The 109,261-nt window shown below is 60.1% G+C and carries 126 protein-coding genes and 4 pseudogenes (1 of these 130 cut by a window edge); 43 read left to right on the top strand and 87 right to left on the bottom strand.

Annotation, left to right across the window (positions count from 1 at the left end; all coding sequences use genetic code 11):
• The 3 genes from RJT50_RS17510 to RJT50_RS17500 form a co-directional block, all read right to left on the bottom strand.
• Window positions 1-60, bottom strand: the beginning of a protein-coding gene (locus RJT50_RS17510; protein ID WP_310931025.1) for a CBS domain-containing protein. 708 nt of this gene lie to the left of the window's left edge; the window shows 60 of its 768 coding nt (coding positions 1-60); its start codon is at window positions 58-60; its stop codon lies off the left edge, out of view.
• A 143-nt stretch (window positions 61-203) separates the two neighbouring features.
• Window positions 204-1,019: a hypothetical protein gene (locus tag RJT50_RS17505; protein WP_310931024.1), complete on the bottom strand. Its 816-nt coding sequence runs from the start codon at window positions 1,017-1,019 to the stop codon at window positions 204-206.
• Window positions 1,020-1,129: 110 nt separating this feature from the next.
• Window positions 1,130-2,056 carry an ArdC-like ssDNA-binding domain-containing protein gene (locus RJT50_RS17500; protein WP_313696090.1) on the bottom strand — a complete coding sequence of 309 codons (927 nt, stop codon included), beginning with the start codon at window positions 2,054-2,056 and terminating at the stop codon, window positions 1,130-1,132.
• Between the two features lie 202 nt (window positions 2,057-2,258).
• Here RJT50_RS17500 and RJT50_RS17495 point away from each other — a divergent pair, with 202 nt between their 5' ends.
• Both RJT50_RS17495 and RJT50_RS17490 read left to right on the top strand, forming a co-directional pair.
• Window positions 2,259-3,158 (top strand): metallophosphoesterase family protein, encoded by a 900-nt coding sequence (locus tag RJT50_RS17495; RefSeq protein ID WP_313696089.1) that lies wholly within the window; start codon window positions 2,259-2,261, stop codon window positions 3,156-3,158.
• 34 nt (window positions 3,159-3,192) lie between these two features.
• Complete coding sequence (locus RJT50_RS17490; RefSeq protein ID WP_313696088.1) at window positions 3,193-3,651, top strand: DUF7964 domain-containing protein; 459 nt, start codon at window positions 3,193-3,195, stop codon at window positions 3,649-3,651.
• A gap of 30 nt (window positions 3,652-3,681) precedes the next feature.
• On the opposite strand, the gene RJT50_RS17485 is transcribed toward RJT50_RS17490, so the two are convergent.
• The 12 genes from RJT50_RS17485 to RJT50_RS17430 form a co-directional block, all read right to left on the bottom strand.
• Window positions 3,682-4,044 (bottom strand): DUF8013 domain-containing protein, encoded by a 363-nt coding sequence (locus RJT50_RS17485; protein WP_313696087.1) that lies wholly within the window; start codon window positions 4,042-4,044, stop codon window positions 3,682-3,684.
• A 71-nt stretch (window positions 4,045-4,115) separates the two neighbouring features.
• Window positions 4,116-5,117 (bottom strand): DUF6610 family protein, encoded by a 1,002-nt coding sequence (locus tag RJT50_RS17480; RefSeq protein ID WP_313696086.1) that lies wholly within the window; start codon window positions 5,115-5,117, stop codon window positions 4,116-4,118.
• A 124-nt stretch (window positions 5,118-5,241) separates the two neighbouring features.
• Entirely contained in the window at window positions 5,242-5,463 is a 222-nt protein-coding gene (locus RJT50_RS17475) for a DUF8129 domain-containing protein (protein ID WP_313696085.1), read from the bottom strand.
• 66 nt (window positions 5,464-5,529) lie between these two features.
• Window positions 5,530-6,735, bottom strand: a complete 1,206-nt coding sequence (locus RJT50_RS17470; RefSeq protein WP_313696084.1) for a hypothetical protein — start codon at window positions 6,733-6,735, stop codon at window positions 5,530-5,532.
• A gap of 121 nt (window positions 6,736-6,856) precedes the next feature.
• A complete protein-coding gene (locus RJT50_RS17465) occupies window positions 6,857-7,399 on the bottom strand; it encodes a hypothetical protein (protein ID WP_123124808.1) in 543 nt (180 codons plus the stop codon).
• Window positions 7,396-8,061: a hypothetical protein gene (locus tag RJT50_RS17460; protein WP_123124740.1), complete on the bottom strand. Its 666-nt coding sequence runs from the start codon at window positions 8,059-8,061 to the stop codon at window positions 7,396-7,398. The genes RJT50_RS17465 and RJT50_RS17460 overlap by 4 nt, the downstream gene beginning before the upstream one ends.
• Window positions 8,058-8,189: a hypothetical protein gene (locus tag RJT50_RS17455; RefSeq protein ID WP_280141423.1), complete on the bottom strand. Its 132-nt coding sequence runs from the start codon at window positions 8,187-8,189 to the stop codon at window positions 8,058-8,060. Before RJT50_RS17455 ends, RJT50_RS17460 begins: the two co-directional genes overlap by 4 nt.
• Window positions 8,189-8,875, bottom strand: a complete 687-nt coding sequence (locus tag RJT50_RS17450; protein ID WP_313696083.1) for a DUF6166 domain-containing protein — start codon at window positions 8,873-8,875, stop codon at window positions 8,189-8,191. The genes RJT50_RS17455 and RJT50_RS17450 overlap by 1 nt, the downstream gene beginning before the upstream one ends.
• A gap of 78 nt (window positions 8,876-8,953) precedes the next feature.
• Window positions 8,954-9,508 (bottom strand): DUF6166 domain-containing protein, encoded by a 555-nt coding sequence (locus RJT50_RS17445; protein WP_123124742.1) that lies wholly within the window; start codon window positions 9,506-9,508, stop codon window positions 8,954-8,956.
• Between the two features lie 519 nt (window positions 9,509-10,027).
• The gene (locus RJT50_RS17440; protein ID WP_123124744.1) at window positions 10,028-10,897 is read right to left on the bottom strand and encodes a hypothetical protein; all 870 of its coding nucleotides are present in this window, start codon (window positions 10,895-10,897) and stop codon (window positions 10,028-10,030) included.
• Window positions 10,894-11,844 (bottom strand): helix-turn-helix domain-containing protein, encoded by a 951-nt coding sequence (locus tag RJT50_RS17435; RefSeq protein WP_123124745.1) that lies wholly within the window; start codon window positions 11,842-11,844, stop codon window positions 10,894-10,896. Before RJT50_RS17435 ends, RJT50_RS17440 begins: the two co-directional genes overlap by 4 nt.
• A 61-nt stretch (window positions 11,845-11,905) precedes the next feature.
• Entirely contained in the window at window positions 11,906-12,475 is a 570-nt protein-coding gene (locus RJT50_RS17430; RefSeq protein WP_123124746.1) for a hypothetical protein, read from the bottom strand.
• Window positions 12,476-12,836: 361 nt separating this feature from the next.
• Here RJT50_RS17430 and RJT50_RS17425 point away from each other — a divergent pair, with 361 nt between their 5' ends.
• Window positions 12,837-13,706, top strand: a complete 870-nt coding sequence (locus tag RJT50_RS17425) for a universal stress protein (RefSeq protein WP_310930731.1) — start codon at window positions 12,837-12,839, stop codon at window positions 13,704-13,706.
• A gap of 24 nt (window positions 13,707-13,730) precedes the next feature.
• On the opposite strand, the pseudogene RJT50_RS17420 reads toward RJT50_RS17425, so the two are convergent.
• The 13 genes and pseudogenes from RJT50_RS17420 to RJT50_RS17360 form a co-directional block, all read right to left on the bottom strand.
• Window positions 13,731-14,017 (bottom strand): annotated as a pseudogene (locus RJT50_RS17420) (amphi-Trp domain-containing protein).
• A gap of 66 nt (window positions 14,018-14,083) precedes the next feature.
• The gene (locus tag RJT50_RS17415; RefSeq protein ID WP_123124809.1) at window positions 14,084-14,479 is read right to left on the bottom strand and encodes a DUF7567 family protein; all 396 of its coding nucleotides are present in this window, start codon (window positions 14,477-14,479) and stop codon (window positions 14,084-14,086) included.
• A 72-nt stretch (window positions 14,480-14,551) separates the two neighbouring features.
• Window positions 14,552-14,917 (bottom strand): DUF7568 family protein, encoded by a 366-nt coding sequence (locus RJT50_RS17410; protein WP_123124747.1) that lies wholly within the window; start codon window positions 14,915-14,917, stop codon window positions 14,552-14,554.
• Between the two features lie 6 nt (window positions 14,918-14,923).
• Window positions 14,924-15,424, bottom strand: a complete 501-nt coding sequence (locus RJT50_RS17405; protein WP_123124810.1) for a DUF7995 family protein — start codon at window positions 15,422-15,424, stop codon at window positions 14,924-14,926.
• Between the two features lie 107 nt (window positions 15,425-15,531).
• Entirely contained in the window at window positions 15,532-15,954 is a 423-nt protein-coding gene (locus tag RJT50_RS17400) for a DUF8025 family protein (RefSeq protein WP_123124748.1), read from the bottom strand.
• Between the two features lie 122 nt (window positions 15,955-16,076).
• Entirely contained in the window at window positions 16,077-18,443 is a 2,367-nt protein-coding gene (locus tag RJT50_RS17395) for a heavy metal translocating P-type ATPase (protein WP_313696081.1), read from the bottom strand.
• A 60-nt stretch (window positions 18,444-18,503) separates the two neighbouring features.
• Window positions 18,504-19,253 carry a helix-turn-helix domain-containing protein gene (locus RJT50_RS17390; RefSeq protein ID WP_123124749.1) on the bottom strand — a complete coding sequence of 250 codons (750 nt, stop codon included), beginning with the start codon at window positions 19,251-19,253 and terminating at the stop codon, window positions 18,504-18,506.
• 62 nt (window positions 19,254-19,315) lie between these two features.
• Window positions 19,316-19,600, bottom strand: coding sequence for a DUF7967 family protein (locus tag RJT50_RS17385; RefSeq protein WP_123124750.1), 285 nt, complete (start codon window positions 19,598-19,600; stop codon window positions 19,316-19,318).
• Window positions 19,601-19,637: 37 nt separating this feature from the next.
• Entirely contained in the window at window positions 19,638-20,300 is a 663-nt protein-coding gene (locus RJT50_RS17380; RefSeq protein WP_123124751.1) for a DUF6735 family protein, read from the bottom strand.
• Between the two features lie 69 nt (window positions 20,301-20,369).
• Window positions 20,370-20,750 carry a hypothetical protein gene (locus RJT50_RS17375; RefSeq protein WP_313696080.1) on the bottom strand — a complete coding sequence of 127 codons (381 nt, stop codon included), beginning with the start codon at window positions 20,748-20,750 and terminating at the stop codon, window positions 20,370-20,372.
• Between the two features lie 88 nt (window positions 20,751-20,838).
• On the bottom strand, window positions 20,839-21,027 hold the full coding sequence (locus RJT50_RS17370; RefSeq protein ID WP_313696079.1) for a DUF8012 family protein: 189 nt from the start codon (window positions 21,025-21,027) through the stop codon (window positions 20,839-20,841).
• A 136-nt stretch (window positions 21,028-21,163) separates the two neighbouring features.
• The gene (locus RJT50_RS17365; protein WP_313696078.1) at window positions 21,164-22,033 is read right to left on the bottom strand and encodes a biosurfactant protein 1; all 870 of its coding nucleotides are present in this window, start codon (window positions 22,031-22,033) and stop codon (window positions 21,164-21,166) included.
• A 263-nt stretch (window positions 22,034-22,296) separates the two neighbouring features.
• A complete protein-coding gene (locus RJT50_RS17360; RefSeq protein WP_313696077.1) occupies window positions 22,297-23,217 on the bottom strand; it encodes a transcription initiation factor IIB in 921 nt (306 codons plus the stop codon).
• 175 nt (window positions 23,218-23,392) lie between these two features.
• Between RJT50_RS17360 and RJT50_RS17355 the strand changes: the two genes are divergently transcribed.
• Together RJT50_RS17355 and RJT50_RS17350 are read left to right on the top strand one after the other, a co-directional pair.
• The gene (locus RJT50_RS17355; RefSeq protein WP_313696076.1) at window positions 23,393-24,358 is read left to right on the top strand and encodes a hypothetical protein; all 966 of its coding nucleotides are present in this window, start codon (window positions 23,393-23,395) and stop codon (window positions 24,356-24,358) included.
• Between the two features lie 6 nt (window positions 24,359-24,364).
• Window positions 24,365-26,167 (top strand): hypothetical protein, encoded by a 1,803-nt coding sequence (locus RJT50_RS17350; protein WP_313696075.1) that lies wholly within the window; start codon window positions 24,365-24,367, stop codon window positions 26,165-26,167.
• Between the two features lie 111 nt (window positions 26,168-26,278).
• Here RJT50_RS17350 and RJT50_RS17345 read toward each other — a convergent pair whose 3' ends face one another.
• The gene (locus tag RJT50_RS17345) at window positions 26,279-26,599 is read right to left on the bottom strand and encodes a nucleoside-diphosphate kinase (RefSeq protein WP_313696074.1); all 321 of its coding nucleotides are present in this window, start codon (window positions 26,597-26,599) and stop codon (window positions 26,279-26,281) included.
• A gap of 187 nt (window positions 26,600-26,786) precedes the next feature.
• Here RJT50_RS17345 and RJT50_RS17340 point away from each other — a divergent pair, with 187 nt between their 5' ends.
• Together RJT50_RS17340 and RJT50_RS17335 are read left to right on the top strand one after the other, a co-directional pair.
• Window positions 26,787-27,941, top strand: coding sequence for a restriction endonuclease (locus tag RJT50_RS17340; protein WP_313696073.1), 1,155 nt, complete (start codon window positions 26,787-26,789; stop codon window positions 27,939-27,941).
• Window positions 27,942-28,157: 216 nt separating this feature from the next.
• Window positions 28,158-28,598, top strand: a complete 441-nt coding sequence (locus RJT50_RS17335; RefSeq protein WP_313696072.1) for a hypothetical protein — start codon at window positions 28,158-28,160, stop codon at window positions 28,596-28,598.
• 36 nt (window positions 28,599-28,634) lie between these two features.
• Here the strand turns inward: RJT50_RS17335 and RJT50_RS17330 are convergent, their stop codons facing one another.
• Window positions 28,635-29,264, bottom strand: coding sequence for a hypothetical protein (locus RJT50_RS17330; RefSeq protein ID WP_313696071.1), 630 nt, complete (start codon window positions 29,262-29,264; stop codon window positions 28,635-28,637).
• 187 nt (window positions 29,265-29,451) lie between these two features.
• On the opposite strand from RJT50_RS17330, the gene RJT50_RS17325 reads away from it, so the two are divergent.
• Window positions 29,452-29,985, top strand: a complete 534-nt coding sequence (locus RJT50_RS17325) for a hypothetical protein (protein WP_313696145.1) — start codon at window positions 29,452-29,454, stop codon at window positions 29,983-29,985.
• 209 nt (window positions 29,986-30,194) lie between these two features.
• On the opposite strand, the gene RJT50_RS17320 is transcribed toward RJT50_RS17325, so the two are convergent.
• The 8 genes from RJT50_RS17320 to RJT50_RS17285 form a co-directional block, all read right to left on the bottom strand.
• On the bottom strand, window positions 30,195-31,055 hold the full coding sequence (locus RJT50_RS17320) for a DNA-binding protein (protein WP_313696144.1): 861 nt from the start codon (window positions 31,053-31,055) through the stop codon (window positions 30,195-30,197).
• Between the two features lie 682 nt (window positions 31,056-31,737).
• The gene (locus RJT50_RS17315) at window positions 31,738-31,998 is read right to left on the bottom strand and encodes a HalOD1 output domain-containing protein (RefSeq protein ID WP_313696143.1); all 261 of its coding nucleotides are present in this window, start codon (window positions 31,996-31,998) and stop codon (window positions 31,738-31,740) included.
• 84 nt (window positions 31,999-32,082) lie between these two features.
• Window positions 32,083-32,412 (bottom strand): DUF8158 family protein, encoded by a 330-nt coding sequence (locus RJT50_RS17310; protein ID WP_313696142.1) that lies wholly within the window; start codon window positions 32,410-32,412, stop codon window positions 32,083-32,085.
• Window positions 32,413-32,418: 6 nt separating this feature from the next.
• Window positions 32,419-32,769, bottom strand: a complete 351-nt coding sequence (locus RJT50_RS17305; protein WP_313696141.1) for a DUF8105 family protein — start codon at window positions 32,767-32,769, stop codon at window positions 32,419-32,421.
• Between the two features lie 154 nt (window positions 32,770-32,923).
• Complete coding sequence (locus RJT50_RS17300; RefSeq protein ID WP_313696140.1) at window positions 32,924-33,253, bottom strand: DUF7558 family protein; 330 nt, start codon at window positions 33,251-33,253, stop codon at window positions 32,924-32,926.
• Window positions 33,250-33,540, bottom strand: coding sequence for a DUF8069 family protein (locus RJT50_RS17295; RefSeq protein ID WP_313696148.1), 291 nt, complete (start codon window positions 33,538-33,540; stop codon window positions 33,250-33,252). The genes RJT50_RS17300 and RJT50_RS17295 overlap by 4 nt, the downstream gene beginning before the upstream one ends.
• A 436-nt stretch (window positions 33,541-33,976) precedes the next feature.
• Entirely contained in the window at window positions 33,977-34,288 is a 312-nt protein-coding gene (locus tag RJT50_RS17290; RefSeq protein WP_313696139.1) for a hypothetical protein, read from the bottom strand.
• A 17-nt stretch (window positions 34,289-34,305) separates the two neighbouring features.
• Window positions 34,306-34,575: a hypothetical protein gene (locus RJT50_RS17285; RefSeq protein ID WP_313696138.1), complete on the bottom strand. Its 270-nt coding sequence runs from the start codon at window positions 34,573-34,575 to the stop codon at window positions 34,306-34,308.
• 521 nt (window positions 34,576-35,096) lie between these two features.
• Between RJT50_RS17285 and RJT50_RS17280 the strand changes: the two genes are divergently transcribed.
• Window positions 35,097-35,777: a DUF3267 domain-containing protein gene (locus RJT50_RS17280; protein ID WP_313696137.1), complete on the top strand. Its 681-nt coding sequence runs from the start codon at window positions 35,097-35,099 to the stop codon at window positions 35,775-35,777.
• 13 nt (window positions 35,778-35,790) lie between these two features.
• On the opposite strand, the gene RJT50_RS17275 is transcribed toward RJT50_RS17280, so the two are convergent.
• Genes RJT50_RS17275 through RJT50_RS17240 form a run of 8 tightly spaced genes read right to left on the bottom strand, consistent with a single transcriptional unit; the run spans window position 35,791 to window position 49,669 of the window.
• Complete coding sequence (locus tag RJT50_RS17275) at window positions 35,791-37,815, bottom strand: hypothetical protein (RefSeq protein WP_313696136.1); 2,025 nt, start codon at window positions 37,813-37,815, stop codon at window positions 35,791-35,793.
• A 39-nt stretch (window positions 37,816-37,854) separates the two neighbouring features.
• Window positions 37,855-42,222 carry an ATP-binding protein gene (locus tag RJT50_RS17270; RefSeq protein ID WP_313696135.1) on the bottom strand — a complete coding sequence of 1,456 codons (4,368 nt, stop codon included), beginning with the start codon at window positions 42,220-42,222 and terminating at the stop codon, window positions 37,855-37,857.
• Complete coding sequence (locus tag RJT50_RS17265) at window positions 42,215-44,302, bottom strand: VirB4 family type IV secretion system protein (RefSeq protein ID WP_313696134.1); 2,088 nt, start codon at window positions 44,300-44,302, stop codon at window positions 42,215-42,217. Before RJT50_RS17265 ends, RJT50_RS17270 begins: the two co-directional genes overlap by 8 nt.
• On the bottom strand, window positions 44,299-45,312 hold the full coding sequence (locus tag RJT50_RS17260; protein WP_313696133.1) for a TraC-like domain-containing protein: 1,014 nt from the start codon (window positions 45,310-45,312) through the stop codon (window positions 44,299-44,301). The genes RJT50_RS17265 and RJT50_RS17260 overlap by 4 nt, the downstream gene beginning before the upstream one ends.
• Window positions 45,313-45,315: 3 nt before the next feature.
• Window positions 45,316-46,653, bottom strand: coding sequence for a TrbL/VirB6 family protein (locus RJT50_RS17255; protein ID WP_313696132.1), 1,338 nt, complete (start codon window positions 46,651-46,653; stop codon window positions 45,316-45,318).
• A 13-nt stretch (window positions 46,654-46,666) separates the two neighbouring features.
• Window positions 46,667-47,581 (bottom strand): hypothetical protein, encoded by a 915-nt coding sequence (locus RJT50_RS17250; RefSeq protein ID WP_313696131.1) that lies wholly within the window; start codon window positions 47,579-47,581, stop codon window positions 46,667-46,669.
• Window positions 47,566-49,221, bottom strand: coding sequence for a DUF8186 domain-containing protein (locus tag RJT50_RS17245; RefSeq protein ID WP_313696130.1), 1,656 nt, complete (start codon window positions 49,219-49,221; stop codon window positions 47,566-47,568). The genes RJT50_RS17250 and RJT50_RS17245 overlap by 16 nt, the downstream gene beginning before the upstream one ends.
• A gap of 25 nt (window positions 49,222-49,246) precedes the next feature.
• On the bottom strand, window positions 49,247-49,669 hold the full coding sequence (locus RJT50_RS17240) for a hypothetical protein (protein ID WP_313696129.1): 423 nt from the start codon (window positions 49,667-49,669) through the stop codon (window positions 49,247-49,249).
• 139 nt (window positions 49,670-49,808) lie between these two features.
• Between RJT50_RS17240 and RJT50_RS17235 the strand changes: the two genes are divergently transcribed.
• Window positions 49,809-50,015: a hypothetical protein gene (locus tag RJT50_RS17235; protein ID WP_313696128.1), complete on the top strand. Its 207-nt coding sequence runs from the start codon at window positions 49,809-49,811 to the stop codon at window positions 50,013-50,015.
• Window positions 50,016-50,038: 23 nt separating this feature from the next.
• On the opposite strand, the gene RJT50_RS17230 is transcribed toward RJT50_RS17235, so the two are convergent.
• The 5 genes from RJT50_RS17230 to RJT50_RS17210 all read right to left on the bottom strand — a co-directional run bounded on the left by RJT50_RS17230 (window position 50,039) and on the right by RJT50_RS17210 (window position 52,439).
• The gene (locus tag RJT50_RS17230; RefSeq protein WP_313696127.1) at window positions 50,039-50,323 is read right to left on the bottom strand and encodes a hypothetical protein; all 285 of its coding nucleotides are present in this window, start codon (window positions 50,321-50,323) and stop codon (window positions 50,039-50,041) included.
• Between the two features lie 635 nt (window positions 50,324-50,958).
• The gene (xseB, locus tag RJT50_RS17225) at window positions 50,959-51,141 is read right to left on the bottom strand and encodes an exodeoxyribonuclease VII small subunit (RefSeq protein WP_313696126.1); all 183 of its coding nucleotides are present in this window, start codon (window positions 51,139-51,141) and stop codon (window positions 50,959-50,961) included.
• A 2-nt stretch (window positions 51,142-51,143) separates the two neighbouring features.
• On the bottom strand, window positions 51,144-51,698 hold the full coding sequence (locus RJT50_RS17220) for an exodeoxyribonuclease VII large subunit (protein ID WP_313696147.1): 555 nt from the start codon (window positions 51,696-51,698) through the stop codon (window positions 51,144-51,146).
• Between the two features lie 63 nt (window positions 51,699-51,761).
• Entirely contained in the window at window positions 51,762-52,196 is a 435-nt protein-coding gene (locus tag RJT50_RS17215) for an exodeoxyribonuclease VII large subunit (protein ID WP_313696125.1), read from the bottom strand.
• A gap of 75 nt (window positions 52,197-52,271) precedes the next feature.
• Entirely contained in the window at window positions 52,272-52,439 is a 168-nt protein-coding gene (locus RJT50_RS17210; RefSeq protein WP_004048632.1) for a DNA-binding protein, read from the bottom strand.
• A 134-nt stretch (window positions 52,440-52,573) separates the two neighbouring features.
• Between RJT50_RS17210 and RJT50_RS17205 the strand changes: the two genes are divergently transcribed.
• Window positions 52,574-52,870, top strand: coding sequence for a PadR family transcriptional regulator (locus tag RJT50_RS17205; protein ID WP_004048633.1), 297 nt, complete (start codon window positions 52,574-52,576; stop codon window positions 52,868-52,870).
• Window positions 52,871-52,923: 53 nt separating this feature from the next.
• Entirely contained in the window at window positions 52,924-53,811 is an 888-nt protein-coding gene (locus RJT50_RS17200) for a DUF8172 family protein (protein WP_313696124.1), read from the top strand.
• A 322-nt stretch (window positions 53,812-54,133) separates the two neighbouring features.
• Here the strand turns inward: RJT50_RS17200 and RJT50_RS17195 are convergent.
• The 3 genes and pseudogenes from RJT50_RS17195 to RJT50_RS17185 all read right to left on the bottom strand — a co-directional run.
• Window positions 54,134-54,904: pseudogene (locus RJT50_RS17195) on the bottom strand (HAD-IC family P-type ATPase); the annotation flags it as partial.
• Between the two features lie 31 nt (window positions 54,905-54,935).
• A complete protein-coding gene (locus RJT50_RS17190) occupies window positions 54,936-55,211 on the bottom strand; it encodes a DUF7521 family protein (RefSeq protein ID WP_115819498.1) in 276 nt (91 codons plus the stop codon).
• Between the two features lie 3 nt (window positions 55,212-55,214).
• The gene (locus RJT50_RS17185) at window positions 55,215-55,565 is read right to left on the bottom strand and encodes an ArsR/SmtB family transcription factor (protein ID WP_006183485.1); all 351 of its coding nucleotides are present in this window, start codon (window positions 55,563-55,565) and stop codon (window positions 55,215-55,217) included.
• Between the two features lie 114 nt (window positions 55,566-55,679).
• Here RJT50_RS17185 and RJT50_RS17180 point away from each other — a divergent pair, with 114 nt between their 5' ends.
• Window positions 55,680-56,240 (top strand): DoxX family protein, encoded by a 561-nt coding sequence (locus RJT50_RS17180; RefSeq protein WP_313696123.1) that lies wholly within the window; start codon window positions 55,680-55,682, stop codon window positions 56,238-56,240.
• Between the two features lie 145 nt (window positions 56,241-56,385).
• Window positions 56,386-56,664 (top strand): SHOCT domain-containing protein, encoded by a 279-nt coding sequence (locus RJT50_RS17175; protein ID WP_425499741.1) that lies wholly within the window; start codon window positions 56,386-56,388, stop codon window positions 56,662-56,664.
• A 14-nt stretch (window positions 56,665-56,678) separates the two neighbouring features.
• Here RJT50_RS17175 and RJT50_RS17170 read toward each other — a convergent pair whose 3' ends face one another.
• Window positions 56,679-57,128, bottom strand: a complete 450-nt coding sequence (locus RJT50_RS17170; RefSeq protein ID WP_313696121.1) for a universal stress protein — start codon at window positions 57,126-57,128, stop codon at window positions 56,679-56,681.
• A gap of 153 nt (window positions 57,129-57,281) precedes the next feature.
• A pseudogene (locus tag RJT50_RS17165) lies at window positions 57,282-57,479 on the bottom strand (YHS domain-containing protein); the annotation flags it as partial.
• 224 nt (window positions 57,480-57,703) lie between these two features.
• Between RJT50_RS17165 and RJT50_RS17160 the strand changes: the two are divergent.
• The 3 genes from RJT50_RS17160 to RJT50_RS17150 are packed head-to-tail and all read left to right on the top strand — an operon-like array spanning window position 57,704 to window position 59,518.
• Window positions 57,704-58,198, top strand: coding sequence for a DUF411 domain-containing protein (locus RJT50_RS17160; protein ID WP_313696120.1), 495 nt, complete (start codon window positions 57,704-57,706; stop codon window positions 58,196-58,198).
• Window positions 58,199-58,257: 59 nt separating this feature from the next.
• Entirely contained in the window at window positions 58,258-58,629 is a 372-nt protein-coding gene (locus tag RJT50_RS17155; protein ID WP_211087817.1) for a hypothetical protein, read from the top strand.
• A 7-nt stretch (window positions 58,630-58,636) separates the two neighbouring features.
• Entirely contained in the window at window positions 58,637-59,518 is an 882-nt protein-coding gene (locus RJT50_RS17150) for a class I SAM-dependent methyltransferase (protein WP_211087816.1), read from the top strand.
• A gap of 9 nt (window positions 59,519-59,527) precedes the next feature.
• Here RJT50_RS17150 and RJT50_RS17145 read toward each other — a convergent pair whose 3' ends face one another.
• The 5 genes from RJT50_RS17145 to RJT50_RS17125 form a co-directional block, all read right to left on the bottom strand.
• Entirely contained in the window at window positions 59,528-60,214 is a 687-nt protein-coding gene (locus RJT50_RS17145) for a class I SAM-dependent methyltransferase (protein ID WP_211087815.1), read from the bottom strand.
• Window positions 60,183-61,328, bottom strand: a complete 1,146-nt coding sequence (locus RJT50_RS17140; RefSeq protein WP_313696119.1) for a succinylglutamate desuccinylase/aspartoacylase family protein — start codon at window positions 61,326-61,328, stop codon at window positions 60,183-60,185. Before RJT50_RS17140 ends, RJT50_RS17145 begins: the two co-directional genes overlap by 32 nt.
• Window positions 61,325-61,945 (bottom strand): methyltransferase family protein, encoded by a 621-nt coding sequence (locus RJT50_RS17135; protein WP_211087813.1) that lies wholly within the window; start codon window positions 61,943-61,945, stop codon window positions 61,325-61,327. The genes RJT50_RS17140 and RJT50_RS17135 overlap by 4 nt, the downstream gene beginning before the upstream one ends.
• Before the next feature lie 5 nt (window positions 61,946-61,950).
• Window positions 61,951-63,915: a copper-translocating P-type ATPase gene (locus tag RJT50_RS17130; RefSeq protein WP_245333066.1), complete on the bottom strand. Its 1,965-nt coding sequence runs from the start codon at window positions 63,913-63,915 to the stop codon at window positions 61,951-61,953.
• A gap of 534 nt (window positions 63,916-64,449) precedes the next feature.
• Window positions 64,450-64,647: a heavy-metal-associated domain-containing protein gene (locus RJT50_RS17125; RefSeq protein ID WP_211087811.1), complete on the bottom strand. Its 198-nt coding sequence runs from the start codon at window positions 64,645-64,647 to the stop codon at window positions 64,450-64,452.
• Window positions 64,648-64,780: 133 nt separating this feature from the next.
• Here RJT50_RS17125 and RJT50_RS17120 point away from each other — a divergent pair, with 133 nt between their 5' ends.
• The 8 genes from RJT50_RS17120 (at window position 64,781) to RJT50_RS17085 (ending at window position 71,777) form a co-directional block, all read left to right on the top strand.
• Entirely contained in the window at window positions 64,781-65,371 is a 591-nt protein-coding gene (locus tag RJT50_RS17120; RefSeq protein ID WP_313696118.1) for an AsnC family transcriptional regulator, read from the top strand.
• 161 nt (window positions 65,372-65,532) lie between these two features.
• Window positions 65,533-68,139 carry a heavy metal translocating P-type ATPase gene (locus RJT50_RS17115; RefSeq protein WP_211087809.1) on the top strand — a complete coding sequence of 869 codons (2,607 nt, stop codon included), beginning with the start codon at window positions 65,533-65,535 and terminating at the stop codon, window positions 68,137-68,139.
• A gap of 40 nt (window positions 68,140-68,179) precedes the next feature.
• Entirely contained in the window at window positions 68,180-68,383 is a 204-nt protein-coding gene (locus tag RJT50_RS17110; protein ID WP_245333057.1) for a DUF7123 family protein, read from the top strand.
• Window positions 68,380-69,381 (top strand): DUF63 family protein, encoded by a 1,002-nt coding sequence (locus RJT50_RS17105; protein WP_211087807.1) that lies wholly within the window; start codon window positions 68,380-68,382, stop codon window positions 69,379-69,381. Before RJT50_RS17110 ends, RJT50_RS17105 begins: the two co-directional genes overlap by 4 nt.
• Before the next feature lie 2 nt (window positions 69,382-69,383).
• The gene (locus tag RJT50_RS17100) at window positions 69,384-69,854 is read left to right on the top strand and encodes a hypothetical protein (RefSeq protein WP_211087806.1); all 471 of its coding nucleotides are present in this window, start codon (window positions 69,384-69,386) and stop codon (window positions 69,852-69,854) included.
• A 13-nt stretch (window positions 69,855-69,867) separates the two neighbouring features.
• On the top strand, window positions 69,868-70,569 hold the full coding sequence (locus RJT50_RS17095; protein ID WP_211087805.1) for a DUF1405 domain-containing protein: 702 nt from the start codon (window positions 69,868-69,870) through the stop codon (window positions 70,567-70,569).
• Between the two features lie 44 nt (window positions 70,570-70,613).
• Window positions 70,614-70,994: a plastocyanin/azurin family copper-binding protein gene (locus RJT50_RS17090; protein WP_310902017.1), complete on the top strand. Its 381-nt coding sequence runs from the start codon at window positions 70,614-70,616 to the stop codon at window positions 70,992-70,994.
• 81 nt (window positions 70,995-71,075) lie between these two features.
• Window positions 71,076-71,777: a DUF7546 family protein gene (locus tag RJT50_RS17085; RefSeq protein WP_310902016.1), complete on the top strand. Its 702-nt coding sequence runs from the start codon at window positions 71,076-71,078 to the stop codon at window positions 71,775-71,777.
• A 38-nt stretch (window positions 71,778-71,815) separates the two neighbouring features.
• Here RJT50_RS17085 and cyoE read toward each other — a convergent pair whose 3' ends face one another.
• From cyoE to RJT50_RS17050, 7 genes are all read right to left on the bottom strand, one after another.
• Complete coding sequence (gene cyoE, locus RJT50_RS17080) at window positions 71,816-73,291, bottom strand: heme o synthase (protein WP_310902015.1); 1,476 nt, start codon at window positions 73,289-73,291, stop codon at window positions 71,816-71,818.
• Between the two features lie 4 nt (window positions 73,292-73,295).
• A complete protein-coding gene (locus tag RJT50_RS17075) occupies window positions 73,296-74,111 on the bottom strand; it encodes a cytochrome c oxidase subunit 3 (protein ID WP_310902014.1) in 816 nt (271 codons plus the stop codon).
• Window positions 74,112-74,113: 2 nt separating this feature from the next.
• Window positions 74,114-74,998 (bottom strand): cytochrome c oxidase subunit II, encoded by an 885-nt coding sequence (locus RJT50_RS17070; RefSeq protein WP_313696117.1) that lies wholly within the window; start codon window positions 74,996-74,998, stop codon window positions 74,114-74,116.
• Window positions 74,991-76,724: a cytochrome c oxidase subunit I gene (locus RJT50_RS17065; RefSeq protein ID WP_313696116.1), complete on the bottom strand. Its 1,734-nt coding sequence runs from the start codon at window positions 76,722-76,724 to the stop codon at window positions 74,991-74,993. The genes RJT50_RS17070 and RJT50_RS17065 overlap by 8 nt, the downstream gene beginning before the upstream one ends.
• Window positions 76,724-77,395: a cupredoxin domain-containing protein gene (locus tag RJT50_RS17060; protein WP_310902011.1), complete on the bottom strand. Its 672-nt coding sequence runs from the start codon at window positions 77,393-77,395 to the stop codon at window positions 76,724-76,726. The genes RJT50_RS17065 and RJT50_RS17060 overlap by 1 nt, the downstream gene beginning before the upstream one ends.
• Before the next feature lie 231 nt (window positions 77,396-77,626).
• Window positions 77,627-78,217 (bottom strand): hypothetical protein, encoded by a 591-nt coding sequence (locus RJT50_RS17055; RefSeq protein WP_313696115.1) that lies wholly within the window; start codon window positions 78,215-78,217, stop codon window positions 77,627-77,629.
• A complete protein-coding gene (locus RJT50_RS17050) occupies window positions 78,214-78,522 on the bottom strand; it encodes a hypothetical protein (protein ID WP_313696114.1) in 309 nt (102 codons plus the stop codon). The genes RJT50_RS17055 and RJT50_RS17050 overlap by 4 nt, the downstream gene beginning before the upstream one ends.
• Before the next feature lie 51 nt (window positions 78,523-78,573).
• Here RJT50_RS17050 and RJT50_RS17045 point away from each other — a divergent pair, with 51 nt between their 5' ends.
• Complete coding sequence (locus RJT50_RS17045; protein ID WP_310902008.1) at window positions 78,574-79,152, top strand: hypothetical protein; 579 nt, start codon at window positions 78,574-78,576, stop codon at window positions 79,150-79,152.
• 39 nt (window positions 79,153-79,191) lie between these two features.
• Here the strand turns inward: RJT50_RS17045 and RJT50_RS17040 are convergent, their stop codons facing one another.
• From RJT50_RS17040 to RJT50_RS17025, 4 genes are all read right to left on the bottom strand, one after another.
• The gene (locus RJT50_RS17040) at window positions 79,192-79,695 is read right to left on the bottom strand and encodes a metal-dependent hydrolase (protein WP_313696113.1); all 504 of its coding nucleotides are present in this window, start codon (window positions 79,693-79,695) and stop codon (window positions 79,192-79,194) included.
• Window positions 79,696-79,751: 56 nt separating this feature from the next.
• Complete coding sequence (locus RJT50_RS17035) at window positions 79,752-81,050, bottom strand: APC family permease (protein ID WP_313696112.1); 1,299 nt, start codon at window positions 81,048-81,050, stop codon at window positions 79,752-79,754.
• A gap of 91 nt (window positions 81,051-81,141) precedes the next feature.
• A complete protein-coding gene (locus RJT50_RS17030; protein WP_310930757.1) occupies window positions 81,142-81,441 on the bottom strand; it encodes a hypothetical protein in 300 nt (99 codons plus the stop codon).
• Window positions 81,438-81,737, bottom strand: a complete 300-nt coding sequence (locus RJT50_RS17025; protein ID WP_313696111.1) for a hypothetical protein — start codon at window positions 81,735-81,737, stop codon at window positions 81,438-81,440. The genes RJT50_RS17030 and RJT50_RS17025 overlap by 4 nt, the downstream gene beginning before the upstream one ends.
• A 181-nt stretch (window positions 81,738-81,918) precedes the next feature.
• Between RJT50_RS17025 and RJT50_RS17020 the strand changes: the two genes are divergently transcribed.
• A complete protein-coding gene (locus RJT50_RS17020; RefSeq protein WP_313696110.1) occupies window positions 81,919-83,253 on the top strand; it encodes a permease in 1,335 nt (444 codons plus the stop codon).
• A 172-nt stretch (window positions 83,254-83,425) separates the two neighbouring features.
• Here RJT50_RS17020 and RJT50_RS17015 read toward each other — a convergent pair whose 3' ends face one another.
• The 6 genes from RJT50_RS17015 to RJT50_RS16990 all read right to left on the bottom strand — a co-directional run bounded on the left by RJT50_RS17015 (window position 83,426) and on the right by RJT50_RS16990 (window position 90,108).
• Window positions 83,426-84,097, bottom strand: coding sequence for a methyltransferase family protein (locus tag RJT50_RS17015; protein ID WP_313696146.1), 672 nt, complete (start codon window positions 84,095-84,097; stop codon window positions 83,426-83,428).
• 15 nt (window positions 84,098-84,112) lie between these two features.
• Window positions 84,113-84,667 carry a DoxX family membrane protein gene (locus tag RJT50_RS17010; RefSeq protein WP_313696109.1) on the bottom strand — a complete coding sequence of 185 codons (555 nt, stop codon included), beginning with the start codon at window positions 84,665-84,667 and terminating at the stop codon, window positions 84,113-84,115.
• A 97-nt stretch (window positions 84,668-84,764) separates the two neighbouring features.
• Complete coding sequence (locus RJT50_RS17005; RefSeq protein ID WP_310930762.1) at window positions 84,765-85,934, bottom strand: NAD(P)/FAD-dependent oxidoreductase; 1,170 nt, start codon at window positions 85,932-85,934, stop codon at window positions 84,765-84,767.
• Between the two features lie 109 nt (window positions 85,935-86,043).
• The gene (gene acnA, locus RJT50_RS17000; RefSeq protein WP_313696108.1) at window positions 86,044-88,824 is read right to left on the bottom strand and encodes an aconitate hydratase AcnA; all 2,781 of its coding nucleotides are present in this window, start codon (window positions 88,822-88,824) and stop codon (window positions 86,044-86,046) included.
• Between the two features lie 62 nt (window positions 88,825-88,886).
• The gene (locus RJT50_RS16995) at window positions 88,887-89,792 is read right to left on the bottom strand and encodes a universal stress protein (RefSeq protein WP_313696107.1); all 906 of its coding nucleotides are present in this window, start codon (window positions 89,790-89,792) and stop codon (window positions 88,887-88,889) included.
• A gap of 16 nt (window positions 89,793-89,808) precedes the next feature.
• Window positions 89,809-90,108 carry a hypothetical protein gene (locus RJT50_RS16990; protein ID WP_310897842.1) on the bottom strand — a complete coding sequence of 100 codons (300 nt, stop codon included), beginning with the start codon at window positions 90,106-90,108 and terminating at the stop codon, window positions 89,809-89,811.
• Window positions 90,109-90,430: 322 nt separating this feature from the next.
• Here RJT50_RS16990 and RJT50_RS16985 point away from each other — a divergent pair, with 322 nt between their 5' ends.
• Window positions 90,431-91,834 (top strand): permease, encoded by a 1,404-nt coding sequence (locus tag RJT50_RS16985; RefSeq protein WP_313696106.1) that lies wholly within the window; start codon window positions 90,431-90,433, stop codon window positions 91,832-91,834.
• A gap of 26 nt (window positions 91,835-91,860) precedes the next feature.
• On the opposite strand, the gene RJT50_RS16980 is transcribed toward RJT50_RS16985, so the two are convergent.
• A complete protein-coding gene (locus RJT50_RS16980; protein WP_310930773.1) occupies window positions 91,861-92,361 on the bottom strand; it encodes a CBS domain-containing protein in 501 nt (166 codons plus the stop codon).
• A gap of 334 nt (window positions 92,362-92,695) precedes the next feature.
• Between RJT50_RS16980 and RJT50_RS16975 the strand changes: the two genes are divergently transcribed.
• Window positions 92,696-93,298: a helix-turn-helix transcriptional regulator gene (locus tag RJT50_RS16975; protein WP_310930799.1), complete on the top strand. Its 603-nt coding sequence runs from the start codon at window positions 92,696-92,698 to the stop codon at window positions 93,296-93,298.
• A 264-nt stretch (window positions 93,299-93,562) separates the two neighbouring features.
• On the opposite strand, the gene RJT50_RS16970 is transcribed toward RJT50_RS16975, so the two are convergent.
• Complete coding sequence (locus RJT50_RS16970) at window positions 93,563-94,306, bottom strand: DUF4396 domain-containing protein (RefSeq protein ID WP_313696105.1); 744 nt, start codon at window positions 94,304-94,306, stop codon at window positions 93,563-93,565.
• A 325-nt stretch (window positions 94,307-94,631) separates the two neighbouring features.
• Here RJT50_RS16970 and RJT50_RS16965 point away from each other — a divergent pair, with 325 nt between their 5' ends.
• The 6 genes from RJT50_RS16965 (at window position 94,632) to RJT50_RS16940 (ending at window position 97,412) form a co-directional block, all read left to right on the top strand.
• The gene (locus tag RJT50_RS16965; RefSeq protein WP_310897847.1) at window positions 94,632-94,928 is read left to right on the top strand and encodes a hypothetical protein; all 297 of its coding nucleotides are present in this window, start codon (window positions 94,632-94,634) and stop codon (window positions 94,926-94,928) included.
• Window positions 94,929-94,985: 57 nt separating this feature from the next.
• Window positions 94,986-95,339 (top strand): SHOCT domain-containing protein, encoded by a 354-nt coding sequence (locus RJT50_RS16960; RefSeq protein WP_310897848.1) that lies wholly within the window; start codon window positions 94,986-94,988, stop codon window positions 95,337-95,339.
• A 95-nt stretch (window positions 95,340-95,434) separates the two neighbouring features.
• Entirely contained in the window at window positions 95,435-95,851 is a 417-nt protein-coding gene (locus tag RJT50_RS16955; protein WP_310897849.1) for a DUF302 domain-containing protein, read from the top strand.
• Window positions 95,852-95,854: 3 nt separating this feature from the next.
• Entirely contained in the window at window positions 95,855-96,208 is a 354-nt protein-coding gene (locus RJT50_RS16950; protein WP_004594615.1) for an SHOCT domain-containing protein, read from the top strand.
• A gap of 123 nt (window positions 96,209-96,331) precedes the next feature.
• Window positions 96,332-96,640, top strand: a complete 309-nt coding sequence (locus RJT50_RS16945) for a thioredoxin family protein (protein WP_310902080.1) — start codon at window positions 96,332-96,334, stop codon at window positions 96,638-96,640.
• A 19-nt stretch (window positions 96,641-96,659) separates the two neighbouring features.
• The gene (locus RJT50_RS16940; RefSeq protein WP_310930775.1) at window positions 96,660-97,412 is read left to right on the top strand and encodes a plastocyanin/azurin family copper-binding protein; all 753 of its coding nucleotides are present in this window, start codon (window positions 96,660-96,662) and stop codon (window positions 97,410-97,412) included.
• A gap of 78 nt (window positions 97,413-97,490) precedes the next feature.
• Here RJT50_RS16940 and RJT50_RS16935 read toward each other — a convergent pair whose 3' ends face one another.
• Genes RJT50_RS16935 through RJT50_RS16925 form a run of 3 tightly spaced genes read right to left on the bottom strand, consistent with a single transcriptional unit; the run spans window position 97,491 to window position 99,695 of the window.
• Window positions 97,491-98,243, bottom strand: a complete 753-nt coding sequence (locus RJT50_RS16935; protein WP_310902078.1) for an ABC transporter permease — start codon at window positions 98,241-98,243, stop codon at window positions 97,491-97,493.
• Complete coding sequence (locus RJT50_RS16930) at window positions 98,240-98,914, bottom strand: ABC transporter permease (RefSeq protein WP_313696104.1); 675 nt, start codon at window positions 98,912-98,914, stop codon at window positions 98,240-98,242. Before RJT50_RS16930 ends, RJT50_RS16935 begins: the two co-directional genes overlap by 4 nt.
• Window positions 98,915-98,969: 55 nt before the next feature.
• Complete coding sequence (locus RJT50_RS16925) at window positions 98,970-99,695, bottom strand: ABC transporter ATP-binding protein (protein ID WP_233514217.1); 726 nt, start codon at window positions 99,693-99,695, stop codon at window positions 98,970-98,972.
• Between the two features lie 238 nt (window positions 99,696-99,933).
• Between RJT50_RS16925 and RJT50_RS16920 the strand changes: the two genes are divergently transcribed.
• The 4 genes from RJT50_RS16920 (at window position 99,934) to RJT50_RS16905 (ending at window position 101,217) form a co-directional block, all read left to right on the top strand.
• Entirely contained in the window at window positions 99,934-100,098 is a 165-nt protein-coding gene (locus RJT50_RS16920; protein ID WP_313696103.1) for a hypothetical protein, read from the top strand.
• Window positions 100,099-100,197: 99 nt separating this feature from the next.
• A complete protein-coding gene (locus RJT50_RS16915) occupies window positions 100,198-100,419 on the top strand; it encodes a hypothetical protein (RefSeq protein WP_058365172.1) in 222 nt (73 codons plus the stop codon).
• 126 nt (window positions 100,420-100,545) lie between these two features.
• On the top strand, window positions 100,546-100,914 hold the full coding sequence (locus RJT50_RS16910) for an SHOCT domain-containing protein (RefSeq protein WP_058365173.1): 369 nt from the start codon (window positions 100,546-100,548) through the stop codon (window positions 100,912-100,914).
• 9 nt (window positions 100,915-100,923) lie between these two features.
• Window positions 100,924-101,217 (top strand): hypothetical protein, encoded by a 294-nt coding sequence (locus RJT50_RS16905; RefSeq protein WP_310930777.1) that lies wholly within the window; start codon window positions 100,924-100,926, stop codon window positions 101,215-101,217.
• Between the two features lie 210 nt (window positions 101,218-101,427).
• Here RJT50_RS16905 and RJT50_RS16900 read toward each other — a convergent pair whose 3' ends face one another.
• Entirely contained in the window at window positions 101,428-101,952 is a 525-nt protein-coding gene (locus tag RJT50_RS16900; RefSeq protein ID WP_058365175.1) for a winged helix-turn-helix domain-containing protein, read from the bottom strand.
• Between the two features lie 198 nt (window positions 101,953-102,150).
• On the opposite strand from RJT50_RS16900, the gene RJT50_RS16895 reads away from it, so the two are divergent.
• From RJT50_RS16895 to RJT50_RS16885, 3 genes are read left to right on the top strand one after another with little or no spacing between them, the layout of a single operon-like run.
• Window positions 102,151-102,366 carry a heavy-metal-associated domain-containing protein gene (locus RJT50_RS16895; protein WP_058365176.1) on the top strand — a complete coding sequence of 72 codons (216 nt, stop codon included), beginning with the start codon at window positions 102,151-102,153 and terminating at the stop codon, window positions 102,364-102,366.
• A gap of 4 nt (window positions 102,367-102,370) precedes the next feature.
• Window positions 102,371-104,290, top strand: a complete 1,920-nt coding sequence (locus RJT50_RS16890; RefSeq protein ID WP_313696102.1) for a heavy metal translocating P-type ATPase — start codon at window positions 102,371-102,373, stop codon at window positions 104,288-104,290.
• Between the two features lie 12 nt (window positions 104,291-104,302).
• The gene (locus RJT50_RS16885; RefSeq protein ID WP_310930778.1) at window positions 104,303-104,956 is read left to right on the top strand and encodes a hypothetical protein; all 654 of its coding nucleotides are present in this window, start codon (window positions 104,303-104,305) and stop codon (window positions 104,954-104,956) included.
• A 32-nt stretch (window positions 104,957-104,988) separates the two neighbouring features.
• Here the strand turns inward: RJT50_RS16885 and RJT50_RS16880 are convergent.
• Window positions 104,989-105,910, bottom strand: a pseudogene (locus tag RJT50_RS16880) (site-specific integrase); the annotation flags it as partial.
• Between the two features lie 275 nt (window positions 105,911-106,185).
• On the opposite strand from RJT50_RS16880, the gene RJT50_RS16875 reads away from it, so the two are divergent.
• A complete protein-coding gene (locus RJT50_RS16875) occupies window positions 106,186-107,442 on the top strand; it encodes a tyrosine-type recombinase/integrase (protein WP_310930779.1) in 1,257 nt (418 codons plus the stop codon).
• Window positions 107,443-107,542: 100 nt separating this feature from the next.
• On the opposite strand, the gene RJT50_RS16870 is transcribed toward RJT50_RS16875, so the two are convergent.
• Together RJT50_RS16870 and RJT50_RS16865 are read right to left on the bottom strand one after the other, a co-directional pair.
• Window positions 107,543-108,049 carry a DUF7970 domain-containing protein gene (locus tag RJT50_RS16870; RefSeq protein WP_310930780.1) on the bottom strand — a complete coding sequence of 169 codons (507 nt, stop codon included), beginning with the start codon at window positions 108,047-108,049 and terminating at the stop codon, window positions 107,543-107,545.
• Window positions 108,049-108,960 (bottom strand): ParA family protein, encoded by a 912-nt coding sequence (locus tag RJT50_RS16865; RefSeq protein ID WP_310930781.1) that lies wholly within the window; start codon window positions 108,958-108,960, stop codon window positions 108,049-108,051. The genes RJT50_RS16870 and RJT50_RS16865 overlap by 1 nt, the downstream gene beginning before the upstream one ends.
• Window positions 108,961-109,261: the final 301 nt, after the last annotated feature.

Here is a 109,261-nt window from a genome sequence, read left to right as displayed (position 1 = left end):
CTCATCTGGTGTCGCGGCCGTTCTGTGGCTGAGAACGTCGGCCGCCGTGAAGAATTCCATAGCTCGACTAATGTCGTACGTGTCCTTCTACATTGGGGACATCCTGGAGAACGAACCGAACAAGTGGATTGCAGCGACGGGAGTAGACGACGTTCCGAGGTAGACGATATGCTCCGAAAAAACGGTCCCTCGGCGAAAAGGCCTCAAATCGATGTCTTTGGGAGTCGCCCGTCGGGCCGTGGAACACTGCCGCGCTTGATCTCGAGATCGACTCTCCGCAGATGCTTGCATCCTCCATCGGGTGCTCGCTGCTGCCAGTCGGGACAGGAACACGACTCACTGACGACGTCGACTTCGTATCGGTTTCCCGACCCGGATCGCACCTCATACCGACCGCCTTTTTCGAGCAACGAAATCGACATTTCCTCGGTGACGGCTCGCCTCGTTCGGGGATCGAGATCGTCGCTTTGAGAAGAAGACTCTGCGACGACCATCCGATCACGCATATCTCCTGTCTGGCCCCCGTCAGGCGTAGCGGCGTCAGGGCTCTGCAGCCGGTCAACCAGCCGGGCTTCGATCGGATGCCCCTCTCGCCACAGGTAGTGGACTTCGCGACGGTCTCGGTGGTCATAGGACCCGCAGGCGGCAGCGTCACCGGACCAGACGCGCCATGCGCCGAGTGCTCCCATCGCGTCGACGATGGTTCGAGGAACCGTCTCGTACTCGGCAGGATAGAAAATGCGGAACCGAGTGCACCCTTCTTGCGGCGGAATATGGTCCCACCACTCGACGGCGTCACTCCAGCTGTCGAACATCGCTTCGTCGCTCCCGTATCCGACGGTTACCCCGTCGAGTTGCAAGGCGTGAGGTCGTTCTCCGGTCTCGCCTTCGAGGAGTCGGAGGACAGCGTATCGGAGGTACTCGTGGGCCTGGTTGTCCGCCGATTGCGCGACTTGATTGTGCTGCTCTGCGACGCGCTCGGCTTCCTCGAGAACTGCCGTGAGATATCGATCAGTCATGGTTTGACGGAGGGTGAGATGCGCCTCCGCCCTTCGGCGGGCGCTGAAAAACTTAACCAACAAAGTGAGTGACCGACGAATCTGTTGGTTAAACCCGCGAAGTCAGCTGCTCAGCCTTCGAGAACGTCGATGAGTTCCTCTGCCGTCCGACTGATCCGCCCGAGTCGGTCGCGAACGACCTCGGAATCGTCCGACTCCCACGCAGCGAGGTAGAACGCCGACCCGCTAGTATCCAGTCCACAGTACCGCCCGACGACGTACGCGACGGCCTCGGCCTCGACTTCGCGTTTCGCTCGCTCGGTGTCGTCGTCGATGTCGAAGTGGAGCAGAGCGTGGGCGTACTCGTGAATTAGCGTCCGCGCGAGGTCGGCCTCGTTCTCCCGATCACGCACCTCGACGAGCGGCTGGACGTCGACGAGGCTCAGCTGCTCGCAGATGCCCTTCGCCTCGCCGTGGGTCCACTCCTCGGCTGGAACGATCCGCACCGTCACGCCGAGGTCATCAGCGGCGGCAGTCAACTGCTCGACGAGGTCGCCGGTGTCCCCGGTCGCTTCCGTGTCGAGATCAGGAAGCGGCTCGCCCTCGGTCTGGGAGACATCGAACACCGGCGCGGGCTTGAACCCGACCAGGCCCTCGGACCACTCCTCGGGCGGGGTCTCATCGTACTCACAGTCGCTGTCCTCGTGGTAGCTCGGGGAGTTCTCGCACTCCGGGCACTGCTTGGTGATGATCGGTGCCCAGATCCAGATGGCCGACTCACCCTCCGTGACGTGGCGATCGAACTCCTCCTGCCACGTCCGGTAGCCCGCCACCCGGCTCGCCTCGGGACACTGCCGCTTGATGAGGAGCGTGTTCCGGTAGGAATAGTCGTGAAAGCGACTCTGGACGTCAAGCCACTCCTGGAACTCCGCGCTGGCCTGCGCGTCGTCGACGCCGGCGACGAGGTCGTCGATCCACTGTTCGATGGTACTATGCATCTGATCGTGTCGGGTATCCGAATCACCGAAGCTAACCCGCGAATTGGCACTCGATAACATTATCACTCAATTCAGGCGACGCTCACGTCCGGATGAGCGCCCCGCACCCTTCGGGGGCCAAAAAACACATCGGCGGTTGCTCAATGGGGCGACTGAATAGCTAGCAGGGATTCGATTAGAGATGGAGACGTAGCCGTTGTTCTGGTGTTGAGCGTGATTTCACAACACCGCAGTCATATACTCAAGAATCAAATCGAATGCTATGTCGACACAACAGTTCCTCGTAATGGGGGATAATCACGGAAATACAGAAGCTCTGAGACGGGTAGCTGCTGAAACGGAAGATGAACGTTTCGACTTCATCATTCACGTGGGAGACTTCACAAATGCTCATAACGAAGGGGAAGATGCCGGTGTTGAACAGCTCCAAGCTGTAGAGCCATATCTTGAAACCCTCGCTAACCGCGCTGAAAACGGGCTTCTCTACGTCTATGGCAATCGAGATTACTACGGCGAGCTTGAATACGATCTGAGCGTTGGGACGCATATCCCCTCGGACGACGTCGTCACGGTTGGCGGGCAACAGTTCACCCAAGACCCGGAAGCGGTATCGAGCGACGGAATACTCGTCACTCATTGGGAAGAGACGGGAATGATTGACCATTTTCCCGGTCGTGCCTACTTCTGTGGCCATACGCATACGGGCCGATACAAGGAGCGGATGCTCAACTCGGCGTTTCTGTACCGTGACGACTCAAAGGCCGATTCAGCTATCTATGGTGGCTATTTCGTGGTGACCGTTGAGGACGAACCCCCGTTCGACATTGACCTCCGAAATATTGGGCGACTCGATACTACTGTCTGTCAACAACACCAGGAACGAGGGATTCTAATCGGCCCAGACTACCACAGCTGTATGTATTGCTGGCAGCCAATTCTACTGATGCGAGAGATGGCGAGCGCAGCGTTCTATGGTGTTACCACGGAGACGAATCGAGATTTCGCAGCAGAGGATGAACTGATTGAGTACGCAATCGGGCTATGGGAGTCTCCACCACCTGGATTTCAGGAGGAATTCGCTGAGTATCTATCAAGTGATCGGCCTGATCCACTCGGACCGCTCGTTCGGAATGATGACGGGAAATTCGTGCGTTGGGATTGACTGTTAAATACTGGGGGAGGTAACATCCCATCAGATGACCGAAACTGATGATTCACGAGTACTTGAATCGCTCCCAGACCAACCGCTTTCTGGTGAGATTGTCAATAGTTTGGCGGAGCATGATATGTTCGAGCAGGTTGTCGCGGTGCGTGGATACTACACGAACGACAGCCCGGTCGTAATTCAGTTATTACTGAATCTCCCGAATCGTGGATTGATCGCGGTCGACCATACGGGGGATAGATGGCAGATCGTGTGGGACTCGGCAAAGGATTTCGAGGCACCAGAAGATCTGTCTGATGACGAAGCCAGCCGCCGAGCATATCAGAAAGCCCATGAACGCCTTACTAAACTCGCTCCCGATATGGAGGCAGAGTACGGGAGCTACTTCGAGAATTCACTCTCTGAGGAGAATAAAATGGGCGAGGATCAGAGTTACACGCCGGCGGAAACGCCTGATGGACTTGTTACTGCTGACGATCTGGAGGAATAGCAATCCGAATCTCTTGACGTATCTGGTGAATCAGTCGTTTGCTCTTCCTCGAAGTGTCTGCCGATTCTGCGCGAAGTCAAGGGAAACAAGGTACTCGAGGAACTCGTCGAACTGCTCGACGTCGCTAGGCGTGTCGGTCGCAAGGTGACGTGCCCACTCGATAGCCCACTGGAAGGCGGGATCCGACCCGCCCTTGCCGTGTAGATACCACCAGCGAGCCGCTTTGAGAACCACTATGGGATTCGTCGGCGGCTGCTCACCGGCGAGCCCACGGGTGATAGACTCTATCTCGTCGGGGACATCGGCGGGATTGATCTTCTCTGATTGCGTGTTTGCGATATCGACTGGGATGTCGTCGATCGAGACGTTGTCGGGACTCTGTTGTTGACTCACTGGAAGTCACCTCTGAGAGCTTTCGAAGGAGCCCTCGCCCTCTCGGGGGGCACGAAAAACAGGTCGCAAAGTCACGCCGGCGGGAGGTAGACGCTCTGCTCACCGGCGATCTCCTCCAGGTTGTTTCGATGACGGTGGCTGAAGTAGCACTCGTAACTGCAGTATCCACAGATTGCGCCGGTATCGTATTCGGCGACGTACGGGCCGCGGCGAGTTCGCCAGACGTTCGTCCCGCACTCGGTACAGGCGGCGTCCTCGAGATCGGCAGGACTCGGACCCTCGTACTCGACGGTCAGCCCCTCGTCTTGCGGTGTCGATTCAGGCCAGACTCCGTGTTGCTGCCAGAACTCGCGGACCCGGGCGAGGCTGTGACGCACCGTCTTTCGGACAGTGACGTGGTCGGCGTCGCGACCGCTGTCGTCCCAGCCGTCGGCCGTCCAGAACTCGCCGAACTGTGCGCCGCGATGCAGCCCGTTCCAGTCGACGCCGACGATGTCGGCTGGTGGCTCGTCCGTGAGAGTCGGTCTGGTCAGCTGTCGAATGGCGTTGAGCTGCTTGGGCGGACTCCCGCCGAGGATGTGGACGCGTCGCCCTCTCCAATCGGCTGGGTCGGAGAACTCGTGGGCCAGGCGGTCGGCGTATCCCCGTGAATACCCGAGGACGAGGGTATTGGGTATCGCGTCGATCACCGCCCGCGACTTCGGAACGACGATGAGCTCGGCCTCGGGGTAGCTCGCTCGGATTTCGCGAGCGGCAGCGACGTGGGCGTCGACGGCATCTGGTTCGAAGATGTCGCCGATGACACCGACCTGTGGCTCGTGCTCGAAGAATCGATCGACGAAGCGTTCCAGGTCGGGATTGCGGAAGTCGTTATCGAGCATCCCCACAGGAATCTCGAGGTTTAGGTACTGGTCTGACTGATACCCACAGTCTTCTCGAAACCCGGGAAGAAATCCGAGGGCCAACGCATCAGCGACGAATGGAACTCGATGGAGGAACGCCACATGGTCCGCTTGTCTGGCGGCATCGATGTCGCTAGCCGTGCTGGAGTCTGGACTCAAATCGAAGGACATGACTGAACTCGCGAGGGGGGTGCTGGTCGCCCCGCACCCATTCAGGGGCCCGAAAAACGGAGTACTCTCACCGTTAACCAACACGAGGTGTTGGCTGACTCCGATTGTTGGTTAAGAATGATCGCTACTCCTCATCCTCACGCAGCTTTTCGGCCTTCCACTGGAGCCGACGCAGAATCTGCGTCCGATTCTGGTGGGCGTTTTCGTAGGCGACACACTCACGGAGTGTCTCCATATCGGGGATCGTCGCGATCCCGGCCTTGACCAGTCGGTAGTTCGGTGCTTCGAGGCGCTTCTCGGGTGGGAATTCGTCGTCAGCCCCGCTGTTGTCCGCTGATTTCTCCATCTCTATCGCCCTCCACCCCTGAAGGGGGAGAAAGACAGAACAGACGACTACGTCACCGTCACGGCGTCAGGCCATCGCGTCCTGGAACCGCTCACGGAGTGCGTCCTCACGCTCCTCGAACTGATTGACCTTCTCCTGTAGATCGTCGCTGACGCGCTCGATGCTCGCGAGTGCCCGCTCACCGGCGAGCGACGCCTGCGACCCGTCGTCGCCGTCCGCCTCCAGCTGCTCCTCGTAGGCGCGTTCAACCCGCTCGATGGTACCCTCAGGGTTGAACAGGATGTCGTTGGCCGTGCGGACGTAGCCGTCCAGCGACGCACCCTCCTTGCCCTGGAAGAAGTGAGTGAGCGCGTACGTCGCGCCGGAATGGAGCGTCCACATATCGATCTCGACGGGTGAGGCCGCGTTGGCCTCGGCATCGCTCGCAGCGCGCTCGGCCAGGTAGTCCGGGAAGCCCAGCAGACTGTAGAACTCCGTGACGGTGAACGGGAGCTCCGAGAAGTCGAGTTCGATGTCCTGGGCGTCACGGATGAACTCGAAGAGGTCGTCAGCCACGAGTTCGACCTGTGCGAGAATCTCTTCCCACCAGGTTCGGAAATTCCGCACGTCGCCGACGTGCTTGATGACCTCCTTGTCGGTGAGCGAGCGCATTGTATTCGAGCAGTACCCGTCCTGGGCGAATCCCTCCACGTAGACGGCGTGCTCGCCGAAGAAGTCGTAGCCCGACGTGACGCCCATCGTGATCGGGTCCGACCGGCCGGGGAGGCGCACCTCGAGGCCGTCGAACATGATGTCCATATGGACCTCGCCGCCGCCCCGGTAGCGACGAATCTCGCCGAACATCACGTCACCCAGCGGCGTTCCGTCGATAGTCTCCTCCCGAAGGACCTCCTCCAGAGGGCCGTAGACGTCGACCGGGTTGATGATCGAGTACGAGTCGGTCGGAATATGGAACAAGGAATCCGTTTCGGCGTCCTCCTCACGGGCCTGCTCTCGAGCGCGACTCGGCTCGACGAGCGCGTTGAACCGCTCCGTCTCGACCCACTCGTCGGTGTACGGATTCTTGTAGGCCACGGTTGACTCGACGGCCTGCGGGAGGTCGCGGATCGCCTCAGCGAAGCTCACGGTGTCTTTGCCGCCGTGACGCTGACGATACCACTCGGGTAGTTCGGTGTCGGTACGTCCATCGACGCCAGCGAAGATGGTTCTCGACTCTGGGTCTTTCATCGTAGTCACCCCGACGCAGGAACGCTCATCGACGGCTGCCTGCATCGTCTCGCGCCCTGCGCCCCTCTGCCGGGCGCAACAACAACACCACGTTAACCAACACTGACCTAGGAAGGGGCTGTCTGTTGGTTAATCGACCCACCGTCGGGAAACTGTCGCACTGTCGTTACTCGGTGCTGGAGCGGCGTAGCCGAACCTGCTCCGGGTTCGGAACCCAGGGATGGTCCTCCCAGCAGTGAAGGGCGTGAGCACGGGGCGACTCGAACTCGGCTCCGCAGGATCCACACTCGTAGACATCGTCGGGCCAGGGCTCACTGACGTACATCGCTGTCACCGTCGTCCCAACCGGCTCGGGAGCTCCGCTTCGCTGAACGTACCGGTAGCCGCGAACCGTCCGTTGACGGATCGCAGTCTGGGCGATCTCGGCGGGTTTGCCGTCGGGGAGATACACCCAGCGAACGAAGTCGTCGACCGACTCCTTGGCCGAGGGCTGGAGGATGAACCACCGCTCGTGGGCATCCCGGAACAGGTAGCGTTCAGTTCCCCTGTTTTGGAGGTACACCGGGTCACCCTGGCCGGAGATGAGTCGCAGCCCCTGGGCCGGTGATATCGGGTCCAACAGTCGCTCGACTACACATGGATCGCGCTCCGGCTGGTTGTCCGAGTTTTCCTCTGCTGTGAACTCATCGAGACGAGCATTCGTAGTCACGGAGCCCACCGTCCGAGTGAGGACTGTTCCCGCTCAGACTCATCAGGAACTTCACAGAGGAACCGCCACTTTGGCCGCTCTCGGATTTGCTTGTCGGGTCGGTTACCTGCCTGTCCGGGCTCCGTTTTTCCGGCATAGTGCCAGCCCTTGTCTCTGAGCGCTTTGATCATCGAGCCATCGAAGTCAGCTCGCACGAACGTCAGCAGAAGGCGAACGCCTCGCCGCCGGCCGTGCCGACGCACGAACCGTTCCATCGACCGGGCGAGGGCAGCAGAGGCGAGGTTCGGGAAGTCGACGCCGATGCAGATCCGTGCTGCCTCGACGATCTCGTCACCCTCGTATCGCGTCCCGTCGTACTCCAGCGAGCGAATCAGCGGATAGCGCCACGTAATCGCACCCAGTAGCTGGTCCTGGTAACAGAGCCCGTGATGAACGAGGTTCGTCCGGGGAACACTGTCCATATAGGAATGATGGGCTTCGTAGATCGCGCCGGCGACGTGCCGCGGGATCGATTCGATATGGACGCGCTCTGCGAACCGCAACCCGAGCGGCGCCGTGACCGGCTGGCCGTCGCGATGAATGGGACACGAGCACCCCTCGGGAGTGCGCGTGTACTGGAACCCGGTACTCCGCCGCTGGCCGGGAGAACGTGTCTGAGTCACGAGTCAGTGCCGTCAGTCTGCTCTTGCCGATCGTTGTACCGTTCCAGTTCGCGACCGATTTTCTCGAGTGCCTCGACCCCGCGTTCGAGCAGCTGGTGGGTGGCTCGCGACAGTCGAAGCCTCTCCATCAGTACTCCCCCTCCGGTGGCTCGATGAGGTCGTTGCTCTCGTCGACGAGGGCACGGATGGCCCGCTCGACATCGGCATCGTCCGAAACCGTCCGGCTTGCCAGGGGTGCCGGATAGGCGCGATCGCCCTGACTGCAGAGGACGGCCAGCCAGCCGTCGGTTCCCTCCCCGAGCACGATGTAGTGGTCGTGATCAGCCCGCTGGAAGACTCGCCGGTCGGGGCGAGTGACCGTTCGCCAGTTCTCGGGGAGTGACGGTGACAGCTGCCCGCCGTCGGGAAGGGCGACGACGTCGTCGGTGATCGTCGCCATCGCCGCGTCGATTTCTTCGCCGGTGAGGTGCCAGCACGCCGCGGCCCCATCACACTTGAGCTGGCTGATCACGCGATTTCGGAACCCGATGTAGTGTTCTCGGGCGATCCGGGCGTCGTCGTAGTAGTCGAGGAGGAGCCCACAAGCGAGCTGTGCGGGCCCGCTTCCAGCATATCCCCACTCGAAGCCTGTCGGGCTGTGGTTGACCAGATCGAGACTTCGATCAGGAGTGAGACACTGGTGTTCGGAGAGATTCAGAACGACGGCGTGGCCGTCAACGCGAAAGCCGACGTATTCGACGGAGTCGTCGCGACGGTTAGCGAGCGCTTCTGTCTGGACTACGTTCGACGTGGGGCGTCGTGCGTTCCCGTTCATCGGTACGTCGCGGGAGTGGTAACCCCCGCACCCCTCTCGGGGGTTCTACAAACAGAACCGGAAACGCCCTCACCGTCCCTACTGGCTAGCTGCGGGGAACTCGAAGCCGTCAGTGTCGCTCCGTGACTCCTCCGAGTCGGTGGTTTCTGATTGGACTGCCTGGCGAGCGGCCACCAGTTTCTCGCGGCGATTGTCGACGCTCTGGTGGACGCTGATGTCGTGCTTCTCGCAGAGCGCTCGCTCGACCGCGAAGGTTATCCCGTCGAAATCGACCGCCGTGATGTCGACGTCCTCCGGTGACGGCATCTCATCGGCGACGTGGATGGCTCGCGACCAGGTATCTGACGAAATGTCGCTAGTTGGGAGTCGCCACTCGTCACCCGCGAGCTCTTCACGCAGGTACTGAGCGAACTCCTTGTAGTGGTCGAGCGCGATGTTCTTCGTCGCTGAATCGGCCAGCAGTGCTATCGCGAGCTGATCGATGCGTGCCTCGTCGGCCTCCGGCCCCCAGTCGAATCCACCAGGGGCGCGCCGCAGGACGTGGAGGTGCTTGTCCAGCACATCGCCATCGGGCGTGTACACCAGCTGTCCGCCCATACAGCGCTCACCTCGGTATGCTCGGCCGGCAGTCATCGGTAGCCACTCCATCGCCGTCCGAATTCTTTCGGTCGCCCCGGTGGATGCCGTGGACGGGAATCGGATGGACGATGGGCGGTGTCTGGACTATGGCCAGTCCCCCAAGTCCTCGCGTTTGCACCCCCCGCTGGTCGGGGACCGACGTACATCGGCTTTCGCGCTTGGCTCCGCTCCGTGACGACCTCCCGATGAAGCATCGTACAGAGCTCCATGACGCTCTCGGCGAGGTCGAACGCCGCTGCTCGCGACTGGAGGTCGTGCTGGCTGAAGAGGATCGTCCCATCAGCCCGGTCGACCCGGACCAGCCAGTCCGAGGGTCGCTGAACGTGGCAGAGGACGGACTTCGAGAACTCGTATGCGAAGACGAAGTGCTCGTCGTCTGTTCGGCGATACAGCCACCAGTGATCAGGTGCGTTTTCGCTGTCGCTTGCAGAACTCATCGATGACCCGGGACGGTCGTGCCGTCCCGCACCCCTTGTGGGACGGGAAAATACACTCCGGAGTCGGCGTGTCGTCTTACCGAAGCTGAATCGTATCCCCGTCGCGCTTGAGAACCTTCTTTGCAACGAGTCGGTCTATCGCGTCGTTGACGGCATCTTCCTGGTCGTCCGACAACGCTCGCACATTCGCAAGGACTCGCTCCCGGATGGCGTCGACGGTGTCGATGCCGTCGTCGACTGCTCCCAGAACAGTGTATTCGATCTCGAACTCTGTCGCAAATGCTTCGATACGGGAGGTGAATGTGTTCGGCAGTCCCGAGAGCGAATTCACCGCCATCTCGACCGTGAACAGCGGATGCGAACGATCACGGATCTGCTGTGCTTCCGTGGATCCGGTGTTGAATGGTCGCTGTTCGTCGATCTCGGTCAGAATCGATTCGTAGTCCAGCCCACGCTGGGCGTATTTCCGCATATCCTCGATGTCGCGGCGCCGGCCACTCGCGAGGTCCCCGCCGGAGACTGCTTTCAGCAGGAACATATCCTCATCCGAGAGAATGAACGCAGTTACGTAACGCCCGGTCCAGAACTCTTCGGCCCGGTCGTGCATCCGGTCGGTGATCCAGACTTTCCCGACGATCTGCCGTTCGAAGAGGTCGATCCGAAACCCGCGATCTTCGTAATGCAGTTCGACGGTTTTTCCGACGCCTTCGAACGACTCCGTTGGTTCGTCGACAACCGTGAATCCCTGCGACGTGAGCGTCTGGTAGACGTGCTCGAATTCGGACACTACACCCACTGCGAGATCGATATCTTCGGTTTGATCTTTCAATCCTCGGACCGTCATCGCCGATCCGCCAAGGAGATACACCGTCGCGGACTCCGACAGCCAGCTATCGAACTCCTCGAGGAACTCTTTGATCGCCTCGCCACCCGTGAATACAGTCATACGACCCCGTACTGCTCTTTGAGCGCCATAAATTCTGTTTCACTTGGAAGGACGACAGGGAACTCATCCGCGTCCTCAACCCCTCCCTGCAGTGCCTGGTACATCGCCGCGATCGTAGATTCCAGATCGTACCACGTTGCAGTGTCTGTGAGCGTCTCCTGGTCGATGTCCAGCTTTTCGATCAACAGCATTGCATAACTAACGCGGCGGGAGCCGCTATCGAGGACGAGCGTGTGACACACCACGTCGGTGGGCGTGAGTTCCTCGTCGGGTGCATACCAGAACGCGGGCTCACCTGCAAGGAAGAACTGCAGGCCGTACTCCTCGAAGCGACCGAGTCCGGACACCTGCCACTCAGGGGCGTCCAGTAGTGCGTCTGTATCCTCGGCGGTCTGCACGCGGACGAGCGCACGCTTCGGGTCGCACCATTCGACAGTTGCGCTCGGCGCGAGCTTTCGGGCTCGCGTTCGGTGCTCGTGGGTCACGACGGCCTGCGCGAACGCCAGCAGCGGTGCGAGGTCCTCGCTCACCGCATACTCGGGGCCGGACGGGGACAGCATCGCCCGATTTTTGAGCGGTGACAGCGCTTTGTGAACGCCTTGTCGCGTAATCTCGAGTCGTGCTGCAATCGCGGAGACGCGGCGGGGCTCGTCGAGAAACCAGCACACCTGGAGGGTGGCAGGCGAGAGGAGGGCAGCCCAATCAACGTGGCTGAGTTCCGACTGCAGCGTCCGGTACGCTTCAATGACCGGGTGGTCGGCGACACGGACGTGCCGCTGGTTGTTGGGGCCACGGCGTTCGACCACGAGCCCCGCGTCCAGCAAGTCATCGAGCACCTCGTAGATGTGTGGCTGTGAATACCCGGTTTCTGTTGCGAGGGCTCCTGGTGTCGCCTCGCGACCGGTACTCAGGGCGTCGATCACAGCGAGTCCGGCCTTCGAAATCATCTGTGTATACTCTAACACCCACTCGTATAAATACGTTTCTGTATTTAGGTTTACGAAGTTCCTATTCGGTGACGAGGTCGGTGAGTGCGTCCTCGAGCGGGCCGCGGAATTGCCAGGTTGCCCGTTCGAAAGCCTCGTCAGTCGGCCCGTCCCAGCGGGGGAATGCAGAGTGACCGCTCACCTTGACGGTCCACTCGGCGGGCTCGTCGAACGGGTTCTCCGTCGGGAGCTCCACCACATAGAGGTACTCCTCGTCGCCGTGAATGCCGTCAGCAGGAGCCTCGATACCGTGGCCCAGCAGGAACAGCGGCTGGTCGAGATGCTCCATGTTGGCCGGCTCGAGGAGGTCAGCGGGCTGGGCTGCGTCGATCGTTCGCTCTGGGTCGCCATCCAGATAGAGGCCGACCGTCGAGAGCTTGTCGAGGAACACGAACGTCGCGGCCGTGTAGCCCGGTCCGCGCTCGGCACGGGTCGCATCGAGCAGCTCTTTCAGCTGTGCGAGGTCCCGGAGGACGCTCCCCGGGTAGCCATCCGAATGCCGATACACCTGCGCGACGCGGTCGGCGCCGCCATCCGTCTCACCGGGCTGTTCGACTCGTTGGACGAATCGGAGTTGGCTCCGTGTCGACATCGGTACTCGCCGGCGCGTGTGCGCCGGCACCCATCGCCGGCGCAGAATAAACAGGCGCCTTCACGGCACCCGTTAGGATCTTGTCCCTTTCTCGCTACGGCGATGATAGGGCGTACGATGAACACGTCGAGAGAGTCCGGAGCTCCATTGGTGTTGCTGGAGACGTGACGAAGTCGGCAGTTCGAGATTGGAGAGCCCACTCGTCACTGAATCAACTGTGTATGGGTCCCCAGTGGGGACTACATCGTAGAACGATTCTCGCCGCTCTGTTGCCGAATGCAGGTGATGTCTGTCGGTCACCGGTAAGGTACGTGCCGTGGGAACTCCTTTGTGACTGTTCACCGTAGCGGCCGGTAGTGACATGTACGATTCGATTCTCCTCCCAGTTGACGGCAGCGAACACGCAGCCAAAATCGTCCATCATGCGGCCGAGCTCGCGCAGTGGACCGGGACGACGATTCAGCTGCTGTTCGTTGCCGATACGACTCAGGACAGCGTCACTGTTGTCGACGGGACCGTCGTTGATGCACTGGAACAGGAGGGAGAGACGATCGTCGCGGATGTCGCGGAGACGCTCGAAACTCTCGGTGTCGAGCACGACACCGACGTCGTTCAGGGCAGCCCAGCACCAACAATTGTCGACTACGCCGAGCGATACGACCACGACCTAATCGTCTTGCCCACCCACGGCCGGACCGGCATCTCACGCTATCTCCTTGGAAGCGTCACGGAGAAAGTGGTGCGCTTGTCCGATGTCCCCGTTCTGACCGCTCGAATGCAATCTGATGAGCAGCTAGCATTCCCGTACGAGAATATTCTTATCCCGACCGATGGGAGTCCTGCTTCGACTGCTGCCGCCAAGCATGGGCTGACACTTGCGGCGGCGCTTGACGCCACTGTCCACATCCTTTCTGTCGTGGATGTTACATCGCTGGGCCCTGACGTGCGCTCTGTGCTTTCAGATGACGAACTCGAGCGACCGGCAGTAGAGGCTGTCGAGGAGGTGGCCACGAAAGCCGATGAACACGATCTGGCATCCGTCCAAACGTACGTCGAACATGGGTCGCCTGCGGAAATGATCCGTGAACATATTGAAACGAATGAGGTCCATGCCGTCGTGATGGGGGCTAGTGGCCGCCGTGGCGTCGATCGAGTTCTTCTCGGGAGTGTCGCGGAAAAGACGGTCCGATCAGCACCTGTGCCGGTTATCACCGTCCACGATCAGTCGTAGCCGGTTGCGTTGGTCTTCCTGTGTTTATTCGATCTCGAGACTATCTGAGCCCCCTCAGCACTCTTACTGTTCTCATCCCATTCGAGTTCGAATTCGATGCTTAGCTCACCGGGGCCATCGGCCGGCCCTTCCCGTTCGGCTTTGACTTCGAATGTCGGACGTCCCGGGGGGTCCATCGTGACGGACTCTTCCCCCGCCCTCAGGGTGATGGAATCTCCTTGCTCGAGCTTTTCGGCGACGTTCCGAAGGTACGACGCGATTTCGTCTCGGTTCTGGGCACTCTCGGATTTGAACAGGACTTCTTCAGGCATACACTCCCACTTACACCCTCTACTCCGATAAGTGGTCCTCTCAATCTCACAACGAAAATTTTCTCGTTACGCTAGGTGGGAGACCTCCTTAGGCTCCTCGACATCGTCGAACTCTCCGCGCTTGACCGGCTCCCAATCCTCCCCAGGTGCTGGACTCCACCAGTCGACTTTGTAGGCCCCCGGTGCGCCGAGGATTTTCACCCGTGCCGAGCCGTCAGGCAGGTCGCGACGGAGCTTCTCGTCGACGTGAAGGTTCCACGTCGAGTCGGTGTCGAAGCACGCGAGCACAGCCTCCTCGTAGCCACGGTTTTCTTGGGACTCTCGGAGGACGACCTGCGTATTGCAGTTCTTGCAGAACACTCCCTCGAAGGGAATGTGGGTGAACAATTCCTGACCGCAGACGGGGCACCAGAGGAACTCGAACAGTGCCTCGCTGTGTCGGTCGAGTACTTCAAGACTCATTGTTGGGCCGACCCGGTTCGACCGGGTCACTCTCTCCGCCCCGGCCGAAAAACACCCTACGTGCGTCCGTTTTCAGCGTTCAGGGCCGTAGACGATACGTGAGGGGGCTTCGTACCCACAGTCCGGGCAGTTGTACCAGCGCTGGACCTTCGCCCCGTCTGCTGCCTTCTCGCCGACGAGGACGTCGTTGTTCGGACACTCCGAACAGTTCAGTTCGGGCGCTGGCCGCTCTCGAAGCGCATCCCGGAACGTTGTCGCCTCCTTCGTCTCGAAGCCTCGCGACCAGACCGGATAGCCGTCGACGAGGATCGCTCCCCGCCACTTGTATCGATAGGAGTCCGGAGCCCGGTGTAGCACGGCTCGGGCACCGGTCTCGGTGTTACGATACGCAAGTGTTGGCGTACGACTCTCCCGGGACCAGTTGGTGATTCTGGGCATTGTCAATCAGAAGTGAACGTCTGCGGGGACGATCCAGAGCGTCTGGCTGTCCTCGACTTCCTCGAGGACACGATCGAGCTGATCGCGGTGGCGAATCCCCATCGCGTGCTGGTCGTACATCGGGATGGAGGGCCCGTCGTACGCGCCGACCTGGTGGAAGGCGTGGCGGGCGAGGTCCTCGTCGCGCATGATCGCCTCGTCGCTGAGCTCGTCGAGCGCCTCCTTCACGCGGTCGAGATTCCGCTGGAACTCTTCCTTTGTGGCGTTCCAGGCTCGATCGAGCAGTTCACCGCCCTCCTCTGAATTGATGGGTGCTGCAGTCGGTAGGTCTCCCCAGCGAGCCTTCCCAGCTACCGTGGTATCCTCTTCGTCGAAGGTGCAGTAGTAATCAAACACGGCGCAGCCGTGGGGATTCGCGCCGACGAGACGGTCGAAGACTGCTTTTCCTTCGACCAGGGCGTCGTGCTGTGTCGGTGCCTCGACTAACGCGTAGATGACCATATGCATCTGGTTCACCTCGGAACGCCGACTCACCGGGCGCTGCTCGACACTGTCTGTTCGGTGCGCCGGCACCCATCGCCGGCGCTCGAAAAACTCGCTTCGCGAGATCGCGTTCAGGAATCGCCTGTCTGCTCGACGGTGATCGTCAGGTCGCCCGACTCGTAGTCGGCCTCGAAGTCGACGCTAAACGCGTCGGAGTCGTAGGCGGCGTGGTAGGCACGGTGCAGTTCGAGCGACCCGGTCGCCTTGAAGTGGAAGAACGCAGCCGAGGTGTAGGGTTTGCTCTGGGTTTCGATCTGCGTCTCGACAGAGGCCGGGAGCGCGATTTGTGGTGTGTCCGTATCGATACTCGCAGCGAACGCCTTCGCTTCCTCGACGGTTGCTTGCGAATGTGCGGGCGTCTCGCCGGTCAGCACGTTCACCGGTGTCTCCGTGTCGTCGGTGAACAGGACATCGTGGAAGGTGCGGGTCCCGAGGACTGCGTCGGGACCGAACTCGCAATCGTGGAATGGGTCGTCGTCTGGTTTCTCGGGCATCCAATCACGAGCCTACGGAGGGGCTCAGTCTCTACTGCCCCAGACAAACTGCAAATTGTCTCGATATAGCGAAGGAAAGTCGCGAAAGAGGAGCGTCCTGACCGCACTTTCCGCGTGCAGAGTCAGGTGTCGGAGAACCGGTCGGGCTCGATTCGCGACAATCGCATCGCGTTCCCAGTGACACCGAGGCTCATCCCCATATCACCGACAACGACCGCCAACGCAACGCTGACCAGCCCCAGTGGCACGCCCAGCGCGAGCAGGAACTTCACGCCGAGACTCGCCCAGATGTTCTGCCGGATCACGCCGTTGGCCGTATGCGACAGATCGTACAGATACGGGAGTTTCCCGACGTCGTCGCCCATCAACGCAATATCGGCCGTCTCAAGAGCGGTGTCGGTGCCGGCCGCGCCCATCGCGATGCCGACCTCCGCGGTGGCGAGCGCGGGCGCGTCGTTGATGCCGTCACCGACCATCGCGACCTCACCGTACTCCGCCTGTAACTCCTCGACAGCGTCGACCTTCTCGTCGGGCAGGAGTTCTGCGCGATACTCATCGACACCGACCTGCTCGGCGATGGCGCGGGCGGTGCCCTCGTTGTCGCCGGTGAGCATCACCACGCGCTCGACGCCCAGCTCGTGCAGGCGTTCGACGGCCCACTTCGAGGCCGGGCGCACCTCGTCGGCGATGGCGATCGCACCCAGCAGTTCCGACTCCGTCCCGACGATAACGACCGTCTTGCCCTCCCGCTCCAGCGCGGTGAGTGCATTCTCGGCGAACGCCCCGTCGTCGGCCTCGGCCGCCTCTTCCGCCACGACGCCGCCGTCCGTCTCGCGGCGTGCTCGAGCGAGGTCGAAGCCCAGCTCCTCGAAGAGCGCGGGCTTGCCCGCGTAGTACGTCTCGCCATCAATCTCCCCGCTGATGCCCTTTCCGGTGAGGCTCTCGAAGCCACTCGGGTCGGGCAGGTCGCCCACGCCCGCCTCCTCAGCACGGGTGAGAATCGCCGCAGCGATGGGGTGTTCACTGCGACGCTCCAGCCCGGCGGCGCGACGGAGCAGATCGTCCTCCGTGGTGTCACCGACCGGGACCACGTCGGTGACGGCGAGTTCGCCCTTCGTGAGCGTCCCCGTCTTGTCGAGCGCGACGGCATCCACTTCGCCCATCGCTTCGAGGTAGTTGCCGCCCTTGATCAGGACGCCGTTCTTCGCGGCGCTGGTGATGCCCGACACCACCGAGACGGGTGTGGAGATGACGAACGCACACGGGCAGGCGATCACCAGCAGAGTGAGCCCCCGGATGAACCACGTCTGCCAGTCGCTCGCGAAGGTGAACCCGTATCCGGCTAGGTCGACCGAGATGGGGTCGGCGATAACCAGCGGCGGGATAGCGGCGGTCAGGATTGCCAGCACGACGACGAGGGGTGTGTAGTAGCCGGAGAAGCGGTCGACGAACTGCTCGGACTCGGTCTTCTTCGCCTGTGCGCCCTGGACCATCTCGATGATGCGCGAGAGCGTCGAATCGCCAGCGGTCGAGGTGACCTCTACCTCGAGGTACCCCTCTTCGTTGATCGCGCCGGCGTAGACCTCGTCGCCGGCAGTCTTGTCGACGGGGACGCTCTCGCCCGTTATCGGCGACTGGTCGACTGCACTCTCGCCTTCGATAACCGTTCCGTCGAGCGGAATCTTGTCGCCGGGGCGGACGACGACGGCCTCGCCAACGTCGACCTCCTCGGCGGGAACGGTCACTTCCTCACCATCGCGAAGGACGGTCGCCTCGTCGGGTGAGAGTTCCATCAGCTCGCGCAGGGAGTCCCGTGCCCTGTCCATCGCGTAGTCCTCGAGGAGCTCGGCGATGCTGAATAGGACGGCCAGCGTAGCGGCCTCGACGAAGTAGCCTATACCGGTCGCCGCGATGATCGCCGTCCCCATCAGTAGGTCGATGTCGAGGCTTCGGTTCTTCGCGGAGTAGTACCCGCTACGGACGACCGGGACGCCGCTGGCGACGGTTGCCACGAGGAAGAGTACGTCCGCAATGTGAAGCGGGTAGTTGAGGACACTTGCGATGGCGATGTTCTGTCCTGCGAGGAGGAACTCGAAGAGGAGCCCGACGGTGAGGAACGCCGCTCCAATCCACGTCTTCTTCGCTCGCGGGCTCGTCCACACCTCTGACGGGGGAGCAATCTCCATCCCGCCTTCCGATGTCTCTTCGGTGTTGTGTCCACCGTTGACGACCTCGTAGCCTGCGTTCTCGATTGCCTGAACAACCTCCGCCTCGGTCGTGCGGTCGGAATCGTAGGTGACGCTGGCTGTCCCGGTTGTCGGTTGGAGCGTGGCGTCGACGACACCGTCGACGCGCTGGAGGCTCTTGTCGACCTTTTGGGCACACGAGGGACAGTCCATCTCGGGGACGGTGAGGCGGGCGGTCAGCTCCCGTCGCTGCCCGCCGCCGCTCGCTGGCCCCGTTGTATCCGCATCCGGGTTCTCTGCCATCACCTTACGGTAGGAGCGGGAGTTCGATATGTCTTTGTTGGAATATTCCAAACCCGTGCGTTAGCGCGATGCCAGCCGTTCTTCCGTGACCCGCTCGCCGGCGACGTGTTGCTTCGCCAAATGTTCTTCCGCCCGACGGAGTCGGTAGGTGAGTGTTGACCGCGGCACGTCGAGATGCTCGGCGAGTTCGCCGACGTCGACCTCGCGGGGTGACTCGTAGTAGCCGTGTTCGACCGCGGCCTGAAGCGCGGCCTCCTGGGCTGGCGGGAGGCCGCTCGGTGTCCCGTCGCGTCCCCCAGCTGCTGTCGTCGTGTCCGCTGTGCGGAGCATCTCCATTTGTGCACACTCCCCGACGGCGACCTCTAGCGCGTCGAAGAACGCCGCCACGTCGCCATTGCCGGAGTGGATGAGCCGCCACGTGTAGTGGCGACCCTCGTGACGAGTCTCGAACAGCACGCCGTCGCCGAGGTGGTCGCGAGCGATGTGGGGGACTGAGGCGCAGGTAGGGGTGCGCTCCCAATCTGAGTAGAGGATGAGCGCGTCGTCCGTGCGGTCGAGGACGCGGGTGGTCTGTGTGGCGTTGCAGTCCTCGGTGGCGAGACAGTCAGCGTAGTAATCGCCGTTGAGAAAGGCGTCCTCGATGGCGTCGAGCGCCTCAGGAGTTCCGGTGGCGTGGTCGACCCGCCAGAGCTGCTCGGCAGTGGCGTGCAGCGAGAGCGAGCGAACGCGAGCGTCGGGGTGGTCGGCGAGGGCGTCCGCCACCCTGTTGCAGCCGGGCTCGTATTCGAGGGCGAAGACGAGTTCGCGCATATCCTCGTGTACGGCCTACTACGACATAACCCATGGCCTGCAGCGTTGTCGACCAGTGGACCTCAGATCACGTCGTCCGGGTCGTGGACCTCCTCCATTCGCTGCGCTTCGGCCGCGTATTGTTCTTGGAGGTCGGAGTCATTGACCGTGCCGAGATTGTCGGGTTCAGCGTCGACTGCTGCCGTCGTATCTCGGACGTCGGTGAATGAGGTTAGTGCTCGTTCCTTCCGATAGTACTGTTCGCCATCGGGTGTTGCGTAGGTGAGGATAATCAGGTTCTGTTCATCATCGGAGTACGTCCGTTCGACAAGCCAAACACGAATGTCGCCTTTAGGTTGATTTGACATACTGGGGAGTTTCCCGGTATCCACTAAGGGATTGGTGTTACGTCTTGCCGAGGCTCGCCTTCTCGAAGGGTGATTCCCCGGTCGGAATGCGAAGCTCCTGTCGGTCTCCGACCCGCTCGGCCAGCTTCCGTTTTAGGTACTGTCTCGCCGTCGACGGCGTGAAGACGCCCTTGTCGAGCATGTCGCCGACGACGTCTTTGAGGGCCGCGAACTGTCCCTGTAGGTGGCCGTCGCCGACCGGCTCGCCGTCGTACCAGCGCACCGTCGCGAGCGCGCCGTTCCCGACCGTCTCTCCCTGTTCGACTGTCTCCGAGTCGTACTGCAGGCCGAACCACAGCGTCCGGTAGGCGGTCACCTCGAACGTCGTCGACACCACGAAGAACGCCTCGTGGTGGAGGTAGTCGAGATGGTCAGCGACGATCTCGTCGAGGGTGAGCGCGGTGGCGCGGGGCTTCGGCTCGACGACCGTCGACGGTCGGTCCTCGTCAGCGAGGTAGCCGTCGACCGCATCTGCCTCGAGGCCATCGGCCAGTTCCGCCAGCAGCTGCTTCGCCCACTTCGAGTCGGTATCCTCGCCACCGAACGGCGACTTAGCCGAGATTCGGTGCTTGAGCTTCAGGTTCGCAGCACCCCAATGAGAGTAGTGGAGCGTGTACTGTCCGTCGGTTCGTTCGTACGCAACGAGTGCGCGGTGGCCCATTTGAACAATCACCTCGCAGGGCGACCCACGACTGGATCGCCCCGCACCCCTCCCGGGGAATGAACAACTCTACTCGTCGATCGGGTTGGGGGAACTGAGGTCCGCGTGGAGGACTTCGCCGTCGCGAACGACGTACCGCTTCGCTAGCACCGGGAAGCGACATTTTGTGAACCCGGCTGTCTGGATGTCGAGCTTCTCGTCTACTTCGAGGTGGTCGGCGAGTTCTCGCAAGAATTCGTGGGTCACGATGCCGCCCTCGTAGTCCGGGAGGCCGTTCTCGCGCGCCTCGTACACTTCGAAGTCATCATATCCCCAGATGGTGAGTTCGCCCTTGTCGGTGACCTCCCAGTTGAGCGTCCCGAAGCAGTAGCTCTCACAGAGTTCACGGACTGCCTGAGGATCCGATACGATTGCGCCGGTGGACGTCGTCGCGGCTTGCAGTGTCGCCATGTCTGGACTCGCGGGGAAGCCCCGCACTCCTCTTGGGGGACAATAAACCGACTCTGGAGGTGCCCCTAGCGTGGACGGCGACGCCGGGTTAGGAGTCTGTTGGGGCGTCTGGCCCGCTTCCGTCCTCTGGTCGCGTGAGGAGACTCACTTCTTCCAGGAGGTCTCTCGCGGTCTCGACTCGCTCTCGATCCGTATCGTCCAACCGGTCGACGTCGAGCCGGCTGAGATTGCTGAGTACACGATGCATCCGGTAGCCCTGTTCGACTTGCTGATTCATCGAAGCGCCTCACCACTCGCCGGCGCGGATAGACACTCCACGTGACTGTGGTCGGACTTGAGGGTACTCACCGTGTTAACCAACGGAAGCCATCTCCACAGGGATTTGTTGGTTAACCGGCGAGCGTCTTCCCGCACTAATCGGGAGCAGGTCCGTAGCGACCTGTGCCGCACACTTGGCACTCCCAGATTGGCTGGCCGGTCCAGGTCTCGTCAGGGAGCGACTCGCGTGTACTGAACCGATGTTCTGTTTCACTCGTACAGTGCTGGCACTCCAGGGCTGTCACGGTCGGAATTTCGGTTCCGGTACTGGTGGATTTAGTTTTCTGGGGTACTGTTTCAACAGCGATTGCTGGAACGATCCACAACTGGTCGCCGCCGTTGAGAATGTGCCCGAGCGACGACTTATCACGGATTCCCTGGCCACGCTCGTCATAGACGCGTGGGATCTCCGTCTGAGGACGATCGCTCCACTCATCCCACGGTGTCCGCTCACAGGCCGTTGTTAGCAACGCGTCGCCAGCCGCTGAGGACACTTCGGTAGCAGCGGGGAGCGTAGGCCAGCGTTCGGTTAGCTGGGGTGCGGGCTCGTCGTCGAGATCGTAGATGAGCGTACAGTCGTCGATGGGTTCGTCGGGACCTGACGTGAGAAGTGTCGCTGCGGCTGCTCCCTTTGCCACGGCGCCGTAGAACGTCCCTGATTCGACGAGGAACTGGATCACACCACGGAGTGTCTGCTCGGAACTCGCAGCTTCCGACGCTGACGCGGTCTCGAGTTCGTGTTCGAGACAGAACCGGCATTTTCGCTGCGACGTCGGGATCGATGCGCCACAGGAGACACAGGCTCGGTCTGTGTCGGTTGTTCCGTCCGGATACCCACCCGAATGTGAGGCTTCGCGCTGACGGGTTGGCTGGCCGTCCGCTGGCTGATCCAGCGCTGGATCCGGCACCAGAGCCCCTTCCCCGACTGGTTGGAACGCGTCTCGGTCCGAGTTGCGGTCAGTCATCGACTCGCTCCGCGTTTCCTTCGGTTTTGTATGTAAACTCAAGGGTGAGGAACTGCGGGGACGGATTCGGTGACGACGAGATAAACTTGGTTGCCTGAGACGAAGTCAGTCTCGGAGCTCGGCGACTGCTTGACCGACCTCGCGAACGTGTTCACTACGCTCGATATCGAGCTCTGCAGACAGATACTCGAGGGTCTCTTCGAGGTCCATACGCCGTAGTAGACTCTCCGGCTGTATGTAGGTACTCCTCTACCGGATGCGCCTCAGATCGCTTGGAGTTCGTCCCGCCGGCTACGAAGCGTCACGACTGACACCTCCGCTGCCGACGCAACGGTGGATTGGGTGATCCACGCGCCCTGCTGCTGGGCGGCCAGATAGACGCAGGCGGCCGCGATGCCTGATGGCTGACAGCCGTTCATGAGAGCTGTCCCCTCGGCGCGTTCTGCGAGTTCGTTCGCGCGTCGGCGAATGTCGTGGTCCAACTCCAGCTCCGAGATCAGGCGCGGAATGAACGACGTCGGGCGCATTGGTGGTGTCGGCAGCTCCAATTCGCGATTCAGTATTCGGTAGGCGTTGGTGACACGAGTGGACTCGACTCGGGCGGCGTCGACGACATCCTCGAGGAGGAGCGGGTGTTGGTTACACCGGCAGGCACCATAGATGCTCGCTGCGCCGATGGCTTCGATGGATCTGCCACGAAGCAGATCCTCGTTCTGGGCGCTCCGGAAGAGCTGGCACGCCTGGTCGCGAAGCGACTCGGAGAGCTCGAGCGCACTCGCTAGCCGGCGCACCTCGCCCAACCCGTGTGCCAGATTCCGTTCCGCTTTGGACTGCCAGCGACCACGGGTCTGTTCACGTCGCATCCGGGCCAGCCGCCGGCGTTTCTGCCCAGAGAGTTCATTCCCGTGTGCATCGGTTCCGTGGCCGATCTCGGTCGAGAGGCCTCGGTCGTGCCGCGCTGCCGTCAGCGGAGCACCCGTCCGTTCCCGCTCGTCCTCATCGTACGCTCGCCACTCCGGCCCGTGATCGAGACGTTGCTCTTCGATGACGAGGCCACAGTCCTCGCAGACCGTTTCCTTGACGTTCGTGATGACGTATCCATCGCACTCGGGACATTGGTTGGTATTCGAGTCTGTCTGGGCGTCTTCGTCGAATCCAGTCTCGTAGATGTCTCTGGTTGCCATTGTTCTCACCGCTGTTTGGGAAAACCGCCGATACGGCGAGCCCCTCACCCATTGAGGGGATAATAGACTCTACGCAGGACTGAAGTGCCTGACTGGGGGCGGGGAAGATTGATATACGATGCTGTGCCCCGAACGTTCGCACAAGGTATAATACATATTCCTAAGAAATTGCGCTATGGTTGAGGTAACGGGTATCGGCGTTTATAGCTGCGTCAAAACGGAGGATGACGATAACCCCGATCCTTCGACGGTAGGCGTCCTCGACAGCGAGGATCTTACCGATGACGCAGGCGCTGAGGCCTCCCGCATCTGCGAAGAACTGATTGGTACAGCACTTGACAAGAAATATGGGGAGACGAAGAGCGCCCGTAACCACCGGTTTAGCGCCGAGGCTGAAGTTGAAAGGACCGAAGACGGTGAGTCAGTTATCGACGTGCTTGAAGCGGTCAGGAACGATGGAGATATCGAAACCTGCAGCGAACGCATCGCAGACTGGTATATTACGGAGATTCAATCTCGCTCGGACCTGATTATTGTTGCTCCGTTCGAGGAATATGATCGGGAGTTCGTCGCAGTAATCAAGACACCGTTCCTACCCGACGCTCATGAGATCGACACCGAGGAAGTGTTCGTCGAGCATGAACGTATCATCCGGGAAGAGACGGACAAGAGCATCATCTATCCCTTCTATGACGAGTTTGAGGATGAATCGGACATAACACGGGCCCACGTCTATCAACGGTATGGGAGCCAACACTACGCGAAATACTGGTGGAGATTCCTTCGACTCGAGGAGCAGAAGCATCCCGACGAGTTCGTTGAAGACTCCATCGGACAGCGGTTGGATGGAGAGGATGGCGCGTTCGACTCATTAGATGACTTTGTTGACTATGCGTCAGAGGAGTTCGATGATGACATCGGGCAGGAGGCGACAGTCTCTGTTGAGATCGCGAACACGTCATTCCAGCTACCGCTGAGCGAATTCCAGCAGCAGGATAACGTTCAGCTGGCGAAGGAAGGTAATACGTACTACGTCGTTCTATCAGGGACAGAGCCACAGATGACCGTCGGGTCCGGGAGAAACAAGCGGAGCCTGTTCGATGAAATCGACGACCTGCCTCGTCCCAGCGACCTCTTCTGACCGGGTATGTCTGAAGTCGCTGGAGTTCTGCGGCAGGTCCGCTCTCTGGAGTCCGAGGGTGAGGTAGAAACTTCTCTCGGCGACATCTGGTTTACTGCCACGGCAGCGGACCTAACCAGGGATGGTCTCTTCGGGGTGATCGAAGCCGTCCACAGCCACCCCGATTGGTTCCGGGACTTCGAACTTCGATGTGACAGCCCAACGATCCGGCTCTTCGGGAAAAGCGGGACCGGCGTCGTAACCCACAGTGATGGGTTCGAAGAACTCGCAGACTTGGATCTATCCACCGACCATGACCGAGCGGAAGAGGGATTCAACAGATACCGCGACTCCGATATCGAGCAAGCAGCAGGATTCGTCCATACACTGGTCAATGACCTGCACACCGATGATGGCCACAGCGTCACGCTCACCGGCATCGTCGATAAACCAGCCATCGAAGCAGAGCTGGTTTCGACCTTTCCGAACGTCCTCCAGGACGAGATCGACGTGTTTCTCTGGCCAGACCCGTCAGCACTGGGTCGATGGGTAGAGAACCAGCCGATCAACGAGGTGGTAGATGCATTCTTCGCGTTCGAAAAACTGCCAGTATTCGTCTTTGAAAGCAGTGGACCCACCGTTCTTGACGCATCTGTGGTCACCACGTTAGCGGAGATAGACGAACTGGAGGGCGAGGAACTTGCTGATAGCCGTGACCGGTATCAGGAAGCTATGCAGCGTGCTCGGGCGGGAACCGTTTGGCACGACGACCTGTCCCCCGTTCCTCCTGCCGCGGTCATCCCGATCCGGGGCGTAATCCCCGGGTTCCGCCCTGTACTGGTATACAGTATCTTCGGAGTGTTTTCCTCGGCCGTCGAATCCTTGAACGGGCTGATAGAATTCACCATCACCTCCGAGCCGACAACCTTTGCGAAACAGGTGAACCCGCACGAAGTAAGTCGTGAGTACGAATCAGCCGAGATCGATAGGCTCGTTTCTGCATATGATATATACGCAGAACACGAGGATAAAGCAGCGTTCCGGGACTTCTGGCGGCTCGCGATAGCCAACACCTGCGACGATCTGCTTGACTTGCCGGACCACGTTGAGGCGGTGCGAGACTATTACGAGGACCTCCAGGTCGATGCGATCGAGGAGAACTTCGACGATTTGAGCGACGCAGTCCAGCAGATTCATTCCTTCATGACCGGGCTGACCAGCCGCGTCTCCGATGCAGCCACACAGCTCTCTCGACAGATCCAAACGTTGTTGTTCACCCTCATCGGGACGATCATCGCGAATCTCTTTCTCGTACTCCGCTGGAACAACGTGACCTACGTCCCACCGTTCAGCCTGTTCATCGTCGCCGTACTGATCGGATTCTATTTCCCGTTAATTCAGGACCGCATCAAGGATCTGTCCGAACTGCGGCAGGAAGTCGAAAAGGACTATGAGATGTACGAAGCCGAAATCCGCCGGTTTAGCGAGCAAATATTCGATTTCGAGGAGTTAGAAGGACGGAAGAATTCCTACATCTGCATGGCCAAGAAGAAAGAGCGATGGGCGCAGGACAGGTTGGATTTGATATTCCGATTACTGATGGTTACGTGGGCCGGTTTAGCCATCTGGTCCCTCGTTGGCTACGCGGTTGTCAGTATGCAGGCTGCAGTAGGCGTAGCGTCTCTAATCGGATTAATCGGCATCCAGCGGTATCACTCCAGAAAAGACTATTTCGACCACCGGTACATGGTTGGGTGTGTAGTCGCCGGGGGCGGTGTTCTCGTTATCCGGCTCCTGATTGAAGCTTCGACCGTTGGCTGGCCGCTTTAGACCTGTTCCGGGAACCACAGCTGGAGTTCTTCCTCGGCGTCGCCTGGCTCCGACGCATGTACCAGGTTGCGTAACGCTCGGTCTTCCTGGTCGGTGGCTTCGTAGGAATCGTCACCCAGGTCGCCGCGGATCGTGCCCTCGTCCGCGGGCTGGCTCTGTCTCCCCAGCCACACTACGTAGCCGTGACGCGGAGTTCTCGCCGGACACGATGGCGGCGTGTACCCGGCTTTCCGCGATGTATCCCACGAGCGACTGGTAGAAATCCTCCTCCTGATGCTCCTCGTAGTGCTTCTCGACCAGTGCTCGGCTCGGGGTCGTCGTCCGCAGCTGCTCGATGGAGAGGCCGGCCTCTTCCACTCTGTGCAGAACCTCCCCGGTAAGATCGCGCTCCACGGCGTCCGGCTTCACCAGCAGTAACGCCCGGTCGGACATATCTACGGTACGTATTCCAGAACCCAGAAATTTCCATCTACCCGGGATTCCCACCACCATCCAAAATACGTGGCAAGCTACGGTCATCTGGGGTGGAGTGGACCTATTCTGGCAACAAACGATTGGTACAGAATAGAAGCTTAGCACCCCGACAGGCCTTTAGTAGTCACTCCAATATCACCGTTCGATGAAAGAGCAGGTTGAAAATGCTATTCGCGATATTGACGCTGATGACTGGGAGCAACTCTGCTCTGACATTCTTCGAGCCGATGGCCACGATGTGAAGCCCACAGCGACGGGGAGCGGAGGAGACGGCGGCAAAGATGCCTTAATTTCGCGCGGTGGGCGTGACGGGATTGCTCATTACACCACGCGGAAGAAGTCGCGCACTAAGTCCAAGCTAAAAAAAGACGCAGACAAGGCTGCAGCCCACGACCGGGACTACGATGTCTTCGTCTTTATGACCAATCAAAAAATCGGTGGAGCGGTTGTTGATGACTTAGTTGACGACCACCGCGAGGAATATGGTTGGGAACTCAAGATCTGGCACCGCGAAACCGTCCGAAACTTCCTCATGGGCAGTGAACCAGAACTCGCAGCCTCCCATCTCGGTGTTGATCCACGGGCCTCTTATCTCGACGGGAAGCAGCAGATCGACGACTATCACGAGGACTGCATCCAGAATATCGCCACTCGCGACCAGCTCGACATCCCGCTCGCCGATGGACCGGTTCTCACCCTGCACTTGCTCCCGAACGGCCACGATACAGTCCGCTACGTTGACACCCCTTCAGAGTTGCCGCTGCCACCAATATACGGTAAGGACAAAGGGGTAGATCAGGTTCAGATTGGTGATGCCGTCTACTCTGTAAGTGACAGGCTCTCATACATGGGGGACACCTCCCAAGAGCAGCCGGGCTACACGCGGCTCGACGAGCATGGCCGGTTCGAAGCAGCAGGGACCTCCCCCTTTATGCAGGATTCACGGACCGGCGAGGTCGTGCTCTCCGGCGAGCACATGGAGGTTGATCTCGCCCGTACCCTCAAAGGTGCGCTCCGCTGTCTAAAGACGCTGGAGGTCAGCCCACCGGTCTATCTCTACGTGACGGTCCAGGACGTGAAGGATGTCCAGCTGCAGAGTTCCAAAGGGAACAGCCCGATGGGCGGCGGTGGATTCGGAACGGACAGCTACGCGCCGCCAGCCGTCGAGGTATCCAGCTTCGACAATTCTGCGCCAGAACTGCTTCGGGAGCCGGTGAACCGGATTTGGACGAAAGCCCGGTGGAACAACGGGTCCCCGTTCTACAATGATGATGGGTGGACTCCGCCGCGCGGCGTCTAAACCGGCTCGTACGCCTATTCCACAGCTAGTTCAGCGCGTATCAAACAGAACGAACATTTTGCACTAGCCAATGATACTGTCTCTACTAGCGTCATCGGAGAAGCCAGTACTAGCCGGAGGATGGAATGATCATCATACCGTACTAGCCGGAAGAAAACATCTGTTGCAGCGAGGCTCGCACTTACAATCCCGAAGAATGCATCCCTAACCGAAACGATGGGATTGGACCAGATTGTAGGACCGGATCGGCACGAACAGTTCGTCGATGCCATCACCGACCAACCTGTCGATTACGACGATGTCCGTTCGCGTGCGAACACCTACGCTGTCGGTGACGATTGCCGGGTTTGGTACCACCACGCCGGCGAGGGTTTTGCGGGCGTGTTGAAGCAGACACGAAATGACCTCGTCTCGGCGGATGACCGACAACTCATTCACCTGTTCGTCCTCGAGACGAAGGACGCCTTCGAGACCTTTGTCGAGACCCACGAGGACGACCTCGCCGCAGCGGCCACCCGGATTACCTGGTACGCGCTGCCGGACGACGCCCTAGACCAGTACGCGACTGCCGGGTCACCGAACAAATTCAACGTCAACGAGGGCAACTTCGAGGAGATGGCGGCCTACAGGCATGACGGTCGCGGCGTGCTTGGGTAAATCACGCCATCCAATCGAGGGCGAAGTCGACGCTGCTCAGTCCGCCGCAAGGAAGTCCGTGACCTGCGCGATGTCGACGAGGTCGTCGAGGCGGTCCCCCCGTATCTGGGCGTTCGTCAGGTCGGGGATGTTGTGAAGGCTTTCCGGCAGGATGTCTCGGTCGAACTGAGCGATGCTGCGGTCGTGGCGTAGCCAGCTGACGCGGCGGGCGTAGATGTGGTGTTCATCTTCTTCCCTCACGGGGTGGTCTTCGTCGAGCTCCCAGTCGCCAGTGACAACGCAGGCACCGAACGTATCTTCGGGAAGGTTGACGAGGACCGGCGTTCCTTCCGTCATGTCGTTACAGAACCGGAGTAGGACGCCGGCCACCTGTCCGGCGCGACGCGTCTCTGGGTTCCCCTCGTCGTCGGTGAAGCTGCTCTCGATCAGGATGTTGCGGACGGCGTCGCGGTTGAGGGTTCCGTCGTCGTTGCGGAACTCTGGTTCAGTGAGTGTGCGGCCAGTGTTCTCCTTGATTCCCCAGTCGGAGATGGTGATGGTGCTCGTGTCGGCCCAGGCTTCCCGGACGGCGTCCCGGTCCAGGGATGGATGGCCGCTGTTCATCCAATACAGGCCGTGGCGTGCGATCCGGTCGTGGAGCCCTTCCCAGCTAAGTTCTACCGGCATATACGGCTAGAACACCCCGTATCCCATAAAAATATGGTATATCCTGAACCCTATTTCCGAATTATCTACGACTTCAGCACGTTATAAGGTGTTTTGAGTAGTTAAAAAATTGAGAACACCTTAGAACGGACTTTAGACCCTTCTACCGCAAGAATTAATATTAAAGGGATAGTTAGGGCAGAACGCGATGTCCGTCGAACACCCCGCCGTCGCCGGCAGCACGGAACCGATGATCGTCACCAGCCGAGCGAACCCCGGCGTTTCGGATACGGTTATCGACGAATTGTTGAATGACGGGATCGGCCCCCTAGACTACGGAACAGACGAATCGCTCGACAGCGAGGAGATCGACGCCTCGAACCGGTCAGGTCGCGGAGCCATCAACAACCTCGTGGATCTGTCCTCGCGTGGCGGGTACGGCGTCCTTCACAAGAAAAAACTGGACCGCGTTCTCCTCGGCCACATCCTCGTCCCGGCCGTACGGTTCGTCCCCATCGAACAGACCAATCAGGACGACATCACGCTGAAATGCTTCCAGTTCGACCGTTTCGCTGAGATCACCGGGATGGAGGACACCTTCCCCGAGGTCTTCGAACTCTTGGACTTCCCCCGCAACCAGCACGTGCTGGGCGAAGTCCAAGACGACCGAGCGCGGGAGGTAATCCTGAACGCGTTCGTCCAATGCGAGCTTGAGGGAATGCTTGCACAACCGGAACTGTAATGTCGGGAACGCGCCCACATCCATTTTGGCGTGAAACGACACGCTGATTCGCGCACCGATTCCCCCTGGTTTTACTGATAAATGTTGGACCCGTACCCGAGGTTGTGGCTGCGCGCGCAGCGACCGCAGGGAGCGAGCACGGAGCGGTGGGTGGGGCGGCGGGGCTTGGGCCGGTCTGGCACTCACCAGAAAAAGGAGGGGCGTTGCCCCTACTCTTCCCACCAGCGGTCGTCGCGCTCTGGGAAGACAATCATACTGTCGTAGGTCACGGCCAAGGAACAGCGCCCCTGATGCCAATTCTTCTTGACTGCACGCATCCGCACTTTCTCTCCTTCACGGACAATCCGAGGATCGGACTTCACCCAGCTGGTGAACTTCGTGCGCCCGGTTTCGTCTGCGATGAGGCCGACTTGTTCGATCTTTGGGGAGCTGGGCTCCCAAAGTTCGATCACGGTCCCCTCGATGCTCACCTCGTCGGTCTGCACGTCCGGGACGTCCTCGATCGGGCAGATCGCGCCGGGGGCCGCCTTCAGTTCGTCCATCGTCGCGAACACCGCTTCGGTGATGTCCTGACCCCGTGCGACCCGTCTTGCAAGCACCCGGGAGACGGCCGCCCGACTGTGGTCCGTCCGAAGCCGCTGTGCGATCCGGTCTGCTTCCTGGTTCACCTTCGCCAGTTCCATCCGGGAGAGGCGCTCGCGCGGATCCGTTCGATCCGGGGTACGTTCCGCCCGCGTGCGCTGCCGCTGTTCGGTGACGACTTCGCGGGTTCGCTTCGCCCGGCCCTCTTGGGTGCCGAGTTCCGCCTGGGCGCTGATGTGCTCCAGTTCGGCCTCCCGGGCGCGAATCTTCTCTTCCTGCGCGAGGGGCAGGTGCGAGAAGTCCTGGACGATGCCGTCGGGGTGGTTGGAATCCACCTTCGCCTGCGTTTCTTGCTGGACCGTCGCCCGGAACTCCGGCCGGTCGTCGACGACCTCGAAGCCGTCCTCGTCGACGCCCGCGTCTTCGGTTCGTTCGAATGCCTGTTCATCGACCGTAACGACCTTGCGACTCGAGTTCTTACTAGACATTGGATCTCACTGATCCGAAGGCGCTCGCGCGCCGCCACCGCGATGCTACTACATCGCGGTTTTCCGACGACGTCGACGACCGATAGCACCGACTGCGCGCTCTCGCTCGCGCCTTCGCGAGCGCCCTCCCGGGCGCGAGCGAGAGCGCGCCTGCATGAGGTGGCCCCAACCAGCACCGCGCGCCGACCCGCCCGGAGCGAGCAGCCAGCGGAGTATGCCCGCTCGTGTCCGGCCCGGACTGCGGGTCCGTGTCCAGCGCGACTGTCGCCGAGAACGCGCGCCGCGGTGTGGCGCGCGACAGCGCAGGCGGCACAAAGCGCTGGAACGCGAAAGCCCGCGAGGGGCGCAACCGACGGGGATACCCGCTGGCGTCGAGACCAGATTCATTTTAGCCCGGCAGCCCGCCCGCTACTGCAGGCAGGCAGCCCGGAATGGTCGGTCGCGAGCGACGCGGAGGGCGGAACGCGGCGAGCGGTGCGGGCCGTCACATACACACCTTGACCAGCCGGCCGCGACACTCGGCGATCCAGCTACTGCCCTGGCGGACTCAGAAAGGGCGAGGCCGCCTCGGTCGTCCCCCGACTCCGCAAGCACCGCAGGCACGAGGAGCGCAGCGGTGGTCGCGGGATGCCGAGCGGCCGAGGGCTTTCAGGGAGGGTCGTTGTGGGAGACTCCGATCGTGCTATTGGTCCGGTGCCCCGTTCGACTCGTCAAGAAGGACGTCAACGCCGTCGTGGGTGATGACGAGTTGGACCCCCTCAACGGTGAGCCGGATCTCGACATCGCCGGTCGAGGATGCAAGAAGCTGTTCGAGTGCGTCGACGTCGACGGCGTCGTGGAGCTGATACGAATCACCTGCCAACCCGTGGGCGTCCAGTATCTCGACGAGTTCAACGAGTAGATCGGGGGATGGATCTGAGCCTTTCGGAGTGGAGGGCGCCATTATAGTCTCGACGGGGACGTAGGGCGAAGAGGGGTTAAAAATGGGGGATAGAAGGCCCCTCATCGCGGGCTTTCAAACGGCCCCTCAGCTGTCGGCCTGTGCGTTCAGCTCCTCGAGGAACCAGCTGGCTGCCGTCCCGATCCGAACGCCGTCGATGTTACGCATCTCAAGACCGTTCGTGGCGGTCCGGAACGGCTCGTCGTCGACGAGGATGCAGTGGATGACGGTCCGGACCGACTCCGTTCCGTATCTGTCGACGAGAGCCGCGACTGCCGTATCGAAATGCGCATCCTCGTGCTCGGTTCGCGGGTTCTGCGCCCGATGGATCACGAGGTCGACCACATCGTCGACCGATGCGTGCTCGGGATTCCCGGTTTGCTCACGAACGTTATAGCAGGGCTCAGCATCAGGCATGTCGGGTCACTCCGTGGGGTCGTCCGTATCGGTCGTCGCCGGGTTCGTTGCTCGTTGCCGGCGGATCGCAGCCAGCGTCTCCTCGAGCGTATCCACACTCCCGATCGCCGCGAGCTCATCGGTAATCTCGTCGATGAACGCGGCTCGCTCGACGGCAGTCTCGTCGCCGGCGGTCGTGTCGATCGATGTGACGCGAAGCGCCCGCGTTTCGTGCCAGCCACAGTCCCAACAGTCTCGGGTCACTTCGATATGCTCGTCCTCTTCGGCTGCAAGGACGGCGTCGGACAACGACGTCGAAAGCGGCCGGTCCGGTCCGACCTTGAGGGTGACTGGGGACCCGCACGCGGGGCAGTCCATAGTCATCCCGAGGAGCGCCCGTCTGTTGAAGATAGCGGAGCGACCGGACAGCGACACAAACAGCGCTGTTGGGGCGTAGGATGGTGTAGCCACGGGCAGCTGTGGATCTACCGCCGTGGGGCCGTTCCACTCGTGTGGACGACCGCCAAGCACCTCAATTCGTGACGATGTGCGCGTCGAGGTCGCGCGTCCAGTACGTTGCCGGCCCGCCTGGACTACACCGTGCACAGACCTGTATCGGGCCTTCGAGATGGCCGAGTTCGATCCGAAACCGTGCAAGCGCTGCGAGCGCGTCGACGACGAGGCCACAGCTATCACAGGCGTAGTGATCACACTCGTCGGGATTTGCTGTCTCCTGAATCGCACAGTCGACACAAATCGGGTGGCTGACCCGCTCTTCTTTCCCCCACGTGTAGGAAATCCCGGTCTCTGTCCCGGGTGGCGCCTCACAGAAGGCACAGCCGGCCAGCGTCTGCTGCCTCATTCGTCCGCCTCGCCGGCGTCGTGGGCGGCCGTCCAGCCCGTGTGGAAGACGGCGAGCTGCTGCATCGATTCGAACGCTGTGTCGCTGGGCTCGTGAACGAGGAGCCGCTGGTCGACGATCGGTGTGACCGTTCCGGCATCGAGTAGCTTTCGAACCAGCTGTCGGGCAGTCTCGTCGTCGAGATCTGACGTCGATGGTGACCGCGCATCCCGATCCTGAGCGAGCAATTCCGCCTCAAACCGTTCGTGATCGTCTGCCGTATCGTCGTATCTATCCGGACCAGGCATATGAATCAGGGGCAGCACAGGAACCGCCCCGCACCCCATTCCGGGGCAGAAAAAACAGTCACCACAGTCATCAATTCTTAGGCACGATGTCGACCTGCTCCCTCACCCTCCACGCCCCAACGCCATCGTCTGGGTGGCAGCCTACTCTCGCTTGGCCTGCGGCCTGGCACCTCGGCCCAGGTGGCCGCGAACGCAACTTTGGGCGGCCACCCCCACCATATATCGGTTGATTTTCCTGCTGTCTAGTGGCTAAATTCTCCGTAAAATCGCAAGACGGTAGTACCTGACACAGGTTCGATCTGCTGACTGGAAACATACTGGTCTGCCAAGTGCTGTCTAGTGCTGCCGTCAGGTGGTTTCGTAGTGCAGAATGAGTCTGTCCCTTGGCTGGTGTCATGTGGATCTTGACTCTGGTGTCTGGGAACTCTGATCCCCATTAATCCTGACTTTCATTTTTCGCCAGAACTACCCCCCAGTTCCAAGCCTTCACGAGGGCAACTTCGAGCAATCTGGCAAAGGGCACCAGAAGTAGAAATACTGATGCCATGACTGTAATAATCCCCGATAGAAAAACCAAATCCGTAACTGTCACGCCTAGTGCTGAGTCTGTTGGGAGATAGGCCACGAGTACGGCGAAGAGACCGGTTATGAACCCCATCAAGACCAATACACCAAACAGTAACGTCGGCACGTAGGCCCCACCAAGCGATTCTAAAGTAAATAGAGGGCGCAGTTCGCTACCTGCCATCCAAAGCTGCTGCGGAACTAATTCTCGTAACCAATATCGAATCCCTCCGGCACCTCGACCGTCCCATTGAGCGTGTTTCTGTCCGTGCTTGTGACCACGAATCCATCTTCATAGAAGTCATCAATATGCCGACCAGCAACACTCGGGTCGATCTCGAACACCTCAGCGATCTCTTGCTTGGCGACCCACTGTGCTGGGCGTCGATATAGATATTCACCAATCGCTCGTTTTGTATCTTGATCAGCCCGGTCGTATTCGGTTTGAAACTCGTCTAATTGATCGCTCATGTGTTATGAACTTGGGCAGGGGGTTGTGCAGGCCACTATGCAAGGAACCTACCGTCGGAAACGTAAATATGCAGACCCCTCTGCAAATCATAATTCAGTTTAAACTTCCCCCATTTATATGTTTCTCCCACACTTCTCTTGCGATGTCGATGTTCAGGAACACGACTGCTTGGCCGACCGGCGTCAAAACACTCGAGGCTATGTGGAGGGAACTATGAGAACCCGAACGGTCAATTATTTCTTGGGCAGTCTATTCAGCCGACAGGCACTCTACGCATATGGGATTGCTGGTGGCATCACAACAGCCGGCCAGCTTCTTCTCGTCTGGTTGGATGTCTTCAGTAGTGTACCTCAGCGAACGGAGATGCTTCCGGTCGTCGTAGAAGTCTATATTGAAACACTTCTACCGTTGTGGATTCCACCAATTACAGGATGGAACGTTCTAATTTTCCTAATAAACATCGTCCTCGGTTTGTGGATTCTTGCCTCTTGGACGGTTAATTATGGGAGGTCGTTCTAGTGTGATTGCAACGATATCGACAACCGGGGTGGACGAGTCGAACCCAGATGGATGGCCTCCTACAGGCTATAGTCCACCGAAAATCTACACGAGTGACGAGCGCTGGGGGCTCGGCATCGCTATTCTACTTATTCCGCCTGTAGTGGCTCTAATCAAACAACCGTTGGATTCGGGAACGATGGTGCTAACAGGTTGGGCGGAGGCTCTCGGACAGAGCGGACTGTCGAACCATCCGTTCGCGTATATCGCGCTAGTACTGTGCGGATTGTGTGGCTGGATAATCGCCTCATCTATTGCGATTATCGCAATTCATGAGGGGATTCATTACGTGACTGGCTACTTCCGTGGTCTCAATCCTTCATTCGAATGGACATCGTTCTACGGTGTTCCTAGCCCGAGTGTCGTTGCCTACACTCAAGGCATCCAGCGCTGGGAAAATATCCTCATGTTGGCCGCTCCTTTCGTCTGTCTAAGCCTGATCTGTGGTGGCTTGATGTGGATGACGGACGGTCTCATATCGGCAACTGCAGCCATTATGTTCGCGGTCAACGCTGTCCCCTCAGGTATGGACCTCTACAATGTTGGACGGCTTATTAACCTCCCACGAGGAACAGTGTTCGCGAACTTCGATACTGAAGACGGACTCCGGACCGAATACACGGTTCGCGCATCATGCAAATAGTGCTCTTTCTCTTCTACCGGTCAAATGAAACAAGCTGTCTCACCTTGTCAATGGATGATTTTTCATCGATTTCATCCGTTTTTCTCTCTTCGCTTCCCTCCTGCTCGAATTCGCGTTCTTCGAGAGCAGCCTCCAATCGGTCACGCTCGGAGCGGACGGTCGCGAGCTCCGTTCGGAGCTGGTCAACCTCCGCTTCCAGATCCTCGATTCGCTCCGATCTCTCCTCCAGTTCAGACTCGAGACGCTCGACCTTCGCTGTCAACAGCCGGTTCTTTTCGCGAAGATGAGCCCGGTCCAGGTCACCGGGTCGCTCGTCGCTCGGAGGAGATTCGGCGGGTGACTTCGATTCATCGTCAGCTGTGTCCTCCTCGGGAGTGACTGGCTCTCGGCCGTGGTTCAGGCCCGCTTCTTCGATGGCTTCCAGCGTTTCGTTGTAGGTTTCGTACCCGGGGAATCCCTCGTAGGTCCCATCCTCTCCCTCGCGATCGACGAACGCGTCTTCGGGACAAATATCGAGTGCGACAGCCGCTTTCCGAACGGCCCAGAAGGGCATCTGGTCGTAGGTCCCACCGTCGACGCGGTCTGCCCCGGCCTCTGGAACCCACACTGGAATGTCGAAGCCGGCGCTCCGCAGTTCGTCGACGGCAACCCAATAGTCCTCCCCGTCAAGGTCTGTATCGGCGTCGGAGAGAATCCCCGTCGCGAGCGCTATCAGTTTCGCCGGCCCGCCACCGGCGTTCACCTTCGAATCGCCGAAGGTGTTGGCCTGCTCGTCGACGAAACAGGACTGCCCGCTCTCGCTGTGACGCCAGCACGGGTCGAACTGGGGACGTGGCTGGTTCGGATCCGTATCGTAGGCATCGCTCGCGTAGTGGCGGGCGATCTCGGTGATATCGACGTTCTCAACGGCCTCGTAGACGTCCTCTTTGAACGGCGTAATAGGTCGGCCTTCGAGGGCACCGTCGAGTTCTGCCAGGCGCTCTTCGCGTCGTTGGAGCGCTGCCTCACGCTGTCGCTGTCGCTCCCGTTCCCGCTCGCGCTCCGCCTCGACCCACGCCTCAAGCGTTGCCCGCCACCCGTCGTGGTCCTCGTACAGATCCGGCCAGAGCGTCGCGATCAGTGAGTCGACGCAGTCCGTGTGCTCAACCCGTGTGAACTCGTCGGCCCAGCTGACCGCCTGCTCGATGAGTGCATCGTCGACGGCCTCGAACGGACGGAGTTCGTAGCGGACGTCGTCGGTCGCGAGGGGCGTGACGACGGCATCATGATCGGCGTGAACCGACAGCGGCGGCTTGTACTGCCGATTCTTGTTGTTCACCCAGTCGGGCTGAATTACGTCGCCGGCGCCGTCGACGCCCTCGTTCACGCGGGCTTCTCCCTCCTGGAGCCACGCGTTCGAGCGGTCGAGGAACTCATCAAACACCCGTTCGAGCGCATCCGGATCGTCGCTGAAGTGGTCCGCAATCGGGAGCGTGGCCTCTGGGGCCCCGAAGACGTACGCACCCCCGACGGAGTCCAACGCATACACCGCGTCCCGCGTGCCGTAGAGCGTCGCATACTCCTCGATGTAGGCGTCGAGCGTACGCTCGACGAGCGACTGCGTCTCGGCATCGAGGTCGCCACGGTGCGGTTTGATGTCGTCGGCGAGGTCGATGTCGCCCCAGGCGGGGACCGCCCGGAGGTCGGCATACCCAGGGGTGGGAGGCTCATCCTGCCAGACGGTCGTCCCCTCAGACTCGTCGTAGCGACAGGGTTCCCACCGCTGGAAGGCGGTTGGTGTCTTGTAGGTGGTGACCGCATAGAGGGTCCGTTCGAGGCGGTTGTGAATCTCGCCGTAGTCACTATCCAGGCGGGCAACCCGCCCGCGCTGCGGATACCCGGCCTTGATCGCCTCGACGTCGTCGTGGTCGCGCTTGATGTACCACCCGACAAAGTCGTTCAGTCCAATCGTAGGATAGTCTTTGACGGTCGCCAGCGCCTCGTAGACGGGCTTGGCGCGACGGTAGTGATTGTGGATGGCTGATTCGGAGAGCGTCATCTCGTGTGCTCCTGCACCTTCTGAGTGGGAGTGAAACGACTACGCACTGGCATCGCTCGATTCCTCCTCATCGCCGTCGTCACGCAGCTCGATCCCGACGTAACAGCGCCGCGTCTGTCCGTCTAACCACTTCTTGTCACGCTCGAACTGAGCGTGGTCGCGCAACGCCTGTGTGAATCGGTTTTTCGGCTTCACGTCATATTCTCCGGCCGCAGCATACTGCTCGTATGCATCGTAGACATCAGCGACCGCGACGACCCCGTCGTCGGATTCGGTGAGTTGGCCCCGGACGAATGCCTGAATGCCGTACGGGTCCGCTTCGTCATTCTCCTCCGTATCGGAATCCGGATCGGTCGAGTCAGTCGGGGTCACACCTGCTGGATGGAGTCCGTCCTGGACCGCATCTACGAGTGCCGGAACTCCGGTGGACGTCTCTGTTGTTGGCGCGTGGATTTCGAGCGGCTGGTCGCCCTCGATGGTCGCGATCACATAGGAGCGCTCCGTGTAGTCCGGAACGGGCAGGTCGGTACTGGGCACGAACGGGCGCTTGACAGGCACCCACTCCGCTTCGAACGCCTCACGGGACTCGTAGGACTCGGGGAGTTCTCCCGGCCTGAAGACGGTGTATGTCTCGCTCTCGGCGTCGTAGCTGTACGTCGCCGGGAACTGATCTTTCGACACGGCGTCGAAGGAGTCGACCTGGGCGTGCTGGTCCCCGGCACTATCCTCGAGGACGAACGCCCCATCCCGCTCGAACCAGCGGGTGTGGCGACTGCCGCCAGTCGCCGGTCGGACGGCCGTCACCCCATCCGCGGCTCGCGCACCGCCGTTGAATGTGACGTTGTGATTCATTGTATACAGCCGCGTCTCCCCGGATGAGAGCTGATTTCGCGGCTCGCTGAGGATCTTCGCGAGCCTGTCGGCGATCTCGGCGGCTGGTTGATCGTCGTGGTCTGCGACGACGAATAGCGGGATTCGCTTCTGTTCCTGGGCTTTCCGGAGGTTCGTGAGGACCTTTGACGGCCGGACGTGCGTGGTGGTTTCGACTTCGACCTGGAGCTCCCAGTCAAGGTCCGAATACGTCGCGATGGCGTCGGGGCGGGACTCCCCGTTCTGATCGAGGACCTCCACGGAGAATCCCGCCGCTGCGAGCGCCTGCTCGACCGTTTCGAGGACTGCATCGTGGTGCTCGCCCCCGCCGGTCGGTGACGTCGACGTGTCGGGCGTTGCTGCCTGCTCACCCTCGTCTGTGAGCCGACACTGCACCGACGATGCCCCGTCCGGGAGATCGACCTCGATGAGCGAGGATGCCTTTCTCACATCCGGTAGCGTCTCGTAGCCCTGTGCTTCGATGGTGCCTTCCTCAATCCGTGAGAGTAGTTCCTCGTCGACGTCCTCGACGGACACCCAGCCGTTCGTCTCACGGACATCGTTCGACAGCTGGACGGAGCGGATCGCACGGGCCATCGCGACTTCCAACGGCAGGTCATCGGCGTTTTCCAGAGCGACGTCAGTCGCTGCGTCACGGCTCTCCACGGTCGTCCCGCCGACCACACCGTACTCCTCGCGGGTATGCTCGTGAACAGCCTCCAGGGCGTCTTGGAACCGCTCTTCCTGCACCCCGGTCAGTGGCTGCTCGCCATCGGGATGCCCGGGCGGAATTGAGAGGGGTTCGATACTGAACGGGTCAGGGCCGGTTTCGCCGAACTCAGGACTCGGGAGCTGGGCGATCCACTCACCACGCGGGAGTGAACTGATCCGATTCTTGAACTCGACGGGATCCATCGCCTCGTGTGCGAGTGCCTCGGCGATGTCGGCGTCGACGGCGATCTTCCCGACGAGCGGACTGCCGATGTTGTTCAGGACGTTCAGGTAGACCTCGCGGTTGCCGGCTTCCTTCATCTGTTCGGGGAACTGCGTCACGAGTTCGATGGACAGCCGGAACTCCCGCCCCTTTTCGAGCAGCGTCGTCAGCGTATCCGAGACGACGACGGACGACGCCTCGTCGATGAGCAGGTTCGCCACGTAGTCGTCCGGCTTGCGGGCCAGCTCGTCCCCGTCGCGACGCTTGACAGCGTCGTAGAGTTGCGTCAGAATGACGCCGGTCATCACGCGAGCGGCCTCGTCGCGGAGATCGCCGAGATCGAAGATGACCACTTTGTTCTCGTCGAGGAGGTCGCGGAAGTCGAACTGCGACTCGGTGTTGTTGAAGATTCGCCGGAGGTGGGCGTCCTGCGTGATGTAGTCCATCCGGTTACTGATGCCGCTCACGACGTTCGAGAACGTCGCCGGGTTTGAGCGCAGATGTCGCTCCAGTTTCTCCGCGACCTGCGGGTCACTCGCCTGCGGCGCATCCTCGGGTGTCGGTTCTGGTGGGCCGGCGGCGTGGAACTGCGTGACTGCGTGTTCGAGCTGGTCGTGCGTGAAGTAGTCCACGTCCTGCCGGAAGTGCCCGTTCTCGAGGCCGTACTCCTCGTCGTACATCGCCTTGATGAGGTACTTGATGAGCGTCGGCGAGGCGATGGCGTCCTCGTAGCGCTCTGGCCCCATCACGAGCTTGATGAGTTCCTCGTAGTGGTCGGCCTTGTCCTGGATCGCGTCGACGCGACGGACCCCATCCTCCAGCGCCGGCGTGATGTCGAAGAACGCGAAGCCAGGCAGGATGTCGGGCACCGAGAAGTGGAGGACGTTCTCCTCGAGGTCGTCGGTGCCGAAGCGCTTCGCGTGAGCCCGCATATAGTTCTCGGGGAGGTTCCCGCCCTTGGAGTCGATCAGGAACACGGGGCCAGTGGTCTGGTCGTACAGGGAGAGCGCGTCGTTGATCAGCGCGACTGATTTGCCGGCGCCGCTCTTCGCGAACCGGCCGACGTGGAACGGGAGGAGATGCGGCGGAATCCGCATCGGCTCCGGCGTCGGCGTGCCGTCCTCCCCGAGACCGCGGCCGATCGCCATTCCGGAGTTCGTGAACGCATCCATGTGGTCCTGCGCCGGGAGCGGTAGGGGCGTCCGGCTCTCGGGTTCGGCGTCGGACCCCCGCCCGCCCTCGGTCGTGAGCTCGGTCGCCGGCGGGACGACCACGAAGTTCGCCAACTCACCCGGCCCGAGGACGAGATCGGGGCGGGTCTTCCGCCAGTCGCTTTTGGTCGTCAGGCCGGCGTTGGAGACGCGGTCGGCGTGTTTCTTAGCCCGCCGACCCTTTCGGAGCCCGCGGCGGACGCGCTTCGGTTGGAGCCGATAGTGGGCCCCGTTCAGGTGGTCGAACACGGACCCAATATCGTCGAGGCGGTGGTCGACGCGCTCGCGCTGTCGGTTGGAAGTCACGAGCGAAAGCGCCCGCATATTCACCGTGAACGTGTGCTGTGGCTCCTTCTCGTCGATGGCCTCGACTCGTTCCCGCCCACCGATGTCGAGATACCGACGCTGTCGTCCGGTGTTCGACGGACTCTGTGGTTCGTTCTCCGTGTTTCCGAGGAGTTCTCCGAAGAACCAGTCGACGACCCGGTCTTCGCCTTCACGGAGCTTCCGCTGGCGTTCCCGTGCCTCGTGTGTCCAGTCCGGCTTCCGCTGGAAGAGCACCTGGAACGCGATCGGGTGTTCGGCGCGGGTCAGCTGATCGATGAGTGACGCGAGCGGGGCCCGGGCGTGGTCGTCATCGTCGTCTTCCGTATTCGTGAATTGGGGTAATGTCGTCATCCAGTCCTCGCGCCGGGTAGCCTGCCCGTGCCAAGTGATTCCGAGCGCGGTCGTCTCGTCGACGTTCGATGGTGTATCAGCCGGCTGGTGTTCGTCATCGAGTTCGGAGTCGGCCAGACCAGTCACTGTGGACTCGTCACTCGAATCGGCCTTGAACGGGATCTCGTCATCATCCTGCGACGTAGAGCTCTCCGACAGCATGTTTCCGCCGTCACCGACCGGGCCATGGCCGGTCGAATTAAAGAGGGTCGCGGGCTCGGAGTCCGGTTGCGAGTCTCCGGAGGATTCCTCAGCTGTCCGGGGGTTCATTTCGTGGCCATTGTCTCCCCCGGCACTGTGGTCATGAGGCGGGTCTGTTGTCGACGGGAGTAGCTTCGCTTCCAAGTCAAGGGTGACCCGCTCGAACGTGACGGTCGCAGGATACAGCGTCCGGAGGCGTTCCTCGAAGGCATCCAACCGGCGGTCGACCCCGTAATAGAACTCCACCGGCTCGTCTGCCCCCTCACTCACTGCAAGGAACTCGAACACTGGTGGCGCGTCGCCGAAGGGACCGATATTAGGGAATAGTCCGTCGTTGCCGGCGGCAAGGCCGTGGAGGCCGGCCAGCTGACGGACGACGGTCTCGGGCGCGAGGTCGCTTCGGGAGGGAGTGATCCGGATGTACTCGTCACCGCTGTTCGCAGCCGAGGGTTCTGACGGGTTCTGTTCAGTCATCCTCCTGAGAGGAAGTGCTGGTTGGATCACCGCCATCGGCACGCGTGCCGGCGGATCGGCTATCCGGACTCGTCACGCTGGCGCGCGATTCGGGCTCAAGCTCGGCCACGTCCGCAGCGCCGCCGTCGATGACGTGAGCCTCGTAGTCGCTGGCTCGAATTCGGAGCGGGAACCAGCCCTCCTGGTCGATGCCGACGAGCGCCTCCGAGTAGCCGTCCTCGTCCTCGCCGGCCTTCGCGGAGGTGACCCAGTTCACCTGCCGCTCACTGAGGTCGAACCACTTGGCGATCTTCTCTTTCTCTTCGTTGACGCGGTGGAGGACAGTCAGCGAACAGAGGTTCGCGATGGTTCGCGCCTCCGGCGTCAGCGCGAATTCACCCCCCGTTTGCGTGATGAATTCGAGGCTCAGATCGAAGTGGCGGCTGTGCCGGACGGCCGTCTCCAGGAAGTCCAGCGAGACGGCGTCGTTCATCAGGTAGTGCGCCTCGTCGATACAGAAGACGACGCGCTTGTCGGTCTGCTTGACCCGCTCGTAGACGCTGTTGAACAGCACCTGCATCATCAGGCTGGTCTCCGCTCGGCCACGGGTGCCCTCCTCCTGGTGGAGATCGAGGTAGATGACCTTCGAGTCGAGGTCGAACTCGGAGGGGCGAGCAAGGTTCTCGAGTTCACCGCCCTCACGGAATGAGGGGCGGAGGTCCTTCAGCAGCGACTGGGCATCGGACTGGACGGCTTCCTGCTCGCCCTCAGTGACGTACCCGTACTCCTCGGGGTCTTCGACCATCTCCTCGAGGACCGTGATGACGTCGTGGATGGTGGGCGAGTCCCGGGTGTGTGTCTCCGGGTCGCGCGTGATCCCGCGCTTCTCGTAGGTTTCCTGGACGGCCCGCCGGAGCGTCTGGTTGCGCTCGCCGAGCGGGTGGTCCGCGACGTGCTCGAAGAACGTCGCGAAGAAGGTCATCACCCAGTTGATCTGCTCGCCCCACGGGTCGATGTCGTCGACCTCCTGCAGGACGTGGTCGGGCGTCGGCTTGATCTCCAGCGGGTTCAGCCCTCGCCGGCCACCGACCGTGATGCGCTCGCCATCGAGCGCCTCGTTGACGCCGGCGAACCCCCGCATCGGGTCGAGCATAATAACGACCGTATCCTCGTCGAACATCGCCCGCCGGACGAGCCGGAGCTTCGTCGCGAAGGATTTGCCCGCGCCGAGCCGGCCGATAACCATCATACAGTAGCCGGTTTGCCGCTTGAAGCGGTCGAGGATGAGTGGGCTCGAATTCAGCGCGTACGTCCCGTACTCGATGCCGGGTTCCGCAAACGCACCGGAAACAAAGGGAAACATCGCGCCGACAGCCCCGCCGAGCATCGGCGTCTTGCTGTCGAGCGTCTCGTTGAACTGATCGAGAGCGATCGGGCTCGCCGACGTGAAGGTCTTCAGCTGGGACCACCGGGGCGTCACCGGCGTCAGATTCGCGGGGGCCTGTCGGGCCGTCGTCGACACCGACTCGGTATCGATGTTCTCGCGATCGTTCCCCCGGACCGTGAGGTACATCGAGACGTCAAACGCCTGCATCGTCGTGTTCCGGAGGACGTCGTACATCTCCTGATGGTCCTCGAGATCCTTTTCGACGCCCCGCGCGCTCGCACGGTGCTTCTCGGTCAGATACTCATAATCTGCTTCGAGGTCCTCGATCTTGTTCTCCAGCGAATCCAGCGTCTCTCGCGTGTCACGAGGATCGATGTGAATGCTGACATCCGTCTGCTGGGTTTCGGCGGCCGCGTACAGCTTTTCGAGGAAGCCATCCATCGGCGCATCGGGGTACTCGCCAACCCACAGACTCTGTGCCCACTGGTTGTCAGTCCGGAGGGCGCTGGGCGTCCGCTCGATACTCGACGGTGAGACGACGGTCTGGTGGATCTCGGGGATGCCGTCGACCGCCTCACCGTCGGCTTCGTAGTCCACGGTAAGCTGTGGTTCGGCATCGTCCGTTCTCTGGTCATCGGGTGCCTCGTCTGCCGTCGTCTCGTCGTCAGTTTCCGAACTATCCGAGCCGATGAAGGGAAGTTTGTCTCGAATCATGATTTGGTGATGACGGGGGACGTGCGGAGCACCTGTTCAGGGTCGCCGTACTCGATTTCTGTGCCGGTCCAGTATTCCGCGATGAGGCGGGTGAGTTCGGCCGCATCGACGGGGCGCGTGTCACATCCCTCGATACCACGGAGGCCGCGCTCGACCCGCCGGCGCCGCTCGTCCAATTCCTCTAGTATCGCAGCTCGTTCTTCCTCCTCCGGCGGCGCCGTAACAATCTGGATAGGGATTCCCAGTACGGGGATCCCAGCGAGCTTTTCGAGGATGCTGGCCCGTTCGTACCGGACCTCCTCGGACCGTACCGGGATCAAGACGTAGTGGTCGCGAATGGTCATTTGGCGCTGCGCCAGCTCCCGGTCGTACCAGTCGATGTAGTGTTCGATGAGTGCCTGGAGTTTCTCGTTGAATTTGACGTCCGGGTCGCTCAACCGGTCTTCGTACCGCCCGACGTACTCGTCGGCGGGGAACGACTGCGTCGTAGAATAGATCTGGATCGGGAACTCGACCGTCGTATTGACGAAGTCCTGGAAGGCTTCTGTCTTCTGGCCCCACTCCTCGTCGGTGGCGAGCGCCATCGTCGGCGGCGACACCTGCACCGCCCCGACGAGTGCTCGATCCGTCCGCTCGATGGCGTCGTGTCGCGGGTAGACGCGCTCGACGTGGGTGTATTCCTTCGCCTCCTCGTGGGCAATCTCCGTCTCGCTACGGTGGAAGTTCACGAACAGGCCGAGCCAGTCGAGACTGTTGGTGTAGCCGGGCGTGAGATAGACGAACAGCCCACCAAAGGCGATCGCAATCGCTGCGAATGGGATTGTGAGGGCAGACACCCGAATGCCACGGACGGTGAGCGACGGTGGGATAACGACTTGCGTCACCAGGACTACCAGTACGCCGGGAACTCCTGCGACAGCGAGGTCCGTCAACGAGTACTTCCCAAGGAATTGGGTGTCGGTACCGAGCGACTTCGGAATTCGTTTTTCGGGGTCAGTTGCTGAGCTCATGGTTTACTGAATGTATCGAGGCGGATCGTCTCTCGACTCCCGCTCCTGTCTCTGGGACGGGGGATCGCGGAGAGCGTCGTCTCGCTCGGTCCCTCCACTTCCTTCGTTGTCGCCGTCATCCTCACGAGAGCCGGCACTGGCGGTAGAGCCATCACCGTCGCCACCGGAACCGCCTCGGTCACTGTCTTCGACGCCGTCCGTAATCGCGTCGCGAAGACGGGACCCGGTCGTGTTGAGCCGCTGTCCGGTAGCGTGCGCTCTAGAGTCACCGGAGCCCAACACGTACTGCCCGCCACTCTTGACGGCTGGCTCGTCGCGCATTCCTCGCACGAAGTTCTTCCCGCCCTGCTTCGCCGACTGTACCCGTTCCCGGCCTCTCGACAGCCTTCCCCGGGCCTTCTGTGCGGAAACGTGTCGTGCCGCCCGATCGGCGACGAAGAACAGGGCTCCCGCCTGCCAGAAGAGTATGAACGGCGACGCTACCGCAGCCAGCGGGATGATGAGTGCCGTCAGCCACGCTCCGAACCCGCCGGCAGAGACACCGAAACTCGTCCCGAGGATGTCACCAAGGCGGAACAGAATGGCTACTGGAACCGTCATAAACAAGAACGGCACGTAGAAGCCGGCCAGCTTCTTCATGAACTTCGAAACCAAGGTGAAGGGACCGACTCCAGGGATCCAGAAGACAATGAGCAGTGGCATCAGAAAGACGAACAGGTAGAGTGCGAGGTGGCGAGCGAGATAGATCAGACCGATGAGGACGAACAGGATGAAGTTCGCCGACAGGGCGACGATTATGCCGAGGACCCCCATCGTCGAGAATGACAAGGTCTGGAAGAGCGTGATATTCGAGACGGAGGGCACAAGGAATCCCGCCAAAGCGTCCATAAATCGGAGTGAGAGAGCTGTGATCCACCACCATGACAGGATACCAAGCAGGCCTGAGAAGGCCCGCTTCTTGAGCTTTGAGCGGTGGTAGCCGTTGAACAGGTGGCTCGTCGACTCGAGGAAAATCACAATTCCGATAGAGAGTCCATACAGCGTGAGGGTGAGCGGGATCATCGTCTCCCAATAGAAATCGTAGATTCTGGGCCAGGCACCGTTCGAGGGAGCGCTGAACACAGAATCGGGATGCGGGGTTCCTACGACAGTTCGCAGAACCGCATCGCCGTGATTCTCGATAACAGTCCGGATGGGGCTAAACAGAATTCGGAGCAATTCCTGGATCGCCCCGATAATGATATCACCGAGGGCACCACCGACCCCTCCGTTACTCTGTGCAGCTACCGGAACTGATCCGAGAGCAAGGATCCCGACGAGTTCCGCGACGGCGGAGAGCATTCGTCGACGAACACTACGCATCGTCACCACCTCCACTCAGTAGCACAATGTCGATGTTCTTGCAGGGATGCTGAATGGCGGCCTGGTCATCGATATGGTACCCACCAGATAGGCCAGCGCGAATCGGCTGTTCAATATCCTCGTGTGGGGTTTGGACGACAATGGTTATCTCGACAGTGCCTCCCTCACACGAAACTGCATCGTCATCGCTGATGATCAGCACCCCTCGTCCTTTCAGGAATCTCTGTTCCTCATTGGGCTGAAGGAACTCTTCTTGGGGGTCCTGAGGACGTTCAAACTTCGTATCAACGACACCATTGCCCTCAATTACATCTGGGGCGTTCGCATAGGGGGCGTTTCGGAACCCGATGTTGTAGACCCACGTTGGTCCAGAGCCCGTATTCTCGACCGTGACGAATAGCCGGCCGGTACTGTTCCGGTCGTCTTCGTCAAGTTCCGGTTCGACATCAACAACGTTGATCTCCGGACGGAGTTCGATCGCCATCGAGTCGGTAGATTCGCCCTTGACGGCCACCAATTCGTATTCACCAGTATCGTAGGACCCGCCGGATTTGAAGAGGATCTGAAGTTCTGCTGTCGTCGCTCCTTCGGCAACCGCTGTTTGTCTGAATGTGCTTCCATCCGGGGCGATCAGATTGAGCCGGTCGACATCGTGATCCTCAGCTAGGGTCACGACGAGATTGGGGCCAGCAAATCCGACGTCCTCGAAAACGGAATCGACGGGCGGTGACGGTGATCCCGCCGGCGAACCCGTCCCGTTGCCGGGACTGTCTGTACTCGAACACCCGGCGATGCCCGAAAGTAGAGCTGTGCCAGACCAGGTCAAGAGACGGCGTCGGCTAATGGAGCGTTCGAGCTCTCGGTTATTGGGTTCATGCTGATCTCTGAACATCATGGTGACCTCCATGGGGGCCAAATCCGCCAGCCGGTAATGCGATCGACGAAGAAAACCGCTAGAAGGAACAACGAGACGGGAACCCCGATACGGAACAGTGTCGACACGAACTGGAGCACAGTCCCTTGTAGCAGGACGGTGTCTGAGTCACCGGTATAGCCCGGTGGGTTAAGCCACCAGTGACCGGGCTCATACCGAGCAGAAACACCACCTGGTGGACGTGCGATGGTCGTCATGACGGTTCCATTGCCGGACGTATTCAATCGCTCCCCATTGACGACGACGTATCCGCCCCGCTTGGCGGTGTTAATGGGCGCACCGGTCTTCGCATTTCGGAGAGTGACGCGAACGGTGACCGTGTCCTCGCTCTGATTCACCACCTCCAAGGTAAGGTTACTCTCGAAGATCTGTATCCGAGCGAACGCATCAGTCGGTCGCTCTGCCCCGACTCCTCTGACAAGCCCCCAGGCACGAACACTCTCGGGCCACTTGTCGGTCGCGGCTCGCGTCGCGATTCCGTAGCTGGCCGTGTATGGTCCCCTGAGGACATCCAAGTGGACGTTCGAGGGGAGCGTTGGCGGCGATGTCGACGTGCCATACACGTCCAGAATTGTCATGTTCCGCCGGGGCGACGGCGTCGGTCCTGTCTCGATGGGATACGCATTCACTTGGAGTGGGTGGAGTGGTGAATGGACAGTTCGTTGTCCATCGTCCGAACTGTAGACCAGCGTATCCCAGTCCTTGTCGCGGGCCGAATAGAACCGCCAGACACCTCGGACATCCCCATTCGGAAGCTGGTAGCCGAGCCACGGCTGGTTCTTGTACACGACGAGTCCGAGATCGCCATTGGGATATTCGGCGATGAACCCGGAGACCGCGAGGTCGTATTTCGTGACCTCGATGGAGTCAGTGACCGTGACGCTCTCGGTGGGGTACGAAACTGAACTCTCCCAGGAGGTACAGTCGCCCTCGTCGTTGTGAGCGGTACAGACTTCGACCTCCTTGCGAAGCTGAACCGAGATGTTCGCCTGGAGTCTGAGCTGGTGCTTCTCGCCGGCGTACCCCTCCAAGGAGTACGACAGCGCTGGCGTGTGAGAGCCTCCGCCTCTCGTCTCCTCGTCGCCGTCGACGAGGAGTTTCGTCGCTTCGATCTGATGACTCTCGAGACTCCAGTAGACGCGACGGTCTCCGGAGGTATCGTCTGTCGGGACCGCCACGCGGTAGTCGACGGTTCCGAGTAGCGTCCCCTCGGGCGCAACGTACAGAGGTTGCCGCGAGGGTGAGAGTCGAGCTCGTGTCGACGGCTGGACAGCGAAGATCTCGGTGTACGCCTCCCGGATGAACCGACCGTTCGTCAACTCGGCATCTGGCGGATAAACCGACACGGAGCTGTTTGTCGCAGGGAACTCTTTGAGGTCCCCGCGGTTCCATTGCTCGACAGCACGTGGTGGTGAGTCGAGGGGGATATCGGTCCCGTTGGCCAGCTGCTCCATGGCTGACCCGTCGCTCAAATTCGCGCCGTCTGTCGCGCGGTCCTGATCCCCTGACCACAGTTTGTGAAAGGTCTCCTCCGGGACGCCGTGATCAGTACTGGTCTGGGGATGGGCTCTCGTCGGAACGGCGGCTGTTGAGGCGACGAGGATGGCGGACATGACGAGTGCGAATCCTGTGGCGGGGTTAGAATCCACAGCTTGTGGCACCGACGACGATGTTGTTCAGGATGAACTGGACGATCTCCGTCCCGAGGGGCGCAACTATCACGCCCCACAGCAGTCCCTGATTCCGAACCGATTTCATCTCCTTCTTCCAGTCCGACCGGCGGGTGAATGGGATTGCCACGGTCGCGCCGAGCGCGAGGACGCCGCCGATGAGTGGCCCGCCGAACTGGATGACAGTGAAGATGTTCTGAATGGTGTCGGCCATATTGGAATCACAGAAGGCGCTTCCGGGATTCGACTGGGCGGCCGCCGTTCCCACGAACAGGATCAGCGGGAGGAGCGCCAGTAGAATCGGGCCGATTGACCTGTGGATGATACGAATTGTGGACATCGATGCCTCAGTACGGGCCCGCGTCTCGCCGGAGGGGACCTGAGCACACATCGTTTGTGGGAATGTGGAGAACGACCAAAAGAAGTTAGAAAATTTGAATGTATTTGGAGTGGTTCAAAGTTCTCCAAGTTCTCTAGAGCAGTTTCCATTCTACAGGGATATATGCGACCGCATAGCCTGAATTCAACCAATGTCAGACGCCGACACAGCACCCAGCACCGGCAGCTCCGGCTCCGATGTCGATGACAATGTCGCGCGGATTAATATGCGAATCCCACAGAGGAAATATGAGTGGCTACAGGAGGAACTCGACTCTTTCACGAGCGATACAGCTCGGTTTCAATATCTGATCCAGTTCTACTCCGATCACAAGGAAGACGACACCAGCTGTTCCTGAGCCGTCACAAGGGGTGGGACGACTTAGACCTGCAACGGGGCAACGATGAGAAGTGGGCAATCCCCACCCTCGAAATAATACTGTTTCACCGTCGTCGCGTCGCCGAACTCGTCTGCATCTTCGGGAAGGGTAATCGTGCGGGCGCTGCTGTGTTCATGGATCGAGTAGATGCCGAGTTCGGAGAGATCCTCACACTCGGCGGGATCCAGTTCTCTACTGATCGCCGCTAACCACGCCTCAACAGACACGGAGGGCTGGTCATCCGAGTCAGCTTCGGAGTGGTTACTGCGGGGACTGGCTTGCGCCATGTTACATTTGCACATACTTGCGCCAAATCTACTAAATATTAACGGTTATCCCATATCTATAATTTAGATTATATAACTCCCGAGTTCTTTTCTCCCCAGTACAAGACAGCTAGCACGCCGCTTTGAGACATGATTGGAGATCACTACTCGTCGGAAAGACCAATATAACGAGGGGAACAATAACCAACGACCATCCCACCGGATCCAACTGCGGAAGTGAATACATCGAGTGATAGCTGGCGATACCGAGCGCAACGAGTGGGGTAAAGAGAAGTGTTGGGGCAATTGATCCGACTCGAATCGCAAGCGTGGGGGCATCCGGTTCATAGATAGCGTTGACGTATGGGCCTCGACGATTCAATCCGAATGTGACAGACTCCGCGTAGAGACTATGAACCGCATAGTGGGCCGATTCGTGGAGTGCCCAGGCGATGCCACAGGTCACCAGATAGACACCGAAAACAAGCACTGTCTCGTGTAACATCGTGGCTTAGTATCGCACGTTTAGAAATCGAGGAACCTCGTAGTTAAGCCTACAGGTGGAATCGGAGCAGCCACAAATTTAACCAACAGAACACCGTCTTTCCGATGGAGTGTTGGTTAAGTCTCTGACGGTTTGACGACTATCGCGACGATCACCCGATTTCGATAACCTCGCCGTCTCCGTCTTGGAGCCGCCCCCGGATTTCACCAAGCAGTTCCTGACCCTCGTCGTAGAGTTCACGGCCGTCCTCGAGCGACACCTCGTCCGCATCGAGCTGGTCAATAATCTCCTCAACGCGGTCCATCCGCCGTTTGATGTCGGGGTCTTTCGGCATTCTCAGATCACTCCTAGCCAGAGGGCGGTGATGACCAGCAACAGCAGGAGGAGGACAGCAATCGCGGCCTTGTAATAGACTGGCTGAAGGCCCTGGGGGGCGGTCGCCTCCTCGACTGCCTCGGTCAGTTCCTGTTCGTGTTCGTGCTCCTGTTCGAAGGTTTCGTAGGCGGTCTCAAGCTGTTGCTCCAACGGCTCGATCTCGCTGGCGAGGAAGTCATTCCGGGACTTCACGATGTACTCGCCGGCGGCCGTCGGCGTGATCGCGGCCATATCCGCAACCCGGTCCGCGATCAACCGATCGTCAGTGTGGCCGATAGCGGTCACGATCGGCGTGTTTGCCGTGAAAATCGCCTCCGCGACCCGCTCGGTGTTGAACGCCTGGAGGTTCGAATCGCTCCCACCACCGCGGCCGACGATGATCGCGTCGACGTCCTCCGAGCGGTCGAGATGGTGAATGCCGTTCGCGATGGACGTCGGCGCCTCCGACCCCTGGACAGTTGCATCCTTCACCAGGATGTCGACGGTGGGGTCCTGCTCGTGGATCGCACTCTGAATGTCGTAGCGGGCATCGCCCTGCAGCGAGGTCGCGACACCGACCCGCTCCGGGAACGCCGGCGGTTACTGTTTCTGCTCGTCGTCGAACCAGCCACGCTCTTCGAGTTCGCTTCGCAGTCGCTCGACGGCAGCCGCTTGGTCGCCGTCGCCGACGACGATCACCTCCCACGGTTTGAGGTCGATCTTCCCACCCTCGACCCAGTAGTCGATATCGCCCTCGAGGATGACTTCGGTCCCGTCCTCGAGGTCGGCGTCCATCTCCCGGTAACGGTTCGCCCAGATCATACAGGGGAGCTCGGCCTCACCGTCGGTGAGCGTGAAGTAGAGCGCCGTGCTGTTCTTGTGGAGGTCAGTGACCTCCCCGATACAGCGGACGCCGTTGAGGGCAGGCGTGTCCTGGACGACCGACGCGATCCGGTCGTTCAGCTGGGACACGCTAAGGACCTCTCTCGCATCGGGTTCGACCGCCTGCCGTTCGGTATCCGGTGCGTCCGCCATCTCCGTTTCCTAACTTCTGAACAGGAACCTCAAAAAGCTACGTTCGAGTGCCGGGGTTGGCTGCGTTACGCAGGCCTACAGGTCGCGGGGCTGAACCGTCTTCCGGTCGTTGGCCTCGGCACGCTCTGCGGCGTCGTCGAGCAGTTCGGCGACCTCTTCGTTGAGGGCGTCGTAGAAATCTGCCGAGACGTTGTGGTCCGAAAGTGCGTCCTTCACGGCTGCTTTGACGATTAGGTCAGACATTCCATCGCGGATTTCTCCTGTCCACCATATAAAGGTTCGAAGTTCTCACGTAGTCTTCCTGACCAGTTACGCCGAATTCGCCTCTGAGTACCAGAGAGAACATATGCCACCCCTCAAAAATAGGGAACAGACAGATGCACGATCTGACTGGGTTCCAGCGGGATATCTTGTACGTAACCACCGGGCTCGAGGAACCTCATGGGCTCGCAATCAAGGACGAACTCGACGACTATTACGAGCAGGAGATCAATCATGGCCGCCTATATCCGAATCTCGACGATCTCGTCAACAAAGGACTGCTGGAGAAGGGTGAACTCGACAAGCGGACGAACGTGTACACGGTCACGCAACGCGGATTGCGGGAAATCGAGGCGCGACGTGAGTGGGAAAGTCAGTATTTAGAAGATGTGAACGCACCCACTACGTCGTAGAATCATTATAAAAGCGGGACTGCTTTACCTACTTCCCACGAATCCACAGTAAGATGGCTCGGCTCGTCTTCTATCACCACCCACAGGCCGAGAATTTCTCCCTCAAATTTAGCTCGGCATCGGTGGCAGAAATCCTGTCTCAGCGAGAGCAATCCGACGAGTCGACAAAGCTCATCGGGTATCCCTTCGAAACTCCAGTCTATGTGCTCTACGAAGGCGATTCAGAGATTGAATCAGCCCAAGAGGTCGACTTCGATCAGGAATGGCTGAGCGACCGTATTCGTGACCTCCCCCGTGCTGGGCAAGTTGTCGCATTCCGATTAGTAGAATTGCTCGAAGCAGCTGTCGATGTTCGAGAGGAGGATGAGTTTCGGCTCTACAAGAAGTTCGAACCACAAAAGATCCAGCAGGCACTCAATCACGTCTCCTGGGGAGCACCACTGCCGACCGTCGCTGGAGAGGTGATGTCGAATTTGATCCTCCGACATTCCCTCCCGAATGCGAATCATCGAACTGGCATCGCGATGCTGCAGTTCTGTATTGAGAGTGTGGACTCGGACTTTGAGATGCCACGAACGCACGTCGACGACGATTCCTGGCGAGAGTGGGTCGATCCCTATATCGTCGATTCCAAACGGCTCACTACTGTCCGCCGGAACAACCTCCGTTTCAAGCAGCTCGAAGAGTTGGACATCGACCTCGTCGAACGGAAAGACGGGATCCAAATCCGATTAGCCGAGTTCGAGCTGGATATGCACTGGCAAGAAGCGCTTTCGAAGTACGCTGAGCAGCACGAATCCCACTGTACGGACTTCGCGCAGGCAGTTCTCGAACGAGCAGAACAGGACGATCTGCTCGACCGTCAAGGACCAACGAAACAAGAGTTCATCACGTATCTGGAGAACGGACTGGTCGAACGGGACTTCAGAGAAATGTTCTGATCAGTCGCGAAGTTCGGCGACTGACTGACCAACCTCACGGACGTGTTCACTTCGCTCGAGGTCGAGTTCCTCGGCGAGGTAGTCAACCGTCTCTTCGAGGCTCATACTAGAAAGAAACCCGTCTAACGGTATAAACCTAGTGCTGGCGCAGCAATGTAGCCCATCAGAGGAAGCGTCTGTGTATACCGAACTATGCACCCTTCGGGAAAACTGTGGAACCGGTGACTGCATAGCGATACCCACCGAAATTACGCAGTGTCGCCATTTGCTGTCCACCAACCGAACTTAATTGAAAGGAGCTCCAAAACCGATCGGGAGCGTTTCAGTCTGCAGGTTGTGCGTCAGTCGCTGGTGTCCCGCTTGGAAGCTCGGGGATGGACAGGTCCACGCGACGGAGGAGCTGGGCGTTGATCGCGACGATTACTGTACTCAGCGACATCAGAAGCGCACCAACGGCGGGCGACAGCAGAATCCCGATCGGTGCCAACACGCCTGCTGCAAGCGGAATCGCGAAGACGTTGTAGCCAGCCGCCCAGACGATGTTCTCCTGCATCTTTCGGTAGCTCGCCTTGCTGAGCTTGACCAGTCGAACGACATCCATGGGGTTGTTCTGGACGAGGATGACGTCGGCCGACTGGACCGCAACGTCGGTGCCGCTCCCGATCGCGATGCCGACGTCGGCCCGCGTCAGCGCCGGCGCATCGTTCACACCGTCGCCGACCATCCCCACCAGCTTCCCCTGGTCCTGGAGTTCCTGCACTTTCTCGTCTTTGTCTTCGGGGAGGACCTCGGCGAACACCGTGTCGATGCCCAGCTCGTCCGCGACAGCGTTGGCGACGTCCTGGGAGTCCCCAGTCAGCATCGCCACCTCGATGCCCAGATCGTGGAGAGCGTTGACGACGCGGAAACTCTCCTCGCGGATCACGTCGGCCATCGCGAAGGCAGCGATCAGCTCTCCCTCGCGAACGAGATACACCACTGTCTGTGCGTTCTCGCCGGCCTCGTCAGCGAAGCGCTGGAGATGGTTGGGGATCTCGCTATCGAGCTGGGTCAATAGGTTTGGGCCGCCGACGTACACCTCGTTTCCGTCGACGGGCCGCTTCTCGAATGAACGCCCCGAATCTTCAGGGGTTCGGGGCATACAGGGCGTAGAGGATAGATAGCATCCCGGCGGCGGTGACGAGTGCTGCGACGAATCCTGCTTCGAAGATCGACACTTGGAGGAGTTCGAAGAGAACACCTTCGAGAAGGCCGCCCAGCCCGACCAGCGCGAAGCCGGCGGCGACGTACAGAAGCAACTGCGTGCGATGGCGCTGGTATCCGCGATAGGCCTGATAGGCGATGACGAGGGCCAATACGGTCGTGAACAGCTTGCCGATGACGAATAACGTGTGTTCCATGAGTCAGTCTCCCCGCATTTCCTCGAAGATGGACGTGATCCGGTCGGCGGGGTCCGGCCGGACGTCGATCTGCACGTCGAAGCCCTCCGCCTGCAGGAGGACTTCGACACGCTCGAGTCGCGCCTCGTACTCGCTGTAGTGCCGTCCGCCGGGGTCGACATGCGTGTACTCCTCAAGGAGGCCCTGCTCGACGAGGCGGGTGACACGGCGTGAGACGGTTGGACGTGACATGTCGCATTCCTCGCTGAGTTCCTTCGCGGAGAGTCGGTCGGTCTTCGTCGCCACGAGGATGTCGCGGGCGTACTCGTCGTCGAGTGTCGCGAAGACCTCCGACGGGTCAGCCTCCTCAGTCACACTCCTCTAATCGCCACAGGAGGGTAATATAGCCCCCCGGTTTTCTGACTCAGCACGACAGCTCGCTATTATATCGTCTCTCCTCGCCTACTGATAGTTGAAGGTGCAATAATTATGTCCACACTCGACTCCGGCATGAACCAGCTCGAGAGCAAAGTCGGCGGCCTGACCGTCGGCGGGAAAGTCCACAGCCTCAGCGCGTGGTTCGTGCTCGCGCTCCGTCTCATGATGGGCTACGCGTTCGCGTACTCCGGGTTCACCAAGATCACCGGCGAGTTCGCGGCCGGCGGCTACCTGTCGAACGTTGCCGCGACGAACGGCAACCCGCTTGCGGGCCTGTTCGCGTGGATGGGTTCGACGCCGTGGTTCGTCGAGTTCGCCAACGTCGCAGTCCCGTACGGTGAGTTGTTCATCGGTCTTGGGCTGCTCGTCGGTGCGTTCGTCCGCCTCGCGGCGTTCTTCGGCGCGCTCATGATGCTCATGTTCTACTTCGGGAACTGGGAGGTCGCCCACGGCGTGATCAACGGGGACTTCGCGTACATGCTCGTGTTCCTCGCGGTCGCCGCGTTCGCCGCGGGCCGCATTCTGGGCCTCGACCAGTACATCGAGAACTACGACGTCGGCGGCGAGACGCTCGTCGAGCGCTACCCCGCCCTCGAATACATCCTCGGCTAACCACGCCGAGACCTTTGGGAGTACAACAATGCAAAATCCAATTCAAGCACGCGGAATTCGTTCTCTGGGACTCATCGTCGCCGGAGCGCTGGCTCTGGCCGTTGTCGCCGGAATGGCGCTCACGCACGCGACCGTCCCAGATGCAATGATGTGGAGCTGGCACGACGGCATGTGGAACGACGGCCACATGGCCGGATGGGATAGCTGGGGCTGGGGGATGATGCTGTTCGGTCTCCTGTGGATGGCACTCCTCGTCGCCGTCCCCCTCGGTTTCATCTACTGGCTGGGGACGCGGTCGCAATCGAACGGCCCCGCCGAGGATAGCGCACTCGCCGTCCTCCAAGAGCGGTACGCCCGTGGCGAGATCGACGACGAGGAGTTCGACCGCCGTCGCGCCCGTCTCACACCAGATGATGGACGGTAGCGGACGGTCGTTCCCTACTCGCTGACTTCGGTTTTCACGACGGTTGCCGGACGCGTCGTCAGCCGAAGGACGCGGTCGGTGACACTGCCGAGCAACGCCCGATATTCGTCCGGCCGGCGTTTGGTACCGAGCACGAGGAGATCGGCGTCACAGTCGTCTGCGTGATTCACGATGGTCTCAGCGGGGCGGCCATGTTGCATCGTCGTCTCGACATCGACATCGGTCTCTACGGCTCGACGTCGGAGTTCCGAAAGCGTCTCCTCGCCGTGTTCTTCGAGCCCGTGTTCGGGACCTTCGGCCTCGTCGACGTACTCGTCCCCGCTGTAGGCAGTCACGACATCCTCGTCAACGACGTAGAGCACGTGAAGGACCGCGTTGTGAGCGGCTGCGAGCTCGATCGCGTGCGTTTCAGCATCTTCAGACGCGACAGTTCCATCGGTCGACAGGAGAATTCGGTCGTACATTCAGTCGGAATTCGAAGGCGGTATCATAAATTGACTTCCAATTCTCTCCGCTCAAGAGTCACGGTAGCGGGTTCAGTATGGCCGCGTCAGCGGATGTGTCCAAGCACGACGGACGGACTCACTCGATACTGTGAACCATCAACGAGCTGTCCGTCAGTGGTCGTGCCCCTCCATCACCATCGGATGCCCGGTGGCGTTTTCGTCCGAGTTCTCCCCGAAGGTCTCCTTGCAGGTCTGCGAGCAGAAGTAGTACGTCTCGCCGTCGTGCGTCGCCGATGGCTTGCTGTCGTCAGTCCGCATGCCACAGACGGGGTCGCGGTACGGACCGGGCGCGCCGAGGCCTGTCTCGTGGCTGCACTAGTCGCGGCAGCGGAAATGCTTTCTATCCTGTACGCGCTCTATGCGCCGAACCCCTGACGACCAATTCATAGGATCAAGTGGGACGTACTGCGTAGTTATCTTCTCAGTCTCTGGGGCAAAACGAAGGTTAATACCCTCCGCCGTGTTTGCATCCGTTCTCAATACGCAGGAAAGGTCGGCGTACTGTAGATACCTGCTGACAAACTGAAGTACGTATGAAGCGGAATGTGACGCGCCGTGGACTACTCCGGGTCGGCGGGACGACCGTCGCACTCGGAGTCGCCGGCTGTCTGGGGTCGCCAAGTGAGGACCAGTGGGCAATCGAGGGGACGCTGTCAGTGACGAACGCCCAACAGTTCAGCTCGCCAGGCTGCAGCTGTTGCGGACAGTACGCGTCGTACTTGCGGGAGTACCTCGACACGACGCTCCAAGAAACCGAGGCTGAGGACGTGACTACCCTCAAGCAGCAACACAACATTCCCACGGAACTACAGAGTTGTCACACGCTCGTTCTCGACGAATACGTCGTCGAAGGACACGTCCCTGCCGAGGTTATCGCCACGCTACTCGACGAAGAGCCGGCCATCGACGGCATCGCGCTGCCCGGAATGCCGGCCGGGTCGCCGGGAATGGGCGGGTCCAAGTCCGACTCGTTCATCGTCTACGCACTCGGTGACGGGAAGACGGATGAGGTGTACGCCGAAATATAGGAGCCTGATCGAGTGAAACTGGTCAAGATTCTTTGGGACGGCAGACGATGGTCTGAACGATGATTAGACGACTCCTCCACGATATCGGATACGTGATCGCGTATGTTCTCTTCGTCGGCGCAAACACACCGGATTCGGTCGTCAAGCGCCTCCGCGTGGCGTACCGCCTCGTCGGCGTCCGGATCGTCGAGACACCACAGGTCGATTCAGTCGAGCGGACGATCTTTCTCTGTCCGTATCGGAATTTGGGTGCCAACTGGTTTGGGGAGAAGTGGATTTGTCATGACATCCTCGACCGTATCGACGATGGATACGTGACGTATCTCCGACGGCACAAGGGAATCGACTACCAGCGTCCTCGCGGGTGTACCGACCTCGCGTACTGCGACGAATCTGAGTACTGCTATTCAGAGGTTTCCGAACTCGAATAGGTGACCGATGGATCAGAGTACTCTACGCAACCGAATCACCGATCAGTTCTCCTACCGCGGTGAACGAGCCGACATCTGGCGGGCCTTCGATCTCCTGCTCGACACTGACGAGTTCCTCAATCTCGGCTATTCGGAGTGGTACCAGCCACATATTGTCGGATCGAGTCAGCGTCGACTCGTCACGGAAGTCGGATCGAGAGTCTCGTCACATCTATCCGCAACGGACGGAGTTCGTCTCCTCGATGTCGGTTGTGGCCGAGGGGGGCCGGCGATCCACCTCGCCGACCGATTCGGCTTCCGAGTTACTGGACTGGATCTCGTTCCGTACAACCTCAAGCGGGCAACCGAGAACGCACGCGGGAAGTGCGTCGAAACCGATTTCGTCGGCGGCGACGCCACACAGCTTCCGTTCGCGACGGACTCGTTTACCGCGTGCACAGCCATCGATGCCCTCGTTTATCTCCCCGACCGGAACAGCGTCTTCGCCGCGGTCGCGGATGTTCTCGAACCGGAGGGAGTTCTCGTCCTCTCCGACCTCGTGGTGCAGTCCGACGTAACTGAGACAGAACGGAGGTTCGTCGACTCGTTTGCAGACGCGTGGGACATGCCGTCAATAGGGGCGGTCGAGCAGTACACGGCCGGTCTCGAAGACGCGAATCTCGAACTCAAGACTGTCGAGAACATCACGAACCACAGCGTCGGGCGGTTTCGGAAGTGGACGACGCTGTACCTTCAGCTTCTCGGGAGTCCGATTCGGTCGCTCATCGAACGACTGTTACGAGCGTATGACCTCGATCCAACGGCGATTACCGAACAGGTGAGGGCCGCGCACCGTGCGTTGCCGTTCCTGCAGCACGTCATCCTCGTTGCGAAAGCGAAGCCGCTCTGACGTGGTTACTCACACGAAACGAGAAAGAATCGAACCCATACGTCGGCGTTTGAGCGTCCCACGGACGATTGGAACGATCCGCGGGATGTCCTCCAGCCGTGTGTAATCTACGAGTTCGAATCGATCGTCGTCTCGAAATATTTCGTCCGTCTCACGATTCAGGTGACACCCGCCAGCGACGGTGTGCCATGCGGGCGCGAGTACGTCGTGGGCGATACCCACGGCGCCTTCCCCGCGGACGTGCTCGAGAAACCGGAACTCACCACCTGGCTTCAGTACCCGGGCCACCTCGGAGAGTGTGGCATCAAAATCGGGGATGGTACAGAACACGAGTGACGCGATGACGACATCGAAGGAATCGTCAGCGAACGGGAGTGCTTCTGCACCGGCGCTTTCGATCTCGATTTCAAGCCCGAGGTCGCGTGCTCGTTCGAGCGCTTTCCGGCGCATATGTGGGTCTGGCTCAATCGCGAACAGTGTGACAGTTCCGCTGTCAGCAGCTGCTTCTCTAACGTGCGGAAACATCGCACCTGTCCCCGCACCAAGGTCCAGAACCGCCCCGGCGATATCATCCACGAGATAGCGGCGGTGTTCGGCAAGCACGGTTCTCTCTGCCGGTTTCATCACCGGATCATACAGCCGCGCGAATATCGGATGAGACGGCTCAGTCGTCTCTATTCTCTCGTTCAGTGTCATGAGTGTTTTCAGAGTGTGTTGAATCAGTTTCGTGTTCGTGGTGGGCGTACCAGCGAGGTTCGGGCCATTGGAATCCACCTTCACGGTAGACGTCGAACACGCCCCGCTCAATGTCGTCGCGAATGATGTCGGCGGTTCCCTCGTCAACGCTCACGAAGTGACACAGCGGGTGGCCCGGGTACGCCACTGCATTTTCGAGGACACCGACAACGATGCCGGTCGATGGAGCGCGAATCGTCTCGATGTCGTTCTTGAAGTGGTCGGAAATCGTGAACAGCGGCTCGTCTTCCTCAACGAGAGGGTGCGGGCCCCACTCCATCTCGACGAGCCCCCCAGTTTCGGCACGGAGCCACGTTTTCTCACCGTCGCGGGCGACCACGCGCGTCCACCCGGGCCAGGACACCGGTTGGTTGGGAAGGACCTCGTGTTCGGCGAGGACGCTCGCGACACAGTGGAGCGCTCGGTCGAGGTGCGCGGTCTGGAATCGATGGGCGCGCCCCATCTCAACCGTGACCGTGGGGATACCGTCCTGACAGGCCACGCGTCGGAGTGTCCCTCGTGAACCCTCGCCGTCGAGGATGACGCTCGTGCCGAACGCGCGGGCGAGTCGTTCCACAGCCGGGTCGCGCATATCTGCGCGGACGTGGTACATCGTCGTGCGGTTGCGCGTCGACGTGTGGAAGTCAAGCCCGATGTCACACTTCGAGATGAACTCCTCGTAAATCGTGTTTGCGAGCCGTTTTGCTAGCGTACTTCGAGCACTGCCAGGGAACGAGCGGTTGAGATCTTCGTCATAGATCGGGATGTACCGTTGCTGGGCCAGAAATCCTGGGACATTCAGTACGTGGAGGCAGACAAGCGTCCCGTGAAGATCACTCGGTTCGTACTCGGCTGCGACCTCTTGGATGATCTTGACCCCGTTGAGTTCGTCGCCGTGAACTGCGGCTGTCAAGCAGACTGTCGGTCCCGCTTGGTCACCATTGACGACAGTGACTGGCAGTTCAATCGCGTCGTCGTGAAACGTTGTCGCGACGGCATACCGGAACTGAGACTTCTCACCGGATGGAATCGTCCTACCCCCGACTTCGATCTGGTGTGGTGAATCACTGGTCATTGGTTCCCTCCCTTCGTTCGGTCGGTCTGTTCCTGCTGCGGTGGTTCGCGGTGCGTTCGGCCGAGGAACCGCGGCACCGATCTGAGATATTCCTCGTAGGCGTCGCCGTACTGCTCGCGGAGCCACGGCTCTTCGGCGAGTGGTGCGAGCAGGAACCACACGATTCCACCGATGGCGAGAATGACCGTTTGAATCGAACCTGCGAGGAGGCCTCCGCTGGCGAGCATGGCGATGAACCCCACGTACTGTGGATTGCGAGAGAAGCGATACGGTCCCTCAGTTTGAAGGTGGCCTTCGAGACCACTGCTCTCCCAGAATCCGAGTGTCCACATCGCCCAGATGGACAGCGCTGTGCCTGCTACGAAAACAAGCACACAGACGAGTTGCACCACCACCGGTGGTTCGTACCAGTGCCACCAGTCGAGGTATGCAACGCCGACCAGACCAACACCGTATAGCATCCACGCACTCCAGCTCACCCAGAATGTCCAGTTCCGCGTTCCGTGCGGCCAGAACTGGAATGTTGGACTGACGATGGTAGCAAGGAGGCCACCCAGTAGGAGTCCCCCAGATAGGAGACCGACGCTGAACAATGTCTGTGTCGCCTGGAGTGCCATAGGGATCACGCACCAATGTCGGGCACGGAAATATCGGCGCTGCGGAGACGACGGGCGTTGATAGCGACGATGATCGTCGACAGCGACATGAACACGGCACCGATGGCCGGCGACAGCAGGATGCCGATCGGTGCGAGGACTCCGGCAGCGAGTGGGAGCGCGAAAACGTTGTAGCCGGTCGCCCAGACGAGATTCTCCTGCATCTTCCGGTAACTCGCCTTCGAGAGCTTGATGAGCCGCACCACGTCCAGCGGATTATTGTCGACGAGGATGATATCGCCAGACTCGATGGCGACGTCGGTCCCTGAACCGATGGCAATACCGACGTCAGCTCGCGTGAGTGCTGGCGCGTCGTTGACGCCGTCGCCGACCATCGCGACTAGTTTCCCCTCGGACTGGAGCGCTTCGACTTTCGTGTCCTTTTCGTCGGGGAGTACCTCCGCGAAGTACTGGTCGATACCGAGTTCCTCCGAGACAGCCCGTGCGACGTCCTCCGAGTCACCGGTCAGCATCGCCACCTCGATGTCCATCGCGTGTAGCGCCTCGATGGCCTGCCGACTTTCTTCCCGAATAACGTCCGCCAGCGCAAATGCTGCGACGACTTCGGATTCGTCGTGAACCAGGTAGATAACCGTCTCTGCGTTCGAGCCAGCTTCCTCCGCGAAGGCAGCGATTTCGTTGGGCCGCTCGATACCGAATTTCTCAATCAGGTTCGGTCCACCGATATGCACCGTCTCGCCGTCCACAGTGGCTCTGACGCCGAGACCGCGGAAGTTCTCGAAGTTCGAAACGCTCGCTCGCTGGACGTTCCGTTCCTCGGCGGCGTCCCGGATGGCGCGAGCAATCATGTGCTCGGAGTCACCCTCGACACCAGCGGCGACTTCGAACGCTCGCTCTTCACTCCAGTCACCCGCCGTCTCGACACCGACGACGCCCTGTTCGCCCTTCGTGAGGGTCCCGGTCTTGTCGAACATCACCGTGTCTAGGTTGCGGGATTCCTCCATGGCAATGCGGTCGCGGATGAGCATCCCGTTCTTGGCAGCCGTCGAGGTGTTGATTGCGACAACCAGTGGAACGGCCAGGCCGAGTGCGTGTGGACACGCGATAACCAGGACCGTCACGACACGCTCGAGGACGGTGATATTGTACCCGGTGGCGACGACCCACGCGACGGCCGTAATCGCCGCGACGCCGAGTGCCACGTAGAACAGCCAGCCAGCTGCCTTGTCGGCGAGCAACTGGGTCCGAGATTTGGATTGTTGGGCCTCTTCGACGAGTCGCATGATGCCCGCAAGCGCCGTCTCGTCGCCAGTCTTCGTGATTTTGACGCGGAGGCTCCCGTCCTGATTGACCGTTCCGGCGACCACCTCTGATCCGGGCTCTTTCCCGACTGGTCTGGATTCGCCGGTAATCATCGACTCGTCAACGGACGACTCGCCCTCGACGACTTCGCCGTCGGCAGGCACGCTCGCGCCCGGGCGAACGAGCACGATGTCGTCCTCGCCGAGTTCGGAGACAGGCACTTCCTCGGTATCCCCACTCTCTGTGATGCGCTCGGCAGTGTCGGGCATGAGTTTCGCCAATTCGTCGAGCGCCCCTGAGGCTGCTCGGACCGACCGCATCTCCACCCAGTGGCCCAGCAGCATGATGTCGATCAGCGTGACGAGTTCCCAGAAAAACGGTGTCGTCCCTTCGAGAAACAGACTCGCAACCGAGTAGACGAACGCGACCGAGATCGCCAGCGAGATGAGCATCATCATGCCCGGCTCGCGGTTTTTCAGTTCCGTCCGGGCCATCGAGAGGAAGGGCACACCACCGTATGCGAAGATCACGACCGCAAGTGCCGGCGTTATCCACGCACTCCCGGGGAACGTAGGGGCCGTATAGCCGAAGACGTCCTGAATGAATTCGCTAAAGATGAGGACTGGCACCGAGAGCGCGAGCGACACCCAGAATCGTCGCCTGAACATTGCCTCGTGGCCTGAGTGATCCGTGTGATCGCTGTGGTCCCCGTTTCCACCCCTGTGTCCCTTCTCGTGGGCGTTACCACCATGGTCGTGCTCGTCGTGTACGTGCTCTGCTTCTGTAGAGTGAGCGTGCTCGGCCGCAGCGGGGCGGTGCGCGTGTTCGGCATCGTGCTCGTGTTGCGCGTGTTCGTCCGGGGGTTCTGATTCCGTGGGGGCCTCATCCGCCGTAGGTTGTGCTTCGTGCTCAGGAGAGTGGGAATGCTGCTCTGATGACGCGTGGGCTGATGCTCGTGGTTCCGACTCTGCTTTTAATCGGCAAATTCGACAACAGTAGACGGGTCCTTCGGATTGATGTGAGGTGTGGCCCTCTTTAGAGGGATTTTCGGAGGTCTCGTGGTCTGGATTGTTGCTCATGGCGTGGGTTTTGGTGCCGTCCCTTATTATGCTGTCCAGACCCTGATACAGCGCGGTGCCATCGAAAGGGTCGGCAACGAACGAGAACGGCGGGGCGGTCGGTGGCGTGCGTTCCGGTGGTTCTCAGGCGGAGGCGGTGTATCCAGCGTCCTCGACGGCCTGGACGAGTGCCGTGACGTCAGCATCGCCATCGACGCTCGCCTGTTCAGCTTCTCTATCAGCGTTCGCGTCGGTCACGCCGCTCACTTCTCGAAGCGCGTCTTCGACGGTCTGTTCACAGTGGCCGCAGGTCATTCCCTCAACGGTGATGGTCGTCGACATACACAGATACATACGAGAGGGACCTCTTTGTCATTTTCTGCTTCGAATCCAAAGTCTATCCGGTATTGGAAAATGGCATTCGAAATCTCACGCTGGGAAACAGTCTTGTGATGCGGGGGTTCTATGCGTAGATATGCGTGATTTAGACGAGACAGACATGGAGATCCTCTCGTTACTGGCAGAGGATGCACGGCGCCCGTTCAGCAGTATCGGTGAGGAGGTGGATCTCTCGGGTCCAGCCGTCTCGGACCGTGTGAAACGGTTAGAGGAAGCCGACATCATCAACGGCTTCACCATCGACGTGAACCGGGCACAGCTGCGAGCTGGCGTTCCGGTGTTCGTCCAGTTTGAAAACGACACATCGGCCATCGAGCCACTTCGAAGCCGACTCCAGGATGCGGAGGGTATCGAACATCTCTTCGTCACTGCCGAGGGGAAAATCTGGTTCTACGGCCGTGCGGAGGGGCAGAACGTTCGACGGTGGATCAATAGCCTCCTCGAAGATGCGCCATCGACGGACTACTCGGTGACGCTCGTCGATGACCTCGAATGGACGCCCTCACTCGACGGCACTGAGTTCGCAATCACATGTGCCGAGTGTGGGAATACGGTCGATAGCGAGGGCGAATCCGTTCGAATCGACGATGATGTCTATCACTTCTGTTGTCCGTCGTGCCGTAGTCGCTTCGAAGACCAGTATCAGCGTCTCGAAGAAGGGGCCTAAGCTGTAGTCGCGGTTTCCGCTCCGAGTCGATGGGGTCGACATTGGCATCCTTCGGCGGTGAAATGGAAGTAGACCTTTGAATCTAAATTCTACACCAGTCTAAAGCCCTAGTCTCGAAACAGTAACTGCACTAAGGAAGGACCACGTAGTATAGGACAGGAATGGGAACGCGAACTGCACATCTCGACATCACAGGGATGACCTGTGCTAACTGCTCGGCGACAGTTGGCGATGCGCTCGAGTCCCTCGACGGCGTTGTCGAGGCGAACGCGAACTTCGCCACTGACGAGGGCTCCGTCGAGTACGACCCTGACGAGGTATCGCTCGAAGAGATATTCGAGGCCATCGAAGATGCCGGGTACGGTGCGGTGTCTGACACCGTGACAATCGGCATCTCCGATATGACCTGTGCCAACTGTGTACAGACCAATGAGACTGCCCTAGAGAACACACCAGGTGTCATCGCGGCCGAGGCGAACTTCGCCACCGACGAAGCCCAAGTCCGGTACAACCCCGCGGACACGTCGCTGGATGCACTCTACGATGCCATCGAGAGCGCGGGCTACTCGCCCGTCCGAGAGGACAGCGCCGACGGCGACTCCGGTGAGGACGCGCGCGACGCCGCGCGACAGGCTGAGATCCGCAAACAGCTTCGACTGACCCTGTTTGGTGCGGTACTCGCCGCTCCGCTTCTCTTCTTCCTGCTAGAGAAGTACCTCCTCGGCGGCGGGGTCGTCCCGGAGACGGTCTTTGGTGTCGAGTTCGGCTGGGTCGAGTTCTTGCTGGCGACGCCCGTTCAGCTGGTGCTCGGCTGGCCGTTCTACAAGAACTCGTACAATGCGCTGGTGAACAACAAGCGCGCCAACATGGACGTGCTGATCGCGCTGGGCTCGACCACCGCGTACGTCTACTCCGTCGCCGTCCTCTCCGGGCTCATCGCGGGCGGCCTGTACTTCGACACCGCAGCGCTCATCCTCGTGTTCATCACGCTCGGGAACTACCTCGAAGCCCGCTCGAAGGGCCAGGCCGGCGAAGCACTCCGCAAACTGCTGGAGATGGAAGCCGAGACGGCCACCGTCGTCGACGAGGACGGCAACGAGGAGGAAATTCCGCTGGAAGACGTCGAGGTCGGCGACCGGATGAAGGTCCGACCCGGCGAGAAAATCCCGACGGACGGCGTGGTCATCGACGGCCAGTCGGCGGTCGACGAGTCGATGGTCACCGGAGAATCCGTCCCCGTCGAGAAAAGCGAGGGCGACGAGGTCGTCGGCTCCACCATCAACGAGAACGGCGTGCTCGTCGTGGAGGCGACGAAGGTCGGCGAGGACACGGCACTCCAGCAGATCGTGCAGACGGTCAAGGAGGCGCAGTCGCGCCAGCCCGACATCCAGAATCTTGCGGACCGCATCTCTGCGTACTTCGTGCCGGCGGTCATCGGGAACGCAGTCTTCTGGGGGCTGGTGTGGTTCCTGTTCCCCGAGGTGCTCGCCGGCTTCGTCGAGTGGCTCCCGCTGTGGGGCCTCGTCGCCGGCGGGCCAGCCGTCGCAGGTGGGGCCGTCTCGGTCTTCGAGTTCGCCGTTATCGTCTTCGCCTCCGCGGTGCTCATCGCCTGTCCCTGCGCGCTGGGGCTGGCGACGCCCGCCGCGACGATGGTTGGGACGACTATCGGCGCACAAAATGGCGTGCTGTTCAAGGGTGGTGACATCCTCGAACGCGCGAAGGACGTCGATACGGTCGTCTTCGACAAGACTGGGACGCTCACGAAAGGTGAGATGGAACTGACCGACGTCGTCGTGTTCGACGGTGACGGACAGCCGCTCACGGATGGCGGCGATACTGCTGCCGATGGTGGCCAACTGACCGCTCGTGACCGTCTCGGTGAGGAGGATGTCCTGCGGCTCGCGGCCACGGCCGAACATGCGAGCGAACACCCGCTTGCCCGTGCCATTGTCGACGGCGCCGAAGAGCGGGGGATCGACGTGACCGACCCGGACGACTTCGAGAACGTCCCCGGCCACGGCATCCAAGCGACCGTCGGTGACAGCGAGGTCCTGGTCGGAAATCGGAAGCTCCTCCGTGACAACGGAATCAACCCGTCGCCCGCGCAGGACACGATGGAGCGCCTCGAGAACGAGGGGAAGACGGCGATGCTCGTCGCCTACGAGGGCGAACTCGTGGGTGTGGTCGCGGACGCCGACACGATCAAGGAGAGCGCGAAAGACGCGGTGAGTCAGCTCCAGGAGCGCGGCGTCGACGTGATGATGATCACCGGCGACAACGAGCGTACCGCCCGCGCCGTCGCCGAACAGGTCGGCATCGACCCCGAGAACGTCCGCGCGGAGGTCCTCCCCGAGGACAAGTCCGACGCCGTCGAGTCCATCCAGGACGAGGGGCGGCAGGCGATGATGGTCGGTGACGGCGTCAACGACGCGCCCGCCCTTGCCGTCGCGTATGTTGGAACGGCCATCGGCTCGGGTACTGACGTCGCCATCGAGGCCGCGGACGTCACGTTGATGCGCGACGACCCAGTCGACGTCGTGAAAGCGATCCGCATCTCGGACGCGACGCTCGCGAAGATCAAGCAGAACCTCGTCTGGGCGCTCGGCTACAACACGGCGATGATCCCGCTCGCGTCACTCGGTCTCCTGCAACCCGTGCTCGCCGCGGGCGCGATGGCGTTCTCCAGCGTGTCGGTGCTGTCGAACAGCCTGCTGTTCCGGCGGTACACCCCAGATCACGACTACAAACTGCTCGGGAAACTCCGCTGAACACTACTGCCCTCGACTCATGTCATCTATTTCCCGCCGCATGGTACACGCGTATCTCGTCGAGAACGCCGATACTGAGCCCACGTACCTTCGGGCTCGGGATATCGCCAGCGACCTCGATGGGTCACCGAAAGCCGTCGCACAGTATCTGAGCCAGCTCCAAGACGACCTCACCGACGTGTCGCTCGAACAGTGGGGGCGCTCGAAGAGCACAACGTGGCGAATTGAGGTGAGCGAATCGTGAGTACCGTTGCGGGGCGCGTCGAAACCGTCCTCCCCGACACCGGCACCCGAGAATGGTGGGCGCTGTATCTGCTTGCCCCGGTCGTCCTCGTCGGTGCCGCACTCCTCGCGTTCCCGTCGCTCGTCTACGACCGGTTCGTCTGGCAGTATCTCTGGGGCCCGGTCGTCGCCGACGCTGCCGGCCAGCCAGTCACACACAAGGGAATACAGGCCGTCCGCGGATACAACACCGTGAACACGGTGGCCTATCTCGCGGCCGTCGTGTACAGTCTCCCAGGACTCCGGGCATATCTCGACTACCTCGATGTCACGTTCGATGCGCGGCTCGCGTACGGGTTCGCCCCAATCATCGTCGCCGGCGGGGCGATGCGCGCCCTCGAGGATATCGGACTGCTCGGCGACTACGCAGTGTGGTTCATCACGCCCTCGATCTACTTCGTCGTTACCGCCGTCACCGTCCTCGCACTCGGCGTCGGCGCACTCGCTCGCAATCGGAATATCGGGTCCATCCCGTCGATCGTCGGTCTCGTCGGGTCGGTCTGGGCGATTGGAGCCGTCGGGTGGGCACTCTGGTATGGACTCTCGACGGCAGCGACATTCCGCCTGTGGGTTCCTGTTGCGACGACGGGGATCGCCCTCGGCGTGACCGCGCTCTACTACTGGGGGGCGAGCCTCGTCGATATTGCACATCTCCGCCATCCGCTGTTCCTGTTGGCCGTTTTCGGGCAGATGTGGGACGCTGCGCAGAATCTCGTCGGCGTGACCTTCCTCGGCTATTCCCCCAAGCTGGTCGTTACGAATCTCGTGTATCAAGCGACTGGATTCTCGGGGTCAACATTCGTTCTCAAACTCCTCGTAACCGGTGGCATCGTGTGGTACCTCGCAGACGTGAAAGACGAGATGAATCACACGTGGTGGTGGCTCATGACGTTCTTCATCGGGGCGATCGGACTCCCAATGGGCGTCCGTGGATCCCTTCGAATGATGCTCGGGGTCTGACAATGGAGACGATGAACACGAGCGATACGATACGGCAGTACAGCGCGGCAATCGCACTTGTTTCGGGAGTCTACTCGCTGCTCTCCGCGACAACCGGCAGCGGGATGATGAGCTCGAACAGCGGGCTCCTTATGGCACTCCTCGGCGTCGTCGTGGTCGTCCACGGCGTCGTCCTGCTGACGCCCTACGCGAGTCGGCTCGGGAACGCGAGTGGTCCCCTGATGATCGGCTACTCGCTCGTGATGTTGCTCAACCAGGCACTGGTCGGTGTTACCGGGAGTATGAACTGGGGAATGGGTGGCGGGATGGAGTCCGGTATGAACGGCGGAATGGATGGCGGGATGAGCGGTGGCATGGGCTCGACGATGACCGCCGGGATGGCCTGGGACCTCGGAATGGTCGCGCTCGCAGTCCTGATGTTGTTCAGTGGGATCATCATGATGAACCGGCGAAACGACAGCTCAGGGATGTAATTCGGCGAGACGAATGACGTCCGTACCTACAGCGACAACGAATCGACTGCCCAGCTACCTCGCCCCGCTCCCCCGGCGCGTCGAGGACCTCGCACTTCGGTACGCGTGGGCCATCGTCGCGATTAATCTGGCCGGGACTGCGTTCGGGTTCTGGTACTACCGCTTCCAGCTCGCCCAAACCCCGATAGTGATGTGGCCGTTCGTCCCCGACAGCCCCGCTGCGACGCTGTTCGTCGCGCTTAGTCTCGCCGCGTGGAAACTGGACTACGACGTCGAGTGGCTCCATATGCTCGCCTTCTTCGGAAACATCAAACTCGGGCTCTGGACGCCGTTCGTCCAGCTGGTTCTCAACGGGGCGGGCGATATCGAACCCTGGCTCTACTGGTTTCTCATCGTGAGCCATCTCGCGATGAGTCTGCAGTCGTTCCTGATTTATCGCTACGCCGAGTTCTCAGTCAGTGCGGTCGCCGTCGCCACCGTCTGGTACGGGCTTAATGACATCGTGGATTACTTTGCGCCGCTCGTTGGGGAGTTCCATCACACGTTCCTGCGGGCCGAACTCGTCAACGGAATCATTGATCACTCGGGGCAAGCCCACGACTTCGCAGCGGCCGCGGCAGTGACGCTGACGCTTGCCGCGACGTTTCTGGCACTAGCGACGCGAATAAAGAAACTCGAACCGAGCGGTGATCCCTCCAAACGAGGGCTGGACTAATGAATTGCTGCTCACGACGAACGGTGCTTCGTCGGAGCGGGGGTGTGCTAACTGCCGGGATGGCCGGAATTGCTGGCTGCCTCGGAGGGGGAGGCCCGCCGGAGCCAATAGTCACGATGACGAGTGACCTTCGGTTCGATCCTGTTGAGATCACAATCGAACCCGGCCAGCAAGTTACCTGGGAGAACAAGAGTCCTGCTCCCCATACGGCATCAGCATACGAAGAGTCGCTGCCAGAGGAGGCGGCGTATTTCGCCAGCGGTGGCTACGAATCCGAACGGGCTGTCCGACAGAGCACGTCGTCGAGAGGATTTCTCGAACGAGGTGAGACATATAGCCACACGTTCGATATCCCAGGAACGTACCGATATTTTTGCTTGCCACACGAGGAGAACAGGATGATTGGTCGTGTCGTCGTGGAATGAACAAATCGGGTAGGCGAGACAAATGGGCGAACAACGCTTATTGAGTACGGTGTATAATACACAGTACCGAAAGCTGAACTGATGAGTACAGCAACGGAATATCTGGACGAGATCCGTGTTCGTTTTGGCATCGAGAGTAGCGATATCGTCCGCTGGGGGGCGGTCTTGGGGGTCGAGTTAGCGGTGGTCTGGGGGTATTTCCTCGTTACCCAAACGTCCGTGACTGAACCGAGGTATGTGGTATATCCATTCGTCTGGATCAATCTCGGAGCACTCGCAATTTCCCGGACACGCCCATCCGCTCGTCGATTCGGTGTACGCGCTTCGGCGGCGTCCATAACGGGAATATATCTGTTCGTACTGCTGACGCTCGGTGGGTTACTTCAGCTCGGATTGTTCCAACACCTCGGTTCCGGAGCGGAGTTTCGTATTTCCTGGGTCACTCCTGGCTGGGGGCCAATCATCGTATTCAGAAATACGTTGGTACAAACGGTCATCGTCCCGTTCAAACTCGTGGGGTACCTTTCGATTGCGTACCTCCTGTACGCTCGGCTACTCGACGCGACGAAGGGCGCCCTCTCCGGGGTGTTCGGTCTCGTTTCGTGCGTCGGCTGTTCCTTCTCGCTACTCGTGCCGTTACTCGGCGCCTCCACATTCAGCACGATTGCGTGGCTCTCATGGGACCTCTCGACGCTCGTATTCGTGGCGACAGTCGGGATGCTGTACTGGAGCGACGAACTCGGAGCGAGGCTCACCCGCTGGGTACCCGCCGGCGACGGGTGACTGTTGAGGACAACGGACAGGGACACCGCCCGTAATGCTCACACGAAGATGGAGTCTACCACGATGGCCACAAGAAGCACACCGAGATACGCGTTCGCCGAGACGAACGCGTTCCTGGCCGCCCGATCGGTTTTGCGACGACAGAGTCGGACGACGAACCAGAGGAAGACGGCGCCGGCGACGACGGCGCTCACGGCGAACAGCCAGTCGAGGGCCGTCAACGCACCCAGGAACGCGACCGCAACCATCGTCGCCGCGAGGTACAGCACAATATGTCGTCGGGTTGTCTCCTCGCCCCGCACGACGGGCAACATGGGGAACCCGGCAGTTGCGTATTCCTCCTTGTACATAAGTGCGAGATTGTAGAAGTGAGCGGGCGTCCACAGGAAGATGACCACGCTCAACAGGAGAATCTCGAACCCGATCGAACCTCTGACGGCACTCCACCCGATGAGTGCGGGAAACGCCCCGACTGCGCCGCCGATGACGATGTTCTGGGTGGTGTTCGGTTTCAACAGGATGGTGTAGCCAACGCTGTAGGATAGGATCGCCAGCAGACCGAGCAGCGCTGCGAGGAGATTGACGCGGGCTGCTAACACCCCCAGCGAGGCGAACGCGAGCACAATCCCGAAAGCCGTCGCACGCCGGACCGAGACCCGCTGTTCCACGAGGGGGCGGTCCGCCGTCCGATTCATCTGCTCGTCGACATCGCGTTCGAGAACGTTGTTGAACACACCGCTCGCACCGACCGCCAGCACACCACCGAGGAGCGTCCACGCGATGCGGTCCATCGGAACGGTGCGTCCCCCGGCCAGTAGCATCGCCGCGAGTGCAACGAGACAAAGCAGCCACATCAGCCGGGGCTTGGTCATCCGGAGATACTCCCACGAACGTCCCGGAAACAGCGAACGAACGCCCATCCGCGTCGACTTACTCGAAGCGCTCGGCCCGCGAGCAGAGCCCGGTTCGGCCGCGGAGATGGATAGATCGTCACCAGCCATCTCCGCTTCGACACCGTCATGGCGGTCGAACACACCGGCGTTCGGAATATCGGACTCGTCCGAGACGTCGGTTAACTGCCGTGCCAGCGCGACCGTCAATGCGCCGAAGATGGCCACGGCAACAACCAGATGCGCCCCGCTGACCGAAACCGACGTGTCTGCTCCTACAGCCAGTGCTCCGACCGCGACTTGAACCGGGTAGAGTGTGACGGCAGCGATGATGGGGCGGCGCACTCCCTTGGCGACGCTGTCGCCACGGACATGCCACGTGAGCCAAAGCAGACCGAGGCCGACGATCAGTGCGAGCACCCGGTGAGAGAGAACAACGATTACGAGCGCGGATATTCCCTCTTCGAAGGTCAGCCCATCACAGGCAGGCAAGGTCGGACACGCGGCAGACGCCCCCGTCACGGCAGTCGTCGCCCCAGCCAGCATAAGTGCGTAGACGCCGAGCACGAGCGTGAACAGGGCGTCAGTCGTACGCCGGTCGACAGAATCGGTGTGGGCTGGCATACGCTCACCCCGGGAAGTAGACGAAGGCCAGAATGAGAATGGAAAGGAAGGTGAGGAAGTGCCAATACGCCTCCGTCGTCTTGACCATGAGGTGACGGTTCGAACTGAAGTGATCTCGCCCCCACGCCCTGTAGGCGATAATGCCACTCAACACCAGGCCTGCTAAGAGGTGAGCCGCGTGTGTCCCTGTCAGCACGTAGTAGGCAGCTGGATACGGACCCTGAGAGGGAACTGCGCCGCCAGCAGCCATATTCATCCAGTCAAGCGCGAACACCACGAGATACGCCACACCGAACACCATCGAGAGCGCGAGTCCCCAGTTGAATGGCGCCCGCTCATCTCGTGCGATAGCGTAGCGGCCGTAGCCAAGAGCGACGCTGGCCGCGAGTAGCAGGACCGTCATCACGATTCCAAGCATCAGATCTGGTCCCGGCATTCCCTCGGGAGGGAACGGCCCACGCGTCGCCTTGAGGTAAAACCAGACGACGAACAGCGAGGCAAAAATTATCAACTCGCCGAGTATGACCAGCAACATCGAGATGTAGCCGGACTTGAACCCGAGCAGCTGACGTTTTTGCGCCGGAACAACACCCGTCTCAAACTCCTCAATCGTGTATTCCTTCGTCCAACCCCACATACCGTATATCAGGACCGGAATCCCGATGACCAGCGCCACGGTGAACATCGAAAGCCCGAGCCCCGTGAAGAACATGCCCAGGGCGACGAACAGCGGGTACTTGCTACCGTGGGGGAAGCCCTCGGCTCCCTCCCCTCGGCGAACCGGTTCACCGGGTCGATCAGACATATCTTCGTTTGACATGGTTAGTGGCCTCCTTCCTCTTCCTCACCGTGGCCGCCTTCGCTAGCCTCGAAACTCTCCGGAACTGTCCCACCGTTGGCCTCCACCCACGTCCGGTAGTCCTCTGGCGAGACGACGAACACCTGTGAGACCATCTGCGAATGGCCCTTTCCACAGAGTTCGGCACACGTGACCTGATATGTATCGGCGGGGATTTCAGTTCCATTTACCGTGATGGTCCGTTCTCCCTCAACCCCTTCAACGGAGAACCACGCCGAGTTGACTTGTCCCGGCATGGCGTCTTTTTTCACGCCGAGTTCCTGAATTGCGAAGGAGTGAATCACGTCGGCTGATGTGATTCTGAATTTAATCACGGTGTCCGCAGGCAGGACGACGTGATTCCCCTGCGTGAACGGGACGCCAGCAACGTCGTACCGGAAGAACCACTGTCCTGCGGTGATGTCCATCTCGAGGACGCGGTCCGTTCCGGCCTGTGTGGTCGGGTCGGCGGCTTGGTCGGTCTGTGCGAGCGCGCCCGCCCCCATGAAGACGGTCATCAGTACCAAGAAGGCGATGCCCAGACTCCACACGCTGAACGTGTAGCGACCACTGCCGGGACGGAGTTTCGCGGCAGTTTCACGGCGTGGAGCGGCGTATCGATAGACGAACCAACCAGTCACAGCGACGAACCCCCCGCCACCAACCATCGCGATGACGGACATCGTCACACGGAAGTTGTGGATGATTCCGATGGGTTGACCGTTGGCGACCTCTTCGAGCGTAACGACCCCGAAGTCATAGAAGAACAGCCCGAGTCCGAACGCGATGACAAGCGCCCAGAATGCTCCCGAGAGCGTGCCGTATGAGCTGTCGTCCGGCACGGTAACGTCGTCGTCCGCGTCACTCATCGTTATCACCTCCGAGATTGACGCCGACGCCACCATCCGACACGACCGTCCCAGAATCGTCGTCAAGGTCAACGTCAACGGCATCATCGGGAATGTCGTCGTAGACGTTCTCCGGCGTCGGCGCGTGGTGCGGGAAGCCGTCCCACTCGGGAGAGGGCATATTCTGTCCTGAGAGGACGTCTTCCCACGGGTTATCGACCTGTTCTCCATATCGAAGACTCCAGAGCATATTGACGAAGAACACAAGCTGTCCGGAGGCGACGAAGAACGCGGCTCCGGTGGTCAGTATATGCCAGAACTGGAGTTCCGGCATGTAGGTGTAGGTCGCGTAGCGCCGCATCATCCCGAGTTCGCCCAGCCGGGCCATCAGGAAGAACAATAGTGGAAGTCCTCCCAGCGTCGTGACTGCGTGGTACTTGCCGGCGAGGGAATTGTACATCCGCCCAGTGATGAGTGGATACCAGTAGTACACGCCCGCGAGGAGGCCCATAACGCCGACCATGAAGAGTGTGAAGTGGAAGTGCCCGACGACGAAGTACGTCGAATGGAGCTTCTGGTCCAACGCGGGCTGACCAAGCTGAAGGCCCTCCATCCCGGAGTAGACGAGTCCAACGAGAAGCCCGATAGAGAACAGCATCGGTGTCGTGAGATGAACCCGTCCCTTGTACATCGTTGCGAGAGCGCTGAAGAGATAGAGGCTGAACGTGAGGGCGATGACCATCGAGAACACCATGAAGGCGTACCGAGAGGCCCCAAGTCCGGTGGTGAACATGTGGTGAGCCCACACGCCCGCGGAGAACAGTGAGAGCGTCACAAAGCTGACGATGACCCACTTGTTCCCGAAGATGGGGCGCTCGCTGAACCGGCCGATGATCTCCATTGCGATCCCCATACCGGGGATAACGAGGATGTACACCTCCGGGTGACCAAATGTCCACCATATCCACTGGTAGAGTAAGGGTGCGCCCCCAGTTCGGGCGTTGTAGAACGTCATCTCAAGCGCCCGTTCGAGGAAGTTCAGGTTGAGTGCGGTGACGACCCACGGGAACGTATAGAATCCGAGTGCGGGCGTGATGATACCGATCGCCCAGCAGGCCATCGGAATGTCGAACCACCCGAGATCCGGCCGTCGCTCGTTCACGACGGTGACGAAGAAGTTGATGCCGCCGGGGATCGAGCCGCCGCCCAGAAGCAGCGTGAGTCCGACAATCTCCGCGTCGATCCCCGACGAGTTGAGCATCGTCGTGAGTGGTGGGTATTGGAACCACCCACCGTTCGCTGGGAGCCCTGTGAGTCCGAGGGCGTTTGTGAACAGCGGGAGCCAGAGGAGCAGCCCACCCGCGGTGATTGACCATGCACCGAGCGCGTTCCAGCGCGGATAGGCCATCTCCTCGGCTCCAACCCAGTGAGGGATGAGGTAATTCTGGAATGCCCCTGTCAGCGGCGGAATGACGAAGAAGACCATCGTCAATCCGTGGAGCGTGAGGAGGCTGTTGTACCCCGCGGAGTTGAGAATCGCGTTGGCAGGGGAGAGTGCCAGTTCCGTCCGAAACACCAGTGCTGCCAGCCCGCCAACCGCGAAGAAGAACAGCGCGTTCCAGAGGTAGATGATGCCGATGACTTCGTGATCGGTCGTATACAGCCAGTACCGCCATCCAGACGGGCCGTGGTGGCCGTCGTGGTCGTCGTAGTCGCTCCCACCGCCGTCCGTAGCGTGTTCTGTCATCAGTGTCCACCTCCGCCTTCGCCGCCCTCCTCACCGTGACGTACCATGGTTCGGAGATCGCCCTCGATTTTCTCCTTGATTACGGGCCCGTTGACTGGGTCTGCCTCAACGATGGGCGAGAGGTCAGCGGTCATGCCGGGTGACCAGCCCTCGCCTTGGTTCTCTTCCCAGAGTTCCCCGACCACAACGGCGCCGGCCATCCCACTAACCCCGTAGTGGGGCTGACAGAGATAGAAGTAGACCCCCTTCTCCTCGAACGTGTGGGTATATGGTCCATATCGTATGAGTTCGGTCTCGCCCACCGCGTCGAACTCGCTGTCGTGACTGCCTGGAAGCAACCCGGAGTCGAACGAGGCTCCGTTTTCAGGAATCAACCGCGGATAGCCTGCCATAAGGTCAGGCGTGATGGCTGTCGCAGAGTGTGTCCGTCGTTCAGAGATGCCTTTGGCGGTGTGCGCCCAACGAACCGTTGTTCCGGGCTCCACCCACACCACGTGCGGCATGAAGTGATAGTTGTTCGTGTCGTCATCGTAGGCGATCATCGCAACATCCACGAACCCCTCGTCGTTCGGCTCAGCCGGATACTCATCCATCGCCGGTGATCCCACCATCGCCTCGAACCCCATCTGCATCATCGGCTGCATGTTCGCACCGATGGAACCCTCGGTCATCTGCGATTGGAGACAACCAGCGAATGACATCATTCCTATCGCTCCGGCAGTGCCAGCACGTCGCAAGAAACGACGACGATCTATCTCGTTAGCCACGCCAATCACCCATGAGTCGTACTGACATGGGCAGCCCATTCTCGTGTGGGGTAATATAATATAATGACCTTTCAGATGATACTACTGGCCGATACGGTCACACATTAATTCATGTGGGGCGCCTCTATCTGTCGATTACAACTCTTGACCCGACGTATCAGATATATTTTCTTTCTTCTGGAAGATGGGTTCGTATGCCCCTCCGTGTAGATACCGTTCCGCCTGTGACGTGAGCTTGTATCGTCCGCGATCAACCCTTGAGACGAAGCCGTGTTTCTCTAACGTCCGAAGACGCCGGTTGACCTCATCTCGGCTCCGGTGAATATTCCGTGAGATAATCGACGGGGAGAGTACGAGCTGTGTCGAGTGGAATACCTGGAGAATTTCGTCGTCCATCGGCGTCATCCACTCGTCGGACTTCCGAACCGATTGTGGATTACGAAAGAGAAGGGAATCCCACTGATTGGTTCGTAAATCGTTGTGGAGAGGGCTGTACAACCCCCAAATGATCAGCAGTCCGGCGAAGATATGGATCAGATGCGTTAGATGCGGTGCGACGGCGTTCACGATAGGTGAAACCGCTACGTAGAGAAGAAGTCCCGCAAGCATCACGACGACGAACCGCTGGTGTTGGTGGACGAAATGCTGTTCGGAGAGGAGATACAACAAGCCAGCTCCCGCGGCGACACCAGTGACGATGTTGTAGAGACCGAGTATATCAATCACGTTCGAGATCCCCCCGTTGTCGCTTGGAGGCGGTTTCGATGACGAATCACTAACCCGACGAAGATCACGACGACGGTGTTCAGGAGCGCTTGGTACAACCGAGACTCAGCGAGTCGTGGCTCCACACTCAGCAAGAAGACGTGATGGAGGGTGAATATCGAAAATACGACTACGAGGACGATGATTGCCGTTCCAAACGTGGATTCGCGAAAGACGTCCCAAGTGAGGATAGCCATTGTTCCGGCAACCGACCCGACGATGAGAGCGAACAGAGCCGTCGTGACGTAACCGAACTCCCCGAACATACCTCGTTCTCTCCGGAGAAACTATATGTATGTTTGGGAGTATCTAACACTATGGAGTCGCCGATGCGCTCAAACGCCGTACCGGAGGGCGTTATTTCTAGGATATTCTGGCGTTCGGCCTGGCACCCGCTGGCAACGATCGGCGGTATCTGGGTGTTCGGTTTCGCGCTGGGGAACGCGTTCATGATCCCCGGCTCGTTCGTTCTCGGGCGAGACGGTCTCGGTACTGCGGCACTATTTTCGGTCGGAGGGGTGCTAATGGGGTTGCTCACGTGGGGAGCGTCGGTCGGATACGTCAACCACGTCACGGAAGGGATTGAGTCGCGGTTCGAGCAGGCCTGTCGGGAGGCCTTCGACCTTGACGATGGCGAACCGACCCACGTGACCAGTGTCGAATCGCGGACTGGTCTTGCACCGGCGGACACCTACCGGTTTACTAGCATCCGATCCAACGGAGAGACTATGGAACTGTTCAGGGCGGAGTTCGACACGGAAGTATACTCGATGAGTACGTATCCATCGGTCTATATTCCGTGCGACCGATTCGATGACATCGAGAACGAAATCGAGACGCTTTCGCTCAAGATCGACAATATGCTCTGGACCGTTCCACGCTCACGCACAGCGTGACGACGGATGGAAGCATACGACACGGATAAGAACGCCGGCTCATTCGGTGAATGTGTCCGGTTTGCCAGCTCCGAACCAGAGCGCAACTGCGAGCAATGTGACAATAGTCTGGCCGACGACGTACGGGGTGGGTCTAACCAGCGCGAGCAGGTCTCCAATCGTCTCGACGTGGTGATAGTCAGTCACGACCGGCCAGAACAGAAACAGTAGAGTCTCCTCGGGGACGAACAGGTAATCAATGAGGTCCGCAGCGAGGTGTGATCCATATCCGAGCGCGTACGCCGCGCCGACCTCCCACTGGTCTCTGTGTTTCGTGACGTAGAGGACGATCAGGACGACGAGTGCCGCAGTAAACACCGAGTGTGCGACCGACCGACTCGGGAGCGATGGAAGTACAAACGCGAGTGGTTTGTCGACGATATCCGGGAGCAACGCACCCCCGAACAGGGCAATAATCGGGGCATCGTCACTTCGGTCAGTAGAATCACCAGAAATGCCTCGGTAAACGAGATACGCGACTGCAGCGTGGACCCAAAAGAGCACACTCAACAATACTGCCCAAGCTATTTAATCGTTCAAGGACTGCGACACCGTCAGCGTCATATGCCATCGATTTCGGAGCGAATAGTCTCTCGCTCGAAGTAGAGGATTTCCAGTCCTAGGAGGACGACCGTCACAACAAGAACCACACTAAAAACGGCGGGTTCCATCACGGCAAGGTGATACGCTAACGAAGGGAAGAACAGTACTGCACCAACCCCGCCGACGACGGGGAGGATACCTGTGCGAAGGCCCTCTCGATGCCGGAACGCGAGGAAACTCATCAACCCAAAGACGGTGATGAACGCAAGCGACGCGAACGACGTGATTCCTTGAAGACTACCGTAGGCGGTGAACGCGGCTGTTATCAAGCCCAAGACGAGAAGTGTTCGCGTAGGAGCACCGTCGGCATCGGTGTCTCCGATCCGATCGGGAAGTAGGTCGTCTTCAAGCATTCCCGTCGCAAAGTGGGCCGCCGAGAACAGCGTGGCGTTGATCGCGCTCCCAGTCGAGAACAGCGCCGCCACGGAAATGAGGATGAACCCCATTTGCCCCATGAACGGTTCGGCCGCGATGGCGAGTGACACCTCGGGGTTCGCGGCGATCGTTTCGGGCTGAAGCAGACCCGTCGTGACGACTGCCACGAGGACGTACAGCCCGAGGGACGCGGGGATTGAAAGATAGATTGCCTGCGGGATGGTCGTCCGAGCGTTTCGAAGACTCCCCTCGTCGTAAAAGAGTAGCTGCCAGCCCTGAAAGGCGACGAACGAGAGGGCAGCGGACATGAGTAACCCGCCCGTCGCGACGGAGGAGAACCCGGTCGTCAGCTGTTCTGTCCGCGCTCCAAAATAGAACCCCCACACACCAAAAATGAGGAGAATCCCGGCCTTTGCCGCGACGAGGAGCACCTCGGTCACGCCACTCGCTCGGGCACCAAGGACGTTCAGCAGTACAAACCCCAGGACGCTGAGAACCGACACAACGGGACGGAGTGGAATCCCGAGTACGGTTTCGACGCCGAGGAGTTTCGTCGCGAAACTACCGAATGCGAACGCGTACATACCCATCGACCCGATATAGCCGAACAGAAGCGTCCAACCGACCATCCCAGCGACCGTCGTCGACTCACCGAACTCCTGTAAAAAACTGACCGAACCGCCGGATACATCGCCAAGCCGCTGGAGACGAACGTACGAGTAGCCAGCGCAGAACGCGACGACACCGCCGCCGGTAAACGCGAGCCACGCAGCAGGCCCCGACATTTCTGCAACCACGCCAAGTACGGCGAAGATTCCACCACCAATCATACCACCGAGCGCAATCGAGACTGTACCGAGAAGGCCCAACTTCTCGCTCATCGTCTCTCCGTTGGGGTGCCATCTTTAGACTTCTTGTCGTTACGAATCCAAACCACCACAGTCTGGGAGTAGAAATCGTTTGCTTTGATGCTCAGGTTCCGAAGAGCGAGTAGAACCACGTTTCAGTGTCCGGATGGAGACCGTTATGGACTGCCCGGATCGCCGCAGCGACTGACACTGCGAAGACAGCGTGAAGAAGATGCGTCGGAACCCAGCCGACCACTACTGTACTTGCCCCGAGGACGGCAGCGCAGAGCGCCCCAACGCCGATTCTGAAAAAGAACGGCCGCTGAATCACCAGCACGGTGTCCCCGTAGAGCAGGATGTAACAAAGGAACGCAAGCCCACCAGCGACGACTGCCGAGAGTAACGAAAAGAGGAGCGCAGTCATCGGGATTTTCCCCCAGAATACCCAAGTCGCGGGTGAATGTACCCGAGTGCGCCGAGTACGACTACGACACCGAGGAGAGCTCCGGTTTCCACTGCAGCGAGCAGGCTATGCGGAAGCGGCGTGAGCATCCCGAGATGGGCGATCCCGAACAGCAGCCCAACGAGCGGTACTCCAACGAGAAGGAGACCATATATTCCCTCGTACTGGTGCCAGATAGCGGGCGTTTTACTCACCGTGTACGCGGTGCTCGCGAGAATGGTACCCGTTACGAGAAGTTCGCTGAGGGACGTGAGCATACGGCTACCCTCTCCAGCCAGCCACAAGTCAATTACTCCTCACCTGAGGTGTCCCATTCCTGGATTCCAAATTCTGCTAGGGTTGTGACGCCGGTCTCCAAAAAATAATACACGATATATCCCACAGATGTAGCCACAATCGCATTAGGGGAGGAGACCCTAGATGTAGGCCACCAAGACAATGGACAGATCAGATTACGTGATCCTCTCGGTTATCGGCGTAGTCACCGTCCTCATAGGTGTCGTAACGACTAACCAACCACTCGGGCGATTCTTCGTGGAGAGCACCCGCCAAGCTGCGACGACGACCGCCGCGATGGCCTGGATTACCTGGTGGGCACTCGTGATCGGCTTCGCCATCGCCGGCGGCGTCGAGGCGTGGGTCTCGACCCAACAAATTTCGGAGCTACTCGAAGGCCACGGCCCACGAGAGATTGGACTCGCCACGTTCTTCGGGTTCGTCTCCTCGTCGTGCTCGTACTCGGCCATCGCCACCGCGAAAAACCTCTACAAGAAGGGCGCGTCCGCGGCAGCGGCACTGGCCGCGTTCCAGTTCGCCTCGACGAATCTCGTCATCGAGATCGGGATCGTCATCTGGCTGCTGCTCGGCTGGGAGTTCCTGCTCGCCGACGTGATCGGTGGCCTGCTCCTCATCGGCCTGATGTCGGTCGGCTTCGTCTACCTCGTACCCGACGAGATTCTCGACGAAGCACGCAAGAACGTCACCGATGAGGAGGGTATTACCGTACAGGATCCCGTCTGTGGGATGGAGGTCGACCCCGAGGAGACCGACCACTCCATCGAGCATGATGGGCAGACGTACTACTTCTGTTCGCAATCCTGCAAGGACAGCTTCGACCCGAAGGAAGCGAATACCTCGATTCGGGAGAAAGCGACGTCCTGGTCGGGGTGGAAGGGGCTCGCTGACAAACAGTGGAAGGAGTGGGCGATGCTCTGGGATGAAATCGCTATCGGCTTCATCTTCGCTGGGCTCATCGCGGGCTTCATCCCCGAGTCCGTCTGGACGAGCGTCTTCTCCGGCGCCGTGTTCGGCTTGCCGGTGTACGTCCTCTGGACGGCCGCGCTCGGTGCGATCATCGGCGTCGTCACCTTCGTTTGCTCGGTCGGCAACGTCCCGTTCGGGACCGTCCTCTGGACCCGCGGACTTCCCTTCGGGTCGGTTCTCTCGTACATCTTCGCGGATCTCATCGTCCCACCCATCATGAAGGCCTACGACGAGTACTACGGGACGACGTTCGCGGCGGTACTCAGTCTGATGATCTTCATCAGCGCCGTTATCGTCGGGTTCGTGGTTCACTTCCTGTTCCTAGGGTTGGGACTCATCCCGTCGCGGGCCTCTGCCCAAATCGCCGAGGTATCCATCGAGCTCAACTACAAGCTGGTGTTGAACGTCCTCGCGACTGCGTTCTTTGCGTTCCTCTACTGGCTCCATAACCAAGATTCGGTCGCCGGCGGGGAACGCGGTGGCGAAGAGTACGCGGCTACGACGGACTGACGGGCCGTCCACCTGCTCACGTACTTTACAATAACGATTTCGTCGATCGATAATTCGACGACTCGGTCAAGGAACATCTACGATTTCGGGCTATTGGTCCCTGACCTCCCGTCCACCTCGCGAACACAGTTTCGATACGAACACCATTCATTCCAGATCGCCCTCACCGAAGTCACGGGTCTTTGAAATCGTCACTGCTACTACGAGATTCAGCAACGAGATCGCGCCACTGCTCCCATCGAGGGATAAACATCGGTACCTTACGCTGATAAGTGCGGTAGTCATCACCGAATGTATCGACCATATCATGCTCTTCCCTCCGTGCAAGCCACGTAAAAATCACAACGACGAGCGGAAATAGAGCGACAGAGAAGATCGTCGGCCAGTGAATGATGCCCTCGCCGAACAGGGCGATGAACAGGCCGGTGTATTGTGGGTGACGGACGTACCTGTAAAGCCCGTCTGTGACCAGTCGGTCGTCCTGCCGGGCATGATAGACTTGTCGCCATCCCTGAGCAAACAGGCCGATGCCGACAAACGCCACAGCGTAGCCGAGGAGCATTGATACGAACATACCCGTCTCGCCAAACCCGATCAGTGTGGACCAGAGATTGGTACTGACGTACTCGCGATCCAGACCGAAAAACCGGACCAGCAGATAGATCGTCAGTGGAAACCCATACATCTCCGCATATAATGCAATGATGAACGCCTGTACCACTCCTGCGCCGACCCACTCCCGCCAGCTATCAGGAGCGAAGTACCGATAGAAGAACCAAGAAACTACGACAATGAAGATAATCGCGAGGCCCCAAGCACCGGGATTCGTAATAGTGGGATCTATTGATGACACGCTTACTTACCCGAGTAGATATCGAGTCCATGGATACCGTTCGACGAGCGGCACTCCGCCGACCTCATACTGTTCGATATACGCATCGAGACCGAGGATCCGTCCCGCTCCGAACGCGGCGACTGAGAGGAAAACGAGCATGTACGCGAAATCCCCGTTGATGTAGCCATGTGCGACATCCCAGTTGCCGAAATAGAACATGAGCATCATAAATGCCCCCCAGAACGCAGCGAGTCGAGTGAGGGCACCGAACAACAACCCGAGCCCGATAAGCAGCTCTCCCCACGGTACTGCGACGTTCACGAAGTCGACGAACCACGGCGTGTTCCCCATCGCTACGAACAGATCAGCAAGTGGGCTCCCGCGGTTCGGAACGGCCCCGGTGAGATATCCACCGGCACTAAAACTCCCCGAGAGGACCTTGTCGAGACCACTCTGGAAGAACGCCAGTCCCATCATCAACCGAAGCCCGAAAATAAACCAGACACTCAACGTGTGTAGTCGACCGCTTGCGGTGAATCCCCCAATTGTACTTTCTAATTGAACTTCTTGAGATCCCATATCGTGTGCCTATTCCCGGCAAAGGGTTATAAAATCGCGGTGGGATCTCGCCAGACCGGAATAGAGCGCCCTTTTCGGGGTGATCTCCCCGATACCGTCATACCGGCTGAATAGTATCGTATTCCCAAGCGTCTGTGACGGCGGCATACGTCTGCTTGATTACAGCCGGGTTGGAGAAAATCCGAGCAGCCACCCGTGGATGCCGCAAGAAGCGACGGAGAACCGCCCGTGGGGATCGATCGATGTCTTCAATGTCGATTCCAGACACCACTTGGACGGCATCACCGAGAACGGTCATCTGACGAGTCTCGACGAGGTGCCGCATAATTCGGGCGAGCAGGTACTCTCCTTTCATCATCCGATAGAGTCGGTCTGGATACTCCTGTAGACTTCCCTCCGCCGTCAACTTGGCTGCGAGATACGACGACTGAATTGCTTGCGAGATCCCTTTCCCGGTCAGCCGATTCGCGATTCCAGCCGCATCCCCGACGCGAACGACGGGCCACTCAGGTAGATAGGTCAGCGCAGGATCGAGACTCGGTCCTTCGGGAATGATAGCAATATTCGTCTGACTCCGAGATGGCATCGGCCAGCCGTTTCGTTCGCATGCCGCCACAAATTCGGCCATGTAATCGGCTGGGCGTTCGCTCTCGGTCCACCCGATGCCGACGTTGGCCCGCTCGGGCGATTTCGAGAACGCCCACGCGTACCCGGTATAGCCCTCAAGAATGATCTGGCTATTCGGGTAGAGATCCGAAAAGTCGCCCTCCACGTCAGCGTTAATGGCGATCATCCGACCCGCGTACTCGTCCGTTCTCCCTCGAATCTTGCTGGTGATCGACGGTTGGCCAGTCGCGTCAACCAAGAGGTCGTATTCGTCGGCCAACGTCCGGAACTTCGCCTTCGTGATCTGGTGGTTCTCGTGAATCGAAACGCCCTTTTCAGCGAGGCGTTCGGCCCATCGCCGTTCGACGACGTTTCTGTCAGTGATGTACGTATCGGAGGCCGGGAACGTTCCCTCTCCGGTGCGCTGTCTTCGGGATGCCGTTCCGTCGTAGATCTCTACACGTAACTCCGGAAGAGCATTGACGAACCCATTCGTTGGCGTCGAACTGAGTGGAATCTTAGAGACGGCCGTCATCGCTTCCCCGCAGTTGACTCGTTTGTCATCGTACGACTGGCGTTCAAAAAGGTCTACTTCGAACCCTCGCTTGGAAAAGCCTTCAGCAGCGGCGAGGCCGCCGACTGCCCCACCGATTACTGCCACGCTTTGGATTCGCGGGGACGGTTCTGACGGCGGCTGTGAGCGAAGGGAGAAACCCTCAGATCGTAAAGATAATGCATTCAACATTATTTGTCACTTTGGTTGCTACTTGCTACTCCACGGTAAGCAATCGGCGGAGCACCAGATGAAGGATTCCGCCATTTTCGACGTATCGAACGGCTGCGGGCGTCCCGACCTGTGCCGTAACCGGGAATTCGACGGTTGAACCATCGGTACGTTCTGCAACGACTGTGAGATTGTCGTTCACGTCTAGGCCGTCGTCGAGCCCGTGAATCGCGATTCGTTCCGAACCGTCGAGGCCGAGCGACTCCCACGAGTCACCGTCGGCGAACTGGAGTGGGAGGACACCCATGCCGACGAGGTTGTCACGAAAGATACGCTCGTAGCTCTCGGCGATGGTCGCTCGAACGCCCAGGAGGTCAGTCCCCTTTGCGGCCCAGTCGCGGCTCGACCCGGTGCCGAGTTCCTCGCCGGCGAACACGACCAGCGGCGTGTCGTCCTCGCGATAGCGGCGGCTCGCTTCGAAGACGGTCGTCTGTTCTTCCGTTGGCTGGTGAATCGTGTAACCACCCTCGACGTCGTCGAGCATCTCGTTCTCGATACGGACGTTGGCGAAGGTGCCGCGCATCATTACCTCGTGGTTGCCCCGGCGAGCGCCGTACGTGTTGAACTCGTGGGGTTCGATGCCCTGTTCGACGAGCCACTCCCCGGCCGGCTGCTCGCGAGAAAACGGTCCCGCTGGACTGATGTGGTCGGTCGTAACCGTGTCACCGAGCAACATGAGCGTCCGAGCGTCCTCGATATCCGCGACGCCCGGTTGCTCCAGCGGGAAATCCTTGAAAAAGGGCGGTTCGCGGATGTACGTCGAAGAATCGTCCCACCCGTAGACATCACCGGTGGGTGCATCGAGCGCTTCCCAGCGCTCGTCCCCCTCGAACACCTCCGCGTACTTCTCCTCGAACATCGACGAGTCGACGCTGTCGTGAACCGCCGCGTGGATCTCGTCGGCGTCAGGCCAGATATCCGAGAGATACACCGGATTGCCGTTGTCATCTGTTCCGAGCGGGTCACGTTCGAGGTCGATATCCATCCGACCAGCAAGGCCGTAGGCGACCACGAGCGGCGGACTGGCGAGATAGTTCGCTCGCACTTTCGGATGGATGCGTGCCTCAAAGTTGCGATTGCCCGAGAGAATGCTCGTCGTCCAGAGGTCCTCGGCATCGATTGCGCGCTCGATGGGCTCGGGGAGCGGCCCGGCGTTGCCGATACAGGTCGTACAGCCGTAGCCGACGACGTTGTAGCCGAGGTCCTCGAGGTACGGGAGCAGTCCCGACGCTTCGAGATATTCGGTGACCACGCGACTGCCCGGGGCCAGACTCGTCTTGACGTACGCAGGGACGTCGAGCCCACGCTCAACAGCGTTGCGAGCGAGGAGGCCCGCCGCGAGCATCACGGACGGATTCGAGGTGTTCGTACAACTGGTGATGGCGCTCACCACGACGCTTCCGTGGCCGATTTCGGTCGTCTCACCGTTCACATCGACTTCGACTCGTTTGGTGAGGTCGCCAACATCCGGTCCCGGAAGGTCGGGGTCAGGTCGATCGGTGTCGGGCGCACTGCTTTCACCGAGCCATCGGGTGAGTGCGTCCTCGTCGACCTCGTCGAGTTCGTCCTCGAATTCGCCGTGGACCAGCCCCCTGAAGTGCGTCTTCATGTCGTCCATCGGGACGCGATCCTGGGGCCGCTTCGGTCCTGCGAGACTCGGCGTGATCGTCGAGAGGTCGAGTTCGACCGTTTCGGTGTACTCGGGGTTCTGTTCACCGAACAGTCCCTGTGCGTCGAGATATTCACGAACGAGGTCGATGTGCTCCTCGTCACGGCCCGTGAGTTCGAGGTAGTCGAGTGTCGCCTCGTCGACGGGGAACATACTGATGGTCGAGCCCTGTTCGGGTGCCATGTTCGCGATGGTCGCCCGATCCGGAACAGTCAGGTTCGACACGCCCGGGCCGAAGAACTCGACGAACCGATCGACGACACCGACCTCGCGAAGCTGTTCAGTGACGTGAAGTACGAGGTCGGTCGCAGTCGCCCCTTCGGGGAGTTCGCCGGTGAGGCGGACGCCGACGACCTCGGGCAGTTTCATCGTGATGGGCTGGCCGAGCATGGCGGCTTCGGCTTCGATGCCGCCGACGCCCCAGCCGACGACGCCGATGCCGCCGATCATCGGCGTGTGACTGTCCGTGCCGACGAGCGTATCCGGGAGCAGCCAGTCGTCCCCACCTTGTTCGCGGGCGTGAACGACCTGTCCGAGGTATTCGAGATTGACCTGGTGGACGATTCCCGTTCCCGGTGGGACGACGCGGAAGTCGTCGAAGGCCTGCTGCGCCCATTTCAGCGCTCGATACCGCTCGCCGTTGCGCTCGTACTCCAGTTCGACGTTCTTCTCGTAGGCGTCCTCGGAGCCGAAATAGTCGACCTGGACGCTGTGGTCGATCACGAGGTCAATTGGAATCTCTGGCTCGACGATCGCGGGGTCCTTGCCTTTCCGGTCAACCGCTGATCGGAGCGCTGCGAGGTCGACGACGGCAGGGACACCAGTGAGGTCCTGGAGGACGACTCGTGAGGGAGTGAACGGGAGTTCGACGTCCGGGACGTCGGGCTGCCACGACGCGACGTGCCGAACGTCGTCGGCGGTGATGGTGTCACCGTCGACGTTCCGGAGGACAGATTCAAGGAGCACTCGGATGCTGACTGGAAGCCGATCCAGTTCGCAAAGGCCCGCTTCCTCGAGAGCGGTGAGGTCCGCCATCCGATAAGACGACCCACCGAACTCGAATTGACGAACAGCGTCAAATGGGTTAGGGTTTGACATGGATTATGATATGGTGAGGGATGGCTTAATCGTGGTCCCGTCAGGAGGTAGGTGCATACGCTCTATACACCCCGAATGGTAAGAACCGGCACGTCCGAGCTTCGGAGAACTCGTTCAGTTACGCTCCCGATGAGCTGTCGTGTAAGGCCAGACCGTCCATGTGTGCCCATCACGACGATATCGATCCCATGTTGATTGCAGTATTCCTCTATTGCCTGATGAGGAACGCCGTGTGTGATCTCAGCAGCGACTGAGATACCGTCGGCAGCTGTCCGGGACTGGACATCTTCGACGACAGTCTCTCCGTTTTGCTCCAGTACTTGTTGCAGTTCGTCCCACGTCCATCCCGGACGAGACGCGTAGGCACCTCTGTCCACTACGTAGAGGGCATGGAGCGTCGCATCGTACGTCCGAGCCAAATCAAGAGCGTGCGTGACTGCCTCTCGTGCGGGCTTACTCCCGTCAGTTGGGACGAGAATATTCTCAAAGCCTCCCTGAATCTCGGATTCTGATAGCGCCTCCGTCAGCTTCGATTTGACACTGAGGACGGGGATATCGACAGTACGTACGATTCGGGTCGTTACACTGCCGAGCAGGACTCGGTCGAGACCAGTGTGTCCTCTGGTTCCCATACAGACGAGGTCGATCCCGGTATCAGTGATGTAGGACGCGATCTCGCGTGCTGGAATGCCACGGCGAACCTCAGTCATCGCATCGAGGCCATGTTCTGCAGCTCGAGTTGCGATCTGCTGGGTGGCGGCATCGCCAGCCTCATACCATGTGTCCGGGAGTGTCTCCAGATCGGTTTCCAGCGCGGTCAGATCCAGCTTTCGTTCGATCGGCGAACTATCGACGACGTGGAGCGCGTGGACGGTTGCGTCGTATCGACGAGCGAGATCAAGTCCGTACTGGATTGCCGGCTCGACGTTTTCGCTGCCATCGGTTGGGATGAGAATATCTGTGTACATGGTTTGATTCTCCGAGTTACCGTGCGAGGGTATTGTACAGCCAGGCGAGAGCATACGCAAGGGCGAAGCTGATCACCGCTGCTTCGACCATGCCAGCTACCGTTCCGACGACGGTCGGCTCGAAGAACAGGTGCCACTGCTCCATCGCCTCGACAGCTCCCTCGTAGACGCCGATCGCTCCGAAGACACCGAGGAGGAGCATCACGATGGCAGAGACGACTGCTGCTGCGCCCGCCAGGGCCAGCGCATTGAGGCGCATCACACTGGTCGTGGATTCCGGATCGTACGTGTCCTGATGAGTGGTCGTCGTGCTCATAACTAGAGATACGCTCCCCTCATTCAATCGGGTTTCTCTTACAATTCGAAAGGGAGAGTCACTCTGGAGACATGGCACGGGAATATGGTGGGAGAAACAGCAGTACAACGCTCATCTTGGTTAGACTTCTATGTCAAAAGAACGAACAACAGCCAGCGAACCGAATCAGTGACGCGCAGCCACTATTGAGCGCGAACGCAGTTCTCGCGGGGTTGACCACAGCTAATAGCCATAGGTACTTTTGAATCCAAGAATTACTCCGTCGAAACACCACCGTTTCCTAAGCGCAATTAACAAAGTAGATGGCTGTGATAGTCTATATATGCAAGCCGCCCTCGTCGACGGAATTCTCGAGTCGCTACGGATCGGCGTCGGCTTCCTCTGGACAGCAGCTTGGGCCATCATCATGGGGCTCGTCATCACGAGTCTCGTCCAGGTCTACGTCTCCAAAGAGCGAATGGCACAGGTGCTCGGAGAGGGAAACCTGAGTGGTCTCACGAAGGCAACAGTGTTCGGCGCTGCGAGCAGTGGGTGTAGCTTCGGTGCGGTCGCCATCGGGAAGGGGCTGTTCAAGAAGGGAGCGCACACGGTGAATTTCCTCGCATTCATGTTCGCCTCGACGAACCTCATCGTCGAGCTCGGGCTGATGATCCTCATCCTGCTTGGCTGGGAGTTTCTGGTTGCAGAACTCCTCGGAGGCGTCATCCTCATCGCCGTCATGGCACTCCTCGTCCATCTGACCCTCCCGGAGAATCTCTTTGAGGAGGTTCGACAGGAACTGAACCGGCACGATCAGGAACATGGCGTCACCGAGGATCCGACGTGTGGAATGGAGGGCAAAGACGAGTACTCGATCACGACCGATGGCGGCGAGACGTTGAAGTTCTGTTCGGAAGGATGCATGGAGACTTATCAACAGGAGGCCGCTAGCAGCGGCGGGTGGCGCGACGAACTCCTTTCGTGGGGTGGCTGGTACAAGATCGGGAACCAGTACCGCAAAGAATGGTCGATGATCTGGAAAGATGTCATCGCGGGTTTTCTCATCTCGGGATTCGTCATCGTGTTCGTCCCCCAGTGGGTCTGGAACACCCTGTTCATCCAGGGCGACGGGCTGCTCGTGAGCGCCGAGAACGCGATTATGGGTGTCACCATCGCCGTCATCAGCTTCGTCGGCAGCATGGGTAACGTCCCGTTCGCCGTCGCCCTCTGGGGCGGCGGAATCAGCTTCGCGGGCGTCATCGCGTTCGTCTATGCCGACCTCATCACCGTCCCCGTCCTGAACGTCTACCGGAAGTACTACGGCTGGAAAGTGATGCTGTACATCCTCGGCATCTTCTTCGTGACCATGGCCTTCACGGGCTTTCTTATGGAAGAACTGTTCGACGCGCTGGGTATCGTTCCGGATCTGGCCGGCGGGCAGACGGCATCCGAACAGACGTACTTCGAATTCAACTACACCTTCTACCTCAACATCATCGCGTTTGCACTCACAGGATTTCTCCTCTACGTCTACCGGAGAGGCCTCGGCGCGCCCGGTCCGTACCGCGACCCCGTCTGTGGGATGCGAACCGACGACAGCGGGCCGAGTCTCACCCACGACGGTGAGACGTACTACTTCTGCTCGAACGCCTGCAAGCGATCATTCGAGAAGCACCCATCCGAATTTGCACATCAGCACCCGCAAGTCTCAGGATCTGGAGGTTCCCAGAGCCATGAGCATCACTAGGCGCTCTGAGACACCAAATGTGTGTTTCAATCGTGCGTGGACTCCGTGCGGATGATACCCGCTACGTTATCCATCTGTGCTGAAACATGTGCGCTCTCGCCTGCGACGTGCGTAATTAGATCATCCAAGGTGATCATGCCGACGACGCTCTCGTCTTCAATGACCGGAACGTGTCGAGCACCAGCATCGTTCATTTGTCTGAGCACTTTTGGGATCTCAGCATCTGCTGATACGGTGAGAGGGTCACGCGTCATTATGTCATTAGCTCGTATGTTGTCTCCGCTCGTCTCGGCAGCGAGCACACTGAACTCACTCTCCTCGGTGAGTAGGTCGGCGATCAGGTCCCGGTCAGTGATGATCCCGGCGAGCTGATCGGCCTCTTCCACCACTACATACCTCGCACACCGCGATTGGGAGATCATCGTGTGCGCGATCTCGGCGACCGTGGCATCGGGGGCGACACGGGCAACCGACTCATCTGCGATTCGCCCGATATCCATCCGGAGGTCCGTGGGCCTAGTTCCCATACTAGCCGGTACGATTCATACCGGGAAATATCTTAGTATTGGCAGGTCACCGTGGATGCCTCACGTCCGGTCGCTATCCGCCAGTTGATAGCTCTGTCATCCCTGTACACATAAGGAACAGGGACGAACTACGGCCCACCGAAGCGTGTACAGTACGGGAAGCATACCGGCCGCGACAACCAGTGTCACTACGAAACCGACTTGTAAGATAATTATCTGTGCCAGTTGAAAAGTGCCTCTCAATAAGTCCGCCAAGACCAATCACAACTGCTACAGCAATGTCTCGCCAACTGTCACTCATGAACGGATGCCACGACACACCGAGGCGGGATGGATGAATCGACGGCGAGCCGATACGGTAGTCGGTGGCCTGGTCGCTGCTGTCCTCATCATCGGCGGTGTACTCAGCTGGCAAGCGTACCAGCAACAGCAAGCGTTCGAGCAGATGGGGTCGATGATGGGAACCTCGATGGGAGCAGTTCACGGCACGAATCCGCTCTGGTACGTCCTCGGAACCATCCTCGTCTCGGTCGTCATCGGCGGGGGATATCTGATGGTTCGCGACGACGTCACCAGCACGGAGGCGGTCGATCGACAAGGGAGCGATGTCTCGGATCAAATCGACCAGGAACGCTCTGAATTCGAATCCGAACCGTCGACCCAGACCGCTCAACCAGGTAACGGCATCAATCCAGAAACTCAGCCTCGGGCCCGCGTACTGGACCTGTTGCCGGACGACGAACGCCGCATCCTCGAACCGGTTCTCTCCTCGCCGGGCATCACGCAAATCGAACTCCGGGATCGGTCGGATTTCTCGAAGAGCAAGGTGAGCCAGACGGTCAGCGCACTCGAGAAGCGTGGCCTGCTATACCGCGAACGTCAGGGGCGGACATACCGGATTTATCCGAGTGACGACTTGAAGCAGACGCAGAGCTAGCATCTGCTAGCACCTGTCGAACAGTTTTGTAGCTGGACGTCGTATCCTCTCACATGTGTAACCGCCACGTCGCTCATATGATTGCGGACTACGAAGCGGCGAGGCTCGACGAGGACGCGGAGGAGACTGACAAATCCGAGTCGCGCGCTGCGGAACAGACGACGAGAAATCAATCCGGATTGCTGACGACTCTCAGAAGCCGCCTCGCTCGATAATCACTAGCCAAGTCGATCTCTTTCCTGTCTCGAAGACTGGGTTAGGGAGCTAATCGGCGGCCTGTGCCTGTCCGCGCGATTGGCTCTGCCCCATCTCGGCGGGGTTCTTCATGCCCTCCTTCACGCCGAAGTAGACGAGGATGGCGTTGACCGGGTACGCAAAGACGAACCCGACTGATAGCGAAAACGCCAGCGCTCCCCAGAACAGGAGATCAGAGATATGGGCCTGACTGGCGATCAGCAGGTCCGTCCCGATAGCAGCGATTTCCATGATGGTGATGCTCGGCGTTTCGCTGTAGAGGGCGTCGAGCATCGCCTCGCCGAAGCCGACGCCCTCCTGCATCAGTGGGCCGACTGTCAGGGCGTAGCCGAACAGGTACGCGAGCGCGAACGTTCCTGCAGCGACGAGGAGGGTACTCTGGAGTGCGAGCAGGCCCGCGAGGAGCGCGAACCCGAGAACTTCACCGGCACCACATCCCGAATAGCAATGAGCGGTCGAGCGGAAGCCACGCCGCCACAGCGAGTCGTTGCTGATCTGGCTGCGGCCGGAGTACCAGTAGATGGCCAGGCCGAACGGTCCGGAGTAGAGGACGACCAGCGTCCAGACGCCTTTCATCAGCGATGGCAGCGCCTGATTCCGCTCGCGGATGTCCCACCAGAGGGTGCCCACGGACGCGACGACGAACAGTGCCCAGACACCCATCACGAGCGGGTCCGACAAAATCGGTTTCATGACGTGACGAACCGGTGCGAGCGCGTGTTCGATTTGTGTGAGGAGTCCGTTGAGTGGCATGGTCACTGGAAGTGGTGCGCGGTACGGAGCAGGATACTCCCGTCAGCCAATCGATGGCCCGGTACAGGCACTGATAGGGGAGGAATACTTTCGGGAGTTGTGGTTAACATTCCAAAGCAAGCCCCACCGTCAGAGTCGGCCCCGCCGCGAACTGGAGACATTCGAGGCGGCCGCCCAGGTCCGGTGAATTCGATGGGGATGAACGTTCCACATCCTGAAAAACGATTAGAACGCCCTATACACGTTCTCGAACGTTCTCCTACGCGAATTCACACCCACGTAGATAACTCCCGAGCGGTTCTACGACTAACCGAGGAGAAAGACAATGACCAACTTCAAACTCGGCGGCTGGCTGCTCGTGGCGCTCGCGATCGTCGGACTCGCGTTCGCCGCTCCCGTGGTCAGCGCACACGGCACCGACACGACCACAGACGGTGCACCCACTGACAATGCTACCGCCGATGACTGGGCGGCCTGGATGGAGGCGCAGATGACTGAGCACATGGGCCCGGGTAGCGTCGAGTGGATGGAGTCGCACATGGGTGTGACCGTCGACGAGATGGCCCAGGACATGGCTGACGACGACTACAACGGCGGGATGTACGGACAGGGCCACTGCTGACGGCCCTGACCGTTTCGATCGCTTCGACCGAATACCACGATTCACCAACGCAAGATAATGACGCAACTCACTACACACATCGGACGCACTGCTCGTCGATTCGCGCTACTCGCCGTCCCACTGCTGGTCGCAGCGACTGGAACAGCTGCTGCCCACGGCGGCGGGAGCTACGGCGGCGGCATGATGGGGGGTGACTGGGGCCTCTTCGGCGGAGCGATGGGGCTCTGGGGTCTCCTCTGGATGGGGCTCCTCATCGCCGTCCCGCTCTACCTCGTCTATGCGCTCCTCAACCGAGGATCCGGTGGGACCGAAGAGCAGTCGCTGTCGGTACTCCGTGAGCGCTACGCCCGCGGGGAGCTCTCGGACGACGAATTCGATCGACAGCGAAAACAGCTCGAACGTACCGGATGACCGGAACCGCTGCTGTTCCAACCGGTGCACCACACTTCCAACGCTCGCCGTTGCGGCACCCAACCGTTAACCCCGTAGACGGGGTATGATACTTCATGGAATACACAATACAGACTTCAGTCACCGGTGAGTTCGACGACGTCGTCGACACGACGATTGCGGCGCTCAAAGACGAAGGATTCGGCGTCCTCTGTGACATCGACGTCCAAGCGACGCTCGAGGAGAAACTCGGCGAGGAGTTTCGACAGTACCGCATCCTCGGTGCGTGCAACCCGGGGCTGGCACACGAGGGCCTGAACGAAGAGATCGAACTCGGCGCACTCCTCCCGTGTAACGTCATCGTCTACGAAACCGACGACGGCGAGGTCATGGTGAGTGCCGTCGACCCACAACAGCTCGTCGGCATCGCCGACAACGAGGCACTCGACTCGATCGCGAACGAGGTCCACGACCGGTTCGAACGCGTTCTCGTCAGTGTCGCGGACGAACTCGAATCATCGACGGAAATCTGAACCATGACATCATCAAACCAACTCGACACCACAACCATCGTCCTCCTCATCCTCGGGGCGATCATTGTCCTCCCCTTGCTCACGATGGGGATGGGATTCGGCGGGATGATGGGATACGGTGGAATGATGGGTGGATACGGGACGACCAGTGGCTGGTGGCCACTCGTCGGGATGCTCGTCCAGCTGGTCTTCCTCCTCCTCCTGCTTGGTGGCGGATATCTCGTCTTCCGTCGCGTGACGGCATCGCAGTCGTCGCGGAATCCCGCAATGGAGGAGCTGCGTATGGCATACGCCCGCGGAGATCTCACCGAGGAAGAGTTCGAGGCGCGTCGGAACAAGCTCGAACGCTCGGAGTGACGGTCCGACCACCAACCTCCGGCGTTACTCACGTCCGCCCCCTTGGAATCCGGAATCTGTGACCCTCACAGCTTTCGGATGTAAATAGAAATGTGCTAAAGGCACAAGACCATACTAGCTACTATGACGGAAGTTATCCTGTTCACGCAGGAGACCTGTGGAGCGTGCGCAACGCAACGAGAGAAAAACGAGGGCCTCGAAGATGCGTATCCGGGTGTCAAGTTCCGGGAGGTCGACATTCAGACCGATCTGGAGACGGCCGAAGAGTACGGTGTCCGAAAGACGCCAACGACGCTCGTGTATGCGAACGGGGAACAGACGGCCGAGTTCATCGGCATCGTCGACCGGGACGAATTGGAGGCTGCCATCGAGAGCGCCGGCCAGCAATCGCCCGGACTCGCGAACCGGCTCGCCAGCATCATCCGTGGATAACAGAAGCCAACCAGCTACAATGACAGACTACAGTAGACGCCAGTTCCTGGGAGCGCTCGGTGCTGGCACAGTCGCGAGTGCGGGATTCACCCAACCAGTCGCCGCACAGGAGACGCCCGTCGTGAAGATGGGCAACAACTACTTCGACCCGATCGGACTCCACGTCGAACCCGGCACGACCGTTCGCTTCGAGCTAGCGGCCGGAGCCCACTCGGCGACCGCCTACGAGGACCGGATTCCATCCGACGCCAGCGCATTCGACAGCGGGACCATCTCGCAGGGGAGCTTCGAGCACACGTTCGAAGAGCCAGGCACGTACGACTACTACTGCATCCCGCACAAGACGGTCGGCATGGTCGGTCGCATCGTCGTTGGTAGCCCTGGCGGTCCAGCTGAAGACAGCCCGATACCGGACGGCGAGGTCCCCGACAGCGAGACGATTGTTCAGAACGGCGCCGTGGCCATCGGCTCGGACGTCGACGGAAGCGGGAGCACCGATAGCGGCATGATGGGGCCCGGCGGAGGGGGCATGATGGGTGGCTCGAGGGGCGGATGGGGCGGCGTCCCGTTCGTCGGCGGGGCACTCGGAATGCTGGGACTGATCGGTGGACTCCTCTACTGGGCACTGGGTCGAGGTGACGCTCCTTCCCGGAGTGATACGTCTGCGATGGAAACCCTCCAACGCCGTTACGCACGAGGTGAGATCGACGAAGAAGAGTTCCAGCAGCGTCGTGAACGGTTGGAGGACAGGCAAGACGACCGTTCCCTGTGAGGTGAGTCAACAAACCCCTTCGGGGAGACGTCTGTAAATTCGTCCGTCTGCGGAGGTTGCCCTCTTTCGATTGCGTCGTCACGTCGCTCGAGTTCCTCGGTAGTACACCCAAATAGCGAGGAGTCCGACGACGAGGAGGTAGCCGAATCCCCAACCGAGCGACATAGCAGTATCGAGGTCCGTCGTGAGTCCGGTATCGACCATCACCCGGACAGGATGATACCCTGGGAAGAGTTTCATCCACCACTCGGGTTCCGACTGGACGAACAGCGGGTCCTGGAAGAGACCGATGTCGATCATCGGGAGGATCAACATGATCCACAGGCCGGCCAGACGGTTGAAGACGGCGCCGACGAGCATCCCAATAAGTCCGTAGGTAACTGAAAGGATGACCATCGCGGCGACGAACCACCACAGCTGTTCGGGCTGGAAGTCAACGAGCATCACGCCCACGGAAACGCCGACAACGACAAGCGTGATCACGGCGAGGACGCCGAACCGTGCGGCGATAACCTCGCGGGCGCGATAGCCGACGACCGCGAGGCGGCCGTCCGTATCTCTCGCCTCGCGCATCAGGAACAGGCCGGCCAAGCCAGCGATAAACGAGCTCGTGATCGGTGTCATGATCACGCCATGGACCTCGGGCATCCCTCGCATCACGGTCGTCGTCTCGCCGTCGACGAGCGTCCGGACCGGCATTTGGACGTCCTGGGTGACCGCAAAGGCGAGCGTGATGAACGACACTGGGAGAATCACCAGGAGCGCCACGAGGACGTAGTTACGGGCGTGTTCCCGGAGCCCGATACCGAACGCCGTGGCCGTTCGATTCACGCTGACCACCCCCCAGACGTGCGCATCGTCGCACCGAATACGGCAGTCACGAGGACGAGCAACACGAGAACGTATCCGCCAACGAAGGCGAGGTCGCCCGCCGCGAACGTGCCGTCGAAGACGGCCGACTGGAGAAGTTCTTTCGGATGATACAGCGGGAAGTACTGGACGAAGTCGGGGACATCCGCGGCGAGCGGGCTGTCGCCACTGAGGAACGCGTCCATCATCGCGAGGAACACGACGACGAGCGACCCCTCGAACAGCCGCGGAAGCACTGCGCCGACGAGCGCACCGAGGAAGGCGTAGACGACGCCCGCGAGCGCGAGGAACGCGAACACGAGCAGCGGTGCCTCGGGTTCGACGGTCAGCCAGAGGACCCCGAAGTTCACCCCCGCGACGACAATCGTGACACCCGCGAGAGTCGCCAGCCGCGTCGCAAGTAACGTCCTCGGCGAGTACCCGGTCTGGACGAGCCGTCGGTCGGCCTCCCGGGCACTGATCATCTGGACCAGACCCATCAGCCCAGCGATGATGGCGACGCCGAAGATTGCGCCGAGGACGCGCCCGAGATCGAGCGGAATCGCCTCGATGGTCGGCATCGGCGGTAGCCCCGCCATCGCCTGTCCCCACCCCTCGATGACCACGAGCGGCAGCACCAGCGCGAGGACCACGTTCAGGGGCGTCCTGAGGAACGTCCTAACGTTTGATCGAATGCCCACGGCGAACCTATTCATCGTCTCCCTCCCGGTCGCTTCGGAGTTCGCTCTCAGTTTCGTCGTCGGTCACGTCGTGAACCAGTCCGTTCCGCACCTCGAAGACGCGGTCGAGGCGACTCCGTTCCTCGATGAGGTGAGAGATCATGACGACGGCAGTGCCGTCGTCCGCGAGGTCCTGTGCCATGTCCCAGAATCGCAGGTAAGTCTCCCAGTCGAACCCGGTGTAGGGTTCGTCGAGCATGAGAACGTCCGGGTCGTGCATCAACGCGATGCTGAGGTTGACCTTCTGTCGGTTCCCACCGCTAAGCTGGTCGACCCGGTAGTCAAGGTACTGCTCGAAGTCGAGTTCGTCCGCCAGTCTTTGCTTCGCCGCGTCGATCTCCTCGCGACTCATCCCGTACCCGGCGCCGAAGAGCCGGAAGGTTTCAGAGACGGTCAACCGATCGTAGAGCAGGGGTTCCTGCGGACACCATCCGACGGTTCCATACCGTTCGACCGTGCCCGCGTCGTGGTCGAGAACCCCGACGAGAATCTTCATCAGCGTGGACTTGCCCGACCCATTCTCGCCGACGATGCCGACGATCTCGCCGGCACGGACCTCGATATCCGCACCGGTGAGAACGGGCGTCGACCGTCCCAACGGAAGTCGTGACCCGTAGGTTTTCTCGAGAACGTTGCCTCGAACGAGCGTCTTGCTACCATCGACCGTCTCCGTGGGCGCCGTGGTCATTTCCATACGTGGAAAGACGTTCTACTCATTCAATCGAATTGTTGTTAAGAATCGAAAGTTAACCCCGTCAAATTACCCTGAGATCGGGTTGTATCACGAAGAGAGCAATGGATAGCCAACGATTTGGCATTCCTTTTGTCTCCAAACAGGAGTAGACTTGGTCGGTAGCCGTCATGAAAATCAGACATCTATCAGGCCCCGAACATAGTGTTGATGCGGTTTTCAAGTCAGGGTTCGAGTATCCATGGATCAGTGCTACATCTGTGACTCGGAATGCGCTCGCGACGATGAGGTGTTCGTCTGCGAGCACTGCGGGATCTCCTGCCACCGACACTGTATGGCGGAATACGACACCGATGTCTGCCCGAAGTGTGTCGGCGAGCCGATGATCGGAGCGATCGAGTTCTAGTCGTTCCTTGTCACTCACACACCGCCTTCAGCCCGGAGGCGGAGTATATCGATGGTCAGCTGGCGAAATGCGTTTTTGACTCGTGCCCGTAGCACAGGTATGTCTACGACCGTCGAACTCCCCAACGTTGATGAGACGTGCGCCTACTGCAGGTCGCGTATCTTCGACCACGACCCGATCTGTGTGCGCGACTGTACCGACGACTGCGGGTCGCCGACCTACTTCTGCAACTACGCGTGTCTCTCGACCTACGTTGACGAAAACAACTTGACGACTGGCAACGCGTGTGAGTGGTCGCCCGACGACCCCGACTGCTGCTGAGTGGATTCGCCCCAAGCAAGACACAGAGCGACGTATTAGCCGCCACCCAACCTAGGAACCACCAACGGAGCAGTACTGGCCGTCCAACTTTATGAATGCAGCCAACGAAGTCCGTAGTGGTTCACTATGTCAAAAGAGCGCACGTCCGACGGCCTGCTCCGCATCGTCCTGATCGTCCTCGCGGTGATCGTCCTGTTCCCGCTGTTGATGATGGTGTTCGCGATGCCGATGATGGGCATGATGGGCTGGTGGTGGGGTGGTGGCATGGCCGGCGGCCTCTCACCGCTGTGGGGTATCGGAATGATGCTCGTCTGGCTCGTTGTCCTCGTCGGCATCGGCTACCTCCTCTATCGCGGCCTCGTCGGTGGTGTCGGGTCGTCGCTGACCAGCGATAGAGCACTCGAGGAACTCCGAGTGGCGTACGCTCGTGGCGACCTCTCCGACGAGGAGTTCGAGGAACGGCGTGCGAAACTCACCCGCGAGGAGTCGCAGTAGTCTGCAATCATGTCCTCGACAGTACAGCGACGCGAGTTTCTCACTGCGCTCGGAGCCGGCACCGCAGGTCTCTCCGGATGCGTTGGAAATCTCCCGGGCAGTGGCGACGGCGTCGACAGGACGATCTACGTCGGAGGCTACCACTGGGGCTTCGTTATCATCGGTGCGAGTCTGTTCGCCTACGACGTTCTCAAGAAACGCTTCGTCCGCCGTGACGAACCTGATTCCATCTCTGACGGAACGATCATCTCCCGGCGAATCTTCGCCGAAGGAGACGCGGGTTCCGAACTCGACAACGATTAACGCCCCCAATCACTCGTGTTTCGACGATATCGACGCTGTTAACGTTCTCTTCACGGCGTGCGATTTCATCTGCCAATTCGTTTCACCCGGGTGATCGTGCGCGACACGGGGAACACGGGTCCTGAATGGGGTGACCAGAAGATCCAACAACAACGGAGTCTCTCACCATGGACCGAGTCAGTAAATATCGTTATGAGTCACTGGCGTCGCTTACGATTCCCGCTGAGCGCGGACGAACGCTCGCCGCAGGACGGTCAGCAGGACGTACGTCTCGTACTTCTGGTTCCGACAGTGGTCACACGGCTGCATCTCCGTTGTGATCTCCTCGATAGATTCCTCGTACTCCTCCGTGAGATGGTTCAGTGCCTCCGTGACCTGCGGCTGGATAGCATCCGTCATCTCCTCCACGGCGGCATCAGCCGAACCCGGTAGTGAGTACGAGAGGACGATCGTGTTCGCGTGGTAGTACTTCGTCGTGCCGCCACGCCCCTCCTCAAAGCGGACGACGTCTACGAGCCCGGAATCGCGGAGTTCGTTGATGTGGTGCCGAACGGTGTTTTCGGTCCGCTCGATCCCTCGCTCGGTAAGTCGGTCGTGAACCTCGCCTGCCGTCCGTGCCTCATCGGCCAGTATGTCGAGGATCATCGCCCGCATCGGTTCGTCGATGGCGTCCGAGACGCGGGTATCCCTGATCGCGATGTCGTCGAGATGGTGGTCGGCGCCGGAACTGCTCATAGTGGGACTGCGAGACACGCGCGGGAAAAGGTAGCGGAGCATACGGCTGTCGAACGATTCGGCCGGGTGGCTGATCCTGTGGTCGGAGCGTGGAGAAGTCCTATACGACTCGTTTGACTGTTCCAACGCCCCATATTCCTATTCAAACATATCATCTAAAAAATATATATGGCAGTCCGGGTGCTACGTAGAACTGTGATGAACGAGACAACCCAACTCCGCGTGATGGACTTCGACTGCCCGACCTGCGCGAGCACCGTCGAACGCGCCCTCTCGAACGTCAACGGCGTCCAGAACGTGGAAGTCCACTACACGACCGGCCGGGTCGAGATCGAGTACGACGACAACGTCGCTGACCCCGACGCCTTCGCACAGGCCATCGAAAACCAGGGCTACACGCCCCAGCCCGCCTAGACCAATGAACGCACAAACGATCACCCAGTACTACCGGAAGAACCGGAAGGCCATCGTTACGGCGTCCAGCGGCCTGCTCTACGGTGCCGGCTGGAGCCTCGGCCACTTCACCGGCTTCAATACAGCGAGTGCCGGTATTCTCATCCTCGCGGCGATCATCGGCGGCTACGACATCGCCAAGACCGCCTACTACGAGGTCACCAACCGAACACTCGGCATCAAGACGCTCGTGACCTTGGCGGCCATTGGTGCCATCGTCATCGGCGAATACTGGGAAGCTGCCGCCGTCGTCTTCCTGTTCAGCCTCGGCAGCTACCTGGAAGGCCGGACAATGCGGAAGACCCGGACGGCCCTCCAGGAACTCCTGGAGATGACGCCCGACACGGCCACAGTACGCCGCGACGGAGACCTCCAAGAAGTACCTGCTCACGACGTCGAGGAGGGTGAAGTCGTCCTCGTGAAGCCGGGTGGGAAGATTCCGGTCGATGGGACCGTCGTCGACGGCGAGAGTGCCATCAACCAGGCGCCAGTCACCGGCGAGAGCGCCCCCGTCCACAAGGCCTACGGCGACGAAGTCTACGCCGGGACGGTCAACCAAGAAGGGGCGCTTGAAGTCCGAACGACGGGTGCGGGCTCGGATACGACGCTCGAACGCATCATCCGCCGCGTCGAGAAGGCCCAGGAGGCGCAGTCGCCAACGGAGAATCTCATCGACCGGTTCGCGAAGTACTACACGCCCGGCGTCATCGTGCTGGCGATCGGCGCATACGCGGTCACACAGAATGCGATCCTGTCGTTGACCCTGCTGGTTATCGGCTGTCCGGGTGCGCTGGTCATCGGACCGCCGGTCAGCATCGTCTCGGCTATCGGTAACGCCGCTCGGTCTGGCGTGCTGATGAAGGGCGGTGAACACCTCGAGCGCTCCGGCAAAATCGACCTCGTCGCCTTCGACAAGACGGGGACGCTCACGAAGGGCGAGACCACCGTCGCGGACGTCGAGGGGTTCGGCGTCGCCGACGACGAGGTCCTCTCGCTCGCGGCGACCGCCGAGAAGAAGAGCGAACATCACCTCGCCGACGCCATCGTCGACGCAGCACGCGACCGTCCGACCGCCGCAACCGATGGCGGAGCGGCGGTCGCCCATTCCGACGACGCGAACGCCGAACGCCGGTCGGTTCCAGATCCGGATGACTTCGACGTGGTCGCCGGGAAAGGTGTCGTCGCCCACGCAGACGGTCAGGAGCTCGTCGTTGGTAACCGGGCGTTGCTCGACGACCGCGGCATCGACGTTCCGGCTCATGTCGCCGAGTACGTCCGTAACCGTGAGGAGCGTGGTGAGACGGCCGTCCACGTCGTGCGGGACGGCAGCGTCATCGGCGTGATCGCCATGCGCGACGAACTCCGAGAGGTCGCTCCTGGCGTCGTTGCGGCGCTGCAGGATGCCAGCATCCAGACCGTGATGCTCACCGGCGACAACGAGCGGACGGCAGCTGCCGTCGCAGGGGAGGTGGGCATCGACGACTACCGCGCCGAACTCCTCCCCGAGGACAAACAGACCGTCATCGAAGAATACCAGTCCGACGGCCACGTCGTCGCGATGGTCGGCGACGGCATCAACGACGCGCCGTCGCTGGCGACCGCCGACGTCGGTATTGCGATGGGCGCAGCCGGCACGGACACCGCCATCGAGACGGCGGACATGGCGCTGATGGCCGACGACCTCGAACGCATCCCGTACGCGGTCAAACTGAGCAAGGCGACGCGCTGGAACGTCCTCGAGAACGTCGGGCTCGCGGTGCTGACCGTGACTGTCCTGCTCGCGGGCGTGCTCACGAGCTACGTTACGCTCGCCGCTGGGATGCTGGTCCACGAGGCCAGCGTTCTCCTCGTTATCCTCAACGGGATGCGACTGCTCCGACACTAACCACCACAACCAATGACAACTAATTCAACTTCGACTGACGCGACTCCCACTGGTACCGACTGGCAGGTCGACTACGAGGTCGACCCGATCGAGATCCGTGACCCCGTCGCGGAAGCCCTCGGCGTCCTCGAACCGGGCGACCCGTTCGTCATCACGTACGCGGACGCGGTGAAAGAGGCCGGGCACTCCTGCCCGACTGCCTCGGGCGCCTACCGAATCGTCCAGTTCGGGCTCGACGCCCTGTATTCCGACGACTATCCAGTTCGGAGCGAAATCGAGGTACAGGCGGCCGGCCCGCAGGACGATGCTGCGTACGGCGTGATGAGCCGCATCATCTCGTACGTCACTGGCGCGACCGAAGACGACGGATTCAGCGGGCTCGCCGGCGGCTACGGCGGCCGCCGCGACCTTCTCGTCTTCGACGCGTTCGACCCGGACACGGCGGAGCCGACGTTCCGGTTCCGGCGAACCGACACAGACGAGACCGTCGAAGTGACCTACCACGTCAGCGACGTTCCTGACGGTGGACCCGCAATCGGGAACCTCCAGGGGATTCTCGACGAATCGGCAAGCCACCAGCACCGAGAGGCCTTCGCTGACGCCTGGCACCGCCGGGTACAGACTGTCCTCAGCGACGACACGCTGTTTACCGTCGAAGCAGTGTGAACGCGACGGTCTCCCCCCACACTCGAAATAAGTTACTGCGGTACACTATCGATCTTCTCGAGCGCCTCAGTTGCAACGTCCCCTAGCTCGCCTGCCTCAATATGCGAATAGCGCTCACGAACCATCTCCTCAGAGTTGTCTAAGTACCGAGCAGCGACAGTGTACCCAAACGCGCGGACAAGCACCTCACCCATCCCTCGGCGACCACCGTGCGGGGCAAGATAATCGTGTTTCGGATGGTCGATGTCAATCTCTGCGGCCTCTGAGAGCCGTTGAAGATTCGATCGTGCGCCATCCGTCGTGATCGACGGCGGCCGGATATCCCCCTCAAGTGTCAAGAGAAGGTCGCGAGCGTACTTTTCACGACGCTCGGTAATCGATTCTGGGCGTTCCCCTCGTTCGGCTAGTTCTTCCTGGACGAGCTCTGCGAGCGTCCGTTGGTCGAATGTCGGAAACACCGGCCAGCGCTCCGTCGGCGGGTCCATCAGCTGGCGATAGCTTCGCAGCGGAGAGATTACCGGGTCGGGGAGACTGGCGGCGTCCCACTGCTGTTTCTTCCGGTAGACGTCCATACTCCCGTCGTCGAGCGAGAGGTCCTCCCAGCGGACGCCGCGCCGACGCGGGTCGTTCGGATCCCGTAGGAGTTCCCCGACCCGAACGGCGGTGTACGCGAGAACGAACACCAGAGCTCGGTCACGAGCCGCCTTCAGCGCCGCGTAGCGTCCTCGCTGCTTGTCGAGGGGGTCAGTTTCCTCCGGGAGTGTCGTGTACACCTCGACGGCGTCGCGGGCCCGTTCGTCGACGTGGCGCTGTTCGGACGTCCAGCTGCTGGTCGCCGGGCTTGCGGCCGTCGTCCTCCGGCAGTGGCGCCATCGCACTCGCCCGCTGCGCGTAATGCGCCTCGAGATAGCCCTCGTTGACGCACCAGCCACACCACAAATTTGTATAGCGGTATATAATTTATGAGTTGGCTAAAATGGCGCATTCTTGGGTTTGGACGTGTTTATCGCCGGTTTAGAGATTCAAATCGAGCCAGTAGAGCGTTTACGTTTAGTGCGATAAACGTAAACAGATTCAAGGGGGTGGCCGCCGTCTGCCACAGCGAACCCAATGCCTCCGCTCAAACCCCGGGATACAACCACTCAGAACGGCCCTGCGCGATATCGGCGCCTGTCGGCTCGTTCCCGAGAACCAACCCCACCCGAATTTGACTACAGCGAGGGATCGCGATGAGTTCCGACGAGAAGCATTCGCACTCAGGTGACGAACGCGGCGCAGCGGTACCTCTCGTCGATGTTCTCGAAGATTACCTCTCGGACAAGGGGAAGGGGCGCAACGGCGAGAGCGGACAGTATCGACGACATGCTGAACGCGAGGTGAATCGGCTCATCGAATTTCTTGCGGAGGATCGTTCGTCGTCATCGGTGACGTTTGAGGAGCTGTCCGTCGGTGATCTTCGTGAGTACGCGCGGTATCTTGCTCGGCAGGGGTGGACCGAGGGCACGGTACAGAATTACTACGCTCACGTCTCCGGATTTTGCGGTTGGGCGGCTCGCGAAGGCTATCTCTCGGGGAACATCGCCCAGCGACGCCGGGCGAAAGAGCCACTCCCCGAGGATACAGGTCGGAAGAGCGGAGAACAACAGGCCTGGTCGGCCGAGCATCGAGCACGTCTCCTGGAGTATGTGAACAAACAAGCACACGATGCCATCGACGCTGTCGCGGAGGACCGCCAAACGGCGATCAAGGCGACTCGTGATCGGGCACTCGTCTACATCCTTTGCTTCACAGGGGTTCGCGGCGCCGAGGTCCTCGCCGATGGAAACGACGATCGGCGCGGACGTGATGGATTGCGGTGGTCGGATGTCTCGTTCGAGGACAACAACATCCAGGTGCTCGGAAAAACGGGGAAATGGGATGACCGACCGCTACCAGACCCTGCTGTTCCTCCACTGGAGCGGCTGAAGCGCATCACAGACGCGTCAAGCGAGGAGTGGCCGGTGTTCCCGACCCTGGACTACCCGACACTGGTGGAGACGTTTGCCCAGACGATGACCGCCCGAAGATATGACCCGGCTGAAGTCGAGTCTATTCGCACAGAGAAAGTGAATGACGGCGAGGCGTCACCTCTCGAACTGCTTGCTGACTATGGTATCGAACCGCCTGCATTAACGACGCACGGCGCTCGCGAGGTCCTAAAACGACTCACGGCGGACGCGGACATCGACCTCGACGATAAACACGGGTATCTAGCTCCACACGGCGCTCGTCGTGGTGTCGGTGAGGTGCTCGTCCGGGCGTACGGTCACGCCGAGGCGGCCCGATACCTAGACAACTCCGAAGAGATCGTTCGCGAGCATTACTCGCACATTGAGGCGGGTGAGCTGGCTGAACGCGCTGAAGCCGCCTTCGCCGAGCACGATCAAGAGCTGCGAGGTCAACACGACGCCGGCGACGAGCCAACTTCCCACCCGGTCGACGAGTGACTCAGCCGGTGCTGCAGCTGCTGTATACCGATTTGTCGCAGTCAAACTTCCGAGGAGGATCTAGGGGAGAGAGGAGAGCGCGAATCTCGACGCTTGCGGGTTATTTATCCAGATATTCGATTCCCCACTCACGGAGTGTCTCGGCGACGAGTTCGGGGTGTTCCTGTGCGACTACCATCGCAGCTTCGCGCGCGTCACCCTTGTACACAGGACCATCAACGAGGTCTTGCAGGTCGTTCAAGAAGTCCTCTTCACCCTCTTTGACAAAGGGACGAACCTCGAGCAGCAGTTGCTTGGTTCGGTCCGCGTTCACCGACGCACCGCGCATCTGCCGTTGCACGAGGTACGGAAGGTCATCCAGATCGAAATCGCCCGACTGGGACGGTGTCACCGCCTGTGATTGGGTCTCTTCCTGTGGCATTTCCTCCGAAGATGGGGGCTTTGTGGTCGGATCGGATTCCGTCGGTGCGTCGGGTTGCGTCTCCGTCTCTGCTGCTCTCTCCTCCCTCTCCGATTCGGATGCTTCGGTCTCGTCCGTCTCTTCGGGCTCCTCGTCCGACTCCTCGTCGAAATCGAGGCTCCCAGTTCCCTTCTTCAACCCCGCCATTAGGACATCACCTCCGCGTCCTCAATGTTGAGTTCCGGCTCCTGAGGGGGTTCGACGCCGAACTCATCGGTGAGGTAGCTGGCAATATCGAGAATGGTCTCGAGCGTCTCGACTTCGCGCTCGCGGAGGCGACGGGTTCCCGCCTCCCCGTTGTGCCACGCTTCCTCGACGACTTTGAACGCCGTGCCTTGGGCATCCCACATCTCGTCCATCATACTTTGTCGCTCGCCAATCGTCGCGGCGATACCGTATTCATCTTCCATTTCTTCGATGTAGCGGTTGTGTGTGCTGGTTGTACCGGCACCCGAGAGGATGACTGCGGCGACGCCGACGTCGATCCCCAGGTTCTCACTCATACTCTCTAAGAGCCCTGCGAGCCCTTCGAGGCTCTTGTTGCCCTTTCCAGCGGGTTTACTCGGTGATACGAGTGTTCGAGTGGCATAGATGGCGTTATACAGCATAATCTCAGCACGAGCGTTCGGGTCGATGATGACGACGTCGTAGTCGTCCTGGACGTTGTTCTCCTCCCAGAGGACGTTATAGAGCTGCTCGTACCGGTTGAATTCGTCGCCCATATTCTCCTCGAAGCGTTCACGTTGGAGGAGAAGTTCGGTGAATTCCTCGAGCATATCGTGCGCCGGGAGGACGTCGACTCCCTCGTCGGTGCTGCGAATGAGGTCCTCGAAGTCACCGTCGGGTCGTCCGAGGACGTGTCGGACGAGATTGTCTGCCTCGGGATCGTCACGCCCCTCCTCAACATCGAAGAGGTAGGTGAGATTGGCGGCCTGGTGGTCGAGATCGATGACGAGGACATCGAATCCCTGTCGAGCGTGAGCCTCGGCGAGGTTCGCTGTCCACGTTGTTTTGTGGATTCCCCCTGATTCCGAGTAGATGGTATAGGTGATGGGCATGTGTTCTCCACATCGGTCGTTCGCATAATAAAGGTACGTCAGACATACGGCTAACCCATTCACCTAATTCATCCACATAATTTACTTACCTAATCAATAGATCCAATTACCCCACCCAATGTATGTTGATAATGGTTTTAGAGAATCCATCCACCCACCAGGAGGCACTACATTCAGATTATAAATTCAGATTAGGTTATCACATAATACACCCAAGTAGGACAGTAGGGCGTTAATACAGGACTTTCGTGGAGCCTCCCGAGAACCACCCACCAGATAGAATATTAGGTGAATTGATTAG

This window comes from Halobaculum sp. XH14 (assembly GCF_032116555.1).
In the GTDB taxonomy this organism is placed as follows: Archaea; Halobacteriota; Halobacteria; order Halobacteriales; family Haloferacaceae; genus Halorarum; species Halorarum halobium.
Note: the sequence above shows the minus strand (reverse complement) of the source record. Positions and strands in the feature narration are given on the sequence as shown.

What these genes read in the sequence shown, in the direction of transcription:
- RJT50_RS17425 (WP_310930731.1), top strand. Translation starts at nt 12,837, where the DNA reads ATGTACGATTCGATTCTCCTCCCAGTTGACGGCAGCGAACACGCAGCC.
- RJT50_RS17350 (WP_313696075.1), top strand. Translation starts at nt 24,365, where the DNA reads ATGTCTGAAGTCGCTGGAGTTCTGCGGCAGGTCCGCTCTCTGGAGTCC.
- RJT50_RS17365 (WP_313696078.1), bottom strand. Translation starts at nt 22,033, where the DNA reads ATGACTGACCGCAACTCGGACCGAGACGCGTTCCAACCAGTCGGGGAA.
- RJT50_RS17335 (WP_313696072.1), top strand. Translation starts at nt 28,158, where the DNA reads ATGGGATTGGACCAGATTGTAGGACCGGATCGGCACGAACAGTTCGTC.
- RJT50_RS17100 (WP_211087806.1), top strand. Translation starts at nt 69,384, where the DNA reads ATGGAGACGATGAACACGAGCGATACGATACGGCAGTACAGCGCGGCA.
- RJT50_RS17025 (WP_313696111.1), bottom strand. Translation starts at nt 81,737, where the DNA reads ATGCTCACGTCCCTCAGCGAACTTCTCGTAACGGGTACCATTCTCGCG.
- RJT50_RS17190 (WP_115819498.1), bottom strand. Translation starts at nt 55,211, where the DNA reads ATGGAACACACGTTATTCGTCATCGGCAAGCTGTTCACGACCGTATTG.
- RJT50_RS17290 (WP_313696139.1), bottom strand. Translation starts at nt 34,288, where the DNA reads ATGGCAGGTAGCGAACTGCGCCCTCTATTTACTTTAGAATCGCTTGGT.
- RJT50_RS17215 (WP_313696125.1), bottom strand. Translation starts at nt 52,196, where the DNA reads ATGGCGGACGCACCGGATACCGAACGGCAGGCGGTCGAACCCGATGCG.
- RJT50_RS17470 (WP_313696084.1), bottom strand. Translation starts at nt 6,735, where the DNA reads ATGCAGGCAGCCGTCGATGAGCGTTCCTGCGTCGGGGTGACTACGATG.
- RJT50_RS17440 (WP_123124744.1), bottom strand. Translation starts at nt 10,897, where the DNA reads ATGACTGTATTCACGGGTGGCGAGGCGATCAAAGAGTTCCTCGAGGAG.
- RJT50_RS17260 (WP_313696133.1), bottom strand. Translation starts at nt 45,312, where the DNA reads ATGAGCTCAGCAACTGACCCCGAAAAACGAATTCCGAAGTCGCTCGGT.
- RJT50_RS17265 (WP_313696134.1), bottom strand. Translation starts at nt 44,302, where the DNA reads ATGATTCGAGACAAACTTCCCTTCATCGGCTCGGATAGTTCGGAAACT.
- RJT50_RS17405 (WP_123124810.1), bottom strand. Translation starts at nt 15,424, where the DNA reads ATGCATATGGTCATCTACGCGTTAGTCGAGGCACCGACACAGCACGAC.
- RJT50_RS17295 (WP_313696148.1), bottom strand. Translation starts at nt 33,540, where the DNA reads ATGCCTGGTCCGGATAGATACGACGATACGGCAGACGATCACGAACGG.
- RJT50_RS16985 (WP_313696106.1), top strand. Translation starts at nt 90,431, where the DNA reads ATGCAAGCCGCCCTCGTCGACGGAATTCTCGAGTCGCTACGGATCGGC.
- RJT50_RS17020 (WP_313696110.1), top strand. Translation starts at nt 81,919, where the DNA reads ATGGACAGATCAGATTACGTGATCCTCTCGGTTATCGGCGTAGTCACC.
- RJT50_RS17160 (WP_313696120.1), top strand. Translation starts at nt 57,704, where the DNA reads ATGAAGCGGAATGTGACGCGCCGTGGACTACTCCGGGTCGGCGGGACG.
- RJT50_RS16870 (WP_310930780.1), bottom strand. Translation starts at nt 108,049, where the DNA reads ATGGCGGGGTTGAAGAAGGGAACTGGGAGCCTCGATTTCGACGAGGAG.
- RJT50_RS16975 (WP_310930799.1), top strand. Translation starts at nt 92,696, where the DNA reads ATGAATCGACGGCGAGCCGATACGGTAGTCGGTGGCCTGGTCGCTGCT.
- RJT50_RS16875 (WP_310930779.1), top strand. Translation starts at nt 106,186, where the DNA reads ATGAGTTCCGACGAGAAGCATTCGCACTCAGGTGACGAACGCGGCGCA.
- RJT50_RS17065 (WP_313696116.1), bottom strand. Translation starts at nt 76,724, where the DNA reads ATGACAGAACACGCTACGGACGGCGGTGGGAGCGACTACGACGACCAC.
- RJT50_RS17120 (WP_313696118.1), top strand. Translation starts at nt 64,781, where the DNA reads ATGCGTGATTTAGACGAGACAGACATGGAGATCCTCTCGTTACTGGCA.
- RJT50_RS17305 (WP_313696141.1), bottom strand. Translation starts at nt 32,769, where the DNA reads ATGGACTGCCCCGCGTGCGGGTCCCCAGTCACCCTCAAGGTCGGACCG.
- RJT50_RS17135 (WP_211087813.1), bottom strand. Translation starts at nt 61,945, where the DNA reads ATGGCACTCCAGGCGACACAGACATTGTTCAGCGTCGGTCTCCTATCT.
- RJT50_RS17315 (WP_313696143.1), bottom strand. Translation starts at nt 31,998, where the DNA reads ATGGCGCCCTCCACTCCGAAAGGCTCAGATCCATCCCCCGATCTACTC.
- RJT50_RS16950 (WP_004594615.1), top strand. Translation starts at nt 95,855, where the DNA reads ATGACATCATCAAACCAACTCGACACCACAACCATCGTCCTCCTCATC.
- RJT50_RS17385 (WP_123124750.1), bottom strand. Translation starts at nt 19,600, where the DNA reads ATGTCAAATCAACCTAAAGGCGACATTCGTGTTTGGCTTGTCGAACGG.
- RJT50_RS17310 (WP_313696142.1), bottom strand. Translation starts at nt 32,412, where the DNA reads ATGCCTGATGCTGAGCCCTGCTATAACGTTCGTGAGCAAACCGGGAAT.
- cyoE (WP_310902015.1), bottom strand. Translation starts at nt 73,291, where the DNA reads ATGCCAGCCCACACCGATTCTGTCGACCGGCGTACGACTGACGCCCTG.
- RJT50_RS17145 (WP_211087815.1), bottom strand. Translation starts at nt 60,214, where the DNA reads ATGACACTGAACGAGAGAATAGAGACGACTGAGCCGTCTCATCCGATA.
- RJT50_RS17480 (WP_313696086.1), bottom strand. Translation starts at nt 5,117, where the DNA reads ATGTCCTTCGATTTGAGTCCAGACTCCAGCACGGCTAGCGACATCGAT.
- RJT50_RS17505 (WP_310931024.1), bottom strand. Translation starts at nt 1,019, where the DNA reads ATGACTGATCGATATCTCACGGCAGTTCTCGAGGAAGCCGAGCGCGTC.
- RJT50_RS17435 (WP_123124745.1), bottom strand. Translation starts at nt 11,844, where the DNA reads ATGATTTCGAAGGCCGGACTCGCTGTGATCGACGCCCTGAGTACCGGT.
- xseB (WP_313696126.1), bottom strand. Translation starts at nt 51,141, where the DNA reads ATGCCGAAAGACCCCGACATCAAACGGCGGATGGACCGCGTTGAGGAG.
- RJT50_RS17110 (WP_245333057.1), top strand. Translation starts at nt 68,180, where the DNA reads ATGGTACACGCGTATCTCGTCGAGAACGCCGATACTGAGCCCACGTAC.
- RJT50_RS17175 (WP_425499741.1), top strand. Translation starts at nt 56,386, where the DNA reads ATGATGTGGAGCTGGCACGACGGCATGTGGAACGACGGCCACATGGCC.
- RJT50_RS17320 (WP_313696144.1), bottom strand. Translation starts at nt 31,055, where the DNA reads ATGTCTAGTAAGAACTCGAGTCGCAAGGTCGTTACGGTCGATGAACAG.
- RJT50_RS17060 (WP_310902011.1), bottom strand. Translation starts at nt 77,395, where the DNA reads ATGACCGAGGGTTCCATCGGTGCGAACATGCAGCCGATGATGCAGATG.
- RJT50_RS17300 (WP_313696140.1), bottom strand. Translation starts at nt 33,253, where the DNA reads ATGAGGCAGCAGACGCTGGCCGGCTGTGCCTTCTGTGAGGCGCCACCC.
- RJT50_RS17285 (WP_313696138.1), bottom strand. Translation starts at nt 34,575, where the DNA reads ATGAGCGATCAATTAGACGAGTTTCAAACCGAATACGACCGGGCTGAT.
- RJT50_RS16990 (WP_310897842.1), bottom strand. Translation starts at nt 90,108, where the DNA reads ATGAGCACGACGACCACTCATCAGGACACGTACGATCCGGAATCCACG.
- RJT50_RS16925 (WP_233514217.1), bottom strand. Translation starts at nt 99,695, where the DNA reads ATGGAAATGACCACGGCGCCCACGGAGACGGTCGATGGTAGCAAGACG.
- RJT50_RS17235 (WP_313696128.1), top strand. Translation starts at nt 49,809, where the DNA reads ATGTCAGACGCCGACACAGCACCCAGCACCGGCAGCTCCGGCTCCGAT.
- RJT50_RS16970 (WP_313696105.1), bottom strand. Translation starts at nt 94,306, where the DNA reads ATGCCACTCAACGGACTCCTCACACAAATCGAACACGCGCTCGCACCG.
- RJT50_RS16915 (WP_058365172.1), top strand. Translation starts at nt 100,198, where the DNA reads ATGTCTACGACCGTCGAACTCCCCAACGTTGATGAGACGTGCGCCTAC.
- RJT50_RS17445 (WP_123124742.1), bottom strand. Translation starts at nt 9,508, where the DNA reads ATGACTGCCGGCCGAGCATACCGAGGTGAGCGCTGTATGGGCGGACAG.
- RJT50_RS16920 (WP_313696103.1), top strand. Translation starts at nt 99,934, where the DNA reads ATGGATCAGTGCTACATCTGTGACTCGGAATGCGCTCGCGACGATGAG.
- RJT50_RS17180 (WP_313696123.1), top strand. Translation starts at nt 55,680, where the DNA reads ATGTCCACACTCGACTCCGGCATGAACCAGCTCGAGAGCAAAGTCGGC.
- RJT50_RS17400 (WP_123124748.1), bottom strand. Translation starts at nt 15,954, where the DNA reads ATGCCCGAGAAACCAGACGACGACCCATTCCACGATTGCGAGTTCGGT.
- RJT50_RS17275 (WP_313696136.1), bottom strand. Translation starts at nt 37,815, where the DNA reads ATGACGCTCTCCGAATCAGCCATCCACAATCACTACCGTCGCGCCAAG.
- RJT50_RS17125 (WP_211087811.1), bottom strand. Translation starts at nt 64,647, where the DNA reads ATGTCGACGACCATCACCGTTGAGGGAATGACCTGCGGCCACTGTGAA.
- RJT50_RS17230 (WP_313696127.1), bottom strand. Translation starts at nt 50,323, where the DNA reads ATGGCGCAAGCCAGTCCCCGCAGTAACCACTCCGAAGCTGACTCGGAT.
- RJT50_RS17340 (WP_313696073.1), top strand. Translation starts at nt 26,787, where the DNA reads ATGAAAGAGCAGGTTGAAAATGCTATTCGCGATATTGACGCTGATGAC.
- RJT50_RS17200 (WP_313696124.1), top strand. Translation starts at nt 52,924, where the DNA reads ATGGCTCGGCTCGTCTTCTATCACCACCCACAGGCCGAGAATTTCTCC.
- RJT50_RS17255 (WP_313696132.1), bottom strand. Translation starts at nt 46,653, where the DNA reads ATGCTCTCCGCCGTCGCGGAACTCGTCGGGATCCTTGCTCTCGGATCA.
- RJT50_RS17500 (WP_313696090.1), bottom strand. Translation starts at nt 2,056, where the DNA reads ATGTTATCGAGTGCCAATTCGCGGGTTAGCTTCGGTGATTCGGATACC.
- RJT50_RS17370 (WP_313696079.1), bottom strand. Translation starts at nt 21,027, where the DNA reads ATGAATCAGCAAGTCGAACAGGGCTACCGGATGCATCGTGTACTCAGC.
- RJT50_RS17245 (WP_313696130.1), bottom strand. Translation starts at nt 49,221, where the DNA reads ATGTCCGCCATCCTCGTCGCCTCAACAGCCGCCGTTCCGACGAGAGCC.
- RJT50_RS17205 (WP_004048633.1), top strand. Translation starts at nt 52,574, where the DNA reads ATGCACGATCTGACTGGGTTCCAGCGGGATATCTTGTACGTAACCACC.
- RJT50_RS17150 (WP_211087816.1), top strand. Translation starts at nt 58,637, where the DNA reads ATGGATCAGAGTACTCTACGCAACCGAATCACCGATCAGTTCTCCTAC.
- RJT50_RS16900 (WP_058365175.1), bottom strand. Translation starts at nt 101,952, where the DNA reads ATGAGCAGTTCCGGCGCCGACCACCATCTCGACGACATCGCGATCAGG.
- RJT50_RS17355 (WP_313696076.1), top strand. Translation starts at nt 23,393, where the DNA reads ATGGTTGAGGTAACGGGTATCGGCGTTTATAGCTGCGTCAAAACGGAG.
- RJT50_RS17430 (WP_123124746.1), bottom strand. Translation starts at nt 12,475, where the DNA reads ATGTCGACACGGAGCCAACTCCGATTCGTCCAACGAGTCGAACAGCCC.
- RJT50_RS17035 (WP_313696112.1), bottom strand. Translation starts at nt 81,050, where the DNA reads ATGAGCGAGAAGTTGGGCCTTCTCGGTACAGTCTCGATTGCGCTCGGT.
- RJT50_RS17210 (WP_004048632.1), bottom strand. Translation starts at nt 52,439, where the DNA reads ATGTCTGACCTAATCGTCAAAGCAGCCGTGAAGGACGCACTTTCGGAC.
- RJT50_RS16865 (WP_310930781.1), bottom strand. Translation starts at nt 108,960, where the DNA reads ATGCCCATCACCTATACCATCTACTCGGAATCAGGGGGAATCCACAAA.
- RJT50_RS17050 (WP_313696114.1), bottom strand. Translation starts at nt 78,522, where the DNA reads ATGTTCGGGGAGTTCGGTTACGTCACGACGGCTCTGTTCGCTCTCATC.
- RJT50_RS17380 (WP_123124751.1), bottom strand. Translation starts at nt 20,300, where the DNA reads ATGGGCCACCGCGCACTCGTTGCGTACGAACGAACCGACGGACAGTAC.
- RJT50_RS17155 (WP_211087817.1), top strand. Translation starts at nt 58,258, where the DNA reads ATGATTAGACGACTCCTCCACGATATCGGATACGTGATCGCGTATGTT.
- RJT50_RS17075 (WP_310902014.1), bottom strand. Translation starts at nt 74,111, where the DNA reads ATGTCAAACGAAGATATGTCTGATCGACCCGGTGAACCGGTTCGCCGA.
- RJT50_RS17140 (WP_313696119.1), bottom strand. Translation starts at nt 61,328, where the DNA reads ATGACCAGTGATTCACCACACCAGATCGAAGTCGGGGGTAGGACGATT.
- RJT50_RS17390 (WP_123124749.1), bottom strand. Translation starts at nt 19,253, where the DNA reads ATGCGCGAACTCGTCTTCGCCCTCGAATACGAGCCCGGCTGCAACAGG.
- RJT50_RS16945 (WP_310902080.1), top strand. Translation starts at nt 96,332, where the DNA reads ATGACGGAAGTTATCCTGTTCACGCAGGAGACCTGTGGAGCGTGCGCA.
- RJT50_RS17325 (WP_313696145.1), top strand. Translation starts at nt 29,452, where the DNA reads ATGTCCGTCGAACACCCCGCCGTCGCCGGCAGCACGGAACCGATGATC.
- RJT50_RS17495 (WP_313696089.1), top strand. Translation starts at nt 2,259, where the DNA reads ATGTCGACACAACAGTTCCTCGTAATGGGGGATAATCACGGAAATACA.
- RJT50_RS17475 (WP_313696085.1), bottom strand. Translation starts at nt 5,463, where the DNA reads ATGGAGAAATCAGCGGACAACAGCGGGGCTGACGACGAATTCCCACCC.
- RJT50_RS17170 (WP_313696121.1), bottom strand. Translation starts at nt 57,128, where the DNA reads ATGTACGACCGAATTCTCCTGTCGACCGATGGAACTGTCGCGTCTGAA.
- RJT50_RS17030 (WP_310930757.1), bottom strand. Translation starts at nt 81,441, where the DNA reads ATGACTGCGCTCCTCTTTTCGTTACTCTCGGCAGTCGTCGCTGGTGGG.
- RJT50_RS17410 (WP_123124747.1), bottom strand. Translation starts at nt 14,917, where the DNA reads ATGCCCAGAATCACCAACTGGTCCCGGGAGAGTCGTACGCCAACACTT.
- RJT50_RS17490 (WP_313696088.1), top strand. Translation starts at nt 3,193, where the DNA reads ATGACCGAAACTGATGATTCACGAGTACTTGAATCGCTCCCAGACCAA.
- RJT50_RS17330 (WP_313696071.1), bottom strand. Translation starts at nt 29,264, where the DNA reads ATGCCGGTAGAACTTAGCTGGGAAGGGCTCCACGACCGGATCGCACGC.
- RJT50_RS16895 (WP_058365176.1), top strand. Translation starts at nt 102,151, where the DNA reads ATGAACGAGACAACCCAACTCCGCGTGATGGACTTCGACTGCCCGACC.
- RJT50_RS17360 (WP_313696077.1), bottom strand. Translation starts at nt 23,217, where the DNA reads ATGGCAACCAGAGACATCTACGAGACTGGATTCGACGAAGACGCCCAG.
- RJT50_RS16890 (WP_313696102.1), top strand. Translation starts at nt 102,371, where the DNA reads ATGAACGCACAAACGATCACCCAGTACTACCGGAAGAACCGGAAGGCC.
- RJT50_RS17115 (WP_211087809.1), top strand. Translation starts at nt 65,533, where the DNA reads ATGGGAACGCGAACTGCACATCTCGACATCACAGGGATGACCTGTGCT.
- RJT50_RS16960 (WP_310897848.1), top strand. Translation starts at nt 94,986, where the DNA reads ATGACGCAACTCACTACACACATCGGACGCACTGCTCGTCGATTCGCG.
- RJT50_RS16995 (WP_313696107.1), bottom strand. Translation starts at nt 89,792, where the DNA reads ATGTACACAGATATTCTCATCCCAACCGATGGCAGCGAAAACGTCGAG.
- RJT50_RS17415 (WP_123124809.1), bottom strand. Translation starts at nt 14,479, where the DNA reads ATGAGTCTTGAAGTACTCGACCGACACAGCGAGGCACTGTTCGAGTTC.
- RJT50_RS17085 (WP_310902016.1), top strand. Translation starts at nt 71,076, where the DNA reads ATGAGTACAGCAACGGAATATCTGGACGAGATCCGTGTTCGTTTTGGC.
- RJT50_RS17240 (WP_313696129.1), bottom strand. Translation starts at nt 49,669, where the DNA reads ATGTGTGCTCAGGTCCCCTCCGGCGAGACGCGGGCCCGTACTGAGGCA.
- RJT50_RS16940 (WP_310930775.1), top strand. Translation starts at nt 96,660, where the DNA reads ATGACAGACTACAGTAGACGCCAGTTCCTGGGAGCGCTCGGTGCTGGC.
- RJT50_RS17045 (WP_310902008.1), top strand. Translation starts at nt 78,574, where the DNA reads ATGGAGTCGCCGATGCGCTCAAACGCCGTACCGGAGGGCGTTATTTCT.
- RJT50_RS16980 (WP_310930773.1), bottom strand. Translation starts at nt 92,361, where the DNA reads ATGGGAACTAGGCCCACGGACCTCCGGATGGATATCGGGCGAATCGCA.
- RJT50_RS17010 (WP_313696109.1), bottom strand. Translation starts at nt 84,667, where the DNA reads ATGGGATCTCAAGAAGTTCAATTAGAAAGTACAATTGGGGGATTCACC.
- RJT50_RS17395 (WP_313696081.1), bottom strand. Translation starts at nt 18,443, where the DNA reads ATGGCAGAGAACCCGGATGCGGATACAACGGGGCCAGCGAGCGGCGGC.
- RJT50_RS17375 (WP_313696080.1), bottom strand. Translation starts at nt 20,750, where the DNA reads ATGGCGACACTGCAAGCCGCGACGACGTCCACCGGCGCAATCGTATCG.
- RJT50_RS16905 (WP_310930777.1), top strand. Translation starts at nt 100,924, where the DNA reads ATGTCCTCGACAGTACAGCGACGCGAGTTTCTCACTGCGCTCGGAGCC.
- RJT50_RS17070 (WP_313696117.1), bottom strand. Translation starts at nt 74,998, where the DNA reads ATGAGTGACGCGGACGACGACGTTACCGTGCCGGACGACAGCTCATAC.
- RJT50_RS17450 (WP_313696083.1), bottom strand. Translation starts at nt 8,875, where the DNA reads ATGAACGGGAACGCACGACGCCCCACGTCGAACGTAGTCCAGACAGAA.
- RJT50_RS16885 (WP_310930778.1), top strand. Translation starts at nt 104,303, where the DNA reads ATGACAACTAATTCAACTTCGACTGACGCGACTCCCACTGGTACCGAC.
- RJT50_RS17345 (WP_313696074.1), bottom strand. Translation starts at nt 26,599, where the DNA reads ATGTCCGACCGGGCGTTACTGCTGGTGAAGCCGGACGCCGTGGAGCGC.
- acnA (WP_313696108.1), bottom strand. Translation starts at nt 88,824, where the DNA reads ATGTCAAACCCTAACCCATTTGACGCTGTTCGTCAATTCGAGTTCGGT.
- RJT50_RS16910 (WP_058365173.1), top strand. Translation starts at nt 100,546, where the DNA reads ATGTCAAAAGAGCGCACGTCCGACGGCCTGCTCCGCATCGTCCTGATC.
- RJT50_RS17270 (WP_313696135.1), bottom strand. Translation starts at nt 42,222, where the DNA reads ATGACTGAACAGAACCCGTCAGAACCCTCGGCTGCGAACAGCGGTGAC.
- RJT50_RS17130 (WP_245333066.1), bottom strand. Translation starts at nt 63,915, where the DNA reads ATGTTCAGGCGACGATTCTGGGTGTCGCTCGCGCTCTCGGTGCCAGTC.
- RJT50_RS17095 (WP_211087805.1), top strand. Translation starts at nt 69,868, where the DNA reads ATGACGTCCGTACCTACAGCGACAACGAATCGACTGCCCAGCTACCTC.
- RJT50_RS17455 (WP_280141423.1), bottom strand. Translation starts at nt 8,189, where the DNA reads ATGGAGAGGCTTCGACTGTCGCGAGCCACCCACCAGCTGCTCGAACGC.
- RJT50_RS16965 (WP_310897847.1), top strand. Translation starts at nt 94,632, where the DNA reads ATGACCAACTTCAAACTCGGCGGCTGGCTGCTCGTGGCGCTCGCGATC.
- RJT50_RS16955 (WP_310897849.1), top strand. Translation starts at nt 95,435, where the DNA reads ATGGAATACACAATACAGACTTCAGTCACCGGTGAGTTCGACGACGTC.
- RJT50_RS17250 (WP_313696131.1), bottom strand. Translation starts at nt 47,581, where the DNA reads ATGGAGGTCACCATGATGTTCAGAGATCAGCATGAACCCAATAACCGA.